This is a genomic window from Streptomyces sp. NBC_01384, from assembly GCF_045040035.1.
Taxonomy (GTDB): Bacteria; Actinomycetota; Actinomycetes; order Streptomycetales; family Streptomycetaceae; genus Streptomyces.
Genome location: NZ_CP109559.1, coordinates 10,076,496 through 10,191,838, shown reverse-complemented (window position 1 = coordinate 10,191,838; position 115,343 = coordinate 10,076,496). Strand labels below are relative to the sequence as shown.

At 73.7% G+C, this 115,343-nt stretch carries 45 protein-coding genes and 3 pseudogenes (2 of these 48 cut by a window edge); 14 read left to right on the top strand and 34 right to left on the bottom strand.

Annotated elements, in window-relative coordinates; genetic code table 11:
• The 6 genes from OG747_RS46565 to OG747_RS46540 all read right to left on the bottom strand — a co-directional run.
• A protein-coding gene (locus tag OG747_RS46565; RefSeq protein WP_405876756.1) for a type I polyketide synthase crosses the window boundary here: on the bottom strand, positions 1 to 5,040 show its 5' end (the start). It extends 5,307 nt beyond the left edge of the window; 5,040 of the gene's 10,347 nt are visible here — the first part of the coding sequence; it begins with the start codon at positions 5,038 to 5,040; the stop codon falls past the left edge of the window.
• Between the two features lie 97 nt (positions 5,041 to 5,137).
• Positions 5,138 to 29,473 (bottom strand): type I polyketide synthase, encoded by a 24,336-nt coding sequence (locus OG747_RS46560; protein WP_405885384.1) that lies wholly within the window; start codon positions 29,471 to 29,473, stop codon positions 5,138 to 5,140.
• Positions 29,474 to 29,827: 354 nt separating this feature from the next.
• Entirely contained in the window at positions 29,828 to 30,574 is a 747-nt protein-coding gene (locus OG747_RS46555) for a futalosine hydrolase (RefSeq protein ID WP_405876758.1), read from the bottom strand.
• Positions 30,571 to 31,638 carry a glucose-1-phosphate thymidylyltransferase gene (locus OG747_RS46550; protein ID WP_405876760.1) on the bottom strand — a complete coding sequence of 356 codons (1,068 nt, stop codon included), beginning with the start codon at positions 31,636 to 31,638 and terminating at the stop codon, positions 30,571 to 30,573. The genes OG747_RS46555 and OG747_RS46550 overlap by 4 nt, the downstream gene beginning before the upstream one ends.
• Before the next feature lie 165 nt (positions 31,639 to 31,803).
• The gene (locus OG747_RS46545; protein ID WP_405876762.1) at positions 31,804 to 46,878 is read right to left on the bottom strand and encodes a type I polyketide synthase; all 15,075 of its coding nucleotides are present in this window, start codon (positions 46,876 to 46,878) and stop codon (positions 31,804 to 31,806) included.
• Positions 46,879 to 46,924: 46 nt separating this feature from the next.
• Positions 46,925 to 59,410, bottom strand: coding sequence for a type I polyketide synthase (locus OG747_RS46540; RefSeq protein ID WP_405876764.1), 12,486 nt, complete (start codon positions 59,408 to 59,410; stop codon positions 46,925 to 46,927).
• A gap of 413 nt (positions 59,411 to 59,823) precedes the next feature.
• On the opposite strand from OG747_RS46540, the gene OG747_RS46535 reads away from it, so the two are divergent.
• The 3 genes from OG747_RS46535 to OG747_RS46525 all read left to right on the top strand — a co-directional run bounded on the left by OG747_RS46535 (position 59,824) and on the right by OG747_RS46525 (position 63,365).
• Positions 59,824 to 61,239, top strand: coding sequence for an NDP-hexose 2,3-dehydratase family protein (locus OG747_RS46535; RefSeq protein WP_405876766.1), 1,416 nt, complete (start codon positions 59,824 to 59,826; stop codon positions 61,237 to 61,239).
• Entirely contained in the window at positions 61,236 to 62,306 is a 1,071-nt protein-coding gene (locus OG747_RS46530) for a Gfo/Idh/MocA family protein (protein ID WP_405876768.1), read from the top strand. Before OG747_RS46535 ends, OG747_RS46530 begins: the two co-directional genes overlap by 4 nt.
• A gap of 321 nt (positions 62,307 to 62,627) precedes the next feature.
• Positions 62,628 to 63,365, top strand: coding sequence for a VC0807 family protein (locus OG747_RS46525; protein ID WP_405876770.1), 738 nt, complete (start codon positions 62,628 to 62,630; stop codon positions 63,363 to 63,365).
• A 31-nt stretch (positions 63,366 to 63,396) separates the two neighbouring features.
• On the opposite strand, the pseudogene OG747_RS46520 reads toward OG747_RS46525, so the two are convergent.
• Positions 63,397 to 64,196: pseudogene (locus OG747_RS46520) on the bottom strand (hypothetical protein).
• Between the two features lie 672 nt (positions 64,197 to 64,868).
• On the opposite strand from OG747_RS46520, the gene OG747_RS46515 reads away from it, so the two are divergent.
• Entirely contained in the window at positions 64,869 to 67,154 is a 2,286-nt protein-coding gene (locus tag OG747_RS46515; protein ID WP_405876772.1) for a LuxR C-terminal-related transcriptional regulator, read from the top strand.
• Between the two features lie 1,055 nt (positions 67,155 to 68,209).
• Here OG747_RS46515 and OG747_RS46510 read toward each other — a convergent pair.
• Entirely contained in the window at positions 68,210 to 68,368 is a 159-nt protein-coding gene (locus OG747_RS46510) for a hypothetical protein (protein WP_405876774.1), read from the bottom strand.
• A gap of 159 nt (positions 68,369 to 68,527) precedes the next feature.
• Here OG747_RS46510 and OG747_RS46505 point away from each other — a divergent pair, with 159 nt between their 5' ends.
• Positions 68,528 to 69,547, top strand: coding sequence for a hypothetical protein (locus tag OG747_RS46505; RefSeq protein WP_405876776.1), 1,020 nt, complete (start codon positions 68,528 to 68,530; stop codon positions 69,545 to 69,547).
• A 128-nt stretch (positions 69,548 to 69,675) separates the two neighbouring features.
• Complete coding sequence (locus OG747_RS46500) at positions 69,676 to 70,677, top strand: AfsA-related hotdog domain-containing protein (protein ID WP_405876778.1); 1,002 nt, start codon at positions 69,676 to 69,678, stop codon at positions 70,675 to 70,677.
• Here the strand turns inward: OG747_RS46500 and OG747_RS46495 are convergent.
• Genes OG747_RS46495 through OG747_RS46460 form a run of 8 tightly spaced genes read right to left on the bottom strand, consistent with a single transcriptional unit; the run spans position 70,657 to position 81,664 of the window.
• Entirely contained in the window at positions 70,657 to 71,517 is an 861-nt protein-coding gene (locus tag OG747_RS46495; RefSeq protein WP_405876780.1) for a 4'-phosphopantetheinyl transferase family protein, read from the bottom strand. The genes OG747_RS46500 and OG747_RS46495 overlap by 21 nt on opposite strands.
• Positions 71,514 to 71,771 (bottom strand): acyl carrier protein, encoded by a 258-nt coding sequence (locus tag OG747_RS46490; protein ID WP_405876782.1) that lies wholly within the window; start codon positions 71,769 to 71,771, stop codon positions 71,514 to 71,516. Before OG747_RS46490 ends, OG747_RS46495 begins: the two co-directional genes overlap by 4 nt.
• A complete protein-coding gene (locus OG747_RS46485; protein ID WP_405876784.1) occupies positions 71,761 to 73,674 on the bottom strand; it encodes an HAD-IIIC family phosphatase in 1,914 nt (637 codons plus the stop codon). Before OG747_RS46485 ends, OG747_RS46490 begins: the two co-directional genes overlap by 11 nt.
• Positions 73,671 to 74,729: a 3-oxoacyl-[acyl-carrier-protein] synthase III C-terminal domain-containing protein gene (locus OG747_RS46480; RefSeq protein ID WP_405876786.1), complete on the bottom strand. Its 1,059-nt coding sequence runs from the start codon at positions 74,727 to 74,729 to the stop codon at positions 73,671 to 73,673. Before OG747_RS46480 ends, OG747_RS46485 begins: the two co-directional genes overlap by 4 nt.
• A complete protein-coding gene (locus OG747_RS46475) occupies positions 74,726 to 77,722 on the bottom strand; it encodes a type I polyketide synthase (RefSeq protein ID WP_405876788.1) in 2,997 nt (998 codons plus the stop codon). The genes OG747_RS46480 and OG747_RS46475 overlap by 4 nt, the downstream gene beginning before the upstream one ends.
• On the bottom strand, positions 77,719 to 78,000 hold the full coding sequence (locus tag OG747_RS46470; RefSeq protein WP_405876790.1) for an acyl carrier protein: 282 nt from the start codon (positions 77,998 to 78,000) through the stop codon (positions 77,719 to 77,721). Before OG747_RS46470 ends, OG747_RS46475 begins: the two co-directional genes overlap by 4 nt.
• A gap of 38 nt (positions 78,001 to 78,038) precedes the next feature.
• Positions 78,039 to 79,811, bottom strand: a complete 1,773-nt coding sequence (locus tag OG747_RS46465) for an acyl-CoA dehydrogenase (RefSeq protein WP_405876792.1) — start codon at positions 79,809 to 79,811, stop codon at positions 78,039 to 78,041.
• On the bottom strand, positions 79,805 to 81,664 hold the full coding sequence (locus tag OG747_RS46460; RefSeq protein WP_405876794.1) for a fatty acyl-AMP ligase: 1,860 nt from the start codon (positions 81,662 to 81,664) through the stop codon (positions 79,805 to 79,807). The genes OG747_RS46465 and OG747_RS46460 overlap by 7 nt, the downstream gene beginning before the upstream one ends.
• Before the next feature lie 470 nt (positions 81,665 to 82,134).
• On the opposite strand from OG747_RS46460, the gene OG747_RS46455 reads away from it, so the two are divergent.
• The gene (locus OG747_RS46455; RefSeq protein ID WP_405876796.1) at positions 82,135 to 84,939 is read left to right on the top strand and encodes a BTAD domain-containing putative transcriptional regulator; all 2,805 of its coding nucleotides are present in this window, start codon (positions 82,135 to 82,137) and stop codon (positions 84,937 to 84,939) included.
• Between the two features lie 143 nt (positions 84,940 to 85,082).
• Here the strand turns inward: OG747_RS46455 and OG747_RS46450 are convergent, their stop codons facing one another.
• Complete coding sequence (locus OG747_RS46450) at positions 85,083 to 85,259, bottom strand: helix-turn-helix transcriptional regulator (protein ID WP_405885383.1); 177 nt, start codon at positions 85,257 to 85,259, stop codon at positions 85,083 to 85,085.
• On the opposite strand from OG747_RS46450, the gene OG747_RS46445 reads away from it, so the two are divergent.
• Positions 85,252 to 87,303 carry a hypothetical protein gene (locus tag OG747_RS46445; RefSeq protein WP_405885382.1) on the top strand — a complete coding sequence of 684 codons (2,052 nt, stop codon included), beginning with the start codon at positions 85,252 to 85,254 and terminating at the stop codon, positions 87,301 to 87,303. The two genes, OG747_RS46450 and OG747_RS46445, sit on opposite strands and share 8 nt — an antisense overlap.
• A gap of 45 nt (positions 87,304 to 87,348) precedes the next feature.
• Here OG747_RS46445 and OG747_RS46440 read toward each other — a convergent pair.
• Positions 87,349 to 87,768, bottom strand: a pseudogene (locus OG747_RS46440) (ATP-binding protein); the annotation flags it as partial.
• 666 nt (positions 87,769 to 88,434) lie between these two features.
• On the opposite strand from OG747_RS46440, the gene OG747_RS46435 reads away from it, so the two are divergent.
• The 3 genes from OG747_RS46435 (at position 88,435) to OG747_RS46425 (ending at position 92,107) form a co-directional block, all read left to right on the top strand.
• Positions 88,435 to 89,667: a hypothetical protein gene (locus tag OG747_RS46435; protein ID WP_405876800.1), complete on the top strand. Its 1,233-nt coding sequence runs from the start codon at positions 88,435 to 88,437 to the stop codon at positions 89,665 to 89,667.
• 274 nt (positions 89,668 to 89,941) lie between these two features.
• Positions 89,942 to 90,481 (top strand): hypothetical protein, encoded by a 540-nt coding sequence (locus tag OG747_RS46430; protein ID WP_405876802.1) that lies wholly within the window; start codon positions 89,942 to 89,944, stop codon positions 90,479 to 90,481.
• Between the two features lie 213 nt (positions 90,482 to 90,694).
• Entirely contained in the window at positions 90,695 to 92,107 is a 1,413-nt protein-coding gene (locus tag OG747_RS46425; protein ID WP_405876804.1) for an NF041680 family putative transposase, read from the top strand.
• A gap of 92 nt (positions 92,108 to 92,199) precedes the next feature.
• Here the strand turns inward: OG747_RS46425 and OG747_RS46420 are convergent.
• The 8 genes and pseudogenes from OG747_RS46420 to OG747_RS46385 all read right to left on the bottom strand — a co-directional run.
• Positions 92,200 to 92,604: pseudogene (locus OG747_RS46420) on the bottom strand (cobalamin B12-binding domain-containing protein); the annotation flags it as partial.
• A gap of 151 nt (positions 92,605 to 92,755) precedes the next feature.
• A complete protein-coding gene (locus tag OG747_RS46415; protein WP_405876806.1) occupies positions 92,756 to 94,342 on the bottom strand; it encodes a methylmalonyl-CoA mutase in 1,587 nt (528 codons plus the stop codon).
• A gap of 456 nt (positions 94,343 to 94,798) precedes the next feature.
• Positions 94,799 to 95,497, bottom strand: coding sequence for a LuxR C-terminal-related transcriptional regulator (locus OG747_RS46410; RefSeq protein ID WP_405876808.1), 699 nt, complete (start codon positions 95,495 to 95,497; stop codon positions 94,799 to 94,801).
• Between the two features lie 213 nt (positions 95,498 to 95,710).
• Complete coding sequence (locus tag OG747_RS46405) at positions 95,711 to 95,887, bottom strand: hypothetical protein (protein WP_405876810.1); 177 nt, start codon at positions 95,885 to 95,887, stop codon at positions 95,711 to 95,713.
• 880 nt (positions 95,888 to 96,767) lie between these two features.
• Complete coding sequence (locus OG747_RS46400; RefSeq protein WP_405876812.1) at positions 96,768 to 96,896, bottom strand: hypothetical protein; 129 nt, start codon at positions 96,894 to 96,896, stop codon at positions 96,768 to 96,770.
• A 152-nt stretch (positions 96,897 to 97,048) separates the two neighbouring features.
• Complete coding sequence (locus OG747_RS46395; RefSeq protein WP_405876814.1) at positions 97,049 to 97,633, bottom strand: hypothetical protein; 585 nt, start codon at positions 97,631 to 97,633, stop codon at positions 97,049 to 97,051.
• A 157-nt stretch (positions 97,634 to 97,790) separates the two neighbouring features.
• Positions 97,791 to 98,459, bottom strand: a complete 669-nt coding sequence (locus OG747_RS46390) for a response regulator (RefSeq protein WP_405885381.1) — start codon at positions 98,457 to 98,459, stop codon at positions 97,791 to 97,793.
• A complete protein-coding gene (locus OG747_RS46385; protein ID WP_405885380.1) occupies positions 98,456 to 99,652 on the bottom strand; it encodes a sensor histidine kinase in 1,197 nt (398 codons plus the stop codon). Before OG747_RS46385 ends, OG747_RS46390 begins: the two co-directional genes overlap by 4 nt.
• 121 nt (positions 99,653 to 99,773) lie before the next feature.
• Here OG747_RS46385 and OG747_RS46380 point away from each other — a divergent pair, with 121 nt between their 5' ends.
• Positions 99,774 to 100,526 (top strand): rhomboid-like protein, encoded by a 753-nt coding sequence (locus tag OG747_RS46380; RefSeq protein WP_405885379.1) that lies wholly within the window; start codon positions 99,774 to 99,776, stop codon positions 100,524 to 100,526.
• A 97-nt stretch (positions 100,527 to 100,623) separates the two neighbouring features.
• On the opposite strand, the gene OG747_RS46375 is transcribed toward OG747_RS46380, so the two are convergent.
• The 8 genes from OG747_RS46375 to OG747_RS46340 all read right to left on the bottom strand — a co-directional run bounded on the left by OG747_RS46375 (position 100,624) and on the right by OG747_RS46340 (position 112,902).
• The gene (locus OG747_RS46375) at positions 100,624 to 102,039 is read right to left on the bottom strand and encodes a DUF6777 domain-containing protein (RefSeq protein WP_405885378.1); all 1,416 of its coding nucleotides are present in this window, start codon (positions 102,037 to 102,039) and stop codon (positions 100,624 to 100,626) included.
• Between the two features lie 236 nt (positions 102,040 to 102,275).
• Positions 102,276 to 103,265, bottom strand: coding sequence for a serine/threonine-protein kinase (locus tag OG747_RS46370; protein ID WP_405885377.1), 990 nt, complete (start codon positions 103,263 to 103,265; stop codon positions 102,276 to 102,278).
• A gap of 1,061 nt (positions 103,266 to 104,326) precedes the next feature.
• Entirely contained in the window at positions 104,327 to 104,599 is a 273-nt protein-coding gene (locus tag OG747_RS46365; protein ID WP_405886129.1) for a hypothetical protein, read from the bottom strand.
• 274 nt (positions 104,600 to 104,873) lie between these two features.
• Positions 104,874 to 105,692 carry a hypothetical protein gene (locus tag OG747_RS46360; RefSeq protein WP_405886060.1) on the bottom strand — a complete coding sequence of 273 codons (819 nt, stop codon included), beginning with the start codon at positions 105,690 to 105,692 and terminating at the stop codon, positions 104,874 to 104,876.
• Positions 105,693 to 106,021: 329 nt separating this feature from the next.
• Positions 106,022 to 106,576, bottom strand: a complete 555-nt coding sequence (locus tag OG747_RS46355; protein WP_405885376.1) for a hypothetical protein — start codon at positions 106,574 to 106,576, stop codon at positions 106,022 to 106,024.
• Positions 106,577 to 106,687: 111 nt separating this feature from the next.
• Positions 106,688 to 108,733, bottom strand: a complete 2,046-nt coding sequence (locus OG747_RS46350; RefSeq protein ID WP_405886058.1) for a SpoIIE family protein phosphatase — start codon at positions 108,731 to 108,733, stop codon at positions 106,688 to 106,690.
• Between the two features lie 555 nt (positions 108,734 to 109,288).
• On the bottom strand, positions 109,289 to 110,371 hold the full coding sequence (locus tag OG747_RS46345) for a sugar ABC transporter substrate-binding protein (protein WP_405885375.1): 1,083 nt from the start codon (positions 110,369 to 110,371) through the stop codon (positions 109,289 to 109,291).
• Positions 110,368 to 112,902 carry a SpoIIE family protein phosphatase gene (locus OG747_RS46340; RefSeq protein WP_405885374.1) on the bottom strand — a complete coding sequence of 845 codons (2,535 nt, stop codon included), beginning with the start codon at positions 112,900 to 112,902 and terminating at the stop codon, positions 110,368 to 110,370. Before OG747_RS46340 ends, OG747_RS46345 begins: the two co-directional genes overlap by 4 nt.
• Before the next feature lie 863 nt (positions 112,903 to 113,765).
• Here OG747_RS46340 and OG747_RS46335 point away from each other — a divergent pair.
• Entirely contained in the window at positions 113,766 to 114,851 is a 1,086-nt protein-coding gene (locus tag OG747_RS46335) for a sugar ABC transporter substrate-binding protein (protein WP_405885373.1), read from the top strand.
• A 38-nt stretch (positions 114,852 to 114,889) separates the two neighbouring features.
• A protein-coding gene (locus OG747_RS46330; RefSeq protein WP_405885372.1) for an ATP-binding cassette domain-containing protein crosses the window boundary here: on the top strand, positions 114,890 to 115,343 show its 5' portion. It continues 329 nt past the right edge of the window; 454 of the gene's 783 nt are visible here — the first part of the coding sequence; its start codon is at positions 114,890 to 114,892; the stop codon falls past the right edge of the window.

The window sequence follows — 115,343 nt, the reverse complement described above, 5'->3', positions numbered from 1 at the left end:
CGCGGCATCGAAGAGGCCGAGGCCCCCTTCGGCGGTGATCGCGGGCAGGCCGGAGGCGGCGATGCGCCGGACGTCGTCCTCGCTGAGGCCTCCGGTCATGCCGCCGGTGCCTTCCCACAGGGTCCAGGCGAGGGAGGCCGCGGGCAGACCGTGGGCGCGCCGGTGCTGGGCGAGGGCGTCGAGCACGGTGTTGGCGGCCGCGTAGTTGGCCTGTCCGGCGCCGCCGAGGAGGCCCGCGGCGGAGGAGAACAGGACGAACGCCGTCAGGTCGGCGTCCAGGGTGGCGTGGTGCAGGGCGAGGGCGGAGGCGGCCTTGGCGCGCAGCACGGCATCCAGGCGCTCGGGGGTGAGGGAGGCGAGGATGCCGTCGTCGAGGAGGCCGGCGGTGTGCACGACGCCGCGCAGCGGCCGCTCGGCGGGGATGCGGGCGAGCAGGCGCGCGAGGTCGTCGGGATCGGCGGTGTCGCAGGCTGCCGCGGTCACCTGGACGCCCTGTGCGGCGAGTTCGGCCACGAGGTCGGCGGCGCCGGGGGCGTCGGGGCCCCGCCGGGAGGCGAGGACGAGGCTGCGCACGCCGTGGCGGGCGACGAGGTGGCGGGCGACGAGGGCGCCCAGGAAGCCGGTGCCGCCGGTGATCAGGACGGTGCCTTCGGGGTCCCAGGGCGCCGCCGCGGGGCCGTCGTCGGTGTCCGTGGCGGGGCGGGGGGCGCTGACGCGGGCGAGCCGCGGGGCGAGGAGCTGCCCCTCGCGCAGGGCGAGTTGGGGCTCGCCGGCGGCGAGAGCGGCGGTGAGGGCCGCGGCGGGCAGCGCGCCGGTGTCAAGGCCGAGGCCGGTGCCGGTGTCGAGGCCGGTGCCGGTGTCGAGGTCGAGGTCGAGCAGGACGAGGCGGCCCGGGTTCTCCGTCTGGGCGGAGCGGACCAGGCCCCAGGCCGCGGCGGCGGCCGGGTGCGGTACGTCCTCGCCGTCGCGGGCGGCAACAGCCCCGCGGGTGAGGACGACGAGGCGGGCGTCGGCGGGGCCGGCGGCGAGCCAGCTCTGCACGGTGTTCAGCACGTGCGCGGCCACGGTGGTGATGTCGTCGAATCCGGCGGCCGGGCACGGCAGCAGCACCGCCTCGGCGTCCTCGGGGACGTCGGCGGGGCCGGCCACGCGGGGCCAGCCGGCGTCGAGACCGGTGTCGTCGCCCCCGGACACGTACCAGCGGCCGGACAGGGAAGCGCCCGGTGCGGGCGGGGTGTTCTCGACGGGGTTCCACCGCAGGCGGTGCAGGGCGCCGGCCACCGGGGTGGCGGCGCCGCGCAGGCTGTCCGCGGACACGGGCCGGGAGACGAGGGTGTCGACGGTGGCGACGGGCCGGCCGGCGGCGTCGGCGATGCGCAGGGCGACACCGCTCGCGCCCGCCGGTTCGATCCGCACCCGCAGGCTCGCCGCGCCGACCGCGTGCAGGCGCACACCGCTGAACGAGAACGGCAGGCCGACCCCGGCGGAACTCCCCTCCCCCGCCGGGCCGGTGAGCTGGGCGTGCAGGGCGGCGTCCAGCAGCGCCGGGTGCAGTCCGTAGCGGGCCGCCTCCTTGTGCTGGTCCTCGGGCAGCGCGACCTCGGCGTACCAGGCGCCGCCCGCGCGCCAGACGGCCTTGAGGCCCTGGAACACGGGGCCGTAGTGGTAGCCGGTGTCCGCGAGGGCGGCGTAGAACCCGTCGAGGGAGACCGGCGTGGCGCCGGGCGGCGGCCAGGCGGTCAGGTCGAAGGACGGCTCGGCGGCCCCGGCGGCCAGGGTCGCGGAGGCGTGTCGGGTCCACTCGGCGCCGTCGCCGTCACCCGCGGCGGGCTCGGGGCGCGCGTACACGCTCAGCGGGCGGCGGCCGGAGGCGTCGGGGGCGGCGATGACGAGCTGGAGCTGTGCCGCGCCCTTCTCCGCCAGGACGAGCGGGGCTTCGAGGGTCAGTTCCTCCAGCAGGTCGCAGCCGACCTCGTCGCCCGCGCGCAGGGCGAGTTCGGCGAAGGCCGTGCCGGGCAGCAGGACGGTGCCGGAGACGGTGTGGTCGGCGAGCCAGGGCTGGGAGCGCGCCGAGAGCAGGCCGGTGAGCAGGACCCGGCCGTCGTCGGCGACGCGGACGACGGCGCTCAGCAGCGGATGCGCGGCGGCGCCGAGTCCCGCGCCCGTGAGGTCGCCGGCGCCCCGGGCGCTCATGCGCAGCCAGTACCTCTCGCGCTGGAAGGCGTACGTGGGCAGCTCTACGCGGCCGGCGGGGTCGCCGGTGTCGGTGTCGGTGCCGAGGAGGTGTTCCCAGTCGACGGCGGCGCCGTGTGTGAACAGTCCGGCCACGGCCGCCAGCAGCGTAGGGGCCTCGGGCCGGTCCTTGCGCAGGGAGGCGAAGCAGGCCCGCTCGGTGGTGTCGTCGGGCAGGCCGGTGCGGGCGAGCGCGGTCAGTGTGGTGTCGGGGCCGAGTTCGAGGAACCGGCTGACGCCGCCGTGCCCGGCGAGCCAGGTGATGCCGTCGGCGAAGCGCACGGCCTGCCTCAGGTGGCGCACCCAGTAGTCGGGCGAGCGCAGCTCCTCGGCGGTGGCGGGTTCGCCGGTCACGTTGGAGACGACCGTGATCCGCGGGGCGTGGGAGGTGACGCTCTCGGCGACGGTGCGGAACTCGCCGAGGGCGGCGTCCATGCGGGCGGAGTGGAAGGCGTGGCCGACGCGCAGGCGCCGGGTGCGGCGGCCCTTCGCGTGCAGCCGCCCGGCGACCTCCTCGACGGCGCTCTCGTCGCCGGAGATGACGGTGGCCCCAGGGCCGTTGACGGCGGCGATGCTCACGGCGCCGCCGTGTGCGGCGAGCAGCGGGGCGACCTCGTCCTCGGCGGCCTCGGCGGAGATCATGGCGCCGCCCGGCGGGAGGGCCTGCATGACGCGGCCGCGGGCGGCGACCAGCCGGCAGGCGTCGGCCAGCGACCAGACGCCCGCGACGTGCGCGGCGGCCAGTTCGCCCAGCGAGTGTCCCAGCAGGTACTTGGGCTTCACGCCCCAGGACTGCAGGAGACGGAACAGGGCGACCTCGACGGCGAACAGGGCGGGCTGGGTGAGGTCGGTGCGGTCCAGGGCGTCCGGGCCCTCGGCCCCCTCGAAGACGATGGCCTTCAGGGAGCGGCCCAGCACGGCGTCGAGGTGGCCGCAGACCGCGTCGAAGGCCTCGGCGAACGCGGGGAACGCCGCGTACAGCTCACGGCCCATGCCGAGGCGCTGGGAGCCCTGTCCGGAGAAGAGGAAGGCGGTGGCGCCGCGCAGGGCGCGGCCGGTGACGACGTGCGGCGCGGCGGGCGCGGCAGCGTCCTCGCCGTCGGCGTCGGCGAGCTGTGACAGGCCGCGCAGGGCGGCGGCGTGGTCCTCGGCGAGGACGACGGCGCGGTGCTCGAACAGCTGGCGGGTCGTCACGAGGGCGCGGGCGATTGCGGGCAGTTTGGCGTCGTCCTCGCCGGTGACGCGGTCGAGGAGCCGGGCGGCCTGGCCGCGCAGGGCGGCGGCGCTGCGCGCGGAGACGATCCACGGCACGGCCGGCAGCGCGGCGGCGGGCGCCGCGCCCTGCCCGGCGGCGCCGTCCTCGGCCGGGACCCCGGCGTCCGCGGCGGGGGCTTCGGCGGGGGTCTCGGCGGGGGTCTCGGCGGGTGCGGCCTCCAGGATGGTGTGGGCGTTGGTGCCGCTGATGCCGAAGGACGACACGGCGGCGCGGCGCGGCCGCTCGGCGGTGTCCGGCCAGGCGGCGGGCTCGGTCAGCAGGCGGACGTGGCCGGCGGACCAGTCGACGTGGGTCGAGGGCTCGGTGATGTGCAGGGTGCGCGGGAGGCGGCCGTGGCGCAGGGCCATGACCATCTTGATGACGCTGGCGACACCGGCGGCGGCCTGGGTGTGGCCGAGGTTGGACTTGAGGGAGCCGAGCAGCAGCGGGTTCGTCTCGTCCTTGGCGCGGCCGTAGGTGGCCAGCAGGGCCCCTGCCTCGATCGGGTCGCCCAGTGAGGTGCCGGTGCCGTGGGCGTCCACGGCGTCGATGTCGGCCGCGGTCAGCCCGGCGCCGGCGAGGGCCTGTTCGATGACGCGCTGCTGGGAGGGGCCGTTGGGGGCGGTCAGGCCGTTGGAGGCGCCGTCGGAGTTGACGGCGGAGCCGCGGACGACGGCGAGGACCTGGTGGCCGTTGCGGCGGGCGTCGGAGAGCCGTTCCACGAGGAGCATGCCGACGCCCTCGGACCATCCGGTGCCGTCGGCGTCGTCGGAGAACGCCTTGCAGCGGCCGTCGGGGGCGAGCCCGCGCTGCCGGCTGAACTCGAAGAGCAGCCCGGGGGTGGCCATGACGGCGACGCCGCCGGCCATCGCAAGGTCGCACTCCCCCGACCTGAGGGCCTGCACCGCCCAGTGCAGGGCGACCAGGGAGGAGGAGCAGGCGGTGTCGACGGTGACGGTCGGGCCCTCCAGGCCCAGGACGTAGGAGATGCGGCCGGAGGCGACGGAGGTGGCGTTGCCCGCGAGCATCAGCCCGTGGACGTCCTCGGGCACCTCCACCGGGCCCTGGCCGTAGCCGGAGGAGGCGGCGCCGACGAAGACGCCGGTGGCGCTGGAGCGGAGGGTGGCGGGCGGGATGCCGGCCCGCTCCAGGAGTTCCCAGGACGCCTCCAGCAGCAGCCGCTGCTGGGGGTCGGTGGCGAGGGCCTCGCGGGGGCTCATGCCGAAGAAGCCGGCGTCGAACGCGGCGGCGTCGCTGAGGAAGCCGCCCTCGCGGGTGGAGAAGGTGCCCGGCTTGTCGGGGTCGGGGTCGAAGCGGTCCTCGATGTCCCAGCCGCGGTCCGCGGGCAGCGTTCCGATGGCGTCGCCGCCCTCGTCGACGAGCCGCCACAGGTCCTCCGGGGTGGCGATGGCGCCGGGGAAGCGGCAGCTCATCGCGACGATGGCGATGGGCTCGCGGTTCTTGTCCTCCACCTCGCGGAGCTGACGGCGGGTCTGTCGCAGTTCTGCCGTCACCCGCTTGAGGTATTCCACGTACTTGTCGTCGTCAGCCACGTGTGTCACTTCCTTGAACCGAGCCGGGCGGTGTCCGTTGTGCGGAGATCCAGCGCTGTGGTGCGGGGACCCGCGGCGCGGGCGTCCGCTGCGGTTGTCACGTCGTGCCCAGCTCCCTGTCGATGAGGTCGAACAACTCGTCGGCGGTCCCGGCCGATTCCAGTTCGCCGTCCTGGGCGTCGCCCGGCTGCCCGGCGGCGGCGAGGGTCACCGGGACGCCCGACCAGCGGGCCAGCAGCTCCCGCAGCCGGTCACTGACCCGGGCGCGGTCCTGGGCGTCGTCGACGTCGGTGCCGTTCAGCGCGGCTTCCAGGCGGTCCATCTCGCCCAGCAGGGCCTGCGCGCCGCCGGGGGCGTCGGGCAGGTCCAGTTCGGTCAGCAGGTGGCGGACCTGGACGGCGGGCGTCGGGTAGTCGAAGACGAGGGTGGCCGGCAGCCTGAGGCCGGTGACGGCGCCCAGGCGGTTGCGCAGTTCGACCGCGGTGAGCGAGTCGAAGCCGAGTTCCTTGAACGTCTGCTCGGGCTCGATCCCGGCGGCCGAGGAGTGGCCGAGGACGGCCGCGGCCTGCTCGGCGACCACGTCGAGCAGCAGCTGCTCACGGTCGGCGGCGGACAGCGGGGCCAGCCGCTCGCCGAGGGTCCGCGTGCTGCTTGCGGTGCTCGGGGCGGCCGTCTCGGCCCGGCGGCGGGCGGGTGCCTTGACCATGCCGCGCAGCAGCGGCGGCAGGACGTCGGCGTGTTCGCGCAAGGCGGCCGGGTCGAGGTCCATCGGCAGGAGCACCGCACGGTCGGTGTCCGGGCCGGCGTCGAGCAGCCGCATGCCCAGCTCCGCGCCGAGCGGGACCATGCCGGTCCGGGCGTGCCGGGAGCGGTCGGCCTCGCTCAGTTCGCCGGTCATGCCCGCTTCGGGCAGCCAGGTGCCCCAGGCCAGGGAGGTCGCCGGCAGGCCCGCATCGTGCCGGTGGTGGGCCATCGCGTCCAGGAAGGCGTTGGCGGCCGAGTAGTTGGCCTGTCCGGCGCCGCCGAACGTACCGGCCACGGAGGAGAACACCACGAACCGTGCGAGGTCCATGCCGCGGGTCAGTTCGTGCAGGTTGACCACGGCGTCGGCCTTCGGCCGCATCGACTGGTCGATGCGCTCGGGGGTCATGGAGGAGATGACCCCGTCCGCCAGGACGCCCGCGGTGTGGATCACCGCGGTCAGCGGGTGGGCGGCGGGCAGGGAGGTCAGGAGCGCGGCCAGCGCGTCGCGGTCGCCGGTGTCGCAGGCGACCACGGAGACGTCGGCTCCCAGGGCGGCCAGTTCCTCCCGCAGTCCGGCCGCGCCGGGCGCGTTGGGTCCCTGCCGGCCGGCCAGCACCAGGTGGCGCACGCCGAGGTCGGCGACCAGGTGACGGGCCGTGACCCGGCCCAGTCCGCCGGTGCCGCCGGTGAGCAGCACCGTGCCGTCGGGGTCGGGGGCACGGGGCACGGTCAGGACGACCTTGCCGATGTGCCGGGCCTGGCTGAGGAAGCGGAACGCGTCGGGGGCCCTGCGTACGTCCCAGGTGGTCATCGGCAGCGGCACCAGCGCCCCGTCCTCGAAGAGGGCCACCAGTTCCCGCAGGATCTCGCCGATGCGGTCGGGCCCGGCCTCGACGAGGTCGAAGGCCCGGTAGGCGACGCCCGGGTGGTCCCCGGCGACCTGCCCCGCGTCGCGGACGTCGGTCTTGCCCATCTCCAGGAAGTGTCCGCCGCGCGGCAGCAGGCGCAGTGAGGCGTCCACGAACTCCCGTGCCAGCGAGTCCAGGACGACGTCCACGCCGCGGCCCTCGGTGCTCTCCAGGAACAGCTTCTCGAAGCCGAGGTCGCGGGAGGAGGCGAGGTGGGCGTCGTCGAGCCCCGCGGCGCGCAGCGCGTCCCACTTGCCGGGGCTCGCGGTGCCGAACACCTCGGCGCCCAGGTGGCGGGCGAGGTGGACGGCGGCCGTGCCGACCCCGCCGGCGGCGGCGTGCACGAGCACGGACTGGCCGGGGCGCAGCCCGCCGAGGTCGACGAGGCCGTAGTACGCGGTCAGGTAGACGATGGGCACGGTGGCGGCCTGCGCGAAGCTCCAGCCGCGCGGGATGGGCGCGACCATGCGTTCGTCGGCGACGGCCACCGGGCCGAAGGCTCCGGCGAACATGCCCATCACCCGGTCGCCGGCGGCGAGTCGGGTGACCTCCGCGCCGACCTCGGTCACCACGCCGGCGCCCTCCAGGCCGATCGCCGTGGCGTCGCCGGGGTACATGCCCAGCGCGGTGAGGACGTCGCGGAAGTTGACGCCCGCGGCGCGCATCGAGATACGGACCTCGCGCGGCGCGAGCGGTCCCATCACCTCGGGGCACTCGGTCAGCCGCAGGCTCTCCAGGGTGCCCTTCTCCTCGATGCCGAGCCGCCAGGCGACGGCTCCGGCCGGCGCGGTGAGCGCGCGCTCGGCGGCCAGGGGAATGATCCGCGGGGTGGTCACCGCGCCGTCCCGGACGGCCAGTTCGAGGCAGCCGGAGGCGAGGGCGGCGGGCAGCGCGGCCGCCGAGGCGGGGGCCGCGTCGATGTCCACGAGGACGAAGCGGCCGGGGTTCTCGGAGCGGGCCGAGCGGACCAGGCCCCAGGCGGTGGCCCGGGCCGGGTCGGCGGGCCGCGGTCCGACCCGCACGGCGTCGCGGGTGACGACGGCGAGCCGGGCGTGCGCGAAGCGGGGCTCGTCGAGCCACTGCTGGACGAGGCCGAGCGTCGTGTGCGCCGTGGCGCGGGCGGCGGCGGCCAGGTCGTCGGCGGCACTGCCGGCCAAGTCGTCGACGGCGGTGTCGGGCGCGGGCAGCGCCAGCAGCACCGTCTCCGGTATGTCGGTGTCGGACGCGGCGAGCGCGGCCAGATCGGCGAAGACCCGCACCCGCGAGCCCGCGCTCTCCCACTCCGCGGCCAGCGCCCGGGCTTCGGTGCCGCCGACCAGGCTCCAGTCCGGTCCCGGCGCCGGTGTGCCGGTGGGCACGGGCACCCAGTCCAGCTCGTACAGGCCTTCCTGGCGCGGTGCGCCGACGGTGGAGCCGGCGAGGTCTCCGGTGAGTTCGCGCAGGGTGAGCGAGCCGACCGAGGCGACCGCCCGTCCCGCCGGGTCGGCGAGCGTCAGGCTGATGGACTCCGGGCCTTCCTGCACCATGCGCACCCGCAGCGCGCCGGCGCCCACGGCCTCCAGACGGACCCCGTTCCAGGAGAAGGGCAGCCGTCCCGCGTCCTTCATGGGCACGAACATCACGGCGTGCAGGGCGGCGTCCAGCAGCGCCGGGTGCAGGTCGAACGCCCCGGCGGCCGGGTCGGCGGCCTCGGGCAGCGCGACCTCGGCGAACACCTCCTCGCCGCGCATCCACACCGCCTTCAGGCCCTGGAAGAGCGGCCCGTACAGGTGGCCGCGTTCGGCGAAGCGCTCGTAGAAACCGTCGAGCGGCACCTCGTCGGCGTCCTTCGGCGGCCAGACGGCGAAGTCGTACGGCGCTTCGGGCGCGGCCGCGCCGCCGGTGGTGAGCAGGCCCTCGGCGTGCAGCGTCCACGGCCGGCCGGCGTCCGCGTCCTCGGCCCTGGAGTGCACGCTCAGGGCGCGGGCGCCGGAGGCGTCGGGCGCCTCCACACGCAGTTGTACGCGCACGGCGCCGCGCTCGGGCAGGGTGAGCGGGGTGAGGATCGTCAGTTCCTCCACCCGGTCGCAGCCGGCGTGTTCGGCGGCGTGCAGGGCCAGGTCGAGGAAGCCGGTGGCCGGGAACAGGGCCGTGCTGGTCAGCGCGTGGTCCGCGAGCCAGGCGTGGCTGCGCAGCGACAGGCGTCCGGTGAACAGGAAGGCGTCGCCGCCGGCGAGTTCGACCGCCGCGCCGAGCAGCGGGTGTGCCGCGGAGCCGAGCCCCGCCGAGCTCACGTCGCCCAGCAGGACGGGCGGCCTGGGCCAGAACCGCTGGCGCTGGAAGGCGTACGTCGGCAGGGCCACGGCCTGGGCGCCGGTGGTGTCGAAGGCGTGGGCCCACTCGACTGCGACGCCCTTGACGAATGCCTGGGCCAGGCCGGAGAGCAGGGCCTCGCGTTCGTCGCGGTCCTTGCGCAGGGTGGGTACGAAGAGCATCTCGTCGCCGCGGGTGACTCCGGACTGGGCGAGGGCGGTGAGGGTGCCGTCGGGGCCGATCTCGATGAACCGGCGGACCCCCCGCTCCTCCAGCCACCGCACACCGTCGGCGAACCGCACGGCTTCCCGGACGTGCCGCACCCAGTACTCCGCGGACTCCAACTCCCCTGCGGCAGCGGCCTGTCCGGTCACATTCGACACCACGGCCAGCTGCGCCGGCGCATAGGTCACACTCTCGGCGACCGTACGGAATTCATCGAGCATCGGTTCCATCAGCGGTGAGTGGAAGGCGTGGCTGACGCGCAGGCGTGAGGTACGGCGCCCCATAGCCGCCACCTCCCCCGCGACCACCTCGGCCACCGACTCCACACCCGAAAGCACCACCGACCGCGGCCCGTTCACCGCCGCGACCGACACGTCCGCCCCACGGCCCTCCAGCAGCGGCGTGACCTCGTCCTCCGATGCCTCGACGGCGAACATCGCGCCACCGGCGGGCAGTTGCTGCATCAGACGGCCCCGCGCCGACACCAGACGGCAGGCATCTTCGAGCGACAGCACCCCCGCCACATGCGCGGCCGCCAGCTCACCGATCGAGTGACCCACCACGAAGTCCGGGCGCACCCCCCACGACTCGACGAGACGGAACAGGGCCACTTCGATCGCGAACAGCGCGGGCTGCGCCCACTCCGTGCGGTTCAGCAGCTCCGCGTCCGTGCCGAAGACCACGCCTCGCAGGCCGTCGTCCAGGTGTGCGCAGACGGCGTCGAAGGCCTCGGCGAACACCGGGAAGGACTCATACAGTTCACGGCCCATACCGAGGCGCTGCGCGCCCTGGCCGGAGAAGAGGAAGGCGAGTTTGCCTTCGCCGCGGGCGGAGCCCGTGACCGTGGAGGGGTCGCTCTCGTCCTCGGCCAGCGCCTGGAGGCCGGCCATGAGCGTGTCGCGGTCGGCGCCGAGGACGACCGCGCGGTGTTCGAAGACCGAGCGGTGCGCCGCGAGGGACAGGCCCACGTCGGCGGCGTCCGCCCCGGGCTGCCGCAGGAGGTGGGTGAGGAGCTGGGCGGCCTGTGCGCGCAGGGCGGTGCGGCTGCGTGCGGTCACGGCCCACGGCAGCATGCCGTGGGTGGGGGCCGGTTCGGTGTCGGCCGGTGCGGTGTCCTCCTCGGTGGCGGCTTCGATGATGATGTGGGCGTTGGTGCCGCTGATGCCGAAGGACGAGATGCCGGCGCGGCGCGGGTGTCCGGCCCCGGCGGCGGGCCAGTCGACGGCCTCGGTCAGCAGACGCACCTCGCCCGCCTCCCAGTCGACGTGGGTGGAGGGCCGGTCGACGTGCAGGGTCGGCGGCAGAACACCGTTCTGCAGGGCCAGGACCATCTTGATGACACCCGCCACCCCCGCACCGGCCTGCGTGTGGCCGATGTTGGACTTCACCGACCCCAGCCACAGCGGACGCCCGGCGGGCCGGTCCTGACCGTAGGTGGCGAGGACGGCCTGCGCTTCGATCGGGTCGCCGAGGGTGGTGCCGGTGCCGTGCGCCTCGACCACGTCCACCTCCGCGGCGGCGACGCCCGCGTCCGCGAGGGCCGCGCGGATCACCCGCTGCTGCGAGGGACCGTTGGGGGCACTGAGGCCGTTGGACGCACCGTCCTGGTTGACCGCGCTGCCGCGGACGACGGCGAGGACGGGGTGGTGATTGCGGCGGGCGTCGGAGAGGCGCTCCACCAGGAGCATGCCGCCGCCCTCGGAGAAGCCGGTGCCGTCGGCCGCGTCGGCGAACGCCTTGCACCGGCCGTCGGAGGCCAGGCCGCGCTGCCGGCTGAAGTCCACGAACAGGCCGGGCGAGGCCATGACGGTGACGCCGCCGGCCAGGGCCATGTCGCACTCGCCGGTGCGCAGGGATCGTACGGCCAGGTGCAGGGCGACCAGGGAGGCCGAGCAGGCGGTGTCGACGGTGACCGCCGGGCCCTCCAGGCCGAAGGTGTAGGAGAGGCGGCCGGAGACGACGCTGGCGGCGTTGCCCGTCAGCATGTAGCCCTCGAAGTCCTCCTGGGAGGCGGCCAGCATGCCGGTGTAGTCCTGGCCGTTGGTGCCGGCGAAGACGCCGGTGCGGCTGCCGCGCAGGGCCTTGGGGTCGATGCCGGCGCGTTCGAACGCCTCCCAGGAGACCTCCAGCAGCAGGCGCTGCTGCGGGTCCATCGCGACGGCCTCACGCGGCGAGATGTTGAAGAAGGCCGGGTCGAAGCCGCTGGCGTCGTTCAGGAAGCCGCCGGTGCGGGTGGAGATGCGGCCGGGTTTTCCGGGTTCGGGGTCGTAGAGGGCGTCCAGGTCCCAGCCGCGGTCCTCGGGGAAGGGCACGAGTCCTTCCGCTCCGTCGAGCAGCATGCGCCACAGCTGTTCGGGGGTGCTGACGTCGCCCGGGAAGCGGCAGCCCATGGCGACGATGGCGATCGGCTCGTCGTCCGGCAGGGGTGCGGGGAGCGGGGCGGTGCCGGTGGTGGCCGGCTGTTCCTCTCCGGCCAGTTCCGTAAGGAGGTGGGCGGCGAGTGCGGAGCAGGTCGGGTGGTCGAAGACGAGGGTGGCGGGCAGGCGCAGGCCGGTGATGCGGTTCATGCCGTTGCGCAGTTCGACGGCGCTGAGGGAGTCGATGCCCAGGTCGGTGAAGGCGCGGCCGGGTTCGACCGCTTCGGCGGACGGGTAGCCCAGGACGTTCGCGACGTAGGAGCGGACGACGTCGAGGACGGCGTCGGCGCGGTCGTAGCCGGGCAGTTGGGCCAGGTGGGCGCGCAGGGAGGAGGAGTCGGCCGCGGGGGCATCGGTCTTCTCGGCGCGGGCGGTGTCCAGGGCGCGGCGTGCCGCGGGCAGGTTGTCGAGGAGGTGGCTGGGGCGCGGTCCGGTGAAGGCGGGGGCGTAGGTGTCCCAGCGCAGGTCGGTGACGGTGACGGTGGTGTCGTCGCCGTCGAGGGCCCGGCCCAGGGCGTCGCAGGCGGACCGGGTGTCCATGGGGTGGACGCCGTAGCGGCGCATGCGCTCGCCGGCGGTGTCGCCGACCATGCCGCCCTCGGCCCACAGGCCCCAGGAGACGGCGGTGGCGGGCAGGTTCTGTGCGCGGCGGTGCTGGGCGAGGGCGTCCAGGAAGGCGTTGCCGGGGGCGTAGTTGCCAAGGCCTGCGCCGCCGATGACGCCCGCGGTGGAGGAGAACAGGACGAAGGCCGACAGGTCCAGGTCCCGGGTCAGTTCGTGGAGGTGGAGCGCGGCGGTGGCCTTGCCGCGCAGGACGGGGTCCATGCGGTCGGGGGTCAGGGAGTCGATGACGCCGTCGTCGAGGGAGCCGGCGGCGTGGAACACGGCGTTAAGGGGGCGGTCGGCGGGGATGGAGTCGAGCAGGGTGCGCAGGGCGTCCCGGTCGGCGGCGTCGCAGGCGGCGAGGGTGACGTCGGCGCCGAGTGCGGTGAGTTCGTCGCGCAGTGCGGCCGCGCCGGGGGCGTCGGCGCCGCGGCGGCTGGTGAGGATCAGGTGGGTGGCGCCGCGGGTGACGAGCCAGCGGGCGAGGTGGCCGCCGAGGGCGCCGGTGCCGCCGGTGACCAGGACGGTGCCGCGCGGGCGCCAGGTCCGGGGGTCGGTGAGGGGGGCGGCGGCGTGGACCAGGCGGCGGCCGAAGGTGCCGGAGGGCCTGATCGCGATCTGGTCCTCGCCGCCCGGGGCGGCGAGGACGGCGCACAGGCGGGTACCGGCGCGGGTGTCGAGTACGGCGGGCAGGTCGATCAGGCCGCCCCAGCGTTCGGAGTGTTCCAGGGCGGCGACCCGGCCCAGGCCCCAGACGAGCGCCTGGGCGGGGCCGGTGACGGTTTCCGATCCGGTGGCGACGGCGCCGCGGGTGGCGCACCACAGCGGGGCGTCGGTGTGGGTGTCGCCGAGGGCCTGCAGGAGCGCGAGGGTGTCGGCGAGGCCGTGCGGGACGGCCGGGTGGGCGGGGTGCGGGCGTTCGTCGAGGGCGAGCAGGGACAGTACGCCCGCCACCGCCGGGGCGGCCGGGGCCGCGGTGGTGTCGGTGTCTTCGGTGTCTTCGGTGCCGAGGGCGGCGGTGATCAGGGCGGCGAGGCCGGCGCGGTCACTGCCGCCGTCGGGGACGGTGACCAGGCGGGTGTCGCGGGCGCCGCCTGCGGTCAGGGCCCGGCGGGCGGCGGCGAGGAGTTCGTGGTGGCCGGCCGCGTCGGCGGGGGCGATCACGAGCCAGGTGCCGGACAGGGTGCCCGCGGGGTTCTCGGTCAGCGGGGACCATCCGACGCCGTAGCGCCAGGAGTCGGTGGTGGAGCGTTCGCGGCTGGTGCGGCGCCAGGTGGACAGGGCCGGCAGGAAGGTGCTCAGCGGGGCGTCGGCGGGGACGTCGAGGGCGTCGGCGAGCGCTTGGAGGTTCTCCTGGTCGACGGTCTCCCAGAAGCGGGACTCGACGGAGTCGGCGGTGAGGGAGCCGGACGCGGCGGCGTCGGCGGCGGCCGCCTCCCGCACGTTGGGCCAGTACCGCTGGTGCTGGAAGGGGTAGGTCGGCACGTCGACGCGGTGGGCGCCGGTGTGGGCGAAGACGGCGCTCCAGTCGAGGGCGATGCCGTGGACGTGGGCCTGGGCGACGGCGGTGAGGAACTGGTCGAGTCCGCCCTTGTCGCGGCGCAGGGAGCCGAGTACGGCGCCCTCGGTGCCGGTGTCCTCCAGCGTCTCGCGCAGGCCGACGGCGAGCACGGGGTGCGGGCCGACCTCGAGGAAGGTGCGGTGGCCCTCGGCGATCAGGCCGCGGACGGCCTCCTCGAAGCGGACGGTCTCGCGCAGGCTGGTGTACCAGTACTCGGGGCCGAGGGTGGTGGTGTCCTGCCACTGGCCGGTGAGGGAGGAGCGGAAGGGGATGTCGGCCTCCCGCGGCTCGATGCCGTCGAGGGCGTCGAGCACGCTCGCGCGGATCGGCTCGACCTGCGGCGAGTGGGAGCCGTAGTCGACGGCGACCTTGCGGGCGCGTACGCCGTCCTCGGTGAGGGCGGTGAACAGTTCGTCGAGCGCGGCGGCTTCGCCGGACACCACGACGGAGGCGGGTCCGTTGACGGCGGCGACGGCGAGGCGGCCGGCCCAGGGGCTCATGCGCGTACGGGTCTCGTCGGCGCTCAGCGGCACGGACATCATGCCGCCGCTGCCGGCGATGGAGATGATGGCCCGGCTGCGCAGGGCGACGATGCGGGCGCCGTCGTCGAGGGACAGGGCCCCGGCGACGCAGGCGGCGGCGATCTCGCCCTGGGAGTGGCCGACGACGGCTGCGGGGGTGACGCCCAGGGAGCGCCACAGGCCGGCCAGGCAGACCATGACGGCCCACAGGGCGGGCTGGACGACGTCGACCCGGCCGAGGTCGGCGGCGCCCTTCTCGCCGCGCAGGACCGCGGTCAGGGACCAGTCGGTGTAGGGGGCGAGCGCGCGTTCGCAGTCGGCGGCGAGGGAGGCGAACACGGGTGAGGCGGCGAGGAGTTCGCGGGCCATGCCGGTCCACTGCGCGCCCTGTCCGGGGAAGACCAGGACGGGCTCGGCGGCGCTGGGGGCGGTGGCGCAGACGATGCCCGGCGCGGCGGCCGGGCCGGGCGCGGCGAGGGCGGCGAGCGCCTCGTCGAGGGTGTCGCGGCCACTGGCGAGGACGGCGGCCCGGTACTCGAAGGCCGGGCGGGTGGTGGCCTGGGAGTAGGCGAGGTCGGCGAGGTCCTGGCCGGGGTGGGCGAGCAGGTGGGTGCGCAGGCGTGCGGCCTGGCCGCGCAGGGCGGCCTCGGTGCGGCCGGACAGCAGGGTGGGTACGAGGGGCAGGGCGCCGGTGAAGACACGGGCGCCCGGGGCCGCGGGAGCGTCCGGGCCGGTGGGGGCCGCCGGTTCGGCGGGGGCGGGGGCCGGTTCGCTGTCGGGGGCCTGTTCGACGATGACGTGGGCGTTGGTGCCGCTCATGCCGAACGCGGAGATGCCGGCACGGCGCGGGCGCCCGGTCTTCGGCCACTCCCGCTGCTCGGTGAGCAGTTGGACGTCGCCCGCGCTCCAGTCGACGTGCGGGGTGGGGGTGTCGGCGTACAGGGTGCGCGGCAGGACGCCCTCGCGGATCGCCATGACCATTTTGATGACGCCGCCGACGCCCGCGGCGGCCTGGCTGTGGCCGATGTTGGACTTCAGGGAGCCCAGCCACAGCGGCCGCCCGTCGGGCCGGTCCTGGCCGTAGGCCGCGATGAGCGCCTGGGCCTCGATGGGGTCGCCGAGGGTGGTGCCGGTGCCGTGCGCCTCGACGGCGTCCACCTCGGCCGGGGCAAGGCCCGCGGAGGCGAGGGCCTGGCGGATCACCCGCTGCTGCGAGGGGCCGTTGGGTGCGGTCAGGCCGTTGGAGGCGCCGTCCTGGTTGAGGGCGCTGCCGCGGAGCACGGACAGCACCGGGTGGCCGTGACGGCGGGCGTCGGAGAGCCGTTCGAGGACGATCATGCCGACGCCCTCGGCCCAGCTGGCGCCGTCGGCGTCCGCGGAGAACGGCTTGCAGCGGCCGTCGGGGGCGAGCGCGCGCTGGCGGCTGAACTCGATGAGGGAGCCGGGCGTGGACATCACGGTCACCCCGCCGGCGAGCGCGAGGGAGCACTCGCCCTGGCGCAGCGCCTGGGCGGCGAGGTGGAGGGCGACGAGGCTGGAGGAGCAGGCGGTGTCGACGGACACCGCGGGGCCCTCCAGGCCCAGGGCGTAGGAGATGCGGCCGGACAGCACGCTGGGCGAGTTGCCGGTGCCGACGTAGCCCTCGAAGTTGTCGTCGGCGGCGGCCAGGATCGTGACGTAGTCCTGGTAGGTGACGCCGGCGAAGACACCGGTGCGGCTGCCGCGCGCGGTGGTGGGGTCGATGCCGGCGCGCTCCAGCGCCTCCCAGGACGTCTCCAGCAGCAGGCGCTGCTGCGGGTCCATGGCGAGGGCCTCGCGGGGGCTGATGGCGAAGAACGACGGGTCGAACTGGCTGGCGTCGTGGAGGAATCCGCCCTCACGGGTGTAGACGGTGCCGGGGTGGTCGGGGTCCGGGTGGTAGAGGGTCTCCGGGTGCCAGTCGCGGTCGGTGGGCAGCGGCGAGATGCCGTCGGCGCCGGCGGCGACGAGGTCCCACAGGTCTTCGGGGCTGCGGACGCCGCCGGGGTAGCGGCAGGCCATGCCGACGATGGCGATCGGGTCGTCGTCGACGGGCGCCGGGCGGTGCGCGGCGGCGTCGCCCGCGGCTGCGCCGAACAGGTCGGCGCCGAGGTGCTGGGCGAGCGCGTTCGGGGTGGGGTGGTCGAAGACCAGGGTGGCCGGGAGGGCCACGCCGAGCGCGTCGGAGAGCTGGTTGCGCAGTTCGACGGCGGTGATCGAGGTGAAGCCGAGGTCGGCGAAGGAGCGGGCCGCCTCGACGTCGGCGGGGCCGTCGTAGCCCAGGACGTCCGCGACCCGGGCGCGGACGGTGGCGAGCAGGGTGCGGGCGCGTTCGGCCTCGGGCCGGCCGGCCAGCCGCTGAAGCAGGCTGCCGGGCTGCTGCGCGCGGGCCGCGGCGCGGCGGGCGGGTGCCGGGGTGCGCGCCGGGGCCGGCTGCTCGACGGCCGGGACCGGGGCCGGGGCTGAGTTCGTTGTGGTCTCGGGGGTTGTCGTGGTCTCGGGGGTTGTCGTCTCGGGGGTTGTCGTGGTCTGCGGGGCGAGGGTGCGCATCAGCAGGGAGGCGACGGTGATGACGGGCTCGCCGATCGCGTCGGCGGCCTGAAGGGACAGGGTGTCGGGGCCGCGGCGGGAGAGGCGGACGCGCAGGGTGGTGGCGCCGGTGGCCTGCAGCGAGGTGTCGCCGAGGGAGAACAGGACGCGGCCGTCGCCGAATCCGTCGAAGATGCCCAGGCCGAGCGGGTGCAGGGCCGCGTCCAGCAGCGCCGGGTGCAGGTCGAAGCGTCCGGCCTCCGTGTCGGTGCCCTCGGGCAGGGCGACTTCGGCGTACACGTCCTCGCTGCCGCGCCAGGCGGCCTTGAGGCCCTGGAAGACGGGGCCGTAGTCGAGTCCGGCCGCGGCGAGGCGCTCGTAGACGCCGTCGACATCGAGGGGTTCGGCGCCGGCGGGCGGCCAGACGGTGAAGTCGAACGCGGGGGCGCCGTCCGGTTGCCGGGCGCTCAGGACGCCGTCGGCGTGCCGGGTCCACGGGCCGTCGGTGTCCGGGGCCTCGGCCCGGCCGAAGACGCCGAAGGCGCGGGAGCCCAGCGCGTCGGGTTCCTCCACGCGGACCTGGAGGTGGACGCCGCCCTGCTCGGGCAGGACGAGCGGGGCGTGCAGGACGAGGTCGCGGACGTGCCCGCAGCCGGTGTGGGCACCGGCGCGCAGGGCGAGTTCGAGGAACGCGGCGGACGGCACCACGAGGGATCCGCTGACGCGGTGGGCGGCGAGCCAGGGCTGTGAGCGCGCCGAGAGGCGTCCGGTGAGGACGACGGTGTTGCCCGCGGCCGGCGGGACGACGGCGGCCAGCATCGGGTGGCCGGCCGCGAGGAGTCCCGCGGCGGACGGGTCGCCGGATCCCGCCGGTACGTCGAGCCAGTACCTCTGGTGCTGGAAGGCGTAGGTGGGCAGGTGTACGGGCCGGCCGCCGGGGGCGAGCGTGTCCAGGCAGGACGGCCAGTCGACGGGGACGCCGCGGGTGAACAGGGCGCCCAGGGCGGTGACGAGGACGGCCGGTTCGGGGCGGTCCTCGCGCAGCGCGGGCACGGCGAGGTGGCCGGGCGTCTGCCAGCAGCCCTGGGCGAGGGCGGTGAGGGTGGCGTCGGGGCCGAGTTCGAGGTAGTGCTCGACGCCGGCCCGTTCCAGCCAGGCGATCCCGTCGGCGAAGCGGACCGCCTGGCGGACGTGGCGCACCCAGTACTCGGGCGAGCAGAGTTCCGCGGCGGTGACCGGTCGGCCGGTGATGTTGGAGACGATGGGGATGCGCGGCTCGCCGTAGCCGACGCTCTGGGCGACGGCCCTGAAGTCGGCGAGCATCGGTTCCATGCGGGGCGAGTGGAAGGCGTGGCTGACGCGCAGCCGGGTGGTCTTGCGTCCCTGGCCCGCGAAGTGCGCGGCCACCTCCAGTACGGCGTCCTCGTCACCCGCGATCACCACGGACCGGGGGCCGTTGAGGGCGGCGAGGCCGACCTCGTCCTCGCGGCCGGCCAGCAGGGGCAGTACCTCGTCCTCCGCGGCCTGGAGCGCGGCCATGGCGCCGCCCTCGGGCAGGGCCTGCATCAGCCGGCCCCGGGCGGCGACCAGCCGGCACGCGTCGGGCAGCGCGAGGACACCCGCGACGTGCGCGGCGGCCAGTTCACCGACGGAGTGGCCCAGCAGGTGGGCGGGCCGTACGCCCCAGGACTCGACGAGGCGGTAGAGGGCGACCTCGACGGCGAACAGGGCGGGCTGCGCGTACGCGGTGCGGTCGAGGACCTCGGCGTCGTCTGCGAAGACGACCTCACGCAGCGGCTGCTCCAACTGGCCCTCGAAATGCGCGCATACGGCGTCGAAGGCGTCCGCGTAGACGGGGAAGGCGTCGTAGAGTCCGCGGCCCATGCCGGGCCGCTGGGTGCCCTGGCCGGCGAACAGGAACGCGGTGGCGCCCTCGGTCAGGGTGTCGCCGGTGACGGCGTCGGCGGACGGTCCGCCCGCGGCGACGGCCGCGAGGCCGCGCAGGAGCTGGGCGCGCCCGGCTCCGCTGACCACGGCCCGGTGTTCGAAGGGGGACCGGGTGGTCACCAGGGCGCGGGCGATGTCGGCGGTGTCGAGTTCGGGGTGCTCCTCGACGTGGGTGATCAGCCGGGCGGCCTGGCCGCGCAGGGCGGCGGCGCTGCGGGCCGACACGATCCACGGCGTCACCGCTGCGGCGGCCGGCCGGCGGGCGGGCGCCGCAGGCGCGGCCCCGGACTCGGCCCCGGCCCCGGACTTGGACGGGGACTCGGTCTGCGGGGCCTGTTCGATGACGACGTGGGCGTTGGTGCCGGACACGCCGAAGGCGGAGACACCGGCGCGGCGCGGGCGGCCGGTCTCGGGCCAGGCGGCCTGCTCGCCCAGGAGCCGGACCGCTCCGGCGGACCAGTCGACGCGCGAGGAGGGCTCGTCGGCGTGCAGGGTCCGCGGCAGGACGCCCTTGTCGAGGGCGAGGACCATCTTGATGATGCCGGCGGCGCCGGCGGCGGCCTGGGTGTGGCCGATGTTGGACTTCACCGAGCCCAGCCACAGCGGCCGCCCGTCGGGCCGGTCCTGGCCGTAGGTGGCCAGCAGCGCCTGCGCCTCGATGGGGTCGCCGAGGACGGTACCGGTGCCGTGCGCCTCGACGGCGTCCACCTCGGACGGGGCAAGGCCCGCGGAGGCCAGGGCGGCCCGGATGACCCGCTGCTGCGCGGGACCGTTGGGTGCGGTCAGTCCGTTGGAGGCGCCGTCCTGGTTGACGGCCGTGCCGCGCACGACGGCGAGCACGGGGTGGCCGTGACGGCGGGCGTCGGAAAGGCGCTCGACGACGAGCACGCCGACGCCTTCCGACCAGCCCGTTCCGTCGGCGCCGTCGGAGAAGGCCTTGCAGCGGCCGTCGGGGGCCAGGCCGCCCTGCAGGCTGAACTCGACGAAGGCGCCGGGGTTGGCCATGACGCTGACGCCGCCGGCCAGCGCGAGGTCGCACTCGCCGCTGCGCAGGGACTGCACGGCCAGGTGCAGGGCCACGAGCGAGGAGGAGCAGGCGGTGTCGACGGTGACCGCGGGGCCCTCCAGGCCGAGGGCGTAGGCGACACGGCCGGAGACGACGCTTCCGGCGCCACCGGTCAGCAGGTGTCCGCCGAGGCCTTCGGGAACCTCCGTCAGGCCGGAGCCGTAGCCGGAGCTCGAGGCGCCGACGAAGACACCGGTCCGGCTGCCCTTGAGGCCGGCCGGGGCGATGCCGCCGCGCTCCAGGGCCTCCCAGGACGTCTCCAGGATCAGCCGCTGCTGCGGGTCGATCGCGAGGGCCTCGCGGGGGCTGATCCCGAAGAACGGCGCGTCGAAGCCGGACGCCTCCTGAAGGAAGCCGCCCGAGCGGGTGTCGCTGGCCGCGAGCAGGGTCTCCAGGTCCCAGCCGCGGTCCTCGGGGAAGGCGGAGACCGTGTCCAGGCCGCCGAAGACGATCCGCCACAGGTCCTCGGGACCCGCCACTCCGCCCGGCAGACGGCATCCCATGCCGACGATGACGACGGGATCGGTGTCGGGCGCGGCGGCCACCGGGAGCCGCGGGGTGCGGTCGTCGTCGGCGGCGGTGAAGAGTTCCTCGCGCAGCCGGGCCACGACGGCCAGCGGCGTCGGGTGGTCGAAGACGAGCGTGGACGGCAGCGCCACCCCGGTGGCGGCGGTGAGTTCGTTGCGCAGTTCGACGGCGGTCAGGGAGTCGAAGCCCATCTCGCGGAAGGCCCGCCCGGGGGCGACCGCGGCGAGATCGGTGTGCGCGAGGACAGCGGCGGCACGCCCCCGGACCAGAGCGAGGAGTTCCGCGTCGCGGTCCTCGGCCGGCAGGGCGGCGAGCCGCTCGCGCAGGGCGGCGCCGGCGCTCGCGGCGCCGGCCGCGGCGGACCCGGCGCCGCGCAGCGCGTCGGCGGCCTCCGGCAGGCCGGACAGCAGCGGGCTGGGGCGGCCGGTGGTGAACGCGGGAGCGAAGCGGTCCCAGTCCACGTCGGCCACGACCACGGCTGTGTCGCCGAGTTCGAGGGCGCGGGAGAGGGCGCGCAGCGCGGCACCGGGCTCCAGCGGGAGCAGTCCGCGGCGGCGCAGCAGCTCCTGCGCGCCGGCGTCGGCGGCCATGCCGCTCCCGTCCCAGGGGCCCCAGGCGACGGCGGTACCGGCGAGCCCGCGGGCCCGGCGCCGCTCGATGAGGGCGTCCAGGTGGGCGTTGGCGGCGGCGTAGGCCGCCTGGCCGCCGCTGCCCCACACCCCGGCGATCGAGGAGAACACCACGAACGCCGACAGGCCCGCGTCCCGGGTCAGTTCGTCGAGGAGGTCGGCGGCCACGGCCTTGGCGCGCAGGACGGCGGCCAGCCGCTCGGGGGTCGTCGCGTCGATCACGTCGTCGTCGAGGACGCCCGCGGCGTGGAAGACCGCGTCGACGGGGTGGCGGGACAGCAGGCTCTCGACGGCCGCGCGGTCGGCCATGTCGCACGCCTCGACGACGACGTGGGCGCCGAGTCCTTCGAGTTCGCCACGGAGTTCGGCCGCGCCGGGGGCGTCCATGCCGCTGCGGCTGGTGAGAACGAGCTCCCCTGCGCCGCGCCCGACAAGCCAGCGTGCCACCCGCGCGCCGAGGGCTCCGGTGCCGCCGGTGAGCAGCACCCGGCCGGGCGCGCTCCACTGCGCGCCGGTGCCGGCCGGCGCGGTGGCGTGGGTGAGCCGGCGGGCGAACACGGCCGCCGCGCGCACGGCGACCTGGTCCTCGCTGCCGTCGGTCACGACGGCGGCCAGCGCGGCCAGGACACGGCGGTCCGGGCGGGCCGGTACGTCGACGAGACCGCCCCACCGCTCGGGGTGTTCCAGGGCGGCGACCCGGCCGAGGCCCCACACGGCGGCCTGTCCGGGATCGACGACGCCTTCGGAGGGGGCGCCGACGGCGACGGCGCCACGCGTGAGCAGCCACAGCGGTGCGGTCACTCCCGCGTCGCCCAGGGCCTGGACGAGTTCCAGGGCGGCCGTCGTACCGTCCAGGCACGACAGGACACCCGCGGCGGGCCCGTCCGCCGTGGCGGCGGAGGCGAGGAGCCGCGCGAGCTCGGCGCGGTCCGCCCGCGGCGGGCAGATGAGGCGTTCGGCTCCGGGCAGGAACTCCTCGATGCCGTCGAGCGCGTCCGCCCCCGGCGGCTGCAGCAGGAGCCATCGTCCCGGTACGCCGACGGAGGCCGGCGGTGCGCTCAGACGCTCCCAGCCGACGCGGTAGCGCCAGCCGTCCACGACGGATCGCTCGGCCGCACCACGCCGCCATGCGGACAGCGCCGGCACGACGGCGTCCAACTCCGCCTCACCCACGCCCAGGACATCGGCGAGGTTCTGCGCGTCGCCGCGCTCCACGGCCTCCCAGAAGCCCGCGTCCAGCGGGTTCACGCCGGCGGACACGGCCGCGCGCCGCGCGGGCTCGGGCCAGTACCGCTCGTGCTGGAAGGCGTACGTCGGCAGCGCGACGGACCGGGCACCGGAGCCGGCGAAGAGGGCCGCCCAGTCGACACGGACACCGTGCGCGAACACGGTCGACAGAGCGGCCACGGCGGTGTCCGCCTCAGGCCGGTCCCTGCGCAGAACGGGAACGCACAGGTGCTCCGGCGTGTCGCTCAGGCAGGCACGCGCCATGGCGGTGAGGGTGCCGTCCGGGCCGATCTCCACGAACCGTGTCACCCCGTGCCCGGCCAGCCACTCGATCCCGTCGGCGAACCGTACGGCTTCCCGGACGTGCCGCACCCAGTACTCCGCGGACTCCAACTCCCCCGCGGCAGCCGCCTGTCCGGTCACATTCGACACCACCGGGATACGCGGCTCGCCGTAGGTGACGCTCTCCGCGACCGTACGGAACTCCTCCAGCATCGGCTCCATCAGCGGTGAGTGGAAGGCATGGCTGACGCGCAGGCGTGACGTGCGACGGCCGGACGCGGACAACTCCTCGGCCAGAGACGACACCACAGCGTCCGCACCCGAGATCACCACCGACCGGGGCCCGTTGACCGCCGCGATGGACACCTCCGGCCCACGGTCCTCCAGCAGCGGCGTGACCTCGTCCTCGGACGCCTCGACGGCGAACATCGCGCCACCGGCGGGCAGTTGCTGCATCAGACGGCCCCGCGCCGACACCAGACGGCAGGCATCTTCGAGGGACAGCACCCCCGCCACATGCGCGGCAGCCAGCTCACCGATGGAGTGGCCCACCAGGAAGTCGGGGCGCACGCCCCACGACTCGACGAGACGGAACAGGGCCACTTCGATCGCGAACAGCGCCGGCTGCGCCCACTCCGTGCGGTTCAGCACCTCCGCATCCGTACCGAAGACCACATCCCGCAGGGGACGGTCCGACTCGGCGTCCAGGTGTGCGCATACGGTGTCGAAGGCCTCGGCGAACACCGGGAAGGACTCGTACAGTTCACGGCCCATACCGAGGCGCTGCGCACCCTGGCCGGAGAACAGGAAGGCGGCCTTGCCCTCGGAGGCGACGCCCTGTGCCACGCCCGGCAGGGTCTCGCCGTCGGCGAGGGCGGTCAGACCGGCGAGCAGTTCTTCGCGGCCGGTGCCGCGCACCACCGCGCGGTGCTCGAAGGCGGAGCGGGTCCGCGTGAGCGACAGCGCCACATCGGCGGTGTCCAGTTCCGGGTGGGCCTGCATATGGGCCAGCAGTTGAGCGGCCTGGCCCCGCAGTGCGTCGGCGCCCTGTCCGGATACAACCCAGGGGGTGACGGGCAGCGGCTGGAAGACCTCGGTCGCGGCTTCCTCGGCGACCGGGTCCGGCACCTGCTCCAGTACGACATGGGCGTTCGTGCCACTCAGGCCGAACGAGGACACACCCGCACGCCGGGGACGCCCCGACTCCGGCCACGCGGTCGGCTCCGTCAGCAGCCGCACCTCACCCGCGGCCCAGTCCACATGCGAGGAGGGCTCATCGACATGGAGGGTGGCCGGCAGCACACCATGCCGCATCGCCTCCACCATCTTGATCACACCCGCCACCCCCGCGGCGGCCTGGGTGTGACCGATGTTCGACTTCACCGACCCCAGCCACAACGGCCGCTCCCCCGGCCGTTCCTTGCCGTACGTCGCCAGCAGCGCCTGCGCCTCGATCGGATCACCCAGCGCGGTACCCGTGCCATGCGCCTCGACCGCGTCCACATCCCTGGCGGAGAGACCGGCACTGCTGAGGGCGGCCCGGATGACCCGCTGCTGCGAGGGGCCGTTCGGCGCGGTCAGACCGTTGGACGCGCCGTCCTGGTTGACGGCAGAGCCCCGCACCACAGCCAGGACCGGGTGACCGTTACGGCGCGCGTCCGACAACCGCTCCACCAGCAGCACACCGACACCCTCACCCCACCCCGTCCCGTCCGCACCCTCCGCAAAAGCCTTGCACCGGCCATCAGTTGCAAGCCCGCCCTGACGGCTGAACTCCACAAACGCACCCGGCGTCGACATCACCGTCACCCCACCGGCCAACGCGAGATCACACTCACCCGACCGCAACGCCGAGACAGCCAGATGCAGAGCCACCAACGACGACGAACACGCGGTGTCGACGGTCACGGCGGGCCCCTCCAGGCCCAGCACATACGACACACGCCCCGAGAACACACTCGCCGCGTTCCCCGTCCCGATGTACCCGCCGAAATCCGCATCCGACGCCGCCAGCAACGCCGGATAGTCCTGACCGTTCGTCCCCGCGAACACACCCGTCCGACTGCCCCGCAACGAACGAGGATCGATACCCGCCCGCTCCACCGCCTCCCACGACGACTCCAGCAACAAACGCTGCTGCGGATCCATCGCCAACGCCTCACGCGGCGACACACCGAAGAAACCCGCGTCGAAACCACCCACACCCGCCAGGAACCCGCCGCGGCGGGTGTGGCTGGTGTAGGGGCCGTTCGGTGCGTGGAGGGCGTCGAGGTCCCAGCCGCGGTCGTCGGGGAAGTCGGCGATGCCCTCGCGCCCCTCGGACAGCAGGTTCCAGAACGCCTCCGGGGAGTCCACTCCGCCCGGGAAGCGGCACGCCATCCCGACGATGACGACCGGGTCGCCCGACACCGCCACCGCGGTCGCCGAGGACACCTCCGTGACCACACCGCTCAACTCGCCGTACAGGAACTCCGCCAGAGCAACCGGAGTCGGATAGTCGAACACCACGGTGGCCGGCAGGGACAGACCGCACTCCGCACCCAGGGCATTGCGCAGCTCGACCGCGATCAGCGAGTCGACCCCCAGGTCGCGGAAGGCGCGGTCGGCGGGAACGGCCTCCGGGCCGAAGTGACCGAGGACCGCCGCCGCGCGGGCACGGACGGTGTCGAGGAGTTCGCCGTGCTGTGCCTGCGCGGTCAGGCCGGTGAGCCGTTCGCGCAGGGCGGTCGCGGGGCCGCGCTGTCCGGCCGGGGTCTTGGGGGCGGCGTACAGGTCGCCGAGGAGCGGGCTGGTGCGGACGGCGGTGAAGGCGGGCCCGAAGCGGGTCCAGTCGATGTCGGCGACGAACGGTACCGCGGTCGGCGAGGCGGCGCAGGCGGCGAGGGCGTCGAGGCCCCTCGCCGGGGCCAGGAGGTTCACTCCCCCGCGGCGCTGGCGGTTCTCGGCCAAGGCGTCGGCGGCCATGCCGCCGCCGGCCCACGGGCCCCAGGCGAGGGAGGTGGCGGGCAGCCCCTCGGCACGGCGGCGCTCGGCGAGCGCGTCCAGCATGGCGTTGGCGGCGGCGTAGTTGGCCTGTCCGGCGGAGCCGACGGTGCCGGCGAAGGAGGAGAAGAGGACGAACGCCGTCAGGTCGCGGCCGCGGGTCAGTTCGTCCAGGTGGACGGCGGCGTCGACCTTGGAGCGGACGACGATGTCGAACTGCTCGGGGGTGAGGCTGTCGAGGACGCCGTCACCGAGGACACCGGCGGTGTGGACGACGGCGTCCACCGGGTGGTTCTCCAGCAGCTGCCGTACGGCCTGACGGTCCGTCATGTCGCAGGCGATCAGGGAGACTCGGGCGCCCAGGGCCGAGAGGTCGGCCTGCAGTTCGGCGGCGCCGGGTGCCTCGGGTCCGCGCCTGCTGGTGAGGACGAGGTGGGCGGCGCCCTGTCCGGCGGCCCAGCGGGCCACGCGGGCGCCGAGCGCGCCGGTGCCGCCGGTGATGAGGAGCGTGCCGCCGGGTGTCCAGGGGGCTTCGGGTTCCTGGGTGAGGGGGGCCAGGCGGCGGGCGAGGACGCCGCCGGCGCGGACGGCGGCCTGGTCCTCGCCGACTCCGGCGGCCGTGGCGGTGGCGGTGGCGGACAGCAGTGCGGCCAGCCGGGAGGCGGCGCGGCGGTCCAGTTCTTCCGGGAGGTCGATGAGACCGCCCCAGCGGTCGGGGTGTTCGAGTGCCGCCACGCGGCCCAGGCCCCAGACGGCGGCCTGGTCGAGGCGTGGCGGGGGGTCGGTGCGGCCGGTGGTGACCGCTTGCCGGGTGAGGGTCCACAGGGGTGCGGTGATGCCGGTGTCGCCGAGGGCCTGGACGAGGAGGGCGGTGGCCAGGACGCCTTCCGGGGTTGCCTCGCGTTCTTCCGGGGACAGGGCCAGGGTCGACACGACGCCGCTGACGGGCGCGTCTGCGGCGGCGGAGGCCAGCAGGGAGGCGAGTGTCGTGCGGTCGGCGCCGGCGGTGTGGGGCACGGTGACGAGGTCGGCGCCGCGTGCGGCCAGGGCCTCGGTCAGGGCGCCGTGCCAGCCGTCGTGGCCGAGGGCGGCCGGGGTGACGAGCAGCCAGCGGCCGGTCAGGCGCGCCTCGCCGGGCAGTCCGGCCACGGGGCGCCAGGTCACCTGGTAGCGGTGGTCGCCTTCGGTGGCGGTCGGTGCGGAGCCGTCGGTCCGGTAGGAGCGTTCGATCCAGTAGCGGTCGCGCCGGAAGGCGTAGGTGGGCAGGTCGAGGGGCCGGGCGCCGGGGAGGAGGGCCGGCCACTGGGGTGTCCGGCCGTGTATGTGGAGGCGGCCGACGGCGGAGGTCAGGGCCTCGGCCTCGTCGCGGTCCTTGCGGAGGGTGGGGACGAAGAGCATCTCGTCGCTGCGGGTGACTCCGGACTGGGCGAGGGCGGTGAGGGTGCCGTCGGGGCCGATCTCCACGAAGCGTGTGACACCGTGCCCGGCCAGCCACTCGATCCCGTCGGCGAACCGTACGGCTTCCCGGACGTGCCGCACCCAGTACTCCGCGGACTCCAACTCCCCTGCGGCAGCAGCCTGTCCGGTCACATTCGACACCACTGGGATACGCGGCTCGCCGTAGGTGACGCTCTCCGCGACCGTACGGAACTCCTCCAGCATCGGCTCCATCAGCGGTGAGTGGAAGGCGTGGCTGACGCGCAGGCGTGACGTGCGACGGCCGGACGCGGACAACTCCTCGGCCAGAGACGACACCACAGCGTCCGCACCCGAGATCACCACCGACCGGGGCCCGTTGACCGCCGCGATGGACACCTCCGCCCCACGGCCCTCCAGCAGCGGCGTGACCTCGTCCTCGGACGCCTCGACGGCGAACATCGCTCCACCGGCGGGCAGTTGCTGCATCAGACGGCCCCGCGCCGACACCAGACGGCACGCGTCCTCCAGCGACAGCACACCCGCCACATGCGCGGCCGCCAGCTCACCGATCGAGTGGCCCACCAGGAAGTCGGGGCGCACGCCCCACGACTCGACGAGACGGAACAGGGCCACTTCGATCGCGAACAGCGCCGGCTGCGCCCACTCCGTGCGGTTCAGCACCTCCGCATCCGTACCGAAGACCACATCCCGCAGGGGACGGTCCGACTCGGCGTCCAGGTGTGCGCATACGGTGTCGAAGGCCTCGGCGAACACCGGGAAGGACTCGTACAGTTCACGGCCCATACCGAGGCGCTGCGCACCCTGGCCGGAGAAGAGGAAGGCGAGTCTGCCGTCGCTCTTCGCCTGGCCGGTGAGGACGCGGTCGGTGGCCCTGCCCTCGGCGAGGGCGGCGAGGCCGGTCAGCAGGTCGGTGCGGTGGGTGCCGAGGAGGGCGGCGCGCTGCGGGAGCGCGGAGCGGGTGGTGGCGAGGGAGAAGGCGAGGTCGTAGAGGTCCGTGTCGGGGTGGTCGGTGAGGTGGGCGGCGAGGCGGGCGGCCTGTTCGCGCAGGGTGTCCTCGTCGCGGCCGGAGAGGACCCAGGGCAGCAGGGGCAGTTCGGCGCGGGCGGGGGCTTCGGCGGCCGGTTCGCCGTCGGCGGCCGGTTCGACGGCGGGGGCCTGTTCGATGACGGCGTGGGCGTTGGTGCCGGAGACGCCGAAGGCGGAGACGGCGGCGCGGCGGGGGCGGTCGGCCTGCGGCCAGTCGACGGACTCGGCCAGGAGCCTGACGTTCCCGGCGCTCCAGTCGACGTGCGAGGAGGGCTGCTCGACGTGGAGGGTGGGCGGCAGGACGCCGTGGCGCAGTGCCAGGACGGTCTTGATGACGCCGACGACGCCGGCGGCGGCCTGGGTGTGGCCGATGTTGGACTTGGCGGAGCCGAGCCACAGGGGGTGGTCGGCCTCGCGGCCCTGGCCGTAGGTGGCCAGCAGGGCCTGGGCTTCGATGGGGTCGCCGAGGGCGGTGCCGGTGCCGTGGGCCTCGACTGCGTCGATCTCGGTGGCGGGGACGCCGGCATTGGCCAGGGCGGCGAGGATGACGCGTTGCTGGGAGGGGCCGTTGGGGGCGGTCAGTCCGTTGGAGGCGCCGTCCTGGTTGACGGCGGAGCCGCGCACGACGGCGAGGACGCGGTGGCCATTGCGGCGGGCGTCGGCCAGGCGCTCGACGACGATCATGCCGACGCCCTCGGCCCAGCCGGTGCCGTCCGCGTCCTCGGAGAAGGCCTTGCAGCGGCCGTCGGAGGCGAGGCCGCCCTGCTGGCCGAACTCGATGAAGGCGCCGGGGCTGGACATGACGGTGACGCCGCCGACGACGGCGAGGGAGCATTCGCCGGAGCGCAGTGACTGTGCGGCCAGGTGGAGGGCGACGAGGGAGGAGGAGCAGGCGGTGTCGACGGTGACGGCGGGGCCTTCGAGGCCCAGCGCGTAGGCGACGCGGCCGGAGACGACGGACATGGAGTTGCCGGTCAGCAGGTGGCCGCGGACGTCGTCGGGGACCTCGCGCAGTCCGCTGCTGTAGCCCTGGTCGCTGCATCCGACGAAGACGCCGGAGCGGCTGCCGCGCAGGGTGGCGGGGTCGATGCCCGCGCGTTCGAGGGCTTCCCAGGTCGCTTCCAGCAGCAGGCGCTGCTGGGGGTCCATGGCGAGGGCTTCGCGGGGCGAGATGCCGAAGAAGGCGGGGTCGAAGCGGTCGGCGTCGAAGACGAAGCCGCCCTGGCGGCGGTCGCCGCCGGTGGCCGGGTCGGCGGCGGGGTCCCAGCCGCGGTCGGCGGGCCAGTCCGTGATCGCGTCGGTTTTGGAGACGAGCAGGTCCCAGAAGTCCTCGGGTGAGCGGACGCCGCCGGGCAGGCGGCAGCTCATGCCGACGATGGCGATGGGCTCGTTGTCCCTGGACTCCAACTGGCGCAGCCTGCGCCGGGTTTCGTGCAGGTCTACGGTGAGCCGCTTGAGGTAGTCCCGAAGCCGCGCTTCATTCGTCATGGACGCCCCCATGCTGTTGTGGTGACGGAACGGTCGCACCGCGAGGGGGCCTGGGCCGGTGGCCGGAAGAGCCGGCGGGCACCGGGCCCGTGCTGTTCACCTCGTGCGGCTTGGACAGCATGTCGTGCGGCCGGGCCGTTTTACGGGCCTGGCCGGGTTGTCTGGGGAAACCCTTGGAAATCATCGCCGCAGGCCGGGGCGGTGGTCGCGGGCCGCTGCCGCGGGCGGGCGGCGGGTGGGGTGGCGAAGGCCGAAGGCCGCCCACGGGGCGGCCTTCGGGGGTGGTGTCCGGGGGCGTACGGGCCCGGGTGGGTGCGGGTGGACGGGTGCGGGTGGTCGGGTGGTGGCGGGGCCTCAGTTGTACGGCGGTGGGGCGCCCTTCTCCAGGACGGTGCGCAGGGCGGCGAAGGCCTCCTGGAGTGCGGTGAGTGCCTCGCCGATGCGCCAGGCCGAGCGGTCGCGGGGGCCGACGGTGTTGGAGACGGTGCGGATCTCCAGTACGGGGGTGTCGTGGGCGGCGGCGGCCTCGGCGACGCCGAAGCCCTCCATGGCCTCGGCCCGGGCGTCGGGGTGGGCGTGGGCTAGGGTGCGGGCGCGTTCGGCGGTGCCGGTGGCGGTGGAGACGGTGAGGACGGGTGCGTGGGCGGCGCCGAGGGCGCTGGCCACGGCCGTGGCGAGGCGGGGCGGGCTGTGGTGGACGGTCCTGCCGAAGCCGAGGGTGTCGAGGGGCAGGAAGCCCTCCGGGGAGTCGGCGCCGAGGTCGGCGGCGACGATGCGGTCGGCGACGACGACGGCACCGACGGGTGTGTGCGGTCCGAAGCCGCCGCCGATGCCGGCGGCGACGACGAGGTGGTAGGGATCCTCCCGCAGGGCCGCGGCGGTGAGGGCGGCGCCGGTGGCGGCCGCGGCGGCGGCCGGGCCGACGCCCGCGGCGAGCAGGTCGGCGCGCAGCGGGCCGGGGGCGAAGCCGTCGCCGGTGCGCCGCACGAGGTGGCCGGGCAGGGCGTGTTCGGTGGGGGCCGCGGCGGGGTCCAGGCCCCGGGCGGCGGCCTCGCGTTCCGCGGTGACGGCGGTCACCACGAGCAGCCGGACGGGGGTCATGAGGAGATCTGTACGCGGCCGTGGTCGCCGATGACGAACCGGTGGGTGGCGGGCAGCCGTGGTGCGAGGGTCACCTGGACGTTGCGGCCGATGAGGGAGGCTTCGACGCGGCGGATGCGGTCGAAGGTGGAGTCCCGCAGCACGATGGAGAACTCGATCTCGCTGCCGGTGATGCGGCAGTTCTCGGCGACGGAGGTGGAGGGGCCGATGTAGGAGTCGGTGATGACGCTGCCGGCGCCGATGACGGCGGGGCCGACGATGCGCGAGCCGCGGACCTCGGTGCCGGCCTCGATGCGGACGCGTCCGATGATCTCGCTGCTCTCGTCGACGTAGCCGTCGATGCGGGTCTCCAGGCGTTCCAGGAGGGTGCGGTTGACCTCCAGCATGTCGGTGACGTTGCCGGTGTCCTTCCAGTAGCCGGTGATGACGGTGGAGCGGACGGTGAGCCGCTGGCCGATCAGCCACCGGAGGGCGTCGGTGATCTCCAGTTCGCCGCGCGGGGAGGGGGTGATGGCGCGGACGGCGTCGTGGACGCGGGGGGTGAAGAGGTAGACGCCGGCGACGGCGAGGTCGCTCCTGGGGTGTTCGGGCTTCTCCTCCAGATCGAGGACGTTGCCGCGGTCGTCGATGACGGCGACGCCGAAGGCGGTGGGGTCGGGGACGCGGGTGAGCAGGATCTGTGCGTCGCAGCGGTCCTTGCGGAACTCGTCGACGACGTCGGTGATCCCGTCGAGGACGAAGTTGTCGCCGAGGTACATGACGAAGTCGTCGTCGCCGAGGAAGGGCCGGGCGATGAGGACGGCGTGGGCGAGCCCGAGGGGTTCGCTCTGCGGGATGTAGGTGACGTCCAGGCCGAAGGCGGAGCCGTCGCCGACGGCGGCCCTGATCTCCTCGGCGGTGTCTCCGACGATGATGCCGACGTCGGTGATGCCGGCTGCGGCGATGGCTTCGAGGCCGTAGAAGAGGATCGGTTTGTTGGCGACCGGGACCAGTTGCTTGCTGGACGTGTGGGTGATCGGCCGCAGTCGCGTACCGGATCCCCCCGCGAGCACGAGAGCCTTCACAGTTCCATCCAGGTGACGAGGGTTGGCCGGCCGGTGGCCGCCGGGGCGTCCACTCGGCCGTGTGGGGTGGGGCGGCCGCCCGGAAGGACGGCCGCCCCGGGGGGGGTCGGGGGGTGAAGTGTCGGGGGCGGGCGGCCGGTGTCCGTGGCGCCGGCCGCCCACCGGTCAGGCGCCGCCGAGTTCGCTCTCCAGGAACCGGCGCAGTTCGTCGTCCGACACCTCGTCGGGGTGGCCGGCGCCCGCCGCCTCCCGTACGGAGGGTGCGGCGGCGTCGAGCTGGTCGAGCAGCCGCTGGAGCCGGCTGCGGAGTCCGTCGTGCAGTGCGGCGTCGGCCGGCAGCTGCGGGAACTCTCCTTCCATCTGGTCGAGTCGCTCCAGCACGGAGCCGCCGGCGGCCGGGGTTGTGCCGGGTGCGGGGGCGGGGGCGGGGGCCATCTTGGTCAGCAGGTGGTCGGCGAGTCCGGTGGGGGTCGGGTAGTCGAACAGCAGGGTGGCCGGGAGCCGGACGCCGGTGAGGGAGCCGAGCCGGTTGCGCAGTTCGACGGCGGTCAGGGAGTCGTAGCCCAGTTGCAGGAAGCCCTGTTCGGGGTCGATGGTGTCGGGCGTGTCGTAGCCCAGGACGAGGGCCGCCTGGGCGAGCACCGTGTCCAGGACGGCGTTGCTGTGCTCGTGTTCCGGCAGGGCCGCGAGGCGCTCGCGCAGGCCGTCGCCGGATTCCGGTGCCGTGCCGGCGGCGGCCGGGTGGCCGGCGCGGGCCACCCGCGGGGTGCGGGGGGTGAGGAGGTCGCGCAGCAGGTGCGGCACCTCTGCACCCAGGGCGCGCAGGGCGGCCGGGTCGAGGGCGGCCGGGGCGAGGAAGGCGTCCGGTGCGCGCAGGGCGGCATCCAGCAGGGCGAGGGCGTCGGGGCTGTCCATGGGCTGGACGCCGCCGCGTTCGACGCGGCGCAGATCGGCCTCGCCGAGCTTGCCGGTCATGCCGCTGCGTTCGGCCCACAGCCCCCAGGCCAGGGACTGTGCCGGGCGTCCCTCGGCGCTGCGCCGGGCGGCGAGGGCGTCGAGGAAGGCGTTGGCCGCCGAGTAGTTGCCCTGTCCGACGCCGCCGAAGGTGCCGGCGAGCGAGGAGAACAGGACGAACGCGACGAGGCCGCTGTCGCGGGTGAGTTCGTCGAGGTGCAGGGCGGCGTCGGCCTTGGCCCGCAGTACGGTGTCCAGCCGCTCGGGGGTGAGTGCTTCGACGATGCCGTCGTCGAGGACACCGGCGGTGTGCACGACGGCGGTCAGCGGGCGGTCGGCGGGGACGGCGGCGAGGAGTGCGGCGAGGGCGTCGCGGTCGGCGACGTCGCAGGCGGCGAGAGTCACCTCGGCGCCGTGGCCGCGCAGTTCCTCGGTGAGTGCGTCCATGCCCTCGGCGTCGGCTCCGCGGCGGCTGACCAGGAGCAGGGAGCGGACCTCGTGCGCGGTGACGAGGTGGCGGGCCACCTGCCGGGCGAGCACTCCGGACGCCCCGGTGAGCAGGACCGTGCCCCAGCCGGCGAGGCCGGTGACGTTCTGGGCGGGCACGTCCTGGGCGCGGGTCAGGCGCGGGGCGAGTGCGGCAGTGCCGCGCAGGGCCGTCTCCGGTTCGCCGCCGGCCAAGGCCGCGGGCAGCAGGTCGAGACAGGCGGCAGAGCCGTCGTGGTCGAGGAGGCCGAAGCGGCCCGGGTTCTCGGCCTTGGCGGCGCGGATCAGGCCCCATACGGCGGCCTGCGCCGGGTCGGTGGCCGCGGCGTCGGCCGCGGTGGTGGCCACGGCGTGGCGGGTGGCGAACACCAGCCGTGCCGGGGCGAATATCTCCTCCCGCAGCCAGGCGCCGGCCAGTTCGAGGGCCCGGTGGGTGGTCTGCCGGACGGCGTCGGCGCGGTCGGCGGCATCAGCGGTCGCGGGCAGGGCGGCCACCACCGTCTGCGGCATCGGCAGGCCGGCGGCGACGGCGGCGCGCAGGGCCTCGAGGCTGTCGTGGCGGGTCACCCGGCCGGCATGGGCGTCGGCCCAGGCTGCCAGGGTGTCGCCGGCGCCGGCCAGGACCGCTGCCGGGGCGGTGGCGGAGTGCGTCTCGGCGGGCACCCACCGCACGCGGTAGAGGTCGCCCGCGCCGGCGGACGGTGTGAGCCGGCTGCTGTCGAGGGGGCGCAGGACGAGTCCGGCGACCTCGGCGACGGGTGCACCCGTGGCGTCGGCGACCTGGACCGCGTACCGGTGCTCGCCCTGCGGGGCGAGGCGCACGCGCAGCGCGGCGGGCCCGGCCGCGGTCACCGACACGCCGGTGAAGGTGAACGGCAGGAGCGTGGGCCCCTCGGCGTCGGCGGCGAGTGCCACGGTGTGCAGGGCGGCGTCCAGGAGCGCGGGGTGGACGGTGAAGTCCTCGGCGCGCTCCAGAGGTGCGCCGTCCTGCGGGACGATCTCCGCGTACACCTCCTCGCCCAGGCGCCAGGCGGCGCGCAGGCCGCGGAAGGCGGGGCCGTAGGCGAAGCCGTTCTCGGCGATGCGGGTGTACAGCCCGGACACGTCGAGCGGTTCGGCGCCGGCCGGCGGCCACACAGCCGTATCGAGGTGGCCGGGCCGGCCGGGGTTCTCGTCGCTGAGCGTGCCCTCGGCGTGCCGGACCCAGGGCCGGGCCGTCGCGTCGTCCGCGCCGCCGGGCCGTGCGTGCACGCTCAGGGTGCGGGTGCCGGAGCCGTCGGAGGGGGCGACGGTGACCTGGAGCTGGACGGCCCCGGTGGCCGGCAGGACGAGCGGCGCCTGCAGGGTGAGGTCGGCGATCTGTGCCGCGCCGGCCCGTTCGCAGGCCTGGAGGGCGAGTTCGAGGAACGCGGTGCCCGGGAAGAGGACCACGTCGCCGAGTGCGTGGTCGCGCAGCCAGGGCTGGCGTTCCACGGACACGGTGCCGGTGAGCAGCACCCCGTCCGAGCCGGCCAGCGGTACGGCGATGTCGAGCAGCGGGTGCCCTGCCGCCTCCAGTCCGGCGCGGGCGACGTCGCGGGTGCCGGTGGTGGCCTCCAGCCAGTACCGGCTGCGTTGGAAGGGGTAGGTCGGCAGGTCGGTGCGGCGTGCGCCCAGCGGGGCGAGCAGCGCGGCCCAGTCGGGCGCGTGGCCGCGGGTGTGCAGCCGGGCGAGTGCGGTGGTGAGGGATTCGGTCTCGTCGGTGTCGCGGCGCAGCAGCGGGACGAGGGCGGCCTCGCCGGTGACGCAGTCGCCGGCCATCGCGGTCAGTACGCCGCCGGGGCCGATCTCGACGTAGGTGGTGATGCCCTGGTCCTCCAGGGTGCGTACGCCGTCGTGGAAGCGGACGGCTTCGCGGACCTGGCGCACCCAGTGGGCGGGCTCGGTCTCGTGCTCGCCCAGGGGGCGGCCGGTGACGGCGGAGACGACGGGCAGGGTGGGCGGGCGGTGGTCGAGGTGTGCGGTGAGCGCGGCGAATTCGTCGAGCATGGCGTCCATGCGGGGCGAGTGGAAGGCGTGGCTGACGTTCAGGCGCCGGGTCTTGCGGCCCTGGGCGGCCAGTGCGTCGGCGACGGCGGTCACCGCGTCCTGGTCGCCGGAGACGACGGTCGCCAGGGGGCCGTTGAGGGCGGCGATCGCGGCCTTGCCCTCGTGGCCGGCGAGCAGCGCCAGCACCTCTTCCTCGGATGCCTGTACGGAGATCATGGCGCCGCCCGCCGGGAGGGCCTGCATGAGCCGGCCGCGGGTGGCGACCAGCAGGCAGGCGTCCTGAAGGGAGAGCATCCCGGCGACGTGTGCGGCGGCGATCTCGCCGGCGGAGTGGCCAAGGACGGCGTCGGGCTTCAGACCCAGACTCTCCACGAGCCGGAACAGGGCGACCTCGACGGCGAACAGGCCTGCCTGGGTGTAGGCGGTCTGGTCGAGGAGTGCGGCCTCGGGGGTGCCGGCCGGTGCGAACAGGACGTCGCGCAGGGGGCGTTCGAGGTGGGTGTCCATGTGTGCGCAGACCGCGTCGAGGGCGTCGGCGAACGCGTCGTGCGCGGCGTAGAGCCTGCGTCCGGTCTCGGGCTGCTGGGCGCCCTGTCCGGAGAAGAGGAACGCCACCTTGCCGGAGCGTGCCCGCTCCACCGTCAGGCGCGGGTGCTGCCGGCCCTCGGCGAGTGCGGTCAGGGCCTCGGTGAAGGAGCCGAGGTCGCCGGCGACGATGGCGGCGCGGTCCTCGAACGCGGCCCGTGAGGTGGCCAGGGACAGGGCGATGTCGGCCGGGCTCGCACTGTGGGGCGGGGCGAGGTGGCCGAGCAGGCGTGCCGCCTGTTCGCGCAGGGCGGCCGTGCCGCGGGCCGACAGCAGCCACGGGACGACGGGCGCGGCGGAGGCGGAGGCGGAGGCGGAGGCGGAGGCCGGTGCGGCCGGGGTGTCCGCCGCGTCCGCGTCGTTCCCGGCGGACGGCAGCCTGCCCGCGGGCAGGGCCGCGGTCCCGGCGACACGCCCGGACCCGGACCCGGACCCGGCCCCTGACTCGGGCGCGGACTCGGGCGCGGGCGCGGGCTGGGGTTCGGGTTCCTGGAGGATGACGTGGGCGTTGGTGCCGCTGACGCCGAAGGCGGAGACGCCGGCGCGGCGCGGACCCTCGCCCGGGGCCCATGCGCGCTCCTGGTCGAGCAGGCGTACCGCGCCCGAGGACCAGTCGATGTGCGGTGAGGGGTTCTCGGCGTGCAGGGTGCGGGGCAGGACGCCGTGCCGCATCGCCATCACCATTTTGATGATGCCGGCGACACCCGAAGCGGCCTGGGTGTGGCCGATGTTGGACTTCAGCGCGCCCAGCCACAGCGGCCGCTCGGCGGGCCGGTCCTGCCCGTAGACCGCCAGCAGCGCCTGCGCCTCGATCGGGTCGCCGAGCCTGGTGCCGGTGCCGTGCGCCTCGACGGCGTCCACCTCGGACGGGGTAAGGCCCGCGGAGGCGAGGGCCTGGCGGATGACCCGCTGCTGCGCGGGCCCGTTGGGGGCGGTGAGCCCGTTGGAGGCGCCGTCCTGGTTGACGGCCGTGCCGGCGATGGTCGCCAGGACGGTGTGGCCGCCTCGGCGCGCGTCGGACAGGCGCTCCAGGAGCAGCAGGCCGACGCCCTCGGCCCAGCCCGCGCCGTCCGCGTCGGCGGAGAACGCCTTGCAGCGGCCGTCGGGCGACAGGGCGCGCTGCCGGCTGAACTCGATGAAGGTGTCCGGTGTGGAGATCACGGTGACGCCGCCCGCGAGGGCGAGCTCGCACTCCCCCGAGCGCAGTGCCTGCACGGCGAGGTGCAGGGCGACCAGCGAGGAGGAGCAGGCGGTGTCGACGGTGACCGCCGGGCCTTCCAGTCCGAAGGTGTAGGCGATGCGGCCGGAGGCGACGCTGCTCGCGCTGCCCGTGGCCAGATATCCTTCCAGGCCGTCGGGTGCCCGGCGGGCCCGGCTGCCGTAGTCGTTGTAGTTGGAGCCGATGAAGACGCCGGCCTGGGTGCCGCGGACGCGTGCGGGGTCGATCCCGGCCCGTTCGAAGGCCTCCCACGACGTCTCCAGCAGCAGCCGGTGCTGCGGGTCGACGGCGACGGCCTCACGGGGTGAGATCCCGAAGAAGGCGGGGTCGAACTGGTCGGCGTCGTAGAGGAATCCGCCGTGGCGGGCGTAGGAGTGGCCGGGCTTGTCGGGGTCGGGGTCGTAGAGGCTCTCCACGTCCCAGCCGCGGTTGTCGGGGAACGGTGCGATGGCGTCCGTGCCGTCGGCGACCAGGCGCCACAGTTCCTCGGGCGAGCGGACGCCGCCGGGGAAGCGGCAGCCCATGCCGACGATGACGATGGGGTCGTCGTCGACGGCGGTGTGCGGGAGGGCGGGCAGACCGTCCGCCGCGGCGGCGCTGTCGTCGCCGAACAGTTCCGCGTCGAGGTAGGCGGTGAGTGCCGCGGCCGAGGGGTGGTCGAAGGCCATGGTGACCGGCAGGCGCAGCCCGGTCGCCTCGGCGAAGCGGTTGCGCAGTTCGACGGCGGTCAGCGAGTCGAGGCCGTGGATGGCCCGGTCCTCGGGCACGGCTTCGAGGTCGGTGTGGCCGAGGACGGCCGCGGCCTGCCGGCGGACCTCCAGCAGGAGTGCCGCGCGGCGTTCGGCCGGGGCCAGTCCGCGCAGCCGTGCCACCAGCGGCGGCCCGTCCTTGGCCGTGGTGTCCTTCTCGGCGTGCTCGCCGGCGGCGGCGGCCCTGCGGGCCTCGGGGAACTCGCGCAGCGCGGCGAAGGCGCGGGCGGTGATCAGTTTCCAGTCGACGTCGGCGACGACGAGGAACTCCTCGTCCTGGTCGAGGGCCTTTTGGAGGGCGGACACCGCCAGCTCCGGGTCCATGGGCGGCACGCCGTCGCGGCGCAGCCGCTCGGCGGCCTCCTCGCTGACCATGCCGCCCCCGGCCCAGGTGCCCCAGGCCACGGAGGTCGTCGGCAGGCCGTCGGCGCGCCGCCGGGCGGCGAAGGCGTCGAGGAAGGCGTTGGCGGCGGCGTAGCTGCCCTGGCCGGATCCGCCGAGCGTGCCGGCCATGGAGGAGAACAGGACGAACGCGGAGAGGTCGAGGTGACGGGTCGCCTCGTGCAGGGCCAGCGCGGCGTCCGCCTTGGGCCGCAGGACGCCGTAGGCGCGCTGCGGGGTGAGTGCGTCGATGACACCGTCGTCGATGATGCCGGCGGTGTGGACGACGGCGGTCAGGGTGCCGCCGCCGGGCAGGTCGTCGACGAGTCGGCAGACGGCCTCGCGGTCGGCGACGTCGCAGGCGACGACGCTGGCCGGGGTGCCCAGCTCGGCGAGTTCGGCGACGAGTTCGGCGGCGCCGGGGGCTTCGGGGCCGCGGCGGCTGACCAGCACCAGGTGCTCGGCTCCGCTGCGGGCCAGCCAGCGGGAGATGTGCCGGCCGAGGCCGCCGGTGGCTCCGGTGACCAGGACGGTGCCGCTGGGTGTCCAGGCCGGTCCGCCCGGGCGCGGGCCGTCGCCGGCCCGGACGAGCCTGCGGGCGAACAGGCCCGAGGGGCGCAGGGCGATGTGGTCCTCGTCGAGGTGTCCGGACAGGGCGGCGGCCAGGCGGCGGCCGGCCCGCTCGTCCACGGTCTCGGGCAGGTCGATCAGGCCGCCCCAGCGCTGCGGGTACTCCAGCGAGGCGATCCGGCCCAGGCCCCAGCTCATGGCCTGCAGCGGGTTCTCCAGCCGGTCGTTGCGGTGTACGGAGACCGCGCCGCGGGTGGCGCACCACAGGGGCGCGTCGAGTGACGCGTCGCCGAGCGCCTGGAGCAGGGTGGTCATCAGGACGAGGCCGGTGGGCAGGACGCTCTCGTCGGCCCAGGGGCGTTCGTCGAGAGCCAGCAGGGACAGGACACCGCGTACGGGCTGGTGGGCGGCCTCCTCCCGCAGGAGGTCGGCGAGGCGCTCGCGTTCGGCCTCGCGGGCGCCGATGACGAGGGTGCGCAGGCCGGCGGCCCGCTCCCCCACCGCCTTCGTCACGCCGCGTACGAGTTCGCTGTCCTGGTGTTCCTCGGGGACGACGAGGAGCCAGGTGCCGTCGAGTGCCGCGGCAAACGTGCCCCGTTCGGGCTTGGGCCGCCAGGTGATGCGGTAGCGCCAGCTGTCCAGTGTGGAGAGTTCCTGCCGGCTGCGGCGCCAGGACGACAGGGCCGGGACGACTTCTCCCAGGGACTGTGCGTCGTCGAGGCCGAGGGTCTGGGCGAGGGTTTCGACGTCGCCGTCCTCGACCGACGCCCAGAAGCTGTCGTCGGCCAGGTCGATGCCGCCGAACGTGATGGGATCGGCGAGGGGTCCGGCTTGTTCGGGCAACTCCAGCCAGTAGCGCCGGCGCTGGAAGGCATACGTCGGCAACTCCACCCGACGCGGCGCGAGGCCCTCGAACACCGGGCTCCAGTCCACGCCCACACCCCGCACCCACGCCTCACCCAACGACGTGTAGAACCGGGCCAGACCCCCCTGACCACGACGCAGCGTGCCCGTCACCAGAGCCTCGCCGCCCGCTGCTTCGACGGTCTCCGCGACCGGGACCGTCAGCACCGGATGCGGACTCATCTCCAGGAACGCGCCATGCCCGGCACTCACCAACTCCCGCACCGCGGACTCCAGCTCCACGGTCCGGCGGAGGTTGGTGTACCAGTACCCGGCATCCGTCACCGCCGACTCGACCCACTCACCCGTCACCGTCGAGAAGAACGGCACCACCGGCACCCGCGCCACCACCGGACCAAGAACCTCCAGCAGCTCGTCACGGATCGACTCCACATGCGCCGAGTGCGAGGCGTAATCCACCTCGACCCGCCGCACCCGTATCTCCCGCGTGCCCGCAAGGTCCATCAGTTCATCGAGTGCGTCCGCGTCGCCGGAGACCACCACCGACGTGGGGCCGTTCACGGCGGCGACCGACACCCGGCCGTCCCAGCCCGCGATCAGCTCCTGGACCTGCTCACGCGGAAGGGCCACCGACACCATCCCGCCACGCCCCGCCAGAGCGATGATCGCCCGGCTCCGCAACGCCACCACCCGGGCGCCGTCCGCCAGGCTCAGCGCACCGGAGACCACCGCGGCGGCGATCTCACCCTGCGAGTGCCCCACCACCGCGGCCGGACGCACCCCGAACGACTCCCACAACGCCGCCAGCGACACCATCACCGCCCACAGCACCGGCTGCACCACATCCACCCGCTCGAACCCCGCAGCACCCTCCACACCCCGCACCACATCCACCAACGACCAGTCCACAAAAGCGTCCAGCGCCGCCGCACACTCACCGAACCGCGCCGCGAACACCGGCGAGGAGTCCAGCAACTCCACCGCCATCCCCACCCACTGCGCCCCCTGCCCCGGAAACACGAACACCGAGTCGGTGTCCTCGCCGGGGTTGTGGGTGGTGCCGCGGACGAGTGCGGGGGTCGCCTCGCCGTCGGTGAGGGAGGTGAGGGCGGTCAGGAGTTGGTCGCGGTCGGTGCCGACGACGACGGCGCGCTCTTCCAGTGCGGCGCGTCCGGTCGCCAGGGAGTGGGCGACGTCGACGGCGTCGAGGTCGCCGGTCTCGATGGCGGACGCGAGCCGGCCGGCCTGGGCCTTGAGGGCCGTGTCCGAGCGGGCCGTGACGAGCCAGGGGAGGACCGGGTCGTCCGCCGTGGGGGCGGGCCGCGGCGCGGCTTCGGGCTCCGGCTGCTCGATGATGATGTGGGCGTTGGTGCCGCTGACGCCGAAGGAGGAGACGCCGGCGCGGCGGGGGCGGCCGAGTTCGTCCCAGGGCCGTGCCTGGGAGAGGACCTCGACGGCGCCGGCCGTCCAGTCCACGAACGGTGACACCTCGTCGGCGTGCAGGGACTTGGGCATCGTGCCGTACCGGATGGCCTGCACCATCTTGATGACACCGGCCATGCCCGAGGCGGCCTGGGCGTGGCCGATGTTCGACTTCACCGAGCCCAGCCACAGGGGCCGGCCGGCGGGCCGGTCCTGGCCGTAGGTCGCCAGCAGGGCCTGTGCCTCGATCGGGTCGCCGAGCTTGGTGCCGGTGCCGTGTGCCTCGACGACGTCGACGTCCGCCGTCGTCAGGCCGGCGTTCGCCAGTGCGGCTTGGATCACGCGTTGCTGGGAGAGGCCGTTGGGGGCGGTGAGGCCGTTGGAGGCACCGTCCTGGTTGATCGCCGTACCGCGGACCACGGCCAGCACCGGGTGGCCGTGGCGGCGTGCGTCGGAGAGCCGCTCCAGGAGCACCATGCCGACGCCTTCGGCCATGCCCATGCCGTCGGCGTCGGCGGAGAAGGGCTTGCAGCGGCCGTCCGCCGCGAGTCCGCGCTGCCGGCTGAAGCCGACGAGGCCGATGGGCTCGCCCATGACGGCGGCGCCGCCGGTGAGCGCGAGCGAGCACTCGCCGGAGCGCAGCGACTGGACGGCCATGTGCAGGGCGACCAGGGCGGAGGAGCAGCCGGTGTCCATGGTGACGGCCGGGCCCTCGAGGCCGAGGGTGTACGAGATGCGGCCGGAGGCGATGCTGGTGACGGTCCCGGTGATCAGGTGGCCCTCGAAGCCCTCCGGTGCCTGGGAGCGGGAGCCGTAGCCCTGGTGGGAGGCGCCGACGAAGACGCCGGTGGGGCTGCCGTGGAGGCTGTCCGGGGCGATGCCGGCCCGCTCCAGGACCTCCCAGGCGGTCTCCAGGAGGAGGCGCTGCTGGGGGTCCATGGCGGTCGCCTCGCGCGGCGAGATCTCGAAGAAGGCGGCGTCGAAGTCGGCCGCGTCGTGCAGGAAGCCGCCTTCGCGGGTGTAGGTCGTACCGGCCCGGTCCGGGTCGGGGTCGTAGAGGTTGTCGACGTCCCAGCCGCGGTCGGTGGGCAGCAGGGACACCGCGTCGGTCTCGTCCTGGACCAGCCGCCACAGCTCGTCGGGCGAGGTGACGCCGCCGGGGAAGCGGCAGCCCATGGACACGATGGCGATGGGTTCGTCGTCGGGCGCGGCGGCCGCGCGGGTGACGGCGGCGGGCAGGGAATCGGCGGCCGTGTCCTCGGGGGCGAGGCGGGTGCGCAGGAGGCGGACGAGGTCGCGCACGTTGGGGTGGTCGAAGACGATCGTCGCCGGAAGGCCCAGGCCGGTGGCGGAGTTGAGCCGGTTGCGCAGTTCGACCGCGGTGAGGGAGTCGAAGCCCATGTCGCGGAAGGCACGGGTGACGGCGATCTCCGCGCTGTCCGCGAAGCCGAGGACCCCGGCCACCTCGCTGCGGACCAGTTCGGACAGGGCCCGGTCGCGCTCGGCGGCGGACATGCCGGCCAGTTCCGCGCGGAGGGTGTCGGCGCGGCTGTCCGCGTGTCCGGCGACGGCCTCGTCGGCCTTCATCGCCTCGGCGACCTCCGGCACCTCGTGCAGGAGCGGTCGCGGGTGTGCGGCGGTGAAGACGGGGACGAACCGCTCCCAGTCGATGTCGGCGACGGCGAGGAAGGTGTCGTCGTGGTCGAGTGCCTGCTGCAGTCCGTCGACGGCCAGCTGCGGGTCCATGAAGGGGATGCCGCGCCAGCGCAGCTGTTCCCGGACGATGTTGACCGCCATTCCGCCGCCCTCGGGGCTCCAGATGCCCCATGCGAGGGAGGTACCGGTCAGGCCGCGGGCGCGGCGGTGGTCGGCGAGCGCGTCGACGTAGGCGTTGGAGGCGGAGTAGGCGCCGTGGTCGCCGCTGCCCCAGGTGCCCGCGACCGAGGAGTACAGCACGAACGCGTCGAGGCGGTCGTGGTCGAAGACGGCGTCGAGGTTCGCCGCTCCCAGGAGCTTGGCGCGCAGGCCCTCGGCGAAGAAGTCCATGTCGGTGTCGGCGAGCGGCGCCAGCATGCCGACGCCGGCGGTGTGCACGACGGAGCGGATGGCGGGGCCGTCGGCCTCGACCTGCTGGACGAGCCGGGTCAGGGCGTCGCGGTCGGCGACGTCGCAGGCGGCGATGGTCACGCGGCAGCCGAGGGCGGTGAGTTCGTCGCGCAGTTCGGCGGCGCCGGGGGCGTCGAGGCCGTGCCGGCTGGTGAGTACCAGGTGTTCGGCGCCGTTTCGGGCGAGGAGGCGGGCGGCGTGGCCGCCGAGCCCTCCGGTGCCGCCGGTGACCAGGGCGCTGCCGCTGGTGCGCCAGGTCCGGGCACCGGGGCGGCCGGACAGCGGGGCGCGGACCAGGCGGCGGATGTAGGTGCCGGAGGGGCGCAGCGCGATCTGGTCCTCGTCGCCTGCGGCGGCGAGGGTGGCCACGAGTGCGGCTCCGGTGCGCGGGTCGAGGTGGGCGGGCAGGTCGATCAGGCCGCCCCACAGTTTGGGCTGTTCGAGGGCGAGGACCCGGCCGAGTCCCCAGACGGCGGCCTGGAGGGGGTGCTGCACGGTGTCGCCGCCGACGCCGGTGGTGGCCGACTCGGTGGTCAGCAGCCACAGCCGGGTGTCGGTCCCGGCGTCGAGGAGACCCTGGACGAGGGAGAGCGACTGGGTGAGGCCGACGGTGGGACCGTCGTGGCCGGGCGCGGGGCGTTCGTCGAGGGAGAGGAGGGACACCACTCCGCGTACGGGTGTGGAGGTGTCGGCGGCGACGATGTCGGTCAGCTGTTCCGCGACGGCGGCCCGGTCGAGGTCCGTCTCGCTCATCACCAGGGGGACGGTCGCGGCCCCGGCCTCGACGAGGAGGCGGGACACGGCCTGGACGATCGTGTCGTCCTGGTGGGTCTCGGGGACGATCACGAGCCAGGTGCCGTCCAGGGCTGCGGTGGCAGGCGTGGCGGCGGGCTTGGGCCGCCAGGTGATGCGGTAGCGCCAGCTGTCGAGTGTGGAGCGGTCCTGCCGGCCCCGGTGCCAGGACGACAGGGCCGGGACCACCTCGCCCAGCACCGACGGGTCGTTAAGGCCGAGAGTGCGGGCGAACTCTTCCAGGTCGCCGTCCTCGACGGTCTTCCAGAACCGCTCCCCCACCGGATCCACCACCCCGGCCGAGGTCTTCGGCAACTCCAGCCAGTAACGCTGCCGCTGGAAGGCATACGTCGGCAACTCCACCCGACGCGGCGCGAGGCCCTCGAACACCGGGCTCCAGTCCACGCCCACACCCCGCACCCACGCCTCACCCAACGACGTGTAGAACCGGGCCAGACCACCCTGACCACGACGCAGCGTGCCCGTCACCAGAACGTCGGCGCCCGCTGCCTCGACGGTCTCCGCGACCGGGACCGTCAGCACCGGATGCGGACTCATCTCCAGGAACGCGCCATGCCCGGCACTCACCAACTCCCGCACCGCGGACTCCAGCTCCACGGTCCGGCGGAGGTTGGTGTACCAGTACCCGGCATCCGTCACCGCCGACTCGACCCACTCACCCGTCACCGTCGAGAAGAACGGCACCACCGGCACCCGCGCCACCACCGGACCAAGAACCTCCAGCAGCTCGTCACGGATCGACTCCACATGCGCCGAGTGCGAGGCGTAATCCACCTCGACCCGCCGCACCCGTATCTCCCGCGTGCCCGCAAGCTCCATCAGTTCATCCAGTGCGTCCGCGTCGCCGGAGACCACCACCGACGTGGGGCCGTTCACGGCGGCGACCGACACCCGGCCGTCCCAGCCCCCGATCAGCTCCTGGACCTGCTCACGCGGAAGGGCCACCGACACCATCCCGCCACGCCCCGCCAGAGCGATGATCGCCCGGCTCCGCAACGCCACCACCCGCGCGCCGTCCGCCAGGCTCAGCGCACCGGACACCACCGCAGCGGCGATCTCACCCTGCGAATGCCCCACCACCGCGGCCGGACGCACCCCGAACGACTCCCACAACGCCGCCAGCGACACCATCACCGCCCACAGCACCGGCTGCACCACATCCACCCGCTCGAACCCCGCAGCACCCTCCACACCCCGCACCACATCCACCAACGACCAGTCCACAAAAGCGTCCAGCGCCACCGCACACTCACCGAACCGCGCCGCGAACACCGGCGAGGAGTCCAGCAACTCCACCGCCATCCCCACCCACTGCGCCCCCTGCCCCGGAAACACGAACACCGAGTCGATGTCCTCGCCGGGGTTTTCGGCGAGGCCTCGGGCCACGGTGGCGGGCTGGTCGCCGTGTGCGGTGGCCCGCAGGGCGGTGAGCAGTTCGTCGCGGTCGGTGCCGACGACGACGGCGCGCTCCTCCAGTGCGGCGCGCCCGGTCGCCAGGGAGTGCGCTACGTCGACGGCGGCCAGGCCGCCGGTCTCGATGCGGGCGGCGAACTGTTCGGCCTGGGCCTTGAGGGCCGTGTCCGAGCGGGCGGACAGCAGCCAGGGAAGGGCGGCCGGGGCGGCGGGTTCGGCCGGGGCGGCGGGTTGGGCCGGGGCCTCCTGCGGTGCCTCGTCCTGCGGTGCCTGCTCGATGATGACGTGGGCGTTGGTGCCGCTGCCGCCGAAGGAGGAGACGCCGGCGCGGCGGGGCCGGCCGGTCTCGGGCCAGTCGACGGCTTCCGTCAGGAGCGTGAGGGGGCCGGCGGACCAGTCGACGTGGGAGGTCGGCTCGTCGACGTGCAGGCTCTTGGGGAGGAGGCCGTGGCGCAGGGACTCGACCGTCTTGATCACGGCGGCGACGCCCGAGGCGGCCTGGGTGTGGCCGATGTTGGACTTCACCGAGCCCAGCCACAGGGGCCGGTCGGCGGGCCGGTCCTGGCCGTAGACCGCCAGCAGCGCCTGTGCCTCGATCGGGTCGCCCAGCTTGGTGCCGGTGCCGTGCGCCTCGATGACGTCCACGTCGGTCGTCGACAGGCCCGCGTTCGCCAGCGCGGCGCGGATCACGCGCTGCTGGGAGGGACCGTTGGGGGCGGTGAGGCCGTTGGAGGCACCGTCCTGGTTGATCGCCGTACCGCGGACCACGGCCAGCACCTGGTGGTTGTTGCGGCGCGCGTCCGAGAGCCGCTCCAGGAGCAGGACACCGACGCCCTCACCCCAGCCCGTGCCGTCCGCGCCCTCCGCGAACGGCTTGCACCGGCCGTCCACCGCGAGCCCCCGCTGGCGGCTGAACTCCACGAAGTTGCGGGTGGTGGCCATGACGGTGGCGCCGCCGGTGACGGCCATGGAGCACTCGCCGGTGCGCAGGGCCTGCACGGCGAGGTGCAGGGCCACGAGGGACGAGGAGCACATGGTGTCGAGGCTGACGGCGGGTCCTTCGAGGCCGAAGCTGTAGGAGAGCCGGCCGGAGAGGACGGCGGCGGAGCCGCCGGTCAGCAGGTGGCCCTCGACGTCGTCGGGCGCGTTGCTGCCGTCGAGGGCGTAGCCCTGGTTGCTGGAGCCGATGAAGACGCCGGTGCTGCTGCCGCGCAGGGTGTTCGGGTCGATACCGGCCCGCTCGAAGACCTCCCAGGTGGTCTCCAGCAGGAGGCGCTGCTGGGGGTCCATGGCGAGGGCCTCGCGCGGCGAGATGCCGAAGAACGCGGCGTCGAACTCGGCGGCGTCGTAGAGGAAGGCCCCCTCGCGCACATAGCTGGTGCCGGTCCGGTCGGGGTCCGGGTCGTAGAGGGCGTCGAGGTCCCAGCCGCGGTCCGTGGGCATGGCCGCGACGGTGTCGGTGCCCTCGGTCACCAGCTTCCAGAGGTCCTCGGGGGTGCGGGCTCCGCCGGGCATGCGGCAGGCCGTGGCCACGATGGCGACGGGCTCGTGTTCGCGGGTCTCGAACTCGGCGAGCCTGCGGCGGGTCTGCCGCAGGTCCGTGGTGACCCGCTTGAGGTAGTCGCGGAGCTTGTCCTCGTTGTTGTCCATGGCAAAGTCAGCCCTTCGAGAATCGGGAGCCATGACGGGGTTCCGCTCAGGAGATCCCGAGTTCCCTGTCGATCAGGTCGAACATGTCCTCGTCGGAAGCGGCGATCAGTTCCTCGTCGACGGTCGCCTCCTGCGGTTCTTCGGATGCCGCCCAGCTGTCCAGCAAGGTGCGCAGTGCTTCGGTGAGGGCCTGGCGTGCGGCGGGGTCGGACGCCTGCCGGTAGGCGGCTTCCACCTGTTCCAGGCCGGCGGGCACGTCACCGGCCCCTCCGCCCGCGGCGGGCAGCAGTTGGGCGTCCAGGTGGTCGGCGAGGGCGTTCGGCGTCGGGTGGTCGAAGACGATGGTCGCCGAGAGCCGGGTGCCGAGGACCGCGCTGAGCCGGTTGCGCAGTTCCACCGCGGTCAGGGAGTCGAAGCCCATGTCGCGGAAGGCGCGTCCCGGTTTGACGGTGTCGGACGGGCCGTGGCCCAGGACCGCGCCCACGTGGCGGCGGATCAGGTCGACGAGCCGGCGGCGGCGCTTGGGTGCGGGCAGTGCGCCGAGTTCGGCCAGCAGAGCGGCGGCCGCGGTGGCTTCGTCGTGCTGTGCCTCGGGCTGCGTGGCGCTGCGGGCGGCGAGGAGTTCCTGTACTTCGGGTACCTCGTCGATGAGCGGACGGTGTCCGTGGGCGCAGTAGGCGGGGACGAAACGGTCCCAGCGGATGTCGGCGACCACGAGCGTGGTCTCGTGCCCGGCGGCGGCCTCGCGCAGGGCGCGGACGGCGCGTTCGGGAGCCATCGCCGGGACACCGCGGCGCAGCAGCTGCTCGCCGGTCTCCTCGTCGACCATGCCGCCGCCCGCCCAGGCGCCCCAGGCGATCGAGGTGGCGGGCAGTCCCTGGGCGCGGCGCCGTTCGGCGAGGGCGTCGAGGTGGGCGTTGGCGGCGGCGTACGGGGCCTGTCCTCCGTTGCCCCAGACGCCGGCGCCGGAGGAGAAGAGGACGAAGGCGTCCAGCGGGTGTCCGGCCAGCAGCTCCTCCAGGTTCTGCGCGCCGACTACCTTGGCGTGCATCACGCCGGCGGTGTCGTCGAGGGTGAGCTCGCCCAGCGGGCGTGCCGCCTCGACGGCGCCCGCCGTGTGGACGACCGCGGTGAGCGGGAGCTCCTCGGGTACGGCGTCGAGCAGTGCGCAGAGCGCGTCGCGGTCGGCGATGTCGCAGGCGGCGAGGGTCACGCGGCAGCCTAGGGCGGTGAGTTCGTCGCACAGTCCGGCGGCGCCGGGGGCGTCGGGGCCGCGCCTGCTGGTCAGGATCAGGTGCTCGGCCCCGTCCTGTGCCAGGGACCGCGCGACGTGCGAGCCGAGGGCTCCTGTGCCGCCGGTGACCAGGACGGTGCCGCGGGGGCGCCAGGCGTCGGCGTCGGCGTCGGCGATGGCGTTGGACGCGTGGAGCGGCGTACGGATCATGCGCCGGACGCTGACGCCTCCTGCGCGCAGCGCGAACTCGGTTTCCCGGCCGCCGTCTTCCGGGGCCGCTTGGGCGAGCAGGGCAGGGAGGCGGTGCAGTGCGGACTCGGTGTCGGCGGCGGGCAGATCGACGAGGCCGCCGCAGCGGTCGGGGTCGTCGAGGCCGATCACCCGTGCGAGTCCCCACACGGCCGCCTGCGCCGGGTCGGGAGCGCCGTCGCGTTCGCCGGTCGACACCGCACCTTGGGTGAGGCACCACAGCCGGCCGGGGACAGCGGCGTCGTCGAGCGCCTGGACGAGCGCCACCGTTGCGAGCAGCCCGTGCGAGACGCCCGCGCTCTGCTTGCTCTCCGCGTCGTTGAGGGCCAGCAGCGACAGGACGCCGGCCGGTGAGACGCCCGCGGGAAGGTCCGCGAGCAGCCGCTCGGCCAGTTCGGTGCGCTGGGCCGAGTCGGGCACGGTGAACTCGAGGGTCCGGGCACCGGCGGCGTGCAGGGCGCCGGCCGTGGCCGCGACGAGGTCGTGGTCCCGGTGCTTCTCGGGGACGGCGAGGAGCCAGGTGCCGTCCAGGGCTGCGGTGGCAGGCGTGGCGGCGGGCTTGGGCCGCCAGGTGATGCGGTAGCGCCAGCTGTCGAGTGTGGAGCGGTCCTGCCGGCCGCGGTGCCAGGACGACAGGGCCGGGACCACCTCGCCCAGCACCGACGGGTCGTTAAGGCCGAGAGTGCGGGCGAACTCTTCCAGGTCGCCGTCCTCGACGGTCTTCCAGAACCGCTCCCCCACCGGATCCACCACCCCGGCCGAGGTCTTCGGCAACTCCAGCCAGTAACGCTGCCGCTGGAAGGCATACGTCGGCAACTCCACCCGACGCGGCGCGAGGCCCTCGAACACCGGGCTCCAGTCCACGCCCACACCCCGCACCCACGCCTCACCCAACGACGTGTAGAACCGGGCCAGACCCCCCTGACCACGACGCAGCGTGCCCGTCACCAGAACGTCGGCGCCCGCTGCCTCGACGGTCTCCGCGACCGGGACCGTCAGCACCGGGTGCGGACTCATCTCCAGGAACGCGCCATGCCCGGCACTCACCAACTCCCGCACCGCGGACTCCAGCTCCACGGTCCGGCGGAGGTTGGTGTACCAGTACCCGGCATCCGTCACCGCCGACTCGACCCACTCACCCGTCACCGTCGAGAAGAACGGCACCACCGGCACCCGCGCCACCACCGGACCAAGAACCTCCAGCAGCTCGTCACGGATCGACTCCACATGCGCCGAGTGCGAGGCGTAATCCACCTCGACCCGCCGCACCCGTATCTCCCGCGTGCCCGCAAGGTCCATCAGTTCATCGAGTGCGTCCGCGTCGCCGGAGACCACCACCGACGTGGGGCCGTTCACGGCGGCGACCGACACCCGGCCGTCCCAGCCCCCGATCAGCTCCTGGACCTGCTCACGCGGAAGGGCCACCGACACCATCCCGCCACGCCCCGCCAGAGCGATGATCGCCCGGCTCCGCAACGCCACCACCCGCGCGCCGTCCGCCAGGCTCAGCGCACCGGACACCACCGCGGCGGCGATCTCACCCTGCGAGTGCCCCACCACCGCGGCCGGACGCACCCCGAACGACTCCCACAACGCCGCCAGCGACACCATCACCGCCCACAGCACCGGCTGCACCACATCCACCCGCTCGAACCCCGCAGCACCCTCCACACCCCGCACCACATCCACCAACGACCAGTCCACAAAAGCGTCCAGCGCCACCGCACACTCACCGAACCGCGCCGCGAACACCGGCGAGGAGTCCAGCAACTCCACCGCCATCCCCACCCACTGCGCCCCCTGCCCCGGAAACACGAACACCGGGGAGTCGGCATTGGCGGAGGCGGTGCCGGAGGTGACGAGCTGCGAGCCGATCAGCAGTGCCCGGTGTTCGAACTGGGAGCGGTGGTTGAGCAGGGACCAGGCCACGTCGACGGGGTGTGCGTCGGTCTCGCGCAGGTGGGACAGGAGGCGGTCGGCCTGGTTCTTGAGCGCGGCCTCCGAGCGGGCCGAGACCGTCAGGGGGACGACGGTCGCCTGTGCGGCCGGCAGGTCCGTGCGGGCGGGTTCGGCGGCGCGGGGAACGTGCTCGATGATGACGTGGGCGTTGGTGCCGCTGATGCCGAAGGACGAGACGGCCGCCGTGCGGGGGCGGTCGTACTCCTTCCAGGGCCGCGCCTGGGAGAGGATCCCGATCGCGCCGGCCGACCAGTCGACCATGGGCGTGGGCGCCTCACCGTACAGGGACCTGGGCAGGACGCCCTCGTGCATGGCCTGCACCATCTTGATGACGCCGGCCATGCCCGAGGCGGCCTGGGTGTGGCCGATGTTGGACTTCACCGAGCCCAGCCACAGGGGCCGGTCGGCGGGCCGGTCCTGGCCGTAGACCGCCAGCAGCGCCTGTGCCTCGATCGGGTCGCCCAGCTTGGTGCCGGTGCCGTGCGCCTCGATGACGTCCACGTCGGTCGTCGACAGGCCCGCGTTCGCCAGCGCGGCGCGGATCACGCGCTGCTGGGAGGGACCGTTGGGGGCGGTGAGGCCGTTGGAGGCACCGTCCTGGTTGATCGCCGTACCGCGGACCACGGCCAGCACCGGGTGGTTGTGGCGGCGCGCGTCGGAGAGCCGCTCCAGGAGCAGGACACCGACGCCCTCCGACAGGGCGAAGCCGTCGGCGTCGGCGGAGAAGGGCTTGCAGCGGCCGTCCGCCGCGAGGGCGCGCTGCCGGCTGAAGGCGATGAAGGGGCTGGGCCCGGACATCACGGCGACGGCGCCCGCCAGGGCGAGTTCACACTCGCCGGCCCGCAGGGCGCGTACGGCCATGTGGAGGGCGACGAGCGAGGAGGAGCAGGCCGTGTCGATGGTGACCGCGGGGCCTTCGAGGCCCAGGGTGTAGGCGATGCGGCCGGAGGCCACGCTGGCCGCGGCGCCGGTGGCGAGGTAGCCCTCGGTTTCCCCGGCGGCGGCGCGCAGTTGGGCGGCGTACTCCTGGTCGGTCAGGCCCACGTATACGCCGGTGCTGCTGCCGCGCAGGGTCTTCGGGGCGATGCCGGCGCGTTCCAGCGCCTCCCAGGCGGTCTCCAGCAGGAGGCGCTGCTGGGGGTCCATGGCGAGGGCCTCGCGCGGCGAGATGCCGAAGAACGCGGCGTCGAACTCGGCGGCGTCGTGCAGGAAGCCGCTCTCGCGGACATAGCTGGTCGCGGTCCGGTCGGGGTCCGGGTCGTAGAGGGCGTCGAGGTCCCAGCCGCGGTCGGCGGGGAACTCCGAGATGGCGTCGACCTCGTCGCGCACCAGCCGCCACAGGTCTTCGGGCGTGCGCGCTCCCCCGGGGTAGCGGCATCCCATCGACACGATCGCGATCGGTTCGTCGTCCGCGGCATCGCGTGCGGCGGGGACGAGCGTGGTCTCGGCGGCGGTCTGCCGGGAGCCGAAGGCCTGCTCTGCGAGGTAGTCGGCCAGGACGGTGATGCTGGGGTGGTCGAAGACGACCGTGGTGGGCAGCGGCAGACCGGTGGTACGGCCGAGGCGGTTGCGCAGTTCGACGGCGGTGAGCGAGTCGAAGCCGAGGTCCTTGAAGGCCAGTTCGGTGTCGACGGCGTCCGCGTCGGCGTGCCCGAGCACGGTGGCGACCTGTCGGCTCACCAGGTCCTTCAGGGCCGTTTGGCGCCGCGCCGAATCGAGCCCGGCGAGGTGCTGGAGCAGGGCGGGCTGCTCCTGGGACGTCGTGTCCTCGTCGTCGGCGGGCTGTGCGTCGGGCAGTTCGGCGAGCAGGGGGCTGGGGCGTACCGAGGTGAACACGCCCGCGAAGCGCGGCCAGTCGACGTCGGCGATCGCGACGAGTGTCTCGTCGTGATCCAGTGCCTGCTTGAGGCCGGTGACGGCGGTGTCCGGGTCGATGACGGGCACGCCGCGGCGGCGGAGGACGTCCTGGATGCTCTCGGCGATCATGCCGCCGCCGGCCCAGGGGCCCCAGGCGACCGAGAGGACGGGCACGCCGTCCGCGCGGCGCTGCTCGGCACGCGCGTCGAGGATGGCGTTGGCGGCGGCGTAGGCGCCGTGGTCGGCGACGCCCCATGTGCCGGAGATGGAGGAGAAGTAGACGACGGCGTCGAGGGCGGCCGGGTCGAGTGCGGCGTCGAGGTGGTCGGCGCCTTGCACCTTGCCGGACAGGGTCGAGACGAGGTCGGTGATGCCGGTGTCGGCGAGTGATCCAAGGGCGCTGATGCCCGCGGCGTGCAGGACGGTGCGGACGGGTGGCACGCCTTCCTGCTCCAGCTGCCGGATCAGTGCGGCGACGGAGTCCGGGTCCGCCATGTCGCAGGCGGCGACGGTGACCGGGGTGCCCTGCTCCTGGAGTTCCTGGCGGAGGTCGGCGATACCGGGTGTGTCGGCGCCGCGGCGTCCGGTCAGGACGAGGTGTCCGGCGCCGTTGCGGGCGAGCCAGCGTGCCATGCGGACGCCGAGGGCGCCGGTGCCGCCCGTGACGAGGACGGTGCCGCGCGGCTTGAAGGAGCGGGCTGCGGGGGCGTCGCCGTGCGGTGCCCGGACCAGCCGGCGGCCGAGCGCCTTGCCGCCCCGTACGGCGATCTGGTCCTCGGTTGCCTCGCCGGTGAGGAGGTCGGCGAGCAGGTTCAGGGTGGGTTCGCCGGCTGCCTCGGGGAGGTCGATCAGGCCGCCCCAGCGCCCCGGGTGCTCCAGGGCGGCGACCCGGCCGAGTCCCCAGACGCCTGCCTGGAGGGGGGCGGCGGGTGCCCGGTCATCCGCCGTGGCGACGGCTCCGCGGGTGACGCACCACAGCGGTGCCTCGATGCCGGCGTCGCCCAGGGCCTGGACGAGCGCGAGGCTCACGGCCAGGCCCTCAGGCACGGACGCGTGGTCGGGGTGCGGACGCTCGTCGAGGCCGGCCAGGGAGAGCACGCCGCTGACGGCAGCGGCCTCGGCCCGGAGCCGGCCGCTCAGCCGCTGACGGTCGGCATCCGCCGCAGCGACCGTCAGGACGCGTACGTCTTCCGCTCGTTGCGTGAGAACGGTGAGGGCGGCCTGGGACAGCGGGTCGTCGTCGAACGCCTCGGGGACGACGAGGAGCCAGGTGCCGTCCAGGGACGCGCCGGACGGCGTGCGGCCGGCCAGGGGCCGCCAGGTGATGCGGTAGCGCCAGCTGTCGAGTGTGGAGCGGTCCTGCCGGCCCCGGTGCCAGGACGACAGGGCCGGGACCACCTCGCCCAGCACCGACGGGTCGTTAAGGCCGAGAGTGCGGGCGAACTCTTCCAGGTCGCCGTCCTCGACGGTCTTCCAGAACCGCTCCCCCACCGGATCCACCACCCCGGCCGAGGTCTTCGGCAACTCCAGCCAGTAACGCTGCCGCTGGAAGGCATACGTCGGCAACTCCACCCGACGCGGCGTATACGGAGCGAAAGCCGGGCTCCAGTCCACGCCCACACCCCGCACCCACGCCTCACCCAACGACGTGTAGAACCGGGCCAGACCCCCCTGACCACGACGCAGCGTGCCCGTCACCAGAACGTCGGCGCCCGCTGCTTCGACGGTCTCCGCGACCGGGACCGTCAGCACCGGGTGCGGGCTCATCTCCAGGAACGCGCCATGCCCGGCACTCACCAACTCCCGCACCGCGGACTCCAGCTCCACGGTCCGGCGGAGGTTGGTGTACCAGTACCCGGCATCCGTCACCGCCGACTCGACCCACTCACCCGTCACCGTCGAGAAGAACGGCACCACCGGCACCCGCGCCACCACCGGACCAAGAACCTCCAGCAGCTCGTCACGGATCGACTCCACATGCGCCGAGTGCGAGGCGTAATCCACCTCGACCCGCCGCACCCGTATCTCCCGCGTGCCCGCAAGCTCCATCAGTTCATCCAGTGCGTCCGCGTCGCCGGAGACCACCACCGACGTGGGGCCGTTCACGGCGGCGACCGACACCCGGCCGTCCCAGCCCGCGATCAGCTCCTGGGCCTGCTCACGCGGAAGGGCCACCGACACCATCCCGCCACGCCCCGCCAGAGCGATGATCGCCCGGCTCCGCAACGCCACCACCCGCGCGCCGTCCGCCAGGCTCAGCGCACCGGACACCACCGCAGCGGCGATCTCACCCTGCGAGTGGCCCACCACCGCGGCCGGACGCACCCCGAACGACTCCCACAACGCCGCCAGCGACACCATCACCGCCCACAGCACCGGCTGCACCACATCCACCCGCTCGAACCCCGCAGCACCCTCCACACCCCGCACCACATCCACCAACGACCAGTCCACAAAAGCGTCCAGCGCCGCCGCACACTCACCGAACCGCGCCGCGAACACCGGCGAGGAGTCCAGCAACTCCACCGCCATCCCCACCCACTGCGCCCCCTGCCCCGGAAACACGAACACCGGGGAGTCGGCATGGGCGGAGGCGGTGCCGGAGACGGTCGGGTCGCCGAGTGCCTGGGTCAGGGCGGGGAGGTCGCGGGAGCCGAGGGCGAAGGCGCGGTGTTCGAAGACGGAGCGGCCGGTCAGCAGGGACCAGGCGACGTCGGTGGCGAGGGCGCCGGCGGCGGCCGGCGTGTCGGTCTGGGTCGTGGAGAGCAGTTCGCCGAGCCGGGCGGCCTGTTCCCGGAGGGCTTCGGGGGTGCGTGCCGAGAGGAGGACGGGCACGGTCACGTCGTCGGCCGGGATGCCGGCGGGTTCGGCGGGCACCGGTTCGGGCTGCTCGATGATGACGTGGGCGTTGGTGCCGCTGATGCCGAAGGAGGAGACGCCGGCGCGGCGGGGGCGGCCGAGTTCGTCCCAGGGCCGTGCCTGGGCCAGGAGTTCCACGGCGCCGGTGGACCAGTCGACGAAGGAGGTCGGTGTCTCGCCGTGCAGGGACTTGGGCAGCAGGCCTTCGCGGATGGCGAGGACCATCTTGATGATGCCGGCGACGCCGGCGGCGGCCTGGGTGTGGCCGATGTTGGCTTTGAGGGAGCCGAGCCACAACGGCCGGTCGGCGGGCCGGTCCTGGCCGTAGGTCGCCAGCAGGGCCTGTGCCTCGATCGGGTCGCCGAGCTTGGTGCCGGTGCCGTGTGCCTCGACGACGTCGACGTCCGCCGTCGTCAGGCCGGCGTTCGCCAGTGCGGCTTGGATCACGCGTTGCTGGGAGAGGCCGTTGGGGGCGGTGAGGCCGTTGGAGGCACCGTCCTGGTTGATCGCCGTACCGCGGACCACGGCCAGCACCGGGTGGTTGTGGCGGCGTGCGTCGGAGAGCCGCTCCAGGAGCAGGACACCGACGCCCTCGCCCCAGCCGGTGCCGTCCGCGCTCTCCGCGAACGGCTTGCACCGTCCGTCCGCCGCGAGTCCCCGCTGGCGGCTGAACTCCACGAACATGCCGGGGCCGGACATGACGGTGGCGCCGCCGGCGAAGGCGAGTGAGCACTCGCCGGTGCGCAGTGACTGGACGGCCATGTGGAGGGCGACGAGGGAGGAGGAGCAGGCCGTGTCGATGGTGACCGCGGGGCCTTCGAGGCCCAGGGTGTAGGCGATGCGGCCGGAGGCCACGCTGGCGGCGGTGCCGGTGAGGACATGGCCTTCGATCGCTTCGCCCGCTTCGTGCAGGCGCGGCCCGTACTCCGGGGCGGTGATGCCGAGGAAGACGCCGGTGGCGGTGGACTGCAGGCGGCGCGGGTCGAGGCCGGCGCGTTCTGCGGCTTCCCAGGCGGTCTCCAGCAGGAGTCGCTGCTGGGGGTCCATGGCGGTCGCCTCGCGCGGCGAGATGCCGAAGAACGCGGCGTCGAACTCGGCGGCGTCGTGCAGGAAGCCGCCTTCGCGGACGTAGCTGGTGCCGGGCCGGTCGGGGTCGGTGGTGAAGAGGGTGGTCATGTCCCAGCCGCGGTCGGCGGGGAACGCGCAGTGGACGTCCGCTTCGTCGCGCACCAGCTGCCACAGGTCCTCGGGCGTGCGGACTCCTCCGGGGTAGCGGCATCCCATCGACACGATCGCGATCGGTTCGTCGTCCGCGCGGTGTGTGGTCGCCGCGGCGGTGTGGGTTTGGGTGCCGTCGCGTTGCTCGTCGAGGTGGCGGGCCAGGCGGGCCGGGGAGGGGTGTTCGTAGACGGCGGTGACGGGCAGGTGCAGGCCGGTGGCCTGGCCCAGGCGCTCGCACAGTTCGACGGCGGTGACCGAGTCGAAGCCGAGGTCTTTGAAGGTGCGGGCGGGGTCGATGGCCTCGGCGCCGAAGTGGCCGAGGACGACGGCCGCGTGCTCGCGCACCAGCCGGAGGCTGTCGCCGGGGCCGGGGCCGGGGCCCGTGGGAGCCGTGGGGGTGGTGGGGGTGGTGGGCGCCGGGGGGTGCGGTGCGGGCGTGGCCGGGAGCGTGTGGGGGTGTGCGGGGGTGCCGGGGGTGGTGTCGATCCAGTGGCGGCTGCGCTGGAAGGCGTAGGTCGGCAGGTCGATGGTGCGGGGGTGGTGGCCGGTGAAGGCCGGTGTCCAGTCGACGTCGGCGCCGCGTGTCCAGAGTTCCGCGAGGGAGGTGTAGAAGCGGGCGAGCCCGCCGTCGTGGCGCCGCAGGGTTCCGGTGACGACGGCGGGCTCGCCGTGGGTGGTGGCCTCGGCGGTCTCCCTGACCGGGACGGTCAGCACGGGGTGCGGGCTGACCTCGATGAACGTGGTGTGTCCGGCGGCGGCCAGCGCCCGTACGGCGGGTTCGAGGAGTACGGGCCGGCGCAGGTTGGCGTACCAGTAGGCGGCGTCGGTCGCGGGGCCCTGGAGCCAGTCGCCGGTGACGGTGGACAGGAAGGGGATGTCGGGGGTGCGCGGGGTGATGGGGGCGAGGAGGCGCAGGACATGGTCGCGGACCGGTTCGACGTGGGCGCAGTGGGAGGCGTAGTCGACGTCGATGCGGCGGGTGCGGACGCCCTGGCGTTCGGCTTCGGCGGTCAGTTCGTCGAGGCAGGCGGTGTCGCCGGAGACGACGACCGAGGAGGGGCCGTTGACGGCGGCGACGGTGATGCGCTCGTCCCAGGGGGCGAGGAGGCGGCGTGCCGGTGCCTCGGGCAGGGCCAGGGACATCATGCCGCTGAGGCCTTTGAGGGGCAGGAGTGCCTTGCTGCGCAGGGCGACGGCCAGGGCGCCGTCCTGAAGGCTCAGTGCGCCCGCGACGCAGGCGGCGGCGATCTCGCCCTGGGAGTGTCCGACGACCGCCGCGGGCTGTACGCCGTGTGCGCGCCACAGGGCGGCCAGGGAGACCATGACGGCCCACAGGACGGGCTGGACGACTTCGGAGCGGTCCATGGCCGGTGCGTCGGCGTCGCCGCGCAGGACGGCGAAGAGCGAGAAGTCGACGTGCGGGGCGAGTGCGGCCTCGCACTGGGCGAGTTGGTCGGCGAAGGCGGGTGCGGTGGTCAGGAGCTGGGCGGCCATGCCCGCCCACTGGCTGCCCTGGCCGGGGAAGACGAAGACGGGCCGGTCGACGGCCGCGGGCGTGGGCGTGGGGCCGGGGGGCAGGGCGGTGGTGAGGCGGTGCAGGAGGGTGGCGGAGTCGGCGCCGGCGGCGACGGCCCGGTAGGCGAAGGGGGTGCGGGTGGTGAGCAGGGACCAGCCGACGTCCACGGGGTCGGCGTGGGCGGCGGGGTGGGCGGCGAGGCGTTCGGTCTGGGCGCGCAGGGCTTCGGGGCTGCGGGCGGACAGCAGCCAGGGCACCACGGGCGGTTCGGCGTGGGCGGGCCGGGCGGCGGCCGGGGTGGGCGGCGGTGCCTGTTCGAGGACGAGGTGGGCGTTGGTGCCGCCCATGCCGAAGGAGGAGACGCCGGCGAGGAGGGGCCGGGCGGGATCCGGTGCGCTCCACCGGGTGGTCTCCAGTTGGACGCGCAGGCCCAGTCCGTCGAGGTCGATGGCCGGGTTGGGGGTGGTGTGGTTGAGGCTGGGCACGAGCTGTCCGTGGGACAGGCACAGGATGACCTTGAGCAGGCCCGCGATGCCGGCCGCGCCTTCCAGGTGGCCGATGTTCGTCTTGACCGAGCCGACGGCCAGCGGGGTGCTGCGGGCGGGGTCGGTGCCGAGGGCGGCGCCGAGGGCGGCGGCCTCGACGGGGTCGCCGACGCGGGTGCCGGTGCCGTGGAGTTCGACGTAGTCGATGCCGGCCGGGGCGACGCCGGCGCGGGCGCAGGCGCTGCGCAGGACGGCTTCCTGGGCGGCGGCGTCGGGGGTGGTGAGGGTGGCGCCGGTGCCGTCGTTGTTGACGGCTCCGCCGCGGATGACGGCGTGGATGCGGTCGCCGTCGGCCAGGGCCCGGGAGAGGGGTTTGAGGACGACGAGGCCGGCGCCCTCGCCGCGGACGAATCCGTTGGCGCGGGCGTCGAAGGTGTGGCACAGGCCGTCGGGGCTGAGTCCGCCGAACTCGGCGAGGGCCTGGGTGCTGCCGGGGACGAGGTTGAGGTGGACGCCGCCGGCGAGGGCGAGTTCGCAGTCGCCGGCGCGCAGGCTGTCGCAGGCGAGCTGGACGGCGACGAGGGAGGAGGACTGGGCGCTGTCGACGGTGAGGCTGGGGCCGCCGACGCCCAGGGCGTAGGAGAGGCGGTTCGCGATGAGGCCGCGGTTGAGTCCGGTGAGGGTGTGGTGGCCCACGCCCTCGGTGCCCTGCCGGTGGACGAGTTCGGCGTAGTCGCTGACGTCGGCGCCGACGAAGACGCCGGTGGCGCGCGGTGCCCGGGCCGCGTCGCATCCGGCGTTCTCCAGTGCCTCCCAGCCCAGTTCGAGGATGAGCCTGGCCTGCGGGTCCATGGCCTCGGCCTCGCGGGGCGAGATGCCGAAGAAGGCCGCGTCGAAGTCGCCGGGGGTGTCGATGAACCCGCCGCGGTAGGGGACGGTGGTGCCCCGGCCGGTGGTGAGGGTGTCGTCGTGGGGTGCGCCGGTACGACGGTCCGGGGGGGTGTCGGTGATGGCGCTGCGGCCCTGGGCGATCAGGTTCCAGTAGGCGTCCGGGTCAGGGGCTCCGGGCAGCCGGCACGCAAGGCCGACCACAGCCACGGGCTCGTGGGCCGAAGTGGTGGTGCGGGCGTCCGCGGGTACCGGCTCGTTCATGGATGGCACTCCAAACACCAGGGCGACAGGGTCGGGGGCAGCCCTCACGGTTGCACGGCCTCAGGCGCGCTCAGCGCTCCTGCCAGGTGCTCTAGGGGAACTCCTAAGCGGTGCCCGCACGCCGGGACAAAGGCGCCCGCGGGCCCTGGGCCTGCCCCATAGCGAGGAGGGCGGGGGCCGGGCAAGAGGAGCAACTCTAGGCGTATGCCCGAACTTGGCACGGCACGCTCGAGGGGCGGCAGCCGACTGCCGCGAGGTCTGCCCCGTGTGTCCACCAGCGTCGTGCGCGCGGGTCTGCCGATGTGCTCCTGGACAGATGTGTTCATGGACAGATGCGTTCGTGGACAGATGCGTTCGTGATCGTGGACAGATGTGTTCGTGGATGTGTTCCTGAAGGAGAAGAGGCGGATTCCATGACCGCGACAAGCCTGGTGCTGCCGGCACGCAACGCGGGCTCTGGCATCGTGTCCCGGCTGGCGGCGTCAGCGGCGGCGGTCGAGGGCGGGGTGATGAGCAACGCGGAGTTCTCCGCCTGGCTCGACGAGCGCCGGCACGAGCAGCGCCAGCAGGTCGAGCGGGTGCCGTTCGCGGCGCTGCGCGGCTGGCGCTTCGAAGCCCGCACCGGCGACCTGCGCCACGACAGCGGGCGGTTCTTCTCGGTGCACGGGCTGGCGGTGCGCTCGGACTTCGGGCCGGTACGGACGTGGGCGCAGCCGATCATCCACCAGCCGGAGATCGGCATCCTCGGCATCGCGCTGCGGGACTTCGACGGCGTGCCGCACCTGCTGATGCAGGCGAAGTCGGAGCCGGGCAACGTCAACGGCGTGCAGCTGTCGCCGACGGTGCAGGCGACGAAGAGCAACTACATGCGGGTGCACGGCGGTTCGGCGGTGCCCTACCTGGACTTCTTCCGCAGGCCCGAGCCGGGCCGGGTCGTGGCGGACGTCCTGCAGTCGGAGCAGGGGTCGTGGTTCCTGCACAAACGCAACCGGAACATGATCGTGGAGGTGGGCCCTCAGGCGGAGGCCGGCGAGGACTTCGCCTGGCTGACACTGGGGCAGGTCAACCTGCTGCTGGGCCACGACAACCTGGTGAACATGGACGCCCGGACGGTCCTGTCGTGCCTGCCGGAGTGGCGCTGCAGCACCCCGCAGACGAGCGGAGAGACGGGCAAAGCGGCGGGCGGGGACGCCGGGCGGGCGCCGCGCACGGACCGGGAGATCCGCGCCTGGCTCACCCGGCGGCGGGCCGAGCACGAGGTCAGTGCCACCCCGCTGCCGCTGGCCAGGACGGAGGGCTGGCTGCGTACGCCGGAGGCGGTGACGCACCGCAGGGGCCTGTACTTCGACATCGTCGCGGTGGACGTGTCCTCGCACCGGCGTGAGGTGCCCGCCTGGTCGCAGCCGCTGCTTCAGCCGCACGGCATGGGCATCGCGGCGCTGTTCGTGAAACAGGTCGACGGGGAGCTGCACGCCCTGCTGCGCTCACGCGCCGAGCCGGGCTTCCTGGACGTGGTGGAACTGGGCCCGACGGTGCAGTGCGTGCCGCGGAACTACGCGCATCTGCCCGAGCCGGACCACCCGCCCTATCTCGCCGAAGTGCTGGCACGCCGCGGCGAGGCCCGCTACGACGTGGTGCTGTCGGAGGAGGGCGGCCGGTTCAGGCACGCACAGAGCCACTACATGATCATCGAGACGGACGGTGACTTTCCCGCCGTCTCGGACGAGTTCCGCTGGGTGACACCCCGTCAGCTGGATGAACTGCTGTGCTACAGCCACCACGTGAACGTGCAGGCCAGGACACTGGTCGCGGCACTGAGGACGCTTTGAGCGCCGCCGGGAGCCGGCCGTTGCGGCTGGGCGCGCTGGGGACGTCGTCCATCGCGCGGCGCCGTGTGCTGCCCACGGCGGTGGCCGCCGAGGAGGTGGAGCTCGTCGCCGTCGCGGGCCGCTCGGCGAGCAAGACGGCCCATTTCGCCCAGCAGTTCGGCTGCGCGGCCCAGGCGGACTTCGCATCGCTGCTGGAGCGCGAGGACGTGGAGGCGGTGTACATCTCCACGCCGACCGCGCTGCACCACACCTGGGCGGCGCGGGCCCTGCGGGCGGGCAAGCACGTACTGGTGGAGAAGCCGGTCGGGGTGAACGCCCGCGAGGCGCGCGAGCTGGCGGCGCTGGCGCAGGAGCGGGGGCTGGTGCTCCGGGAGAACTTCATGTTCCTGCACCATCCGCAGCACGCCTTCGCCGCGGACCTGGTGGAGCGGGGACGGCTGGGCCGGCTCAGCACGATGCAGGCCGCGTTCTGCATTCCGCCGCTGCCCGCCGACGACATCCGCTACACGCCCGGCATGGGCGGCGGAGCACTGCTGGACGTCGGGGTGTATCCGCTGCGCGCCGCCCAGCTGCTCCTGGGAACGGGACTGCGGGTGGCCGGGGCCGTGCTGCGCACCCGCGCCCTGGACGGGCTGGACCTGTCGGGCCAGGCGCTGCTGGTCTCGCCGTCCGGTGTCCTCGCGGACGTGACGTTCGGCTTCGAGCACGCGTACGCCTCGGCGTACACGCTGTGGGGCGACACCGCACGCCTGTCGGTGACGCGCGCCTTCACCCCGCCGCCCGCGCACCAGCCCGTGCTCGTGCTGGAAGAACAGGACCACGAGGAGCGGTTCACGCTGCCGCCCGCCGACCAGCTGCGCACCTGCCTCGCCGAGTTCGCCGCCGCGGTGCGGCGCGGCGGCGCGGGCAGCAGCGCCGAAGAGGCCGAAAAGCGCCGCTCCGCGGTGGCGGCCATGGACCTGGTCGACATGATTGACAAACTGGCCGTGCGCGTACCCGTCGACGATGACCGCCAAGACAGCAGAACAGAACAGCACCGGCACGTTCCCTCTTCTCCCGGCCGATGACGTCCCTGCGGCGTGACGGTCCGAAGACACCGCCCCCGCATCCGGCAGGAAAAGGGAAGACACCGAAAGGAGCGTGCCGTTCTTGAAACCGCCTCGCCGAGCTGCTCCAACAGGGCCGGCGCGCGGGCGGCTTTCCCCCCTCCCGGCTCCGCCGCCGGGGCGGCCGGCACCCGTCCGCGGCCCCGCCCGGCCGGCGCCGCACCGGACCCCCACGGGGTACGCGGGCCCGGGCGGACACCTTCGGCCCCCGCACGCAGACCAGCGCACCGACCCGGGTCCACCGGCCGGCACGGACACCGGCCGCACGCTAGGAGTGTCCTCATGACTCCCCCCACCTCCCCCGCCTCCCCCTCCGCTTCTGCTGCCGCCTCCGCTGCCGCTTCCGGCGCCCCGGTGCCCCCGACAGCCGGGGGCGGGGACGAGGCCCCCGCACCGCCGAAGGCCCCGCGCCCGTCATGGGGCCTCGTCATCACCGTGGCCTGCGACATCGTCCTGCCGGTCGGCCTCTACTACGTGCTGCGCGCCGCCGGCTCCGGCGAGATCACCTCGCTGCTGGTCAGCGGATCCGCACCCGCCCTGCACTCGCTGTACTCGGCCGCCCGCCACCGCAAGCTCGATGCCATCGGCGTCTTCACCGTCGTACTGCTCGTCGTCAGCGCCGTCGCCTCGCTGCTGACCGCGAGCCCGCGCGTCGTACTCGCACGCAACAGCCTGTTCACCGCCCTCGCCGGCGTGTGGCTGCTGGTCACCCTCTTCACGGCCAGGCCGTTCACCTACCAGGCCCTCAAGGCGCTCCTCCCGGGCCGGGCCGACGCGCTGGACAACCTGTGGGAGCAGGACTTTGCGTTCCGCCGGATCTGGCGCATCCTGACCGTCGTGTGGGGCGTGGGGCTCATCGCGGACGCGCTGCTGCGCCTGGTCATGGCCTACACCCTGCCGGTCGACACCGTGCCCGCACTCGACGGAGCGCTGTACGCGGCCACGTGGATCTTCCTCCAGCTCATCACACAGGTCTCGCTGTACCGCTCGGGCACCTTCAAGAAGATCTTCCCGCGTTGACGAATCCCCTCCCTGGGAGGGGATTCCTGGCTCAGGCCGCCTCCTGGAGCGGCGCTCCAGGAGGTCTTACGCCCTCGGCACCAGCCGGGGCCGGAGCAGCCCGGAGGAGCATCACACGCGCGGAGTTCTTGTCCCTGGGGGACACCGCTTTGCACAGGGTGCAGGTACAGGTGCAGGTGCAGGTGCGTTGCGACAGCGGCAGTGCGTGCCTGGTTCTCGCTCCGCACGATCCGCAGTCCATGATGGTGTGCGCGGGATGCACCAGGCCCGACCGGTCCGCAGCAACGGCCCGGTCAGGACGGGGACGACGAACGAGGCGTACCAGTGCCCGGTGCTGTCCCGGTGCACACCCGCCGAGGAGGGCCCGGCGGGCAGTTCGCGGGACCACACCACGGCCAGGACGATCCCGCCCGCCAGGTGCAGGCGCCCGTCCTTCAGCCGGAAACCGCGCCGGGTGCAGTTCGGCGTGGGCAGCGCCTCGCGTTTCTTCTTGTGCTTCGGCATCCCGGCCCGGCGGTGCACCGCCAGCCGCTGCCCGGTGTCCTTCAGGGCCTTCGCGCGGGACGTGCCGAAGTCCCCGATGAGCTGCTGCTGCGGCACCGAGGAGCCCTCGGCCGGCCACGGCACCACCGCGCGGGCCCGGGTCAGCATCCTGTCCGGCAGGGCGGGGCCGCACTTCTCCCCGTCGGCGTGGGCCTTCCTGGAGCGGGCCACGCACTCCTTCCAGACCCACCGGCACCGGTCCCACTCCGCCGGCAGCCCCGCACGGGCCGCGGACGACACCCGCACACCCGCCCCCCTTCGGTCGCGGCCACCCCAACCAGCGAACAAAGGCACACGCGTTCGCCATTGCCCGGCTCCGCCGGCACACCGTACCGGCGCTCCGCCCCGGGCATCGGTGAAGGCACCGGTGAAGGGTCGCCGAAGGTGTCGCGAAGGTGTCGCGAGACGCCCGGGGGGAGCAGTCCGGGCAGGGTGGTGAAGACGCCGGTCACAGCGGATCCACTGGCAAAGCCAAGCCGAATACGTGCACACGCGGGCCACGGGCCACCGCCGCTTCTCCCGGTGCCCGGCGAATCGGGCGAGAGCATGTCCGGTCATCGGTGCCGCGGGCCGGACGCCGGCCGGTGATTTCCCTGTCGGGGGCTGTCCCGCCGTCTTGTCGCGAACCGTCTCGCGGACCTCAACGGGCCTTGTCCGAAAGCCGGGTGGCCCGTGCCGGCGGAAGAGCCGAGCGTGCTTGAGACCGGGTCGGGATCTCCTCGATAGGAAGTGGAAATACCGGACCGTGTCTGGCAATTTTTGACCACTTCGTTCTCGCCTTGCCGCCGCTTTGTGCATTCGGATACTTCGCCACCTGTCAGGGAATTCCCCGACACCTGCTCATCCCACCCACCCCCACCTGCACTTCCTGCCATGCACACACCGGCCAGCGGCATGTGCTTGGAACGCGCCGGGCGATGCGCCAGCCTGCCCGTCAGCCGCAGCGACGAAGGAGGACTGGTGCCGCACGGGCACGCCGGACAGCCTGGACACACCGCCTGGCAGGGCGCACACGCATACGAACTGGCTGTACTGATGGAGGAGTTGGAACGTGCCCGTACGTCGGCCGGATGCGTGCGGCTGACCGGTGAACCGTGGGTCGGCAAGACCCGTCTGGCGCTCCGGCTGGCCCGGGCGGCGGCGCACCAGGGGTGGACCGTGGCCTGCGGCCGGGCGGCCCGGGGCGGCGGCGGGCGGCCCTTCCACGCGCTGGTGGACGCACTCGACGACCGGCTCGCCGCGGCGGACCCCGCCGTTCTGGGCAGGCTGGGGGCCGTCCGCCTGCGCGTGCTGGCCCAGGTCTTCCCGGCGCTGGGCGGCATGCCCCCCGCCGGCCTGGGGGACATCGACGTCCACGCGGTCGCACGGGCGGTGCGGGCGGTGCTGGAACAACTGGCCGGCCGGCGCGGGCTCCTGCTCGTGCTGGACGACGCGCACCGCGCGGGAGCGGAGGTGGCCGAGTTCACCGAACACCTGCTGCGCCGCCCGCCGGACGCGCCCGTGCTCACGGTGCTCGTCCACCGCGGCGGCGGGCCGGCCGCCCGCAGGCTGGCCTCGCTCGCGCACGCGGACGGCGCCGTCCGTCACCTCGCGCTGCGGCCGCTGCCGCGGGAGGCGGCCGCGGCGCTGCTGCCCGCCGGGCTCGGCCCGTTGCACCGGGAGCTGATCCTGCGGGACGGGGCGGGGGTGCCGGGGCTGCTGCGGGCGCTGTCCGACGGTGCGGCGCCCGACGCCGGGGGTGTGCCCCACAGCAGCCTTGAACTGGCCTGCGGCCCCTCTCCGCTGCCGCCCACCGCGCAGGCGCTGGATCTGGGCGTGCTGTCCCCGCTCGCCCGGCGCGCGGTGGCCGCGGCCGCGGCGGCCGGTGATCCCTTCACCCCGGAGGAGGTGGCGGGCACGGCCCTGCTGTCCGTGGAGGAGGCCCTGCGCGCGGTGGACGAACTGCACAGCGAGGGCATCGTCCAGCCCGGCCCCAGGGCGGGATGGTTCCGTTTCTGCCGCCCGGCGGTGCGGGCCCTGGTGTACCAGACGGCGGGGGCGGCCGCGCTGCGTGCGGCGCGAAAGCGGGCGCCGGACGCGGCGGCGCACACGGGCACCGCCACGGCGGTGCTCACCGCGCTGCTGGAGTCGGCGGCGCCGCCGACGGCCCGGGAGGCGGAGTTCCTGGAGGCGCAGGCGCGTGCCACGGTGTTCGCGCAGCCGGCCCGCGCGGCGCGGGCGGCGCGCCGGGCGGCGGAGTGTCCCGGCGCCCCGCCCGGTGTGCGTCTGCTGCTGTGCCAGGCGCTGGTGCTGTCCGGACGGCCCGCCGAGGCGCTGGCCGAGTACGCGCGGCTGTGGCCGCGGCAGGAGACGGACCAGGCCTTGGCGCAGGCCGCGGTGTGGGCCGAGGCCGCGGTGTGGCGGGCCCGGGCGCTGCGGCTGCTGGGGGCCCGGGCGCAGGCCAGGCGCGTGCTGCGGGCGGTGCCCGCCGAGGGCCGTGCCGCCATCCCGGCGGCGCAGGCCGAACTGGCCGCGCTGCTGCTGGAGTCGGGGCGGCCGGCGCGGGGCGCCGCGCTCACCGCCGCCCGCCGTGCGGTGCGCTGCGTGCCGCCGAGCGACGTGGCCGCGCACGGCCACGCCCTGGCTCTGCTGGCCGCCGCCCATGCCGCGCAGGGGGCCGCCGGCACGGCCCGGGAGGTGGCCGGGGAGGCCGGGCCTTTGCTGTCCGGGCTCGGCCGGGAGGGGGCGGCGCCGGTGGTGGAGGCGTGGCGCTGGCTGGGCGAGGCCTCGGCGGGCGGTGACGGGCGGCGGGCCCGGCGGTTTTTCCAGCGCGGTTTCGACCTCGCCCTGCACCACGGGCAGGGGCATTTGCTGGGGCCGCTCGCACGGGGGCTGGCCGGGGCGTGTCTGGAATCCGGTGACCCGGCCGCCGCGTCCGCTCACGCGCGTTTCGCGGCCGCGGAATTCGACCGTCTCACGGCATACGATTCGGCAGCCGCCGCGCAGGATTTCCTTGAATCCGTCGAGCGGGCCGCACAAAAGAATTCGGAAAGTGACCGCTGTGTCCCGCTGAGTGCGCGCGAGCGGGAAATCGCGATGCTTATCGGTCCGGGTCTCACGAATCAGCAGATTGCGGCCCGGATGGACATCAGCATCAAAACCGTCGAAACCTATATGGGGCGTATCTTCAAAAAACTGGGGGCGCGGTCCCGGGCGCAGGTCGTTTTTCTCCTCTCTGCCGATCCGGTGGCCGGGAGGAATTCCTGAACGAGCCGCGGCGCCGTTCTTCTGCCGTTCACCTGGGAGCGGCGCGGCCCGGGCGGGGGAAGGCCGCCGGGCCGTGTCCGAGGCGCCCGTGCACCCGCGTGGGCCGTGCCGGGACGGCCCTCGCACCGGGCGGGCCGGCCGGACCGGGCGGTGCCCGGGGCCCTGCGCCGTGCGCCGGGCGCATGGCTGCCGGGCCAGGCCGTGGCCGGTGCAGTGTCACCGCACCGGTCCTGCCGGTGCGGTGACACTGCCGGGGGGGCGGCGTGTGCCGGTGCGGCGGCCACGGCCGGGCCGGCCCCGCACGCCCCCCGCACACCCCCGCACACCCCCGCACAGCCCGGAGCGCCGCGGGCCGTGTGCGGGGGCGTGCGGCGGGAGCGGCCGGTGCCGCGCAGGCGGCCGGCCGGTGCCCGCGGACCTGGACGCGGGGGGCGGTGATCACGCGCTGCGGGGCGCGGGGGGCCGCGCCGGACCGGGAGAAGGCCTGCGGCCGCCGCCCGCTCACCAGGTCCGGCCGCGGCAGGTCCGCAAAACCGGTGGCGGGGCCGCTGCGGCCCGCAGAACGGCTGCGGCTGCGGCGGCAGGTGTGCCGGCCGGCCTGCGCGAGGCCGCCGGGTGGCTGTCGTACCAGGTGGGGACGGCAGCCGGACGGGCCGTCCGGCAGGCGGTGCTGCCGTTGTCCTGCTCCCGGGGACTCCCGGGAGCAGGACGGGACGGGACGGGACGGGGCGGGGCGGGGCGGGGCGGGGCGGCCGTGGGCCGCCGAAGCCACCGGCGGCGCTCGGCCGGCCGGAGGATGTGCCCGCCCCGTGCCGGCCGGCGACGTGCGGGGGGCGTGCCGGCGCCGGTGTTCCACGGCGGGGTGCAGCACGCCTGCGGGCCCCGGGGCGGGAACCCGTGCGGCAGCCGCGCGCCTGCCCGGCCCCGCACGGCGCCCCGCTCCCGCTCGCCGGCCGCCGCCGGGCCCCGCGGGCGGGAGCGGGGCGCGCCCGGCGCAAACGCCGACGGGCGGACCGGGTTCATCCGGTCCGCCCGTCGGTGTCCGCGCCGGTTCGTCAGCCCCATTGGTCGTCGTCCGGGACGGCCGCCGCCCCGGAATGCACCGGCCCGGACGCCGGGGACACCGCGACCAGGCCGTGGGCAATGGCGGGGGCGGTAATGCCTGCCCCGAGCGAGCAGATGACTCCGACTGCCGTCAGAAGTCCAGCTGTCATGATTCGCAACACAGCCTTACTCATGTCTACCCCCACGTTTGACAGTTGGCGTGCGGTGCATGAGCAAGACTTCCGCACCGAGGTTTTCCGCCCAACCCATTCCTGGTGTCGTAAAGTTGCCTGACAAGAAGTTCCGTCACACTGGAGTGTGGGCCTGCAATGACCGAAAGCGCTCTCCCGGCTGGCGCATTAGCCACGCTGGATGAGGCCGAGGCGAGGGCGTACCGCAATGCAGTACTGCTGGGCCGCTTTGTCCGCGAGGAGATGGCGACCGCCCTCGGTGTCTCCCTCGAAAAGGCGGCACAAGTCGAGCAGCGTCTGTCGGCGCTGAGCCTGCTGCGTCCGATGCCCGGCGAGCCGGAGCTGCTGGTGCCGGTGAGCCCCGACACGGCGGTGGCCGATCTCGTGGGGCCGGCCGAGAGCCGCATACGGGACCTGCAGCGGGAGGTCTCCGAGATCCGTGACCAGATGGGCGCGCTGCGCGCGACGTACTTCGAGAGCCGTCAGCAGCGCAACCAGACCGAGGCCTTCGACGTGATCAGCGACATCAACGCGCTGCAGGCCGTGCTGGACGAGCAGGGCGAGCGCTGCCGCACCGAGATGCTCACCGCCCAGCCCGGCGGTGCCCGCCCCTCCAGCCTGCTGGCCAACGCCCGGCCCAGGGCCCTTCAGCGGCTGGAGCGCGGGGTGCGGATCCGTCACCTCTACCAGCACACCGCGCGCAGCGACCTCGCCACCACCTCCTACGTGCAGGCGGTGACCGCGCACGGAGCGGAGGTGCGCACCACCGACGAACTGATCGACCGGATCGTCATCTACGACCGGGAGGTGGCCTTCCTTCCCGAGCAGCACGTGGACGGCCGGGAGCCGGGGGCGGTGGTGGTGCGCGAGCCGACGCTGGTGGCCTTCATCTGCCGGGTCTATGAGCATCTGTGGGCCGGGGCCACCCAGTTCGTGCCCGGGACCGAGGACAGCAGCGAGATCACCGACGACCTGAAACGGTCGATCATCAAGCTGATGGCGCAGGGCTACAAGGACGAACTCGTGGCCCGCCGGCTGGGCATGTCGGTGCGCACCTGCCGCCGGTACATCTCCCAGATCATGCTGAGTGTGGATGCCACCAGCCGTTTCCAGGCCGGTGTGCAGATCGCGCTGACGGGGCTGGGGGACCTGGAGTAGGCCCGCTGGGCAGTGTCTGCCAGGCCACAACCTGCCATCCGGCGGGCGTGGCCGGCCGGGCGCGGTGCGCGGCAGTCTGGTTCGGTCCGGTCGCACGGAACCGGAACACAGCCGAGGAGGGTTGGCCGTTGGAGATTTCCCGGCCCGCGCGAGCGGGGCACGGACACGGCAGCCGCCATCTGGTGCACCGGCCGCGGTACTTCGGCCCGCAGCCGCCGCCCGGCCCCGACGACCGGGGGCAGGAATTCGTTCTCACCGGTGAACTGCCCACCGCCCACCCGCTGTTCAACGACGGCCACGACCGCTTCCACGACCCGCAGGCGGCCATGGCGATGGTCAGCCAGGTCAGCGGGGGGATCGGGCAGGCCCACTTCGGCGTCCCGGCCGACCGGGTCGCGGTCTTCTACCGGTTCGGCCTGGAGAGCAGCGACGTGGGCGCCTGGCGCCGCCACCCGGGCGGGGCGGGCACGCTGACGGTGACCATGCAGGTCAGGCCGGACAAGGTGATCTCCGGGATCCCGCGGGCGCTGGAGTTCGACACGCGGCTGGAGATCGACGGCGTCGCGGCGGGCACCGGGTCGGCGAACCTGCTCTTCGTCGCCCCGATGGCGCACCGCAGCCACCGCGAGTACTCCCGGCACGCCGTGCTCGCCGTGGCGGGCCGGCACGCCGGGCACGCCGACGGCGCAAAGGGCGCGGGCGGGGCGCCGGGCCCCGGCCCCGCGGAGGTGGGGCGGGCCAGCGCCGCCAACGTCCTGCTGCACTCCCCGGTGAGCGTCGAGGGACACCGGCTGTCCGCGGCGGTACGCCCGCCGTGCACCTGGCCGGCCGGGCTGGCCCGGCCGGACGGGGCCCCGGCGTCCGCGCTGCTGCTCGAAGTGCTGCGCCAGACGGCGCTGCTGAGCGCCCACCGGCTGCACGGCCTGGACCCGCGGCACTGCGCGCTCATCGCGCTGCACACGCACTTCCGCGGCCATGCCGAGCCCGACCTGCCGCTGCGGTGTGCCGCTGTGGCGCAGCCGGCCCGCCAGGACGGCCTGGGCCGGCCGCTGGTGGCGCTGGCCCTGACCCTGACCCAGGCCGGGCGGGCGGTGACGGAGGCGGTGGTGTCAGTCGTCGAGGATCTGTGACCACTCCCGCCGCTCGGCGTCCAGCGCCTCCTGGATGGCGAGCGCGGCCTCGGCGTCGAGCATCGTGGTGATCTCCGTGTCCAGGGTGCGGCCCATGCCGGCGTCGTACACCGCGATGCTGACGACGAACGCGGTGGGGCCGCTGTCCAGGGTGAGGGTGCGCAGGGTCCACTCCTCGCCCGTTCCCGCGGTGCCGTCCGGCCGGTTGACCTGGGTGGGCCGGCTGTCCGGGCCGAAGCCGAACTCGCTGAAACGGAACTGGATGCCCTGGCCGATCGCCTTGCTGTAGGCCTCCTTGAGCGTCCACAGCCGCACCAGGCTCGGATTGCGCTCCCTTTCCGGCAGCCCGGCGAGCATCCGCTGCTCGTGCGGGGTGCAGATGTGCCGGGCCAGGCCCCGGGCGTAGATGCTGCGGTCCGCGCGTTCGGCGTCCACTCCGATCAGGCCGCGGCTGGTCAGGCCGACCAGCAGCAGGTCGTCGGTGTGGCTGAGGCTGATGTCGATCTGGTCGCAGCCGCGCAGGTAGGGGCGTCCGGTCGGTCCGTAGGCCAGTTCCAGGTCGATCGCCTCGGCCCGCAGCGCGGCCGCGGCCGCGTGTTTGAGCAGCCGGCGCGAGGCCGCGTACCGTCCCCGGATCTCGGGGTGGGCGATGTCGCGGTAGCGCGACCAGTCACGGCCCAGCACCGCCCGCAGTGCGGGGCCGTCCGCGGCCTGCGGGCGCCAGTCGGCGAGCCGGCCGTGGACCACTGCCGTGCCGTAGCGCCGCAGGTCCTCGCGGACCTGCGACCAGTCGGTGTCCTGCGCGCTCACGCCGATCAGGTCCCCGCCTGCCGCGTTCATCGGGTGTCCCTCCCGTCGGTCGTGACCAGTTGGTGGATGGCGTGCAGGCTGCGGGCCTGCAGCACGCGGCTGACCGGGATGCTGCGGCCCGTCTCGCGTTCCAGGAGCATCACCAGGCGCAGCAGGTGTACCGAGTCCCAGTCGGGCAGCAGGTCGAAGTCGGCGGCGGCCTGTTCCTCGGTGAGGTCCAGGCCGAGCCCGTCGCGCACCGCGTCGAGGAAGCCGGCGAGGCCGGCGGTGCGCTCAGGGCTCATCGGTGTCTCCTTCGAAGTCGGCCTGAACGGTCAGGTGGGAGGGCGCTGCGGGGATGGCGGCGAGGTCGTGGCGAAAGAGCGTCTGTGCGCCGTCGTCCGTCCTCTCGGCCACGAAGCCGAGCGAGGGGTAGAAGCCGCGGGAGCGGGTGTTGGCGCGGGTGGCGCGGTAGCGGGCGCGGACCGCGGGCAGGCCGCGGCCGCGGGCGTGGGACAGTACGGCGCTCAGGCAGCCGTGCTCGATGCCGCGGGCCAGGACCCGGCAGCTGAGCAGCATGTTGTCGATGTGGAGGCCGTCGGGTGTCTCCCGTACGAAGAGCGCGCCGACCAGGCCGCTGTCGCCGTAGGCGTCGCTCACGCGCACCGCCAGCGGGCGCAGGCCGGCTCCGGCGCCCGGTGGCGAGATCCGCTCCGCTGCGATGCGTTCGCCGGTGAGGTTGAACTGGTTGGTGCGCAGGGAGAGCTGGGCCATGCGGGGCAGTTCGTGGGGCCGGGGCGGGGAGATGCGCACGACGGTGCCCAGTTCGCGCAGGTACTCCTCGTGGGAGCCGGCGCTCCCGCGCAGCCGGGCGCGTTCGGCGGCGGCCCGGTACTGGCCGGTGCGGCCCCGGTCGTCGTCGGTGACGTGCGGGGTGTCGAACCAGCCGTCGGCCAGCAGCCGGGTGACGTGCCAGGCGGGCTCGGTGCCCAGCGGGATGACGGCGGCGCCGGGCAGGCGGTGGCGGACCAGGGCGCGTTCGGCCGGGCTGTCGTCGGCGAACACCAGGGCGTCGGTGGCGATGCCCAGTTCGCCGGCGATGGCGGCCAGGGCGGTGTCCTTGGGGTCCCAGCCGGCCCGCACGCTGACGAAGTCCTGGGCGCGCAGGGTCATGTCGGGGTGGCTCTGCAGCACGTCGTTGACCGGGCCGGGGTCGTTCTTGCTGCTGACGGCGAGGAGCACGCCCTGGGCGGCGAGCTGTTTGACCACCCGCTGGAGGGCGGCGTACGGCTCGCCGCGCAGGGTGGGCCCGCAGTCGATGCCGTCAGCTCCGTCCTCCCCCAAAACCCCGTCCCACAGGGTGTGGTCGAGGTCGAGGACGAGGCATTTCCTGGTCATGCCGCGGCGGGCGCGCAGCACGTGCACGGCTTCGCGGGCCAGCGCGGCGAAGACGGCGGCGCTGAAGGCGCTGCGGGTGTAGAGGGCCAGCCGTTCGTCGGTGGCCGCTCCCGTGGACGCGATGAGCGGGTCGAGGTCGACGACGGCCAGGGCGGGGTGGGCGGCGGGCAGCCGCAGCAGGCGGGCGTTGAACTCCCGCCACACCGCGCCGAGCAGCGCGCGCTGCTGCTGGTCGATGATCTGGTGGGTGAGGCGGCGGGGCAGCGGCAGCGTGTTGAGGACCAGGACCCCTGTTGCGTGCGCGGTGTGGGCGGCGGCGACGGTTTCCAGGCGCTCAAGGAGCCGGGCGCAGGCCTGTTCGGCGTCGGCGACCGTCCACGGCAGCGGAAGCTGTTCTAAGACCGCGTCGGCCCCAAGGACGCACAGGGTCAGCTCCGGGCGGGCCCGGCGCAGTTCGCTGCCTGGGTCGGTGAGGTCGCGCAGGTAGGCCCCGTGGTCGCCGGTGACCGGGCGGGCCAGCAGGCCGTGCCGGGCGAGTTCGGCGAGAAGCGGGTCGGTCAGCGCCGCGGTGGCGGAGTGTCCGGTGACGGCCACGGTGACGGCGGGGGTGTGCGGGTGGTGGGCGAGGACGTCCTGGGGGTCGAGCCGTGCCAGCAGGCTTCCGCAGCGTGCCAGTTCGTCGGCGATCTGCTCCTCGGAGCGGTCGGCGGCGTCGGTGAGGCGGGCCAGCAGCACGGCCACCTCGGGGTAGGCGGCGGCCAGCCGGCCGGCGTGGTGCAGGGTGCGCAGTTCGTCCAGGGCGGTGGTCATCGGCCGCGCCCTGCCGGTACGGGGCGGGCGGGCCTCTCCAGCGCGAGGCCCGCCTTGATCCATTTGCTGGACTCGACGACGACGGACAGGGCGCGCTGCCCCGGCTCCAGCTGGGCCAGGAGGCGGTCGAGCTGGAGCAGCGGCAGGGCGTTGCCGGTGTTGCCGGTGTCGCGCACGCAGGACACCTCGCGGCAGCCGGGCGGCAGGCCGAGCCCGGCGACGATCCGGTCGGTCATGTGGCCCGAGAGCTGGGGCGGCAGGACGAAGCCGACCTGCTGCGCACTCCAGCCGGCCGTGGACAGCAGTTCCCACACGATCTCGCCGGCCAGGACGGGGACCTGTTCCTCGATGGTCTTGTAGTCCTCGAAGAGCATCTGGCGGTTCGGGTCGGGGTCGGCGGCTCCGTGCCAGTCGACGATCTGTCCCGGCGCTCGTCCAAGGCCCGCGAAGCGGTGCAGCAGGCCGCGTACCGCGACGGCCTCGCCGTGCGGGTCGGCGGTGACCACCGCGGCGGCGGCTGCGTCGCCGAACAGGACGTAGTTGACCAGTTCCTGGGTGGCCAGCGCGGAGGCGTCCCGGCCGGCCTGGAGGAAGCGGGCGGTGACGTCGCCGGCGACGACGAGGCCGGCGCGGTGGCCGCCGGCCAGCAGGGCGCGGGCCACGTCCAGGGCCTGGACGGCGCCCGAGCAGCCGGCCTGGAGCTGGTAGGTGGGCAGGTGGTTGAGACCGAGGCGGTCCGCGGTCTGGTTGGCGGTGGTGGGCAGCAGAGCGTCGGGCGTCGCGGTGGACAGCACCAGGAAGTCCAGGTCCGCGGCGGCCAGTCCGGCGGCGGCCAGCGCCCGGCCGGCCGCCTCGGCGCACAGGTCGGCGAGGGTGTGGGTTTCCTTACCCGTGGCCGGGTCCCAGCCGAAGTGGCGGGTGCGGGTGCCCACGAAGAGGTCGATCCAGTCCTCGCTGATCCCGAAGATGCCGCTCAGGGCCGCGTTGTCGACGGGGTCGGCGGGCAGTGCGCTGCCCGTGCCGGCGAGGTGCAGGAGGACGGGGCCGGCGGTCATACGGTGACCCCCGTGCCGGTCAGCTCGCGTACGAGAACGGCGAGTGTGCCCACGGAGCGCAGTGCGGGCAGCAGTTGCTGCATGGTGATGCCCGCGGCCTGCGGCAGCCGCTGTTCGATCCGGTCCTTCAGCTGCATGATCATCACCGAGTCGAAGCCGAGGTCCTCGTAGATCCGGGCCGCGGCGTCGACCTGTTCGCGCGGGTAGGCACCGACTTCCACGACCGCGTCGATGACCGCGCACAGCGCGGCATCGTGCCGGCCGGCCGCCGTCTCGCCGGGCCCGTGGGAGGGGTGCGGGCGGGCGGCGGGGGCGTCGCTCGGCCCGGCCGCGTCCGGTACGGCCGGCCCGGCTGCCGGGCCGGGGGCCTGGGCGGGGATCTGGCCGGAGGCCTGGGCGGGGGTATGGGCGGGGGTATGGGCGGGGGTATGGGCGGGGGCGGTCTGCGGGAAGCGGCGTGCGCGGGAGAAGACGTAGGGGGCGAGGCGTTCGGTGCGGCGGTGGGCCGGCTCGTAGAGGGCCTCCCAGCGCGGCTCGACGCCGCTGAGGTAGAGCCCGGCGACCGCTTCGGCCAGGTCGGTGGCGGTGGCGGCCGGGCCGGGGGCCGGGTGCAGCAGCCGGATGCCGGCCGGCAGGCCGGCCCGCTGGGCCAGGCGCAGCAGGTGCCCGGTGGGGCCGAGCTCGACCAGGCAGGTCGGGGCGGTCTCGGCGACCAGGGCGGACAGTGCGTCGGCGAACCGCACCGGCGCCTTGGCCGGCTGCGCCCAGTACGCGGCGTCCACGATCTCCTCGCCGAGCATCCGGCCCAGGCGGGCCGAGGCCCAGGCGATCCGGGCCGGCCCGGCCGTCACCGGGCCGGCCGCGGCGGCGGGGGCGGCGGGGGCCGGGCAGGGGTGCGGGCCGGGGAGCCGGCGGGTGTGCAGGCCGCGGGCGGCCAGTTGCTTCGCGGCGTGTTCCAGTACGTCCGCGGTGCCCGAGACGACGGTGTCGTGCGGGCCGTCCACGGCGGCCAGGAGCAGCCCGGGGTGGGCGGCGAGCACGTCGGCGATCTCTTCCTCGCCGCCGCGTACGGCGAGCAGGGCGCCGCCCGGCAGCTGCTCGGCCGCGGCGGCGTGGGCGGCGGTCAGGCGGGCGGCGTCGGGCAGGGAGAGCACGCCCGCGGCGACGGCGGCGGCGTACTCGCCGGTGCCGTGGCCCAGGACGGCGTCGGGTACCACGCCCAGGTCGGCCAGGGTCTGGGTGAGGGCGTGGGCGACGGCGAACAGGGCGGGTGTCGCCCACCGGGCGCGGTTGACGGCGGGGTCCTCGGTAAGGATCAGGTCGCGTACCGAAGCGCCGGTGTGGGGGCGCAGGGCGTCGTCGGCGTCGTCCAGGTGGCGCCGGTAGGCGGCGGACTCGCGGTAGAGGGCGGCCGTCATGCCCGGCTGCTGGCAGCCCTGTCCCGGGTAGAGGAAGGCGACGGCCGCGGGGCGCAGGGCGCGGTCGCTGACGCGGGCGCGTGTCTGCTCGTCGTCGGCGGCGGTGCGCAGGGCGTCGGCGAGTTGGGCGGTGTCGCGGGCGGTGAAGGCGGCCCGGTAGGGCAGGCCGGTCTTGGTCTGGTTGCTGGTCCAGCACACCGGGGCCGCGTCCCCGCGCGGGCGGCGGGCCAGTGCCTCGGCCTGGGCGGCGAGATTGCGGCGCAGTGCCTCGGGGGTGTCGGCGGAGAGCGTGAACACCCCGGCGGCGTGCGCAGCGCGGGTCGCGGCGTGCGGCGGGCGGGGGGCGGAGGCCAGGACGGCGTGGGCGTTGGTGCCGCCCATGCCGAAGCTGCTGACGCCGGCCAGCACCTCGCCGGGCGGCAGCCGCAGGGGGGCCTTGAGCAGGGCCAGGCCCCGCTCGGCGAGGCGCAGGCGGGGGTTCTCGCGGGCGGCGAAGGGGCTGGCGGGCACGATGCGGTGGTGCAGGGCCAGTGCCGTCTTGATCAGGCCGGCGATGCCCGCGGCCCCCTCGGTGTGGCCGATGTTGCCCTTGACCGAGCCGAGCGCGCACGGGGTGTCGCGGGGCCCCGCGTACACCTCGCCGAGGGCCGCGCACTCGATGATGTCGCCGAGCGCGGTGCCGGTGCCGTGCGCCTCGAGGAAGCGGACCTGGTCCGCGCCGACGCCGGCCCTGCGGTGGGCGGCGGCCACCACGGCCTGCTGGGACCAGCGGCTGGGCGCGGTGACGCCGTTGCTGCGGCCGTCCTGGTTGACGGCGGTGCCGCGGATGACGGCGTAGACGCGCTGGCCGTCGGCGAGCGCGTCCTGAAGGCGGCGCAGCACCACCACGCCGGCGCCGTCGCTGCGGCCGATGCCGTCGGCGTCCGCGCTGAACGGCTTGCACCGGCCGTCGGGGGCCTTGAGGCCCATCTGCTGGTAGACCATGCCGAGCGCGGGGGTGAGCACGAGGTTGACGCCGGCGGCCAGCGCGGTGGAGCACTCGCCGGACAGCAGCGCGTTGACGGCGAGGTGCACGGCGACCAGCGAGGAGGAGCAGGCGGTGTCCACCGCGAGGCTGGGGCCCTTGAGGTCGAGGTGGTAGGAGATCCGGTTGGCCGTCATGCCCGTGCTGCTGCCGGCGCCGAGCTGCGGGGTGATGCGCGCCAGGTCGCCCATGTGCAGCTGGGCCCATTCGCTGCCCATCACGCCGACGAAGACACCGGTGTCGCTGCCGGCCAGTGCGCGGGGGGAACGGCCCGAGTCCTCCAGGGCCCGCCAGGCGCACTGCAGCAGGAGCCGCTGCTGCGGGTCCATGGCGGCCGCCTCGCGGGGCGCGATGGTGAAGAAGTCGTTGTCGAAGACGTCGGCGTCCGCCACGAAGCCGCCCCGGACGGTGTCGTCGAAGCCCTCGCCGCCGCGGCCGGCGGGCAGCGGGCCGATCGCGTCGCCCCCGCGCATCAGCAGTTCCCAGTAGGCCTCGATGCCGTGGGCCGCGGGGAAGACGCAGTCCAGGCCGACCACCGCCACCGCGTTCACAGCAGCCCCCCGTCGGCGTCCGCGCCGCGCGCCGTCAGATGGGCCGCCAGCAGGGCGACCGTGGGGTGGTCCCAGACGAGCAGCGGCTCGACGGCGATGGCGAAGTCGTCCTCGATGTCGCCGCACAGGCTCAGCGCGCACACCGAGTCCATGCCGTACTCGGCCAGTGGCACCGTCGGGTCGATGCTCTCGGGCAGCCGGTCCAGGTAGACCGCGAGGTGCGTGGTCAGCCACTGGTACAGCGGGGCCTCGGTGTGCCACGGCGGGGAGGGAGTCATCCCTGAAGGCTCCTTGTTCTGATGCTGGGGGCCCGTGCTCAGCCCGGAAGCGGTGTGTTGTACAGGTCGAAGCTGCGCCGGTCCCCGTAGCGGGCCAGGACTTCCTGGTGGACGCGTGCGGTGGCCTCGGCGGGCAGGTCGGCGGCGGGGATCCCCAGCCGCTGGGCGATGCGGTGCAGGGCGGCGGCGGCCCAGGCGGGGTCGGCCAGGAAGGGGTCGGGGCCGCCCTGGTTGTGACGCCACACGCCCAGGACGCAGGCGGCGGCGAGCACCAGCACGTAGCGGTCGGTCAGGGCGAACCAGGAGGGGCCCACCGGACGGGCGGCATCCAGGGGCGGCAGGGCGAGCACCCGGCTGCGCAGTTCGTGCAGCTCGACGGTCATCTGCCCGGCCAGCTCGCGCAGCGTGCGCTCGATCGGGCCGGCGCCGGGCAGGGACGCGGCGGTGGCCAGCAGGGTGGCGCTGACGCTGTCGCGTCCGCAGGCCAGGGACAGCGGGTTGTAGTCGAACGGCGGCAGCTCGGCGCCCGGGCGGAACAGCGCGGCGGGCGCCTCGGCGCCGCTGAACCAGGACTCCTCGGCCAGGGCCCGCAGCTGCGGGATGATCGTGGCCTGGCAGGCGACGGTGCCCGCGTGGCCGAGGCTGACCACCGGCACGTCCCGGATGTGTTTCTGGAAGATGCCGACGGTGCCCTCGCGGGTGTAGATCTGCGAGCCGAGCACGGTCGCCAGGCCGTACATGGTCTCGCTCAGGACGCGGGGCAGCAGCAGCTTGACCGCCGCGGAGTAGATGCTGGTCTCGGCGGGCAGCAGGTGCAGCGCCCGGGTGGCGACCACGGCCAGGCAGTCGTAGAGCAGCAGGTTGACGAAGGCTGAGGCGAGGGTGCCCGCGGTGTGCTGCGGGTCGGCGGGGTCCAGCCCCGAGCGGCCGGGTCCCTGGGTGCGGTCCACCAGGACGGCGGTGCGCAGACCGGTGTCCACCGCGGCGGACACCAGGGAGGCCATGAGGGTGCGGCTGACCTGGAAGGAGCGCAGCGCGGTCGGCACGCCGCTGCCCAGCGGCCCCAGCAGGGTGTCGCGGGGGACGAGACAGCTGTCGAGGTCCACTCCGGCGAAGTAGCAGCCGCGCAGGCCCAGAGCGGCGGGCCGGCGGGTGACCCGGTAGCGGCCGGCGGGCAGGGTGTGCGGGTCGAGCAGGAGCACCGAGTGGCAGCCGGTGGTGCCCGGCTGCGGTTCGGTGCGGCAGAACAGCACCAGGGCGTCGGCGCGGTGCAGGTTGTTGATGACCGGTTTGCCGCCGGTGACGGCCAGGCCGTCGGCGCGTACCTGCGCCCGCACCTGGCTGCGCACGAAGTCGTTGGTGTGGGCGGTCTCGTGCTGGGCGATGGCCGCCTTGGAACCCGCCAGCAGCAACCCCGCCAGCCAGGACCGCTGGCCGGCGCTGCCTTGCATCCACACGTCGGAGGCGGCCATGAAGGTGGTCATGCCGTAGCCGGCCCCCAGGGCGACATCCCGGCGGAAGACCGGGCGCATCACCCGCAGCAGGGTCTCGGCGGAGTCGAACCGCCCGCCCAGTTCCTTCGGCACGAACTCGCGGTTCATGCCGAAGTCGTCGAGCAGCCCCTCGGCCTCGGCGAGCAGCACGGCACGCCGGTCGGCGTGCAGCAGCGCCCGGTAGCCGACCGGGTTGGCCCCAAAGGCCGGGTCGCCCAGCATCCCCTCCAGCCGTGCCACCCGGGCCGGGGCCTCGCCGGCGGGCAGGCCGGGCGGCGGCTGGGTCAGCAGCGCCGACGGCGGCGCGGAGCTCACCACGAGCCGCCCGCCACCGTGCCGCCCGCCCCGCCGCCGGCCGCCGAGCCGGCCGGCGTGCCGCCGGGCGCCGCGGGCCGCGGGAGCAGGGCCTGGACGGCCGGGTCGAGGACTTCGTAGAGCGGGGAGAGCTCTCCTTGCAGGAACAGCGTGCGCATCAGGGTCCGCTGGATCTTGCCGCTGGTGGTGCGGCGCAGGGTGCCGGGGCGCACGAGGATCACATTGCCGGCGGGCACGTCGAAGCTCCGTCCGACCAGGGCCTGGACACTGCGGGCCAGGGCGCGCAGGCGTTCGGTGCCCGCGCGCGGGGCCCGTACCTCGTGGATCACGACGAGCTGCTCGCGCTCGGCGCCGACGGTGAACACCGCGCCGTGGCCGGCGCCGAAGGCGGGGCCGATCTCGCGGATCGCCCACTCCACGTCCTGGGGGTAGAGGTTGCGCCCGTTGAGGATGATGACCTCCTTCAGGCGCCCGGTGATGTACAGCTCGCCGTCGTCGACGGCGCCCAGGTCGCCGGTGCGCAGGAAGCCGCCGCTCTCGCCGAGCGCGGCGTTGAAGGTGCGGGCGGTCTCCAGCGGCTGGCGCCAGTAGCCCTGGGCGACGCTGTCGCCGCGCAGCCAGACCTCCCCGATATGTCCGGGGGGCACCTCCCGGCCCGCCAGCGGGTCGACGATGCGCAGGTCGAAGTCGTGCACCCGCCCGGCGCCGACCAGGGTACGGGCGGGTCGGCCCGGGGCCGGGGCGCGCAGTTCGTCGTGTTCCAGGGCGGCCGCGTCCACCGCCAGGCGGCGGGCGAAGGCGCCCGGCCGGCCGCCGGAGACCACCAGGGTGGCCTCGGCGAGCCCGTAGCCGGGGTAGAGGCTGCCGGCGCGCAGGCCGGCCGGGGCGAAGCGGCGGGCGAAGGCGTCCAGGGTCTTGGCCCGTACCGGTTCGGCGCCGCACAGGGCCAGGCGCCAGCTGGACAGGTCGAGCCCGGCCAGCGCCTCGTCGCTGACACGGCGGGTGCACAGGTCGTAGGCGAAGTTGGGGCCGCCGCCCACACTCAGGCCCCACTCACCGATCGAGCGCAGCCAGCTGACGGGCCGTTTGATGAAGGAGACCGGCGGCAGCTGGACGGATACGGTGCCCAGCCACAGGGGGTGCAGCACATGGGCGATGAGGCCCATGTCGTGGTAGTGCGGCAGCCAGCTGCTGAAGCGGTCGGCGGCGGTGGTGCCCAGCAGGCGCTGCAGCGCCTCCTGGTTGGCCAGCAGGTTGCGGTGGGTGACCATCACACCGCGCGGCCTGCTGGTCGAACCGGAGGTGTACTGCAGGAAGGCGAGGTCGTCGGGGCCCGTCCGGGGGGCCCGCCAGGCATCCGCGTCGGCCGCGAGGCCATCGAGGCCGCCGAGGCCATCGAGGCCGCCGAGGCCGTCGCGGTCGTCGAGGTCGGTGGCGAGGCAAACCGTTTCTCCGCGGCCGGACACGGCCAGCCACAGCGAGGTGTCCGCCGCGTGCTCGGTATCGGTCAGCACCAGCCGGCTGCGGGTGTCCTTGAGGATGCCCGACACCCGCTGCAGCCGCTCGCCCCCGCCGGCGGGCAGCGGGGCGGGTACGGCGATGGCACCGGCGTACAGGCATCCCACGAACGCGACGAGGAAGCCGGGGCCGGGCGGGTAGAGCAGCAGCACGGGCTGGCCCTGGACGCCGTAGGCGCGCAGGCGCACCGCCAGTGCGCGGGCGCGGCGGTCGAGAGCGGCGTAGCTGAGATGTTCGGCGCCGCCGGCGTGACGCAGGAACACCTGGGCGTCGGCGGCGCCGAGGTCGGCGGCCCGCTCCCGGATCAGTTCGGTGAAGGTGGTGAAAGCAGCGGTCAACGTCAGCCCCCTCGTGGCGCATTCGAGGCGGGGCACAGGAGGCCCCTTCTGCCGCCGAAGCGCGCCCATCGTGAGATCGCGGGCTAAAGCGCCGCTTGCGATGCGCTCCCGCGCCGCAGAAATCAGGGGTACGCCTGTCCGATTCTGGGGAGTGGCGGCCGCCTACAGTGACGACAGCACGAATCTGGCGCCGGACGTGTACGCCCCGCCCGGACAGCGGGCGGGGCGGCATCCCCCGGGGTGCCGGCCACCCGCTGTCCGGGCGGGGCCCCGGGTACCGGCGAGCGGCGCTCTGGCCGAATCCCGTTGTCTGCAGGCGAACCGGGAGACCGGAAGGCCGGGAGACCGGAAGGCCGGGAGACCGGGAGACCGGGGCTGCGGGAGGGGCGGGGCCTGGGGTACGGGGCCCGGGGGCACCGGCCGTGTCCTTGTCGCCCGCCGGCCGGCGCGACCGAGAAGAAGGTGGGGGCATGCGTTTTCGGATTCTGGGTCCGTTGGAAGTCACCTCGTCCGCGGCGGCCGAACCGGTCACGCCCCGGGCGGCCAAGATCCGCGCGGTGCTCGCCACCCTGCTGGTGCGGGCCAACGAGATCGTCTCGGTGGACGGCCTCGTCGACGAGCTGTGGGGGGAGAACCCTCCGCGCACCGCGCGGACCACCCTTCAGGTCTACGTCTCGCAGCTGCGCAAGCTGCTGCAGGCCGCCGACCCCGAGTACGGCCGGGACGCGCTGGTCACGCGCCCGCCCGGATACGCGCTGTACCTGGACCCGGCGCAGCTCGACCTGACGGTGTTCGAGGAACTGCACCAGATGGGCCGGGCGGCGCTGCTGCGCGGCGACCACGCCGCCGCGGCGGATCTGCAGCGCCGCGCGCTCAGGCTGTGGCGTGCGCCGCTGGCCTGCGACACCCCGCACGGCGCGCTGCTCGCGCGGACCGCGGTGCGGCTGGCCGAGGTGCGGGCCGCCGCCCTGGAACAGCGCATCCGCGCCGAGCTCCAGCTCGGCCACCACCAGAGCCTGGTCGGTGAACTCCAGTCCGTCGTGGCCGAGATGCCGATGCGGGAGGAGTTCCACATGCTGCTGATGACGGCCCTGTACTGCGCGGGCCGGCAGGCGGACGCGTTACAGGTCTTCGCACAGCTGCGCCGGGCCCTCATGGCGGAACTGGCCATCGAACCGGGGCAGCAGCTCCAGCGGCTCCACCAGCGGATCCTGGCCGGCGATCCGGAACTGCTGCACCCGGCGCCCGCCCGCCGGACACCGCAGGAGACCACAGCGGGCACGACACCGCAGAAGACCGCACCGGGCGGCAGGGCACAGCAGACGGCGGCGGGCGGCAGGGCACAGCAGGAGGAGGCGGACGGGAGGGCGCCGGAGGCGGCGGCGGGCGGCAGGGTGCCGGAGGAGGCGGCGGACGGGAGAGCGCCGGAGGAGGCGGGCGGCAGGGTGCCGGAGGAGGCGGGCGGCAGGGTGCCGGAGGAGGCGGCGGGTGCGGCGCAGGTCCAGTTGCCCGGCCAGGCCCTGGACCGGCTGCCCGCACGCGACCCGGTGTTCATCGGCCGCGCCGAGGAACTGGACCGGCTCGACTCCCTGCTGCGCGACGTCCCGGCCGGCGGCTGTGCGGCGATCGCCGGAGCGGCCGGCACCGGCAAGACCGCGCTCGCCGTCGCCGCCGGCCACGAGCTGGCCGACCTCTTCCCCGACGGCCGGGTCTTCCTCGAACTGGGCGCCGGGCAGCAGGCGCAGGCGGAGGCGGCCGGCTCACTGACGCGTCTGCTGCGCCGGTTCGGGGTGCAGGGGCCGCTGCCGTCCGATCGGGCCGGGCTGCGCCGCATCCTGCACCGGCTGACCGAGGGCCGGCGGATGCTGCTGATCCTGGACGGGGCCGCGTCCCCGGCGCTGGTGCGGTCGCTGCTGCCGGACACCCCGGGCAGCACCGCGCTGATCACCTGCCGGCGCGTGCCGGACGGGCTGACCGACCGGGTGCTGGAGCTGGACGTCCTGCCCCAGGACGAGGCCCGGCGGCTGTTCACCGCGGCGGCGGGCCGTCTGATACCGCAAGCCTGCAACGAGGCGTCGGTACGGGAGATCGCCGCGCTGTGCGAGGGACTGCCGCTGGCCCTGCGGGCGGCGGCGGCGCGGCTGGCCTCACGCCCGCACTGGGGCCTGGACATGCTGGCCGCCCGGCTGCGCGGCGAGCAGCGGCGGCTGGCGGAACTGAGCGCCGCGGCCCCCGGCTTCCACGACCGGCTGCGCTCCTCCTACGAGGAGACCGAGCCGGTGCTGCGGCACGCCTTCCGCCTGCTGGGACTCCTGCCCGCGGGGCCCTTCGGGCCCGCAACGGCGGCCGCGGTCCTCGGCGAGGACGTGGCCAAGACCGGGGACCTGCTGAGCGCACTGGTCCAGGCGCGGCTGCTGCGCCGGGTGGCGGGCGGCCCCCACCACGGCACGCACCACCGGCTGCACCCGCTGTGGCGGCTGCTGGCCCTGGAGTGCCTGGCCGCCGAGAGCCCGGCCGCCCAGGCGCGGGCGGCCACCGCCAGGCTGGCGGCCGAGTTCACCGCGCAGCTCCGCGCGGCCGACGGCCCCGCCGCCCGGCGCGGGACGCATCCGCTGGAGTGGTTCAGCCGGCGGCAGGAGGGGCTGGTGGACGTCGTACGCCGGTGTCATGCGGCCGGCCTGTGGGCGCAGACGGCCGACCTCGCGGATGCCATGACCGGTTTCCTGGAGGCCCGGGCGGCCTGGGAGGCCTGGGAGACCTGTCACACCCTGGCGCTGGACGCGGCGCGGCACCAGGAGGACCTCGCCGCCGAAGCCCGGCTGCTGCGGTCGCTGGGCGACCTGGCCTGGCAGCGGCGGCACTTCACGGCGGCCGGCGAGTTCTACGAGCGGGCGCTGCTGACCGCCGACGCCGCGCCGGCGGCCGCCGAACGCGGCCGGGCCCTGGTCGGCCTGGCCGACCTGCAACTGGACGCGGGCGGACTGGAGGAGGCGGCAGCCCTGCTCTCGCCCGCGCTCGACGCGGTCGCCGACGACCCGAGGGGCCGCTACGAGGCGCACCGGGTGCTGGGCCTGCTGGCACTGCAGAGCGCCGGGCCGGATGCGGCCGAGGCGCACTTCGCCGACTGCCTGAACCTGGCGACGGCACTGCGCGATGCGCGCCTGGAGTCCTACGCCCGCCGCTGGCTCGACCGGGTGCACGGCACCGGCCACCGGCCCCCGGGCTGGTCGGAGGTCCGGCCCGGGGTGTGGCGCCTGGCACCCTGCGCCGGCTGAACACACAACGACGGCGACGACGGCAGCGATGGCGACGGCGACGGCAGGCGGGCGGGCGTCCGGCGGGCGTCCGGCGGCGTGAACTCCCCCGGCGCGGCACCGGCATGGTCCCGGCCGGCCGGTCGGCCGGCCGGTCGGTCGGGTCAGTGACCGGCCTGTTCGGGTGTGCGGGTGCGCAGGTCCAGGGGCAGGTCCTGGCGGCGGGAGATGCCGAGTTTGCGGTAGGCGCAGGTGAGGTGGCGCTCGACCGTGCTGGCGCTGACGTAGAGCTTGGCCGCGATCTCCCGGTTGGTGTGGCCCTGGGCGGCGAGGGTGGCCACCCGTTCCTCCGCGCCGCTGAGCCGGCCGGCTGTCCCGGCCGGCGGCGGGGCGCGCGGCGCGCTGGGGGCCGGGGGCGGGACGTATCTGCTCGCACAGCGGCAACGCGCCGCACTCGCCCGCCAGCTGCCAGGCCCGCCGGGTGATCGTCCCCGCCCGGGTTCCCTCGCCGCTCAGCCGCAGCGCGGAGCCCAGGTCGGCCAGGGAGCGGGCGAGTTCGAGGCGGTCCCCGTAGTCGCGCAGTTCGTCGACCGCGCCGCTCAGCAGCTCGACGCGGCGCCGGGGCTCCGCGGTGGCCGCGCTCAGCCGGAGCGCCACCCCGCGCACCCGCGCCCCGCCCACCGCCGCACGGGCGAGCTGGTCCGCGAGCAGGGCCTGTGCCTGGGCCGGGCGCCCGAGATGCAGCAGCGCCTGGGCGGCGCCGGTGCGCCAGGGCAGCAGAGCGGGCTGGTCCACTCCCCAGCGGCCGGCGATGCTGCCCGCTTCCAGGAACTCCTCCAGGGCCTCCCGGGGGCGGGCGGTGGCCAGGTAGTAGCGGCCGCGCGCGCCGAGGAAGGCGAGGGCGTGCACGGTGGAGTACGGCTCGCCGGGCAGGGTGGGATGCAGATACAGGGCGGCCTTGGCGTACTCGCCCTGTTCGGTGAGTGCCTGGACCAGCAGGGCGAGCGGGGCGAGGAGATACGGGCCGCCGCGGCCGGCGAGGTGGCCGAGCGCGGAGGTCGCCTCCCGCCGGGCGCCCGCGAGGTCGCCGAGGTGCAGCAGGGACTGGGCGTGTGCCGTGGCGAAGGCGGCCTGCCAGCCGGGGGCTTCCCGGGCCGGGGCCTGCTCGCCCAGACGGCGGCACCAGGCGATGGCGCTGTGCGGCCGGTGCTCGACCAGGGTGCGCAGGGCGCGGTCGATCAGCTCGAAGGCGGCCTGGGTCAGCGGCGTGCCGGCCAGCAGCCGTTCGGCGGCCGCTACGCCGTCCGGGGCGTGGGGGGGCAGCCACAGCGCGGCGGCGCGGACGGACGGCGGGGCCGGGACCCGGGAGGCCGGGAGCTGGGAGGCCGGGACCTGGGGGGCCGGGAGCTGGGAGGCCGGGACCTGGGGGGCCGGGTGCTGGTCGCGCAGCGGGGGGTGGGCGGCCGCCGGGCGGGCGCCCTGGGCGGCCCGGCCGAGGGCCTCGTCGGCCTCCTCGACGCGGCCCTGGGCCGCCAGCAGCCGGGCCAGCCACCCCGCGTCGGCGGGCGGCAGTTTCCCCGCGCGCAGGGCGGCCTGGGGTTCGTCGAGGAGACGGTGGGCCGCGGCCGGGTGCAGCCGCCAGGTGTGGGCGGCGAGCTGGAGGGTGATCCGCAGCCGTGTGGGGACGTCGCGGCAGCCGGAACGGGCCAGGCGCAGACAGGCCTGGGCCTGGTCGGGGTCGCTGCGGGAGAACGGTTCCTGCCGGGCGGCGTCCCGCAGGGCCTGGATCTCCCAGTCGTGTGCGGCGGCCTGGGCGGCGAGCAGCCGGCGTGCCACGACGGCCGGTTCGGCCAGGGCGTGGTGCAGGACGCGGGCGGCGTCGCGGTGCAGCGACCGGCGCTGTGCGGGCGGGAGCGTTGCGAGCACGGCGGACTCGGCCGTGGGGTGGAGCAGCCGGGCACCGGCGGCGAGTCCCGCGGCGTCGAGTGCGTGGTGGGCCCGGGCGGCGGCGTCGGGGCTCAGCCGGGCGAGCGGGGCGGCGCTGCGCAGGTCGGCCTGCTCGCCGAGGACGGCCAGGGCCAGGGCGAGCCGGCGGGCGGCAGAGCCGCAGCGCTGCACACAGATCGCGAACGCCTCGGCGAAGGGGCCGCCCAGCCCGGGCTGCGGCCACCCGGGCCGGCGGCCGTCGGCGGGGCCCGTCTCGGCCAGCAGGGCGCGCAGCAGCAGCGGGTTGCCGCCGCTGAGGCGATGGAGTTGCGCGGTGGCGCCCGCCGGCACCGGGGTGCCCCAGAAGCGGGCCAGTTCCGCGGTGCTGCGGGCATCCAGGCGGGCGAGGGGGATACGCACGAAGCTGTGGTGGCGCAGCAGTTCGGTATGCAGGCCTGAGCCGTCGCTGCGGTGGTACGGGGACTGGGCGAGCACCGTCAGCAGGGGGGCGTGGCGCAGGGCGTGGGTCAGGCGCAGCAGTTCGGCGAGTGAGGCGCGGTCGGCGTACTGCAGGTCGTCGATGCACAGGGCCACCGGGCCGCGGGCGCAGGCCGCGCGCAGCAGGGAGGCGAAAGGGGTGCCGGTCGTATCCGGTGCCGGGGCCGGCCGGGAGGGGCCCGCGGTGAGGCCGTCGGCGAGCCGGCGCAGCAGGGCGTGGTCCTGGCGGCGGGCGGCGGGGTCGGCGGCCGCGTGCAGCACGGTGAGCCCGCGCTCGGCCGCGGCGTCGGCGGCGTACTGCACCAGCCGCGTCTTGCCGCAGCCGGGTGCCCCTTCCACCAGGACCAGCTGGGCCGTGCCGTCGGTGCAGGCACGCAGGGCCTTGTCCAGCCGTGCGCACTCGTCGTCGCGATGCAGGAGCACCATGGGCCCGCCCTCCCGGTCGTATTCTCCCCGTTCGCGCAGTCTAGGAAGGCATATGCCACCGCGAGTGCCTGCCGCGGCGGGCACTGGCTGCACGGCAGGAAGTGCCCGCCGGACAAAGCCCGCCGGGGCACGCCGGGGCACGGCGGGGCGCACCTGCGGACAGCGTGAGCGACGGCGAGGGCGAGGGGGACGGCGTGGGCGAGGGTGAGGGTGAACAGCCGCGGGGCCTGTGGCCGTTGCGGGGCCCGCGGCCGGGTGGAGGGCGCGGCCGGGCGGAGGGCGCGGTACCGGCTCCCCGGCCGTCTCCCCGCTCAGAAGCTGTTTCACATCCTCTTTGCGCAGGTCAGAACGGTGAGGCTTGCAGGGGTTGCTGACGGCACCGTTCGGAAGAGCGTCGTGGCGACGCCTCCGGGAGAGGCTGGCGAGCTTCGCGCGTTCCGCCTCGGCGGTTCGTTCCAGCGTGATCAATTCATCGGGGACCTCGGGACGCATTACAGAAGCGCAATCGGGCAGACGTCCTGCGTATCGGTCATGGCGCGTCCCCCACAAAACAGCCCGGCCGTGTGTGCCACACGCTCGTCCCCGACCGCGTGGGGTTCCCGCGGCGCGGGGCCAAAGTGAGCCACATCATTGGACAAATAGAAAACATCAGACATTCTGCTCGGCATGCGTTTTTCTCCCACTGATCGGTGCCGTGGTGGCTCGACGGCGACACCGCAGGCCTTGGTGGCGCTGCTGGGCCAGATCAGGACGATCGGCTCGGGCCGGAGCGAGTACGTCCTGCACGGTGTAAAGAGCCTGATCGCGGCGGTGCTTACGTGGCAGCTCATCGCCCTGTGGCTACCGGGACAGCAGCAGTTCCTGGGTGTGGCCACTGCACTGTTCATGGCAAACGCGCCTACGGTGTACAGCTCGGTCGTCCATGCCGTGCGCCGAGTGGGGATCCAGGTATTGGGAGTGTTCCTGGCTGTCGCCGCCGCCTGGCTGCTGGGGGCCACCGCAGGAGGCATCCTGGCCGTCCTGACGACGGTGCTGCTCACCGGCAGACGGGGCAACGGCGAGGACCGGCTCCAAATCGCATCGACTGCGTTGATCACCCTGACAGCTGCTGCCGCGGCTCCGGTCGGACACGTGGTCTCCCCCGTGGTCTCCACCCTTACCGGCGCCGTGGTGGGAGTCGTGGTCAACGCCTTGATCCTTCCATCGACGCACCTCGCCCAGTCCGACGCTGCTGTCCGGCGTCTGGCCCGCTGCACCGGCACGCTGCTGCAGGACATGAGCCGAGGGCTGGAGGGGGAACGGCCCCTGAGCCACGCCTCCATCTGGCTGGAGCGGGCACGCGACCTGGAGCAGCAGCTCTCGGAAGCAAGGGAGGAGGTACAAACATCGGCGGAAAGTCTGCGCTGGAACGTCCGAGCCGGGGCTCGAAGGCAACACATGATCCAGATCTATGAGGGTGCCTTGGAGGTGCTGCACACGGCGTCGTTTCAGGTGCGCGGCATCGCCAGGACGCTGGCCGACAGCCTCGTTCAAGGCGCGCACCCCGGCTTGAACGGCGGCTTCGCTGTTCGATACGCCGAAGCTCTCGATCTGGCAGGGCAGGTGTTCATGAGCTATGCCGGAATCGGAGCGGCGGCCGGCTCGACTGAAGTCGATGCCCAAAGGCACTTGCACACAGTGATCGAGCGTATGCGTACCTGGCATGCCGGGATGACCGATCTCATCGACCGGGGAGCAGTCGGCGCGCCTGATGCGTGGCATGTCTATGGATCGCTCGTCGTCGACGTGGAGCGTCTGCTCTGCGACCTGGACGACACGAAGCTGCCCCAAGGCGCAGGCCCGGCCGCAGTCGTCGAGATCAACGGCTCGCGGTGCATTGACTCGATGATCCGGGCTTGACGGTTCGAAGGGGGCTACGGTGACTGGGTAGCCCCCTGCTGCTGATACGCGGCGCGCATCGCGCTCGTGTGTGGGTTACCTTCGCACCCGTGGAGGCAACCCGCCGGACTACGAATTTACTCCGAGCTCGGAGTAATTCGTAGTCCCGTGCGTTTCGTCGGGCCCGCATGTCCTCGGCCCTGCCAACGACGTCATCAAGGCCGCAGCCGACTTCGGCCGCGCGGACGCCGACCGCTGGCGACGCGATCATCCCTACTTCCAACTCCTCGACAGCTTGCACACCAATGCCAGCCGCGCCGAAGCCGAAATTCGGCAGCTCGAAGACGAAGGCCAATACAACGGGATGGAGCGGCCTGCGCTCGATATTGCGGCGCGTGACGCCCTTGAGAGGTACTACGCCCAGCAGGACAGTGGCGAAGATCCCGACCCCGCCCCAGTACGCAAGGCCATCGTGGCCACAGACCTGTTCGACGCTCGGGAGTTGCCAGACGAACTCGCTCGGGAAGTGGCCGACGTACTGCTGCCGTCCTCGAACAGGCGTCATGCCTTCCACAAGGGCCTGGCCGACCAGCAGCGGAAGAAGGTCGAGACTCGCGCAGCACTGGACGAAGCGCGCCAGCAACTCGCCCACGCTGTTGCCATGTGGAGCGCGACGCCGCCCTGGAGGCTGGCGCGGCGGCTGCGTCGCGGGAAGAACCCGGCCAGGGCTGTCGCCTCAGAATCGCCGAGGCGTCCGCGCTTGCCTCGTAGTCGGCGGCCATCCGCTGATCTCATTGAAGTCAGCGGGCGGAGCCCCGAAGCGACACGGCCCTGACGTGTATCGAAGCCCTGCTCAACTTGTCATGCAGGGATCAGACACAGCTTCTCAGCTTTTTTTAACCTCGCCGGGTCACCTGACCTGCTGATCTTGGCGTCTTCCTGAGACAGCAGGACGGCCGTTCTTCACGCTTCGAGGTGTCGAGCAACGTCGCGTGAAGGAACGGCCGCTGTGAAGAGTCTGGCTCCTGCAGGTCCCGCTGACGCCGCGATGAGCGTGCTGTCCCACTTTCGTGTCGAGTTCTACGACTGCCTCTACAAGCGGCCGGATGCGCTCTTCGAGCTGGCCGACGCGGTGCTGTGCACGGACGGTCCGGTGACGTCGTTGGCCGAGCTCACGCTTACCGCCGAGCATCAGCGCGGGCACGGGGCGATGTACGACGCGGTCAACCACGGCTGGCTGGAGCCGCGCCGCCTGCGCAGGCTGCTTGCCTCCACACCGCTGCCGCGTGCTGCCGATGGGCGGATCGTCCTCGCGGTGGATGTGAGCAACTGGCTGCGCCCCGACGCGCCGACCAGTCCGGACCTGCTGTTCTGTCACGTCTACGGCCGGGGCCGCAGCGCCGATCAGTTCATCCCGGGCTGGCCCTACTCGTTCGTCGCCGCCCTGGAGACGGGACGCACATCATGGACCGCGGTCCTGGATGCGATCCGGCTGGGGCCGGCCGACGACGCCACCGCAGTGACCGCCGCTCAACTCCGCGACGTCTTCACCAGGCTCGTGCACGCCAGGCAGTGGAAGCCCGGCGACGCGGACATCCTCATCGTCATGGACGCCGGCTACGACGTCACCCGCCTCGCCTACGTCCTGGCGGACCTGCCGGTCGAACTGGTCGGAAGGCTGCGCTCGGACCGGGTCATGCTCCGCGACGCCGGCCCACGGCGTTCCACCCCGCGCGGCGGGCAGCCCCGCAAGCACGGCGGAGTCCTCACCTTCGCCAAACCGGACTCCTGGCACACCCCCGACCAGGCCACCACCTGCGACACCACCCGCTACGGCCGGGCCGAAGCGTTCGCCTGGGACCGGATGCACCCGCGTCTGACGGCCCGTGGTCCCTGGCTCGACCACTGCGGTGAACTTCCCCTGATCCACGGCACGTTGATCCGGCTGAAGGTCGAGCACCTGCCCGGCGACCGCGACCCGAAGCCGGTCTGGCTGTGGTCCTCGCGCACCGCGATGACGGGCGAAGACCTCGACCTGCGCTGGCAGGCGTTCCTGCGCAGATTCGACCTGGAGCACACGTTCCGGCTGTTCAAGCAGACACTGGGCTGGACCGTGCCGAAGGTCCGGGACCCGCACACCGCCGGCCTGTGGACCTGGCTGATCGTCGTCGCGCACACCCAGCTCCGCCTCGCCCGCCCCCCCGCCGAGGACCTCCGCCGTCCCTGGGAACGGCCGGCCGAGCCCCGCCGTCTCACCCCTGCCCGGGTCCGCCGGGGGTTCCGCCACCTCCGCGTGAAGACCGCCCGTCCCGCAGGTGTGCCCCAACCCTCCCGGCCCGGCCCCGGACGCCCACCCGGCTCGAAAAACCGCAGGCCAGCCCCGCACCACGAACCCGGGAAGACCGTGAAACGAGCCGAAACCCTCACCGAACATGTCCGCTTGAAACAGCAGCGAGGTTAAACGCCAAGCTCAGGCGGAGCGTGCTGCTTCGTCCGCCGGGCGGGCGGGGGCCTGTCCCCCGTCGTCGCGGCGGGTGCGGCAGGGGGCCGGCGCGCGGCGGCGAGGCGGGTGGTCACCCAGTCGACGATGTCGCGGGTCGGTGTCCCGGGGGTGAAGACGGCGGCGACGCCGAGGCCGAGCAGCTGCGGGACGTCGGCGTCGGGGATGATGCCGCCGCCGAACACGGTGATGTCGTCGGCCTGCCGCTGCCTGAGGTCCTCCAGCAGTGCGGCGAACAGGGTCATGTGGGCCCCGGACAGCACGGACAGGCCGATGCCGTCGGCGTCCTCCTGGACGGCCACGTCGGCGATCTGCCGCGGGCTCTGGTGCAGTCCGGTGTAGATGACCTCGACACCGGCGTCCCGCAGGGCGCGGGCGACCACCTTCGCACCCCGGTCGTGCCCGTCCAGGCCGGGCTTGGCCACCACGACCCGGAGCGGGAGTGCGGATGGGAGCACGGGTCCTCCATACGGTTCGGGCCGTTCCTGGCGGCCGGCCCCGGAAATTAGGCGGCTTGAGGGGGAATCAGAGAGAATCGGGGGGAATTGAGGGGGAATTCGCTGCGCGGGCCGCGCCGTGCGCGGGCCGGTGCCGGCAGGTGTCGCGGTGTCAGTACGTGCCGGAGGGAACGTGGGTGCCCCATGCCTTGCGCAGGGTGTCGCAGACCTCGCCGACGGTGGCTCCGCAGGCCAGTGCCTCCTTCATCGGGTAGAGGACGTTGTCGCTGCCCCCGGCGGCCTTGCGTACCGCGACGAGCGCGTCGTCGACCCGGTCGGAACACCGCCAGGCGCGCAGTTTGGCCAGTCGTTCGCCCTGGCGCCGTTCGGCGGCGGGGCCGGCGCGCAGCGGCTCGCGGGGTTCCTCCTCGTCGAGCCGGTAGCGGTTGACGCCGACCACGACGCGCTCGCCGGAGCCGGTCTGCCGGGCGACGCGGTGGGCGTTGCGTTCGATCTCGGCCTTCTGGAAGCCGTGTTCGATGGCACCGACCGCGCCGCCCAGCTTCTCCACCTTCGCCATCAGTTCCAGCACGGCGGCCTCGATGTCGTCGGTCATCTTCTCGACGGCGTAACTGCCCGCGAACGGGTCGGCGGTGGCGGTGACATCCGTCTCGTGGGCCAGGACCTGCTGGGTGCGCAGGGCGAGCCGGGCGCTCTTGCCGGCGGGCAGTGCGACGGCCTCGTCGAAAAGGCCGGTGTGCAGGGACTGGGTGCCGCCCAGGACCGCGGCCAGGCCCTGGACGGCCACGCGCACCAGGTTCACCTCCGGCTGCTGCGCGGTGAGCTGCACCCCCGCGGTCTGCGTGTGAAAGCGCAGCATCTGCGACTTCGGGTGACGCGCGCCGAACTCCTCGCGCATCACCCGCGCCCAGATGCGGCGTGCCGCACGGAACTTGGCGACCTCCTGAAGGATCGTGGTCCGTGCGGTGAAGAAGAACGACAGCCGCGGCGCGAAGTCGTCGACGTCCAGGCCGGCCGCGATGGCCGTGCGCACGTACTCGATGCCGTCGGCCAGGGTGAAGGCGATCTCCTGCACTGCGGAGGCGCCCGCTTCGGCCATGTGGTAGCCGCAGACCGAGATGGTGTTCCACCTCGGCATCCGGGCACGGCAGTAGCGGAAGATGTCCGCCGTCAGCCGCAGCGACGGCTTCGGCGGGAAGATGTACCTGCCGCGCGCGATGTACTCCTCCAGCACGTCGTTGTGAAGGGTGCCGGTCAGCCGGTCGGCGCGTACGCCCCGTTCCTCGGCGACCAGCTGGTAGAGCAGGAGCAGCACGGCCGCCGGCGCGTTGATCGTCAGCGACGTCGACACCTCCTCCAGCGGGATCCCGGCGAACAGCACCCGCATGTCGTCGACCGAGTCGATGGCCACCCCCGCCTTCCCGACCTCGCCGTGCGCGGCCGGGGCGTCGGAGTCGTGGCCCATCTGCGTGGGCAGGTCGAAGGCGACCGACAGCCCCGTCATGCCGTCGGCGATCAGCTGCCGGTAACGGGCGCCGGACTCGACAGCCGTGGCGAACCCGGCGGTCTGGCGCATCGTCCACGGCCGCCCGGCATACATCGACCGGTACACACCACGGGTGAAGGGATACACGCCGGGCCCGCCCAGCTGCACCGCCGGATCCCAGCCCTGCAGGGCATCCGGCCCGCAGACCGGCTCCATGGGCTGGCCGGATTCGCCCGTCCTGACCTGGTCCATCGACTCTGCCCTCCGAAAGGCCCGGCGCCGTCGCGGGCGTGCTGCGGGCCGTCACCATGGGCTCCGGTGCTAAAGCCCGGTTAGGACGGCCGGCCGCCCCCAGCCCCGGGCGCGTCCGCCTCCGGCGGCCGCAGTGCCCCCGCACGGGCCGCAGGGAAAGGGAATCCTGAACACCCTGCCGGTGCGCACGGACGTCTCCCGGCCGGCCCCGCACAAAGCCGCCGCACAAAGACGCCGCCGCGGCCACGGCCCACGACCAGCCGCAGCGGGACCAGCCGCGGCGGGACCAGCCTCAGCGGGACCAGCCGTCCGGGACCGGCCGTCCGGGACCGGGCCCGTGCGCCGGGAACGGCGGACGCGGGCCCACCCGCCCACCCGCCCGGCCGGGGCGATCGGGCCGGGGCGGGGCAGCCGGGGCGATCGGGGCGGGGCGGGCCGGGGCGGCCGTCAGACGTCCTACTTGATGAACTCCGGTGCCACGCGAGGGGGCCACTGCCCCACGGTCAGCATGCCCAGGGAGTGGGCGCGGGCGACGAGGGCGGCCCGGTTGGGAGCCTTGAGCTTGCGGAGCATGAGCCCGACGTGGTACTCGACGCCCTGCCGGCTGAGGTAGAGGCGCGCGGCGAGCTGCACGGTGGAGGCACCGCTGGCGACGCCCTCCAGGACCTGCGCGTCCAGCTTGCTCAGCAGCCGCTCCCGGGGATGTGCGGCCGGCTCCTCCGCGGCCGCGCAGACGGCTTCCTGGTCGGGTCGCACCTGAACGACGATGCCGGCCAGGCCGCCGGTGGTGTCGTGGACCGCGATACCGGTCAGGCCGGCGGAGAACACCCGGCCCGAGCCGCCGAGGCCGACCATCCGCTCGTCGAAGCGGTTGCACCGCCCTTCCGACAGACGGGCGAAGTGCCGGTCGAGATAGGACGGGGAACTCGGATGGAGCAGCTCGTAGAGGCTGCGGCCGCAGGTGTCGGCCGAGGTCCGCCCGAACTGACGGGAGAAATCCGGCTCGGCCGCGACGATACGCCGGTCGGGGTTGATGTGGGCGGTGTACGTGCGGCGGCCGGCCGCAGACAGCGGCCGGCCGCCGTGCGCATGCCGATGACCGGCTGCAGGGTGAGAGGTGGCCGTCCGGTCGTGGGTGAGCAGGGCATCCGTCATCTGAATGGTCATATGCCGCCTACCGACTTTCTGTATCCAACTGCGCGCGTACTGTGCATGCCTCGTTGCACGCCCGGCTTTCACACAACGCCGGGCAAACGCCGGGAACCCGTGCTCGGCGGTCCGGGGACAGAAATGCCGACGACACCGGACCACGCCGTGTCCCCCGCCTCCGACACCGCCGGCGTGCCGGCCGGGCCGGCACGCCGACCGTCACTGAAGGAGCCGGACGCGGCCATCGCCGCCGGCCCGCGCACCCCTGGGGCCGCCCGGCACCGGGACCGCTGTCCGCAGCAACAGCAGCAGCGGCAGCGGCAGCGGCAGCGGCCGGTGCCAAACGGCCCGCCGCAACCCGCCGGTCCGCCCTTCCCTCGGTACAGGGGCAGCCATGGCTCGATCTCCTCTTTCCGCTTTCCGCTTTCCGCTTGAACAGGACGGGACGGGACGGGACGGGACGGGACGGGTGGTGCGGGGCGGTGTGACGTGCGGGCACCGCATCACCCGGTGAAGTCGCCGTGCCGGCCGAGCCCCCCGGGGAGCAGCTCCCCGAAAACCCCGGACACCGTGGATCAGCCCGACTGCACCACCGGCCGCTTGCGGCTGTGCTGTGCCAGGCATGGGGGACCGCTGGGGCATCCGCCCGCCGGCCGCGTGAGGAGCAGGAAGCGGAGGCAGCCCGGCGGGCAGCACAGCCGGCAAAGCGGCGCCGGCGGAAACAGCTCCTCACCGCCCTACGCCGCCCTACGGGCGGACACCGGCCCACAACACGCACTCCCACCGGGGTATCCGTCACTCCCGCTGCAGACCGTGCCCCTTTGCACGCGGACCTCCGGCGGATGCCCGGCTGCCGGGAACGCCGGACCCGCGGACACCCGGCCCGCGGACACCGGGCCGGGCCGCCGCGGCCGGCAGGTCCGGGTACGCCGCGTTTTTGGCCCCGGACGAGGAGAGCGGCCGGCTCATCCCGGCCGGCCCGGGCCTTCCCGCACGGGGGCTCAGGCGGTTTTGCCGGCGTCCTGGGCCATGCGCTCGCGGACGGCGGGCACGGCGCCGCGCTCCCGGGACGGGTCAGGGGCGGCCGCGGGCCGGGGGTACGCAAAGAAAGACGGCGGGCCGGTACGCCAAGGACGCCGGTGACTTCCCCGAACCGCCCGGGGAAGACTGTCGCCGAGAGCGGCGGCGAGAGGCGGCGGCCCGGACTCCGGCGACGCGGTCCCTCCCGCGCGCGGGAGGGCAGGGGGTACACGCCCGGGCCGCGGCCGTGCACGGGTCACCGGGCCGCGGGCCGGGCGGACAGGCTGAAGACACGGCCCGGCGCGACAATCTTCGTGATCGCCTCGCCGAACAGGATGCCGGGCTGCGCGCCGCCATGGCTGATGCCGGTGTTCCGCAGGACCACGAGGGTCGCCCGGGCCGCGGGGAGACAGACGGTCAGGGACTCCTAGCCCGGCAGCAAGCCGTTGTGCCCGATCCAGCTGTGGAACGTCACGGAATTCCGTAATTCCCCACCCGTGACGCCAACTTCCCCGCCCTATCGTTCGAACGTGCGGATCACGGCTCGGGGATCCATTCCACGGGAGGGGGCATGCGGCTGTAGTGGGCTCCTCCGGTGCCGTAGCGGGCGAGGTGGAGGGTCTCACCGTCGATCTGGATCTCCGCCGGCGGAGGGTTGGGAACGGAGATCCGCGGGTGGGCGTAGGGGTGGCCTTCGATGAAGAGAGGCTCCCGGTGGCGGTTCCGGCCGTCCGCCCAGCTCTGGGCCCGCTCGCGGGACCACGGGTTCTGCAGGGTCCGCGGGGCGGCCGGGTCGTGCTCGTAACCGTTGAGGCTGCGCACCAGAGCTTCGCTGTAGACACCCTTGACCCGGAAGTTCTCCAGATCATCCGCGCGTACGATCATGTTGACGTACCGGCGGCCGTTGCCCCGGTGCCGGCCCACCGCAGGCCAGCGCCAGTGGCCAGGGTCCCACCGGACGGGCGGGAGCCACAGCAGGGCACCTGCACGGAAGTGCTTCGTGCCGTGCTGGATGTCGAGGCCGCCCTCGCCATGCGCGGTCTCCCGCGCCACGCTGGCCACCAGACACCAGCCCAGCAGCCCGTCCGACGTCTCTTCTTCGGTGGGTTCCGTGTCTGTCACGCCGAGAATTCTGAGGCACGAGACGGGGCGCGAGCCAGCTCTTATCAGCCGAGCCGACCGGAGCGAACCCTCCGCGGATCACCAGCCGCAGGAGACATCGGCCTCGTCCGAACATGCGGGCCCTCCTGCCCAACAATTGGGTCCTGCTCGTCCTGCTTCAACGACGTGCGGGCCCGGCCAGTCCGCTTTCGTAGGCGGCGATGACGAGTTGGGCCCGGTCCCTGGCCCCCAGCTTCGTCAGCAGATGGCTGACGTGGGTCTTGACCGTGCCGACGGTCAGATACAGCTCGGCTGCGATTTCGTTGTTGGACAGGCCACGTGCGATCAGACCCAGCACGTCCCGCTCGCGGCCGGTCACCCCGTCCAGGGTGCGGGTGACCGGGCCGGGGTAGCCGGGGCGGCGGACGTAGGTCTCGATGAGCTTGCGGGTGACGCCGGGCGACAGCAACGACTCCCCGGTGGCGATCACCCGCACGGCGTCGATCAGGCGTGCGGGTGGAGTGTCCTTGAGGAGGAAGCCCGCGGCGCCTGCGCGGAGCGCCTCGAAGACGTACTCGTCCAGGTCGAAGGTGGTGAGTACCAGGACGTGGACGGGCACCGGAGACGGGCCGCCGAGCAGCGTGCGGATGGCCTCGATACCATTGAGTCCGGGCATCCGGATGTCCATCAGGGCGACATCGGGGCGCTGTTCGCGGATCACCCTGACCGCCTGGGTCCCGTCGGCCGCCTCCCCGACGACCTGGAGATCGTTTTCCGACTCGATCAGCACACGGAACCCGGCACGCACCAGCGTCTCGTCGTCCACCACGACCACCCGCACCGTCATGCGCCCTCCAGATCGGCGCCCACGGGGAACTGGGCTGTTCGCTCGTCCGTTGCGTACGGCAGCCGGGCGGTGACGCGAAAGCCGTGCGGCGAGAGCGGACCCGCGTGAACCTCGCCGCCGTAGAGGGCGGCGCGTTCCTTCATGCCGGTCAGGCCGTGGCCCTCGGTGATCGGGGTGGTCGTGCGGCTGGCTCCGGCGTCGACGACCGTGAGGGCGACCTCGCCCGGCGCGTAGGCGACCGTCGCCCGGGCGTGGCTGGTGCGGGCATGCTTGACGACGTTGGTGAGGGCTTCCTGCACGATGCGGTAGGCGGCGCGGTCCAGACCTCGGGGCAGGGCGTGCGGGTGACCGCTGATCGTCAACTCGACCTGGACACCGGCCCGTCGGGTCTGTTCGAGGAGCGTGTTGAGGTCGTCTAGGCCGCCGGGTAGCCATTCGGCACCGTCATGATCGCGCAGGACACCCAGCAGTGAACGCAGCTCTCCCAGGGCTGCCCTGCTCGTCGTCTCGATCGCGGAGAGGGACTTCGCGGCCTCGTCAGGTCGGCTGCCGATGACGTGGTGGCCGACGCCCGCCTGGACCGCGACGATGCTCAGGCTGTGCGCGACGACGTCGTGCAACTCCCGGGCGATGCGCATGCGTTCCTCGACGAGGAGGAGCTGTGCCCGCTCTTCGGCCTGCTCGACCAGGCCTCGGGTGTAGGCGCGGCCCCGTCTGGTGGCCCACCCGATCGCCCAGGCGGCGGCCTCGACGATGAGGCTTTGGCTCATCCCCAGCCACCCCCAGTAGTCGTGCCCTGTTATGCCCTGCATAGGGATCATCAAGGCGAGTTGTGCGGCGCCTGCCACCGCGCTCGCGTACGCCGCGACACGCGCGGGTCGGGCGACCGCCACCCCGTACACCAGCAAGGCAGTCGCCAGCACCCCCGTCAGGCTGAGCGCGCCGTCGGTGGCCATCACCACCGACCCCACCGCCAGTGCAGGCAGTGGCAGCAGCCGCCGGACGGCGACGGCCACGCCCAACGAGCACGTCAGCACGGTCTGCCATGCCGGCCAGCCCGTGCGGTGCGTGCCAAGCGTCCACCACAAGACGTTCGACGCCATCAGGACCATGGCCAAAAGCACATCCAGCCCGATCAGCTGAGTCGGCGTCAGGCCCCTGGCACAGGACGCCGCGTCATGCCTCACCATCATGCCTCGCATCATCCGACCCTAGGCGGGAGGGCGATCGTCCGCCTCTGTCCAGGGACAGAGATCAGCCGGTCATTCCGTGGCCAGATCCGCGGGGCGGGCACCCTCTGCCAGGGTCGGCCACATGGATCTCTCCCGGACGCCCGCCCGCCGATGGCTTTCCCCTGTGCCCTGGGGCTTCGCCCTGCTCGCCGCCGCGTCGTCCCTGACGTACGGCGGTGATCACGCGGTGAACGCCTGGGCATCGACCAACCTGGCCAATATGGATGATCATCCTGTGGAGGCGCTCATCGCCTCCGCCTTCCTGTTCGGCGCCGATCCCTGGGCCTATCTGCCCAGCATCGCCCTGGCCGGGGCCATGCTGGCGTTTCTCGTCATCCGGTTCGGCAACATGCGGGCGGTCGCGCTGATCGCGGCCGGCCAAGTCCTCGGCACACTGGTGAGCGAAGGGCTGCTGGCAGCGCGAATCGCGGCGGGCCAAGCGGACCCGGCGCTGCGTGCGACGCTGGACGTCGGCCCGTCCTACGTGATCGTCTCGGCCCTGGCCGCCGTGGTGGCAGCGGGGGCCCGGCGGTGGCACCGATGGACCGCGCTCGCCGCGCTCGCGGTGCGCGCACCGCACATCACGAGCGGCCTGACCACGCTGGGGGTCACTCCCGTCGGCCACGTGACAGCACTGTCCACCGGCATGCTGCTGGCACGGGGTCTGCGGTCGTCCGACGCCCGCCACCGCTACCTGCACCGACTGACGTCACGCGCAGCGCCGCTTCAGACCGAGGGGCGTACCAATGGTCGCGTACCTTCTGTGGTCCGGCCACCAGCACCGCGTCGGGTACAGCATCGGAGCCGTCCTGGACAGCACCGTTCGCTGGGCTAAGCACCACAACCTCACCCTCGCCGGGCGAGCGGGCCGCACAGAGAGAGCAGCCGCCGTCCACACCAACTCAGAGATTATTTGCGGGACCGCCCTCAGTTCAGGACCCCGCCGGGCCGGACGGTTGCTGCTGTTGCTGCTGCCCCGTATCGGCGGGCGCGGATCCGGAATCCTGAGGCGCCGTGTTCTCGGGCGCGGAGGACGGAGGCGGAGGCGCTGAGCTCGGGGGCGCGGGCTGCGAGGAGGGCGGCACGGAGGACGGGGCCTGCGACTTCGAGGACTCCTTCGAGGACGGCTCTGACGACGACTTCGACGCCTTACCCGACTCGGACGACTTCGACGCCTTACCCGACTCAGACGACTTCGACGCCTTACCCGACTCAGACGACTTCGACGCCTTACCCGACTCAGACGACTTCGACGCCTTACCCGACTCAGACGGCCTCGACGGCTTACCCGGTCCCGGCGAGGTCTGGCCCTTCGGCGGTGTCTGCTCCTTGCCCGGACTGGACGGCTCCGGCGATGACGATGGCGGTGGCGGAGGCGGAGGCGGTGTCGTCTTCTTGTCGTGCGCGCCCCGGTGGTCGCCCTGGTTCCGGGTGAACCAGTCGCCCTTCTTCGGCCCCGCCACGACGAACTTCTTCACCGGGCGGGATGCGGGCGCGACGACAACGACGTGCGAGGACCGGTAGCCGGACCATGAGTGGCCAACCGGCCTGGGGGTGCTCTTCTGCGCGGTCGGCGGTGTCAGCGGGTTCCCGCAGGCGCAGCGCACTCGCGGTACCCCGCGGTCGTCGACCAGGACGGCGGTGCCCGCCTGCAGCACGGCCTGGTAGCTGGTGGGAGAGCCGTTGCGGTAGCCGTGGTTGGTGACCCGGGTGTCCGCCCGGAGCTGCACGGGAGTGAGGGGGCGCAGATAGCCGGGAACAGCAGCAGGCTGGATGCCCAGCACCGAGGCGAAGGCCGCGTTCTTCGACGGGTCCGCCTTGAGGGCGGTGATCTGCTTCTCCACGTCGCAACTGGCAACGTTGCGTGTCCCGCCGTAGAGGCCGGGGGCGTCGCCGTTCACGCTCTGTGCCACGTTGCCCGTGGCCGTGGCGGGCAGCGAGGGTGTCGCCGTCGGCGACGCGCCCTCCTTCGCGGTCGACTCCGTGAACGGATCCGCGCCCGTGCTCCCGGCGGACTGCAGGAAGACCTCGCCCCGCCGCTGGTTCGAGGTGCCGTCGGAACGGGTGAACACAAGAAGCAGGGCCACCGCCGCCACGATGGCGGTGGCGACCACGGCCACCCGGGGCGCCGACTTCCACCACGGATGGCGCGGGCCCTCGTCGCCGCCCGGGCCTTCTCCGCCCGGCGGCCCGCCGGGCGGTTCCGACCGCCCGCCACCGCCGGGTCGGGTTTCGGCGTCCGGGGGCGCGGGCCGGTCCGGCTGGGAAGGACCCGCCAGCGGACCCGAGGGAGGACCCTTGGGACGGTCGGACGACGACGGTTCGGACGACGACGGTTCGACGCTCACGAGCTCCACTCCCGGCATCGGGGCCTGCGGCACACAGACCAGCGGCACAGCCTCAGGAAACCCGCAACACAACCTCCTACCGTCGACCCCTCCCCCTCCGCCTCCTCAGTTCCTCTTCACACCATTGTGTGCGGCCGTCCCGCACACCTCGCAAGCCGACAGCCCCCACCCGGCAGGACCAGGCGCAGCCGGGCCGGGGCTGGCAGGGTGCGGCCGACCGGGCGTACGGGGTGCGGCTACCCGGGCTTACGGCCGAAGACCGGCCGGGCCCAGAGCGGCGGATCCGGCACCGGCTCGGGTCCCTGCCCGGCTCCGGCGACTGCGGGGGCCACCTGTGTCGGCGCGTGCGCCTCCTTGCCGGCGCCGCTCGCGGCGGCCCGCAGAGCCGCCACGAACTCCAGGCAGGAGTCGTAACGGTCCTCGGGAACCTTCGCCAGGGCCTTGGCCAGAACCCCGTCCATCGCCTGCGGGATCCCCGGCCGTTTCTCGCTCAGGGGCGGTGGTCGGTCGTACTGATGCGCCCACAGCAGCGCCATGCCGTCGTCCCGCTGGAAGGGCGGCCCGCCCGCGAGGGTTTCATAGACGACGCAGGCGAAGCCGTACAGATCGCACCGGCCGTCCACCGGGCGGCCCGAGATCTGCTCCGGGGCCACATAGTCGAGCGTGCCGACGAACTCGCCCACGCTCGTGAACCCGGTCAGCGACAGCGACTTCTTCGTCAGCCCGAAATCCGTGAGATAGACGTACTCGGGATGATCACTGTCCGTGCCCCGGGCCACCAGAATGTTGCCGGGCTTGACGTCCCGGTGCACCAGGTCGTGTTCATGGGCCGCGTCAAGCGCCGACGCCACCTGCGTGGCGATACGCAGCGCGGTCGTCACCGGCAGCGGACCGTCCCGATCGAGCAGAGCCCGCAGATCCAGCCCCGAGACGTACCGCATGGCGATGTACAGGACGCCGTCCGTCTCACCGGCCTCGAAGACCGGCACGATATGAGGATGGTCGATCGCGGCGGCCACCAGCGACTCGTGCGTGAAGCGGCGGCGGAAAGTGTCGTTGCGGGCCAGTTCCGGGGAGAGCAGCTTCAGCGCGACCGTACGGTCCAAACGTAGATCCTTCGCGCAGTACACCACGGCCATGCCCCCGCGGCCGATCTCACGCTCCACCCGGTAACCCGCGATCTGCGCCCCGATCAGACCCGAAGCCCGGCCGGAGTACAGCTCCATCCCCCCCGACGTCGCACCCATCACACACCGCCGCCGGCCCACCGTGCGAGCGCATCGGGACAGACCCCCGCACCACCGGAACCGACTCCCAGAACGGGTCCCGGCGCAGCCGAATGGACGGGCCGCTCACCCATGACCGAATTGTATCCAGCGGTCCCCGGGGCCGCTTGATCAGGACCCGGCCCGCATCCAGGCGTCCCGGACGTGTCTTTCGGGGTCAGGGCATCGGGCACGGCGTCAGGTGGCGGCAGGCGCCCAGCCGGGGGCGATCAGTGGGCGGCCTCTTCGACTTCTGCGGCGAGCGACTGTTGTTCGGCCTCGGCACACACCTGCGGGACGCAACCGATGCGACGGCCTGGTGTGCCCGTGTGTCGGCGGGCCGGCGGGCCGGTGCGCCGCCCGGCAAGGTGCTGCTCGCGGCCTGGGCGCTGGCCGTGGGCGGGCGCGCGGGCCGTGATTGCGCCGGACCGGGCGATGGCCGGACCTCTCATCAGCGTCTCCGACGGCACCTCCCGGGCCCGGTGACACCCCCCGGTCATCCGTTCGACACGGGGACACAGTCATGCCGGGCCCGGAGGCCAGCGGCCCTCTTGCAGGACCGCGAAAAACATAACTGTGAGAGTTCTTCTGCGGCCCGGGATGGGTTGCTGCCAGGCTCGGCGCCGATGATCCGGCATGACTCGAAACATAACTGGCGCCCCGTCAGGGGCGGGGACGCCCGCCGCCGTTCCTGGAGTTCGCCACCGCGGTGCTCACCCGCGCGTAGGTTGCGCAGCTCGCCCGCGCGCTGTGCACCGCGCCCACGGCCTCACCCCCGCACGCGCCGGCGGACGACTGCTTGCCCGCCCAGGCCGCGCCGGACTGGGCGGCCCGCGCCCGGGACCCCGCACTGCCGCTGCCCTACCTGGTCGGGGCGCCGGTCCGGGAACGGCGGGTCGAAAGTGCTGGACCTGCTCGGCTCGGAGGTCGGCATGGAGTCCATCGTCGAAGCCGACGATCGGGCCCCGGTGACGGGCTGTACCGGTCACCGAGGCCGAGGCCCCCACCCAGTGGGCCCCGCGTCAGGCGGACTCGCGCCAGCGGTTGGTGATCGGGAGGCGGCGGTCCTTGCCGAAGACCTTTGGCGAGATCTTCGTGCCGGGCGGGTACTGCCGCCGCTTGTACTCCGCCGCGTCGACCATCCGCAGCACCCGGTTCGACGGCGGGGTCGGGCACCGCACCCGCTCCGGGGCCCGGCACGGACTTTCCCTTATCCGCCCGCCCAGCAAGCGGAGTCGGCTGCCGGCATTCCCACGGCGAACTGTCTCGGGGTGGTCGAGTCCCCCTACGGTCAAGACGGCCTCCTCATCCAAGTGGTGCAAGTGGCCGTACCCGTAAGCGAGCTCGCGTCGTAGGTCCTGCCGAGCGAGGCGAGTGCGCCGAGGTGCCCAACGCCCTTGCCGTGTCGTTGTGTTCGACGGCACGACCCTGCGTCTCGTCCTCTCTGTTGCACAACTCGGTTGCGCCCGTCCCGCTCTCCCTGAAAAGCCCTCGAGGTCACTGGCCGGACGTCCGCGCACCCAGCTCTGTTCGCCCCGACAGGGCCGGGCTACGACGAACGCGGCTCGGTCACTTCGTTGTTGCGCAATGCCGGTGCGGAACCGGAGGGGGTATGTTGCCGGTCTTGGTAGCCGCAGCGCGGGGCTTGGTCGTGGCTGCTTCACTCGCTGGGGCAGGCCCGTCGTGTCGTGCAGTTCGCTGGGCCGTTTGGCTGGGCGTGGGCTGCTGTCTGGGAGTCTCGACGCCATGGGGTGGAACCGGCGCAGTCGCCGACGATCGCGCGTCGCCCTTCCACCAGGGACGTGGCTTCTCCCAGCGCAACAGGGCTGCGAGGGCCTGCAACCGTCTTCGGCAGCGTCCATGAAGCACGCCCAGGACAATCGCGGCGCCTACCGCGATCAGGTGCTCGCGGCCTGCGAGGTTGGGTTTGGCGATCGATTCCCACACCATCGATCCGCCGGTGAGCGCGAAAACGACGGGGGCCCGCCGGATCACCGCGAGGTAGGTGAACAGGCCCACCACCGCTGCGGACGGTCCGGTATCGAGCACATGCCCGCTCTTGACCGGCAGGCCCAGCCCCCACCAGCCCGGGCCGAGCGCGATCATCACACGGACCGTGAGGGTGCCGGCCAAGGTGGTGGCGTACGCGATGGCCAGCGTCCGGGTACGCCCGAGCGCGAGTTCCGCAAGAGCGAACGCGAGGAACAACTGGGTGATGCCTGCCCACACCGGCAGGTCGAGGGCGGGCACATACAGCGACACCGGAGTGCGCAGCAGGGCCAGGGGCAGCGGCAGGTCGGCCTTGACTCCGCCGATCAGCCGCACCACCGCTGCACCTGTGGGCCGTTGGGCAATCGCGTGGAAGAAGATGACTCCGAAGGCGGCCACAAACGCCAAGAGGACTCCAGGCAGCCCGCGACGCAGGAGTTGCCGTACTGGCTTGACGACCATGCCGTCCCACTCGCCACGCAGCGTGCGCCCGGTGAATAACGCGATCCGGTGGAACGCGGTGCGGTGGAACGCGGTGCGCGGTTGCGCTCGTTCGCCGTAGCCCGTGGCGGGCGGCTGTGGGTCCTCGCCCGGTCCATCCGTCCGCGTACGGTCCTTCCCAGCACCGCTGGGACGTCCATTGGCAGCCTGAAGCACTGGTTTCTCTCCCCCCAACGCCGACAGAACACCCCATCGTATAGATCGGAACTCGAAGACCGATCTCCCCCTCAGACGATGATCGGTCGGAGGTGGTTCGGGTCCGAGCGGGGGAGTTTTACTCGAGGTCCGCACCCGCTGCCCAACTCCCGAAGCCTCGCCGAGTCGGGCTGGCAGAGCTCGATGGCGTCGGCGTTCCGCTGTCGGACGAGGAGCACGGGTCCGTCGGCCGCGTCCGGCGGTGGCCCCCGGTCTGCATGGCTCATGTGACCGGAGTAGGGCTTGGGCAGGCCACGGGCGGGGCCGCAGCGGTCGAGGGGCCCCGCCTCTCCGTAGTTCTGGGCGGAGAGTACGGCATGCGCGCGGGCAGCCTTCGGAATGGCCGACCATCCGTCCCTGGCCGCGTCCGCGAGCGTGGGCCGGCCGACCTGCTCGCCCTGTTCCTTGTTCAGCGCCATGGGAACGCCGAGTGCGCTCGACGGCAGCACGATCAGCAGCGGAACCGCGTAGTACTGCTTGCCGCCGAGCCCCAGCACGATCGCGCGCAGCAGTGGATACGCCACCGCCATCGGCCGGGCCCAGCGCAGGGCCCCTTCCCGCCACAGCCGTCGCCGCCCGCGATCCACACCTACGCCAGTCCCAGCTCCAGGCTCGCACCGCGGTTCGAGTGGGTTGGGGAGCGAAGGGCGCGTCAAGCGTGAGCCATCCACAGGTCTCCAGCGCCCTCGCGCCAATGATCACCGTAGCGACCATCCTGGCTGAAGATGTTCAGAGCCGGGCCTGAAGGGCTCGATGCGAGCGATGAGCAGTGCGACGTCATCAGAGTCGTCGGGCCGCCGGAGTTCGTGAAGGAGCCGGTCGCAGGTTTCCTCCAGAGAGCGGTCGTGCCTGTCGAGCAGGCGGAGGAGAGTCGCCAGACGTTCGTCGATGGGGTCGTGACGGGTTTCGACCAGGCCGTCGGTGTACAGGACCAGCTGGTCGCCAGGACCGAGGTCGAAGGTGGTGGTCTCGAAGGCGACGCCGCCCACTCCCAACGGGGTGCCGGTGGGCAGGTCGAGCAGTTCGGGGTGCTCGCCACTGCGTACGAGGACAGGAGGCAGGTGGCCGGCGTTGGCGAGGTGGCATTCCGCGTGGTGGGGATCGTAGGCGGCGTACAGGCAGGTGGCGATGTACTGCTCCAGCCCTGAGGTGATCCTGTCGAGGTGCTGGAGGACCTGGGCGGGGCCGAGGTCGAGGTCGGCGAAAGCGCTGGTGGCGGCGCGCAGGCGGCCCATGGCGGCGGCGGCGTCGATCCCGCTCCCCATGACGTCGCCCACGACGAGTGCGGTCTTGTCGTCGTCGAGTGGCAGGACGTCGTACCAGTCGCCGCCGACCTCGTACGTGGCCTGCGCCGGCCGGTACCGGGAGGCGATCTGCAGACCGGGGAGGCGCGGCGGGTGGCTGGGGAGCAGGCTGCGCTGCAAAGTCTCGGCGGCGCTGCGCACGCGCTGGTGTGTGCGAGCGTTGTCGATGCACACGGCGGCGCGGGAGGCCAGCTCACCGGCCAGGGCCAGGTCGTCCTCGTCGAAGGGCACCGGGTTGCGGGCCCGCGTGAGCCCCAGGAAGCCGAGGATGTGACCGCGCGCGATGAGCGGGACCGACATGTAGGAGTGCACACCGGCGCGGGCCAGCAGGGTGGCTGCGTGGTCGTCGCGGGCGATGCGCGCCAGGTCGTCGTCGTCCGCGTGGGCGATCAGGACTGACCGGCCGGTGCGTACGGTCTGGGTGGCCAGGCGGTCGGCGGCGTAGGAGGCGATGTGGCCGGGCGGGTCGGCGGCCTGGATGGCTTCGGTGGGGTAGGCGGCCTTCACCGCGAGGGCGCGAAAGAGCGCGGGCCCCTCTTTGGAGGCGGCTGGGCGGTGCTCGTCCAGGAGAGAGTCGAGCATGTCGACCGCGACCAGGTCGGCGAGCTCGGGAACAGTGACCTCGGCCAGCTCCCGGGCGGTCTGCTCCACCTCCAGGGTCGTGCCGATGCGGGCGGAGCCGTCGGCGATCAGGGCCAGGCGCCGCCGGGCCCCGGCGGCCTCCATGGCCGCCTCATACCGGTCGGTGACATCCACCACCAGGTCGGCCACCCCGAGAACGCGCCCCCGTGGGTCCTCCAACCGGTACAGGGAGACCGACCAGGCGTGCCGGTCCGGGTCGCCGGGGCTGTGGTCGACGATGGTGGCCTGGTCGACCATGGGAATCCCATTCTCAAGGACCTTCCGCATCGCGGCCTCGGGCACCTCGTACTTGTCGGAGGTCATGATCTCGCGGTAGTGCCGGCCAAGATGATCTTTCGCGGGTAGGCCGTGCATCTGCTCCAGTGCGGGATTGACGGCAACGTAGCGCAGATCGGTGTCGAGGATCGCCAGCCCGATGGGAGACTGGGAGACCAGCCGGGTGGACAGCGCGACATCCCGCTCCAGCTCACGCAAGGTCGGCTCGTCGGTGGCGAGCCCGAGCGCGTAGAAGTCGCCGCGGTCGTCCAGCAGCCGCATGTTGCGGAACTCCAGCAGGCGAGTACTGCCGTCCTTGTGCCGGATGGGGAACGCTCCCGCCCAGGTCTCACCGGTCCCCATGACGTGGGCGAACAGCTTGGCCATCAGTTTCCAGTACCGTTCGTGGACGAGCAGCGGCGCCGCGTACTGCCCGAGCGCCTCTTCGGCGGTGTAGCCGTAGAGATCCTCGGCCTGCGGGCTCCACAGAACGATCCGCCCGTCGGCGTCCAGCAGCACCGCGGCGACACCGAGGAGGTCCATCAGCCCGCTCGGCTGCGACGGCCTTTCCTCTGGCTGACCGACGTCAGTCGGACTCCCATCGGCTGCGCTCACGCGGGCACTCCTTCCACCGGCCGGACCACCTCGGATGCCGCCCCGCCATGGTCCGTGGCCCGTCCACTCATCTGTGGGCGGCACGCGATCTGGTGAGTGCTTCGACTTCCATGGTCCCCCCGGATGGGCCAACCGCACACCCCGTCCGTATCGGGCATGCCGGACCAAGGCCGTCCAGCCTGCGCCTTTCTCGACGTGATCATTCGTCGTGAGCAATCGCTGGGATCAGCGGCGCACGCGGTACGTCGCCTTCTTCACCGGTGCCGCCCTGATCCCGGCCTCCTCGGGCCTGACGAACAAGCACCGGCTCAGCCGAGGCGGTGACCGGCTTCTGAACCGAGCCACGCACACGATCATGGGCCGGATCTCCGGCGGCATCGCGCGCGGGACGCCGGAGAAATCATTCAGCTCTTCGTCCCAGGTCAGCGTCCGGACCGGGCAGGGCCCGAAGCGTTCTCCCGCGCCGTCGACAGCCCATCCGACTCACCGGGCGAGTCCGGCCTTGTCGCAGGCGGGCCGGAGCTCTCGGGTGCAGATCTGATCGATGGTGTACACGCCGTCCTTGAGAAGTGTCTGCTTGATGTTGTCCACCGCCACCGCGCTCGGAGTGAGCAGGACGGAGGGGATGTGCTTGGTGGTGGAGCTGTCGGTCGTCATCGTGGCGATGTCTCGAAGATCCTCCCCGCGTCCCAGGGCGACGGCCATGGCGACGGCCGCGTCGGCTTCCGCCTTGAAGGGTTTGTACACCGTCATGTACTGCTCGCCCTTGATGATGCGCCGCACAGCGTCGAGGTCGGCGTCCTGGCCGGTGACAGGGGGAAGCTTGCCGACACCGCCGCGCTTGAGAGCGGAGATGACGCCTGCGGCTATGGTGTCGTTGGCCGCCAGGACGCCGCCGATCCGGTCCTGGCCGAGGGCCGCCATGGCGGCAACCATGTTGGCGCGGGCGTTGTCCGCACTCCAGCCCTGGGTGTAGTACGACCTGGCGATCTTCACCTTGCCGAGGATGACGGACAGCGCGCCCCTCCGGTACCACGCCGCGTCGGGGCTGGTCGGATCGCCGTTCATCATGACGGCGTTCCCGTCGTTCGCCTTGTCACCCATGGCCTTCAGGAGCGCCTCGCCCTGGAGCCTGCCGACCTGCGCGCCGTCGAAGCTGACATAGCCCGAGACCGGACCTTCGGCGAGCCGGTCATAAGCGACGACCGGAACGCCCGCCTGGTGCGCCTCCTGGACCGAGGAGCGGAGCGCCCTGGCGTCGGCGGCGTCGAGGATCAGGACCCTGACCCCCTTGGTGATCATGGAGCTCATCTGCTGCCGCTGGGTCATCGCATCGTTCTGGGCGTTGGCGTACTCCATGGTGCAGTGGGGACACAGCTCCTTCAGCCGCTTCTCGATCAGCGGCTTGTCGGACCTCTCCCAGCGGGGGACCACTCGGCTCGGGAGCAGCAGGCCGACGGTGAAGCTGTCCGGGCCCATCTCCTGGTCCTCGCCGCAGGCGGCCACGGACGTCGTGATGAATCCCGCGACGAGGGCCGCGATGACGTGCCACGTACGGGTCCTCATGGCAGACCCCCTCGTTCCGTTCGGGGCCCCGAGTCCGCGGCAGCCGGCTCGCGCGGCGGCACGACGATCTCGCACCACACCTGCTTGCCGCCGGCCACCGGCATCGAGCCGAAGGACTCCGACATCGCTTCGACGAGCATCAGGCCTCGGCCGCCGGTCGACTCCCAGTCCACGATCACCGGCTTGGCGGGGGCGCGCGGCGAGCAGTCGCTCACGCAGACGCGCACCCGGTCCCCGCGGAGCATCAGGTCGACCCGGACCTGGCCCTGGGTGTGCACGAGGCCGTTGGTGACCAGTTCGGACACGACCAGCAACGCCGTATCGGCCACCTCGTCGACCTTCCACCGACGCAGAGTGCGCGCGGTGAAACGGCGAGCGTGCATGACGGCGTCGGGCAGCCGCCACACCGCCCAGCCGGCCCGTATCGGTCGGATCTCCATGCCGTCGTAGCGCAGCAGCAACAGCGCCACGTCGTCCTCACGGCGGTCGGCGTCGCCGAGCAGTTCGTCGGCCATCCGCGCCGGATCCGCCGGATCAGCCGCGGCGAGCGCGGCGCGGGTCCGGAGCATGCCCTCTTCGAGGGGCAGGTCGGCGGCCTCGACCAGGCCGTCGGTGACCAGGGCGAGGACCGTGCCAGGGGTCAGCGCGTACGCGGTCATGGGGAACTCCGCCTCCGCGAGAACGCCCAACGGGAGCCCGCCCTCGACCCGTACCTCCTCGGTACTGCCGTCGGGATGGCGTACCAGCGGTGCGAGGTGCCCGGCCCGGACGAACAGGGCGTTGCCCTCCTCCAAGTCCACTTCGGCATAGCAGCAGGTGGCGAACAGATCGGTCTCCATACCGACGAGGAGCCGATTGGCGTGCGAGACGACCACGTCGGGCGGGTGGCCCTCCACCGCGTATGCCCTGATCGCGGTACGCATCTGGCCCATGATCGTCGCGGCTCCGGCGCTGTGTCCCTGCACGTCGCCGATGACCAGCGCCATCCGCTCCTCGGAGAGGGCGATGACGTCGTACCAGTCACCGCCCACCTGCAACCCCCGCCTGGCGGGCAGATAGCGGGCGACGGCCGTCCCCCCGGGCAGTTCGGGGAGGCGCCGTGGCAGCAGACTGCGCTGCAGCATCGTGGCGAGCTCCTGCTCGGCGTCGTGCGCGCGCGCACGCTTGAGGGCCTGCCCCACCAGCGCCGCGGTGGCCGTCAGCAGGAACCGCTCCTCGGGGGCGAACGCGTGCGGCTGATCCCAGCCGACCATGCACACGCCGACGACCCGGCCCTTGGCGGGGAGCGGCAGGACGGCCAGACCTCCGGCGCCGATGCCTGTGAGTCCGGGTTCGAGGGCTGCGCCGGCGGTCCACAGGTCCAATCCTCCGTCCCGCAGAGCCCGCTGAAGGGTGGGTAGGGCGCTGACCGGTGCGTCTGGCCACTCCGAACGCCACTCGGAACGCCACAACTCAGGCCAGGCGGTGGGCTGAGGTGGATCGAGCACGGTGACCGCGAGCCGGTCGTCCCGCACCTCGGCGAGCGCCACCCGGTCGGCGCCCAGCGGCTCACCCAGCGCGGTGACCACCACTCGGCTGACGTCACGTACCGTTACCGCGTCGTCGAGTGCGGCAGTCAGCCACTGGATCCTGGAAACGTCGTCGGGGCTCTGACGCAGGACCGAGGTCGCCGTCACCACGCCCAGCACCCGCTCCGGCCGGTCGTCGATGCCTGCCACCACCTGGCAGCTCAGGCTCAGCCAGCGCATCTCACCCGTGGGACGGCGGACGCGGAACTCCAACTCCCGCCGGCCGAACGCCTGGGTGGATGGCTTCAGGACCGACATCAGCGCGTGCATGTCCTCCGGGAGGGCCTGCGCGAGCAGGGTGTCCGCGTTGCCGTCGAAGTCGTCCGGCGTGATGCCGGCCAGCTCGAGCAGCGTCTTGTCCGCCTCGATCAGGCCGGTGTCCGGCATCAGGACGAACGAGCCGACGCACAGACTCCGCAGGGCCGGACTCAGCAGCGATGCCGGAGCGGGTCGGCCGGTCCCCTCCTGGAGCATGCCGATGACCGCGTCGGCGTACCGCTCCAGGAAGTGCCGTTGCTCGTCCCCGAAGCCGTCCGTGGAAGCCCCCACGACGACGAGGCAGCCCAGCCGCGTGCCTTCCGTCCCTAGTGGCAGCGCAGCGAGCGACGCCCCGGCTCGCGGCGGCGTCGGCCCGCCCTCGGGGTAGGAGGCGAGTGCCGCGGGACTCAGCCACAGTGGCCGGCCGGTGCGGAAGGCCTGCGCCGCGGGTGAGCCACCGGCCAGGGGCAGACACTCCGGCATCCCGTGCTCGGAAGTGGCGCATCCGGCCGTTTCCGCCAACCGAAGCTCCTGGTTCTCGGCACCGGGCACATAGACCGCTGTCAGCGCCGCACCGGCGAACATCAGCGCCCGGTCACTCGTCATCGCCTCCGGCACCGGAGGCGGTGATCCGGTGTCCGCGGCGTGGGCCTCGGATGCCCGAAGCTCCGAGATCCCGGCCCTGGCACGGCCGTCATGAGGCATGTCCGCGACCTACCTCCCGTCCACGCATCAGGTGCCGACGGGTTGAAATCAGGCACCCTCATACCAGAATCGTATATGCGGATCAATCGGACATGTTCATTTGATTGTCGCAGGCGGCGGGAGCGACGGCTCGCCCCCGCCGAGGGAGGCCCGATACGGGAGGCCGCTCCGGAGGCCTCGCCGCCCTCGCATGCGGGACCCCGCGGCGAACGTCGATGGCCGAAGTCACTGCGTTCGCAGATCACGTCAGCCGGTGTCACACTGACGACGTGGTCGTCTTGCCACTTCCGCGGTGCGTTCCGGGCGGAGGTCTGGTGGCGGCACCGTGGACGTCTGCCGGCTGCTGGACCTGTGCCGGCAGTACGCGTGGCCTGGTGACGAGGCAGGGTATGACCATGCGCGATGTGGGAGCCGCCGGTGCCGGGCCGGTCGGGCCGAGGGCCCACCTGGCCGGGGCGGGCGACGACGCTCCGCGACCGCCGGAGCCACCGCCGCACGTCGGAGCGGGGACCGGTGTTCACCTGGATCTACGTGCCCACGGGGCCACCTGGTTCAACACGACCTGTGCCGTCGTGCCGCGTCGCACGCGGCCCACATCTCCCGGCCGACTCCCGCACAGGCCTTTGACGCCACGCCACGCCGCGATACCCACGCGCCCTTCTCCCGCGCGCACACCGCGCCGGCGAGACCCGCCGGAAGACGCCGGGGTGGCCCCGTCGGCCCGCCGTGAGGCGGTCGCCAACCACCCGGCGTACGCCGACGGGTGGGGCACCGCACCCGGACCGCATACCCGTTGAGACCGGTCGCGGGTAACCATGAGCGCCCCTCGCCACGCAGGGTGAAGGACAAGGGAGGTCTCTCACATGAAGGCCTGCATCCGGGGCGCAGCCATCGTCATGACCGCGATCTCGACGGCCGTTGTTCTCACGGCCTGCGGGCAGAGCTCGGGAAACAACTCCGACGGGGGCAAGACCCTGACGATCGGTCTGCTGCTGCCGGAGGCCATCACGGCTCGTTGGGAGACACAGGACAGGCCCTACCTCGAGAAGAGGATCAAGGAGCTGTGCGGCAACTGCAGGGTCGAGCACGCCAATGCCAAGGGCGATGTGGCCACCCAGCAGGAACAGATGGACTCGATGATCACCAAGGGGGTCGATGCCATCGTGCTCGTGGCCGTCAACGCCAAATCGCTCGGCGTCGCGGTCAAGAAGGCCGATGCGGCAGGTGTGCCGGTCATCGCCTACGACCGTCTCGCCGAGGGTCCGATCTCCGGTTATGTCTCCTTCAACGGCGAGGAGGTCGGCAGGCTCCAGGGCAGGGCACTGCTGAAGGCGATGGGCGCCAGGGTGCACAGCGGCGAGATCGTCATGATGAACGGCGATCCCAGCGACCCCAACGCGGTGTCGTTCAAGAAGGGCGCACTGTCCGTACTCGACGGCAAGGTGAAGATCGGCAAGGCGTACGACATCCTCCAGTGGAGGCCGGAGACAGCCAATCTGGACATGTCCGGCGCCATCGCCGCCCTCGGCGTCAATATCCACGGGGTGTACGCGGCCAACGACGGCCTCGCCGCCGGCAGCATCTCCGCACTCAAGGCGAACAAGGTCCACCCTCTGCCCCCCGTCACCGGACAGGACGCCGATCTGGGAGCCGTGCGGCGCATTGTGGGCGGCGATCAGTACATGACCGTCTACAAACCCTTCGGGTCCGAGGCTTCCGCCGGCGCCGCCATGGCCGTGGCCGCGGCCCGCCATGAAAGCCTCGACCGGGTCGCCACGGGCAAGGTGAAGGCCGGCGGAGGCAGGGAGGTTCCCGCCGCCCTGCTCACCCCCGTGTCCGTGACCGTGGACAACATCAAGAACACCCTGGTGAAGGACGGCGTGTACACGGTCCGACAGATCTGCACCCCCCGACTCGGGGCCGCGTGCAGCAAGGCGGGACTCACCTGACAGGCCGGTTCCGACCAGGTCCGGGCCCCGGGAAGGAGATGGTTTCCGTGGCGGCTCCCCCCTTGCTGGCGCTGCACGGCGTGTGCAAGCGCTTCGGCGTCGTCGAGGTTCTCACGGACATCGAACTGGAGATTCACGCCGGCCAGGTCGTCGCTCTTCTGGGGGACAACGGTGCCGGAAAATCCACCCTGGTCAAGGTCATCTCCGGCGTCGCCCCCGCCGACAAGGGCGACGTCGAGTGGGAGGGCCGGGCGGTCCAGATCAGGCGCCCCCACGACGCCCGGGACCTCGGCATCGCCACCGTGTACCAGGACCTCGCGCTGTGCGGGAACCTCGACGTGGTCGGCAATCTGTTCCTCGGACGGGAGATCCGCAGGTTCGGGTTGCTCGACGAAGTGGAGATGGAGCGCCGTACCAGACGCCTGCTGGAACGCCTGACCAAAGGTGTGCCCGATCTGCGTGTCCCCACCGTCTCACTCTCCAGCGGCCAGC

What these genes read in the sequence shown, in the direction of transcription:
- OG747_RS46560 (WP_405885384.1), bottom strand. Translation starts at nt 29,473, where the DNA reads ATGACGAATGAAGCGCGGCTTCGGGACTACCTCAAGCGGCTCACCGTA.
- OG747_RS46555 (WP_405876758.1), bottom strand. Translation starts at nt 30,574, where the DNA reads ATGACCCCCGTCCGGCTGCTCGTGGTGACCGCCGTCACCGCGGAACGC.
- OG747_RS46545 (WP_405876762.1), bottom strand. Translation starts at nt 46,878, where the DNA reads ATGGACAACAACGAGGACAAGCTCCGCGACTACCTCAAGCGGGTCACC.
- OG747_RS46540 (WP_405876764.1), bottom strand. Translation starts at nt 59,410, where the DNA reads ATGAACGAGCCGGTACCCGCGGACGCCCGCACCACCACTTCGGCCCAC.
- OG747_RS46535 (WP_405876766.1), top strand. Translation starts at nt 59,824, where the DNA reads ATGACCGCGACAAGCCTGGTGCTGCCGGCACGCAACGCGGGCTCTGGC.
- OG747_RS46525 (WP_405876770.1), top strand. Translation starts at nt 62,628, where the DNA reads ATGACTCCCCCCACCTCCCCCGCCTCCCCCTCCGCTTCTGCTGCCGCC.
- OG747_RS46510 (WP_405876774.1), bottom strand. Translation starts at nt 68,368, where the DNA reads ATGACAGCTGGACTTCTGACGGCAGTCGGAGTCATCTGCTCGCTCGGG.
- OG747_RS46505 (WP_405876776.1), top strand. Translation starts at nt 68,528, where the DNA reads ATGACCGAAAGCGCTCTCCCGGCTGGCGCATTAGCCACGCTGGATGAG.
- OG747_RS46495 (WP_405876780.1), bottom strand. Translation starts at nt 71,517, where the DNA reads ATGAACGCGGCAGGCGGGGACCTGATCGGCGTGAGCGCGCAGGACACC.
- OG747_RS46490 (WP_405876782.1), bottom strand. Translation starts at nt 71,771, where the DNA reads ATGAGCCCTGAGCGCACCGCCGGCCTCGCCGGCTTCCTCGACGCGGTG.
- OG747_RS46485 (WP_405876784.1), bottom strand. Translation starts at nt 73,674, where the DNA reads ATGACCACCGCCCTGGACGAACTGCGCACCCTGCACCACGCCGGCCGG.
- OG747_RS46480 (WP_405876786.1), bottom strand. Translation starts at nt 74,729, where the DNA reads ATGACCGCCGGCCCCGTCCTCCTGCACCTCGCCGGCACGGGCAGCGCA.
- OG747_RS46470 (WP_405876790.1), bottom strand. Translation starts at nt 78,000, where the DNA reads ATGACTCCCTCCCCGCCGTGGCACACCGAGGCCCCGCTGTACCAGTGG.
- OG747_RS46455 (WP_405876796.1), top strand. Translation starts at nt 82,135, where the DNA reads ATGCGTTTTCGGATTCTGGGTCCGTTGGAAGTCACCTCGTCCGCGGCG.
- OG747_RS46435 (WP_405876800.1), top strand. Translation starts at nt 88,435, where the DNA reads ATGCGTTTTTCTCCCACTGATCGGTGCCGTGGTGGCTCGACGGCGACA.
- OG747_RS46425 (WP_405876804.1), top strand. Translation starts at nt 90,695, where the DNA reads ATGAGCGTGCTGTCCCACTTTCGTGTCGAGTTCTACGACTGCCTCTAC.
- OG747_RS46415 (WP_405876806.1), bottom strand. Translation starts at nt 94,342, where the DNA reads ATGGACCAGGTCAGGACGGGCGAATCCGGCCAGCCCATGGAGCCGGTC.
- OG747_RS46410 (WP_405876808.1), bottom strand. Translation starts at nt 95,497, where the DNA reads ATGACGGATGCCCTGCTCACCCACGACCGGACGGCCACCTCTCACCCT.
- OG747_RS46405 (WP_405876810.1), bottom strand. Translation starts at nt 95,887, where the DNA reads ATGGCTGCCCCTGTACCGAGGGAAGGGCGGACCGGCGGGTTGCGGCGG.
- OG747_RS46390 (WP_405885381.1), bottom strand. Translation starts at nt 98,459, where the DNA reads ATGACGGTGCGGGTGGTCGTGGTGGACGACGAGACGCTGGTGCGTGCC.
- OG747_RS46385 (WP_405885380.1), bottom strand. Translation starts at nt 99,652, where the DNA reads ATGATGGTGAGGCATGACGCGGCGTCCTGTGCCAGGGGCCTGACGCCG.
- OG747_RS46380 (WP_405885379.1), top strand. Translation starts at nt 99,774, where the DNA reads ATGGATCTCTCCCGGACGCCCGCCCGCCGATGGCTTTCCCCTGTGCCC.
- OG747_RS46370 (WP_405885377.1), bottom strand. Translation starts at nt 103,265, where the DNA reads ATGGAGCTGTACTCCGGCCGGGCTTCGGGTCTGATCGGGGCGCAGATC.
- OG747_RS46350 (WP_405886058.1), bottom strand. Translation starts at nt 108,733, where the DNA reads ATGGACCTCCTCGGTGTCGCCGCGGTGCTGCTGGACGCCGACGGGCGG.
- OG747_RS46345 (WP_405885375.1), bottom strand. Translation starts at nt 110,371, where the DNA reads ATGAGGACCCGTACGTGGCACGTCATCGCGGCCCTCGTCGCGGGATTC.
- OG747_RS46340 (WP_405885374.1), bottom strand. Translation starts at nt 112,902, where the DNA reads ATGCCTCATGACGGCCGTGCCAGGGCCGGGATCTCGGAGCTTCGGGCA.
- OG747_RS46335 (WP_405885373.1), top strand. Translation starts at nt 113,766, where the DNA reads ATGAAGGCCTGCATCCGGGGCGCAGCCATCGTCATGACCGCGATCTCG.